This window comes from Salinigranum marinum, from assembly GCF_024228675.1.
Taxonomy (GTDB): Archaea; Halobacteriota; Halobacteria; order Halobacteriales; family Haloferacaceae; genus Salinigranum; species Salinigranum marinum.
This window is the reverse complement of sequence record NZ_CP100461.1, coordinates 1352238-1463961: the sequence shown is the minus strand read 5'-3', so window position 1 is coordinate 1463961 and position 111724 is coordinate 1352238. Positions and strand designations below refer to the sequence as shown.

Sequence of the window (111724 nt, the reverse complement as noted above, 5' to 3'; positions counted from 1 at the left end):
AGGTGGAACGCGCTGGTGAAACAATGACTGCTAAAGAGGTCGTGGACGAGATTTACGGAGTCATTCAGCACGGTAGCGATATCGGCGAGATCGACGTGTTCCTTGATCTTCTGGAGACGGCCGGAGCTTCCTACGACGACCTCAACAAGCTCTGCCGTGGAACGAACGCTACCCCTGAGCGCATGAAGGACATGCGCCTCTACCGGATGGACGACGGCTTCAAACTCGGAACGTGGGACGACGAGAAGCGTATCGCCTACGTGCAGGGACGCGTCAACGGCGACGAGGAACTCACCGAACTCGACAAGGCGCAGTTCCTCCGCTACCGCTGGGAACACGGGAAGTCCGTCTCCGAGTACCTCAACGCGTGGGAGATCACCGACAGTCTGCGCGAACTGTGTGAGGGGCTCGCCGACGCGACCGGCGACGACACCTACCGGAACATTCTGGAGTCGCGGCTGAGCGACTACTGAAACCAGAACTGTTCCGGGCTATTATATCGGGGGTGGTAATTAGTGAGAAAGTTTTTTCATGAGCCCACCGAAGGTTACGGACAGTCACCATGAATCCAGAGGAGAGGGACGCACTGTTGGAACTATTGTCCCACGTGTTTGAGTCCAATGACGACATTGACGGACTCGTATATCTGGATATTCAGAAAATCCTCTACCATCTCCGAGAGCGCCTTGACGACGATAACGCGGTTAGAGAACTGCTTCCCTACTACTGGTACATAGATGGGACGGTCAGCGATACTGTCCAAGAAGCCGTCAACCATGGTCTTGAAACTGGAGTTCTCGAAGCGAGCCCAACAACTCGCACCGGAGCCGGGGAGTGGTACGAATTGTCGGCAGAGCGTACCCCGTCGGCTGAGGGATTCGCCCGAGACGACCTCGAAGCTGCCAAGCGGGAAATAGAACGGACTCTTGAGGAGGACTATAATATCTTCGCGAATCACGAGGAGAAGATTGAGGGAATCTACGAGGATGCTCCGTACGACTTCCAGCGTTACTTCAAGTTGAATATCCTGTTCGCGATAGAGCAATTTGCTAGCGGCAGACCACTATACCTTGGGACAGAAAACTTGGCATCAGAGATCGGTACTGCAGAAGCGTATCTCCCGCTCCATCCAGCATTTGAGGGGTTCAATAGAATTTTCAGTCGATACGTGAACACTTCAAAAAGGTATCTCAAACTTGTAAATGGTGACACTCGTGAGTTCGCAGACCGCTTCAAGCAGCTTTCAGAGAGTGTTTGGCGATTGTACTGCCAGCAACTTCGACTACAGGAACACGACCCCTACTACGACTCAAAGGCCGATGATTGGAGTGAAGAGTACGAGAGAACCAAACAGCTTGTCGCAAACGACTTAGTCGAATTTAGGCAGCTTCTTGATTTAGAATTTGAGGGCGGCGAGGAGGCTCCGAGGGTTTCCGAGGAGAGTACTTGGGGTAAAATCGCTGCAGATTATCTTGACGAAGCCGAACTATCTGAGTAATCTTCCATCTACTAATGCCAGACCACTTCATTGAGACCAATATCATCATCGGATATACGGTTGATTGGGATCAACAGGCCCCTGTCGTCAAACAATACCTTGACTCAATCACCCGCATAGATATCCATACGAGTCCCCGAGTCTTGACCGAAGCCGAGGATGTCGTCAACGATCGTAGGCGGCTCACAAAGCAGGCTGCTCGACTCATATTTCAAGATTTTGACACAGGAAGACGCCAACCACCAATCCAGCAAATTGTGGACTTTGTCTGGAGAGAGTTGAGTCACTACAGGGACTCTGTAGTTTCTCATGTCGTACAGCACATTCGGGATCACGAACAATACTACATAGGACTAACACAGGTAGACACCCGGACAGTATTGGAGCGAACGACTGACGATATTGATGATGACTTCGATGCGGTCATATCGATAATAACCAGCATTAGAAACCACAACTGCGATGGGCTCAATTGTTCAGTATTTGCCAATATCAAGCAAGATTACAGCACCCTCTCTGTATTTGGTACCGTCGACAGTATCCTGTCCGGCAAGTCGAACGACAGGGACATTCTATTGGATTCCTACCACCTGACTCAAGAAGAGAGCCTCAATCCACTGTATTTCGTGACCATGGATGGTGACTTCCTTGATAACGAGTCACGGTTGGAGTCTTGTCTTGGTTCGGTGGATATTGAACACCCGACCACTGTCTGATTATGCCCACTTGCCAGTAGATGACGACAGATGACCTCGTGGACGTCGAACTTCACCACGAGGACACTGATCTGACCGACCGTCTTGCCGACGCGTCCTCCCTCGACGACCATCTCGCTTCGAGGGAAAAATTAACCACCCGCCGGCCAAACTTCTCAAGAGACTATGACCCAAGAGGAGCCGGAGTTCGGCGAGCCCGAGTTCTTGGGTTGGTTCCTCTTGCGGAAGCTGAAGGATCAGAGTGACGACCAGATCTCGCGCTCGAAGTTCCTGAAGCTCTGCTGCATCGCCGACCGCCGGCTACTCGATGTCCACGACTACGAGGTCGGCCTGCCGCGCTACTGGTACATGTACGGGGAACTCACGAACGAACACGAGTTCGCCGGGCGGTTCTACAACGCCCCACAGGCAATCGGCTGGGACGGCCAGCAGTACATCCCCAAGCCGATGCGGGTGGACGAGTTCGACGTCTCCGAGGAGGGCCTCGAACTCATTCCGATGGCTGTCAGGTGGACTGTACGCGAGTTCGGAAAGAAGAACGTCGAGGCCATCAAGCAGCACCAGTACGAGGAGTACGCCGAGAACGAGTTCATTCGGGCGTATAGCGAACTCCGGTGGCTACTGAATACCATCGACTTGGGGGAACAACAGCGCCTGCAGAGTTACAGCAGCGGCGGGGAATCCAACGAGGAGTACCTCAAGCGCCAACTGGACGAGATGCTGACGGCGTACCCCGAGGACGAGGAACGCTATGGGGAGATGAAGCGGCTCTACCTGCGGTGGGACGACACGGTTCGCCTCATGGTGGAGCAGTCGGTCGAGTACAGCCGCATCGCCGAGTTCCTCGACGACTTCATTCGAGCACTCAGCAAGGTCGTGCTCCGGTTCACCTACAACCACCACATCTCTGACGAGCGGCTCGCCGCTTGGGAGGAGGACGCCGCCGAGGAGAAATCGGAGTTCGCCACGCGTCTGCGAGAGGAGCGGGAGGAGCTCCTCCAGAACCGCTCCCGAAGCACGGAACTCGACGGAGTCTCGGACGCGTACTCCCTGACCGTCGAAGAGCAGATCGACCAGCTGCTCGCACGGGAATAGATGCCGGACGCGTCGTTCCTCGACACTGGCGTCGTCCTCGGGTTCTGCTTCCGAGACGACTCCCATCACCACAAGTGCCGGCAGTATCTGGAAGACCACGACTTCGCACTCTACATCTCGAACCACGTCGAGTCGGAGTACCTGAATCGTGAGCCCAGCCTCGCCGATGAAATCGCCGACGGAGTCCTCGACCATGTCAGTCGCCTCCGGCGCTCGGACTACGAGGGCCAGCTCGACTCGATGGACACGTCCCAGATACGGCAGAACCTGATTCGTGGCGGCAACAAGGCCGGGAGGACACTCAACACGTTCTATCAGGACGAGGTTCCGAACTTCATCCGACTCGACGACCTCGTCGGGCGTCTCCGAGACCTCGCACGGGACATCGAGCAGAATGCCATCGAGAATCGAAATCAGCTCGTTGGGCAGGCCGAGATCTGGGAACGTGACGAGGATTATTCCGACATTGACGAGGCACTGGAAAAGATTCCGTGGGATGACCGACGAATCTGTCTCGATGCCCACGACGTCGCCGAGGAAACGGGTCACGCGACGGAGCTGGCGACGACGAACCCCACGGATTTAGTCGATGATGGATACCGGGAACTGATTCTTGAGCAGACCGTGCTTGAGGACGTTGTGTCTCTCGCAGTTCGGTCGTAGCTTTGGTGAGGGTGCCCTGACGCGTAAGCCACAGTCGTGGTCAATCAACGGAATTCGTCCGAGAGGTTGCCTGAATCCCCGACGATAACGCTTACAAGAACGCTCTATGTTCGAGGGGATTGTTGATCCACACTCGCTACCACGTCGTCATTCGCTCCATCATACGATGTGTGCGATCTATCCCGGAGAGTCCCTCCAAAACTTCCTCTAGCAGCACAATTTCGACTCCTTCCCGAGTTTCCTTGACGGGGTTACGAGAAAAATAGAACGTCCTCGTCTGGCCATTTGCCTCGTCCTCAAGATCGTCTAATGCGGACTGAGAGGTACCTTTCGTATTCTTCACTTCGCCGAATACAGAATCATCGCCAATCCCGCCGATTAAATCGAAGCTCTGGTTGATTCCAGAAGACCCACCGGGCTGAATCAGTGGGTAATACTGGTACTCTTCGCGGAGGTACTCCTCACAAAGCCTCTCTGTTTGGTCAGGGGAGTATGAAGTCGATTCATCGATAGGTAGCTGCTCACCACTAAGGAGTGCCTTGATCTGATCTTCCACGACTCGCCACCTGCAGAAAGTCGTTGACGGTGGTTCGTATGCACTGAGAAGGTACTCGTGGGAGGTCAGCTCGCGTATCTCGGTCTGCAGCTCAACTCCTTTGTAGATTTTTGTGACCTCTTCGTGTCCTTCGAGGTGGTTCTTTGCTTCTTTCGGATCGGTGAATTCCTCGGTACGCGTCCCGTCCTCGTCAACTCCGATGATGAACGGCTCGGTCTCGGGCGTTACAACGCCAAGCTTTCGTCCCCGGTCGTAGTAGTCGTTATCTGCGTCTAATTGGATGAGACAGATACCTCCGGACTCGGCGAAATCAACAATGTCTTCCAGATCGGCCGCTCCGTTCTCGTACTCGTCTGCAGAGAAGCTCGCGACGTCGTCGTAGTGGCAGAGGATGTATCCCTCGTCGTAGAATTTGAACAATGTCTCATCGGTTGGACTTCCGGGGGCAAGCCGATGAAAATACACGTTCAGTTCGGAATATTGACTCATACATAGGGCCTACCCTCTCCGCTCATAGTCTCTTTGGGCTGAATATCATGTGAAGTAACTATACCGAGCAAAGTAGCCAGTCTACTGCATCTACCCGCCAAGCATGCCTGTAGCACTTGGATTCACCGAAACATTCTGGGTTACTGGTTGAGTGGATTTCAAGGAATCATCCAATGATGCGACTCTCCGGTATTCAGATTAAGAACTTCAAATCAATTGAGCGCACCCAAATCGAGTCAGTCTCAGATCTCTCGGTACTTGTCGGTAAAAACGATGCAGGAAAGTCCTCACTTTTAGAGGCTATTGAAATGTTCCTAACCGAGAAAGGGAAGCCTACAACCAATCAGTTCCACATGGGCACTGAGGACGATATAATCATTTCAGCGTTGTTTAGCCCAGTTCCTGATGAATTGGCCGACGCTCTCGATGACTCAATCGAGATTCCCGATAATACACTCCAGATCACACGGAAGTGGGAGTACCCTGATCCACGGAGAAGCATGGCCGAAACCTATCTTGGGCCTGATGAGGTTGCGATCGGGGCTGATACCCTAGTCGGAGAATACGATTCACTCGGAAAACCAGACACGCGTGACTTCCTTTGGGAATATCTCCCCGAGCCGGTTTATATTCCTGCCGAGAGGAATGTAACAGAGGAGACTACTTTTAAGTCAAATACACTAATCGATCAGCTACTCACTCCACTACTTGAGGAGAGCGATGCTCTTCGACAGGCGAGGAAAGAACTAGAGAGTGAATTGAATAGAGAGGTGGGGGCGGTTCAGGAACAGATCGAAGAGGGCCTAGTGAGCCGAATGGATTCCATAAGACACCTAGAGCTTGATACCGGTGAAATTAATCTGGGTAAGGCGTTCACACCCTCTATTCGAATTACTGATCAGTATTCAGAGATGTCCGTTCCCATTGATCAGAGGGGATCAGGCGTCGGAAGTATGCTGGTTCTTTCACTAGTCGAAACGTATAGAGAGCGCCACATTGGAGAAGGTTACCTGCTGTTGTTCGAAGAACCCGGAAATTGGCTACACCCCGAAGCAAAACGCCGGATGCTCGGGGCACTGAAGCAGATCTCAACGAACGGTGGACAAGTTATGCTGTCTACTCATTCCCCGGAATTCATTGATCGGCGTGGACACGGAGATGTTATACTTGTACAGCGGGATGCTGGCAGAACATCGGTCAGACAAATTGAGGAGGACTATCTATCGGTCATTGAAGAACTGGGTGCTCGCAATAGTGACATTCTCCAGAGTGACTTTGTGGTCTATGTCGAAGGTAGCACTGACGTACAGATGTTGAGAGTCGTCGCAGATAATCACCTCTCGGAGGCAGATAGAGCAAGAATTACCATTCAGCATCTTGGTGGCAGTGGAAATATTCGACAATGCGACCCTGCTGAATTAGCCGAAATTAACCGGAACTTCGGTTTCCTACTCGATAGTGATCGGTCAAGTCCCGACGATTCTGAAAAACCATACATACGTGACCTCCGAGAGCAATGTGATACCTGCGAGTCGGATGTGCTAATTCGTGTTCTTGAGCGACGTGAAATTGAGAACTATTTCACTCCGGAAGGAATCAATGAGGCACTTGGCTTGGAAGTTAGCGAGGGGTTCGTATCTCATTATGTGGACATCCCCGACAAACTCTGTGCAGAAATAGCTCGACAATATACTGGAAGAGATGTCCCCTCACAAGAAGAGCGCACTTGCAGTGAGTGCGGACGTATTCATCGTGTAGGAAATAGTTACAAGAAGTCTCAGGGAAAATCGATTGTAGAAGCCATGTATCGAGAAGGACAAAGCATCGAGACTTTGGAAAGCTTTCTTGATGAGGTAGTTGAGAGAATCAGCTGATGGTAGACGCCCTTGTCGGGCGTCTCCGAGACCTCGCACGGGATATTGAGCAGAATGTGATTGAAAATTGGATACAGCTCGTCGAGCAGGCCGAAATCTGGGAACGTGACGAGAACCATCCCGACATTGACGAGGAGACAGGTTATATAACGGAGCTGGCGACGACAAACCCCACGGATTTGGTCGACGATGGGTACCGGGAGCTGATTCTGGAGCAGACTATGCTTGAGGACGTGGTGTCGCTCGCAGTTCGGTCATAGGAGTCGATGATTACGCCCGAACGCGTGGAGTGTCGGCGATAGTCAACGCGACTGTTAGGTTAATCGACAAAGCTATCTTCTTCATCTGACATTACAGTAGTACAAGAGCAGAAGAGGGGAGGGATCAATTGGAAATGTCCAGTGATGATGAGAGGGAAGATGGCAGAGATGAGATGCTCTCGGCGATCCATAAGAACCTGACATCGACCGAATTTGAGGAATTTGTCGCAGCCCTCTGGACGCTACAAGGTTACCAAACTGAAGTAACAAAGGGGAGCCGTGACGGAGGTGTTGATGTCATAGCAAAGCAGACATTTCCATACGAGGCTGTGACTCATATTGAAGCCAAGCAGTACGACCCGTTTAACCCAAAGGCTAAGCTCGGCTCACCAGATGTGCGGAAGTGTGCGCCTCCCCCGACATCAACGGTTGACCTTTCTGTATTAGTGACCCTCAATTCGTTCCATTCAACAGCGGTGCGTGAGGCAAAGCGTAGACGAGTAAAGCTAGTCGACGGGGAGTCATTATACGATCTAATCCTTCGTCTTGAAGCCGAGCCGCTGGTTGAGGAGTTCATACGGACTCATGATGTGTCGACAATGAATGTCAACAAATATATCGGATCCGACATACGCAATTTGATGAATGAATCTGGAGAGGGCGAAGAGTCCCCATCTTCCACGGCCAGTACCAAACGTGCCGAGGAACCTTCGACTCCTATCGTAGAGATCGGAGACTCTGAACTGCTCCTCATCAATGGACTCGAACCCGAAGGCGTAGAACAATTAGCAAAGTATGGGGTCAATTCGTTTGCGGCTTTGGGTGACGCGGGAGCAGAGTGGGTTGCTGAACACACTGGTCATTCATTAAAAGAGTCAACTGCATTTATCGCTCAAGCAAAATGTTTTGACAACGCTCCAGTTGACACGCTGAATGGTATTGGTTCAGCAAAATCAGAGGAGCTAGCTAAAGCTGGAATCACCACCATTGGAGACCTTGCGCAGGCGAATGCAAAAGAATTAGCTGGAAAAATCAAGTACGGTGAAACTACCTGCGAAGAATGGATCAAGCAAACAAGCGAACGTCCCACTGCACCACTCACTGAGATTGAGGAACTTGGTTCTGGGAGAGAGAAACGATTGAATGCGGCTGGATTTCATTCAGTTGGAGATATCGCCGTAGCAGACCCTGACGAACTGGCTAAGGTGAAGTTTGTAACACTGATGGATGCGCGAATGTTTATTCGCGATGCTGGTGGCCCTATCAAGTAGTTTGAGAACCGTGCCACCTGCTGATAGCTGATCTTTGTCTGATTCAATGAGGCTGAGTCAGTAGGTACAGTCCGAAACTCACTGCGACTGCTAGAGACACAAACAGGGATAGTGAGCTGTCGACATAGTGACCGCCTTCGTCGCCGACATCGCAGTAACCACGACTGCTGACAGAACCGTGGTTAATTGTGCTGCTTGGTTCAAACGCGGACGAGTGTTGCCACTCTTTGATCGATCCTCTCCTGTCATAGTTGATTGGCCGCATTACCCCCATCAGTTCGGGGGAATGGGCACCTCCTATGCAATTGGTCTCACGGTAGGGTACTAAGCAATACCCCATGCAAATTGCCGATAACTGATGCCGGCTATCTCGTCATTTGGAACTGCAAATGGAAGCGACTATGCTTCGCTCCCATCGCCCTTTGCCGTTTCAAAATCCATTATATACTGGTTAGTTGATTATTGCATTAGATAATTTCTCGTAAGTTCATATTATGCCTACAATAAACGAATATCAGAGCAAACGAGGTTATTATATACGTGCTTGGACGCCGAACACGGGGAACATCACCTACAAAATTCGAGAAGAGGGACATCGAATTGTGGAGAGCTACGGCCTCTGCCACGAGGACGACATCTCGTGGGATACCATCAAGACGCTCAAAGCCTTACGCTTGATATACACCGATGGCTCCGGGACGTTAGTCGACGACGAATTTGAACCCGACCCGGATCAAGTAAAAGAAACCTCTCTATCTGAGACCGAGGCGAAGAGACTACTGAAGACAATTCGCGAACATCGGCAACTCTCCTCCGAAGAGATTGAAAATATATGTTCGATTCTAGGCATTGAGCCCCCACTGCTCGATATTGAGAAAATAAAAGCAGGGTTGACTGTTCTACTCCCAGATCAGGTTCAGCATGAATGTTTTCCGACGGAAGAAACGCTAAATGGAGTGGCCTCTGAAGAAATTGAGACATTCGCTGACGTCGTGGATGTGAGTGACGAGATAGAGAACGGACTCTTGGGAGTCACCATCGGACTGTCCGCAGGTGATCCTCTCGACGAGGAGACCCCGACCGTAGTTCACTGGGTGTTCGTTTGTCAGGAACACGGCATTGAGAACTGGAACGTCAGTGGAGTAGAGGAAGAAACGTGGGCAGCGAAGGGAGAAGTCTGCCGCCAGAAAGGACACCTAATCGCCTTCCTCGCGAACATTCTTGAGCTGATTGGCGTTGACCCGGGCAGTCCTCGTGACTCGCCTGCTCCTGAATTCCGAGATATGTCTGAGTGGCTTGGATAATATATCATTTCACCGCCAAATAGTGCTGGTTGATTTCGATGGAAGCGACGTTTCTTCCCAATTAATACAGCGACGACCATTGAGTTACAAGTAACGTCGTATTGATGGGCGAATAGATGACGACAGACGACCTCGTGGACGTCGAAATCCGCCACGAGGACACCGATCTGACCGACCGTCTCGCCGACGCGTCGTCCCTCGGCGACCACCTCCTCACGGTACAGGCCAACCGACTCAAGGCTGGCCAGCCCGATACCGAACTCCGCTCGCTCTCGCACCTCGATGAGGAGAACGTCAAGCTCCTCGAACATCAGGTGAACGCCGCCCACCGGGCGCTCTTCGAGATGGACGGCAAAGCCCTCCTCGCCGACGAGGTCGGCCTCGGCAAGACCATCGAGGTCGGGATGATTCTGAAGGAGATGCACTATCGCGGCACCGACGACGCCGTGTTGATCCTCACGCCGGCACAGCTCGCCCAGCAGTGGCAGGCCGAGATGCTGGAGAAGTTCGGTCTCGACTTTACCTGCAACTACGACGACGACTTCGCCGGCTTCGACGCCCACGACCACATCATCGCCAGCATAGACACCGCGAAGAGTGAGAGCAACCGCACGACCGTCCTCAGTCGCGACTGGGACGTCCTCGTGCTCGACGAGGCCCACTACGTCAAGAACGAGGACACCGACCGCTACGAACTCCTCCAGAAGCTCTCGTACGACTACGCGTTCTTCCTCACGGCGACGCCGATACAGAACGACGTCACCGACCTCTACAATATTGTCTCTCTCCTGCGGCCGGGTCTGTTCGGGACGCGTGAGTCGTTCCACCACTACTTCATCAACTCCTCGCAGGAGACGCTGGTCAATCGCAACGAACTCCAGAACCGGTTGCGCAAGGTGATGATCCGCAATCGCCGAGAGGAGACGGACATCGACTTCACGCCGCGCAACGTGACGACGCGTACCTTCGATCCGTCGCCAGCCGAGCGCGACCTCTACCAGTCCGTCACAGACTACGTGAGAGCGGCGTACAGCGAGAGCGGGGGACAGAAGCTGGTGCTGATGACTCTCCAGAAGGAAGTCGTCAGCAGCCCAGCTGCGCTCCGAGGGACGGTCGAGAAACAACTGGAGGAGGGGAAGCAGCCAGCCCACACTGACCAGCTCGAACAGATCCTCGAACGCGTTGACGCTGTCGAGACCCCGACGAAGTTGGAACGCGTCCAGCATATCACCGAGGAGGCCCGCGAACGAGTCGACAAAGGCCGGGTAATCGTCTTTACGCAGTTCCGAGCCACCCAGCAGGCGATACTTGATCGGCTCGACGAGGCGGGATACACGACCCACCCATTCCACGGTGGGCACACCAGCGACCAGAAGGAAGAGATCGTCAAGCGGTTCGAGGAGGAAGGCGGTGTGCTCGTCTCGACGGACGCGATGAACGAGGGCCGCAACCTCCAGTTCTGCAACGTGATGGTCAACTACGACCTCCCGTGGAATCCGATGAAGGTGGAGCAGCGCATCGGGCGGATCCACCGTATCGGACAGGATCGGGAAGTCTACGTCTTCAACATCGCGCTCAAGGATACCATCGAGGAGTACGTGCTGGAGCGGCTCTACCACAAAATCGACCTGTTCCAGCAGTCCGTCGGCGAGCTGAGCGAGATACTGACCCGGCTGGAAGAGACTGGCCGGAATTTCGAGGACGACGTGTTCGATCGGCTGGTCAACGCGGGCTCAGAGGTCGAGTTGGAGAACGACTTCGACGCGATGGCGATCGACCTGCAGGAACAGCGTGACCTCGCCGACAAGCTGAACGACTTCAACAGCGGCGTGTTCGAGGGATTCGATCTGGGGGCCAGCGATGACTGATGCCGCGATGGCCGTGACGGAGCGGGCAGTCGAGCGGCTCACCGAAGCGTATCTAACCTGCCTCGGAGCCGAAATCACGAAGGAGGGACGGCGATGGAGAGTCACTCTCCCGGACGACGCCGAGACTGACCTCGAGCTGGACGGCGCAGTTCTGGAGATTGCAAACGATCCGGCCGAGGTCGGCGAGGGAGCACTCGCCGTCGCCCCAGAGAGCGCCTTCGTCGAACGACTAATCGACGAAGCCGCAAATCGAACCCCAGTCGGGTCGGTCGCTCTCACATGGCAGGACTGTGAACCCCGACTCCCACCGTGGATCACAGAGGGGCCGGCCGAGGTCACCGACCAGAAGTTCACGCCGTACTACGACCGACGGGCGCTCTGTACGCTCTTCCACGTCGGGATAGAGACGGTCAGCGAGTACCAGACTGAAGATCTCCACGCTGTCGCTGTCGACCTCGGCGACGACGAGCGACGTCCTCGACTGGCCGAGACGTATCTCGACCTGACCGAGGGAAGCGACCGACAGACACCCTCTGAAGGCCGGAACGTCGACGAGCGAGAGCTGTTGGATAGCCTCGACACCGCTCGTAACCACGCCGAGGACGCAATAGCTCCGGTTGTCCGGGACACGCGAGAGCGGGCGACGCGTGCCGCTGATGTGGAACTCGACGAGTACAGGCAGTTCGCACGTCAACGACGCTCCGAGCTAGAGGAGGACATCGACTCGTTGACCGACCGAATCGCCGAGGTGACAGACACCATCGATACGGCTGCTGAACAGACCGAACGCGTGGAGGCACTTCGGAAGCGCAAGGAGCTTCGTGCCGAACTGGACGATGTCAGATCGGAGCTGGACGATCTGACGATCCAGATCGAGAGAGGGTTTCCGGAGAAACGTGCAGAAATACGAGAACGTCACTCCCTCACCGTTCGGATTCGGCCCGTTACTGCGACGTCGGTCATGTACGAACGGGGCGACCTCGAACTTTCACTCCGACTCGACGACGCCTCAACGACAGTGTCGTATCCGTATGCAGTCGGCTCTGGAGTCATGGAGGATCCGGCGTGTGACTGGTGTGGTCGGGAGCTGACGGCAGAGAACCCTGTGATAATCGACGGTAGACGGCTGATTGGGATTGAGTGTTGCAGTAACTGAGTGGGGTGTCACGTACCAAGCCGGTAGAGGAGCATATCGGTATTAGTCGAAAGGATGTTACCGACGAGCGCATCGACCGTCGACCCTGCCGTCGAGACACTGAACACGCAGACGCTTGCTGGACTCCTGTACCCGATGTCTGCCAATTTTTCGCTGACATCACCGTCCAGAGGTGCATTTCCGATATCGACCGTCGGCAAGCCTGCATCACGTAGCGTTTTGACGAACGTCGGTGTCCTCGACAGGACAATTCCACCAGACCGAAGGAACCCACACTCTTCGTTGAGCGTGTTCTGTAGCTGTTCGTCCGGAACCGACCCGTCCAGTGCCTCCTCCCACTGCAGTTTCGTGGGGCTGGAGTCTACCGAGTACCCGGTTACACTGTTTCTGTCGAGCGAGTCGATGATTTGGTCACGGGACGCAGCCTCAGCCTGTCCTCGATAGAAACTCCACACACCGGTGTTTTCGACGACTTGTTCGTCCCCGCTTTCGAGTAGCTCTCGAAAGGTCGCAGGGACACACAGGTCTCCGATTCGCGGCTTCGTGGGCATTTCTCCGAGCGTCGCTTGCGTCTGTGATTCGAAGATCTTGGAGCCGGTCAGGCGCTTGAGTGAGCTATGAGCGACGAGGAGGGATGGGTCAAGCAGTACGTCCAGTGGGGGACGGAATTTCGCATCGAGCTCTCTCCGGAGTTGGTCGTTGCCGGCACTCATTACACCTCGTTCCCCACCGACTACTGTTAATCCACCGTACCGAAAGCGAATCGTTGTAGTCATCTCGGCAATGTGAGTTGTCTACAGTTCTGGCCCCCCGAGACAACGGGACTAAACCGGGGAGTCCCTCCACGTGTAGTTGAACCTCGCCACGGAATTCGTCCACGCATCGAAGAGCCGATCTCCAGTCCACAAGTTCGTCGCCGACCACGGTCAGTCAGTGAACAGTAGTGGTATCGAACACGACCAGATTGCGGGGAGACCGGTTACCGTCTCGAAGGAGTTGACCGAGGCCGAACGTGAACTGGTCGCCGAGGCGATTGAAGAGACGGAACCTCAAACGAAGGCCTGCTGGGCTAATTCTCTCAAGATGTGGGAGTACGATAGTCGATTCTGGTACACGGATGGGTTCGCCGGTGTTTTCGACCTCGACATCGGCGGTCTCGAACACGCGTGGTGTATGCTGGACAGTGAGAAGCTCGTCGACGTCACCACGGAGTTCGATTATTACGACGGTGCCGTCATCGAGGATGTCGACGCTCTCCAACGCCACGCAGACAAGGCTATGAAGACGTATGGGATCCTCCGCGATCGCGACGACCAATACCGGTATCTCAAGAAACGAGGCTATATCGAGGTCTAGCTCACGGTCTGCTTCTTGTAAACGATGAAGTACGAGTGGTTCTTTCTCGCTCGTCGCTGACGCTTGATGTTCGAGAAGGTGGGCCTGTCCGGCCTCACGACTACAAATAGATCCTCTGCAGTGAACCCGAGTTGTTGCTCGTAGATGTTGGTCACTTCGACGTGCGTGAGTCGTTGCTGGTTACGGGACACCTCGTCTTGGAGTTTGACGATTAGGACACCATCGTCCGCCAGAACTCGGTGGGCTTCCCGACCAGCCAGAACGTACTCGTTGATGACTGCCTCATGGTAAGTGAACTCACTTCTCGACCCATCCCCGTATCGCTCTTTGATCCAGTAGTCATCCTCGTCAGATGGTTCCGATGGGGAATAGAAGCCCTCCGCGTACGGTGGATCCAGTACGACTGCGTCAATATTGTTGTCCTCGTAAGGTAGGTCACGATAATCGACAACCGCCTCACAGTACGGAGAGTACTTCGGATTAATGTCGGTCGCAAGTATGGTGTACGCGTCGTGGGGTACCTGCTTCCAGAACGTCCCCTCGTTGAACGTCACGTCGGCGACAACAGATCCTCGCTCGACGTGGAGGTCAAGGATTTTTTTGAACACAACGTCGTTATGAGCTTGGTGCGCGGATAGGATTAGGTCGTTGGGGTCTATCTGTTCGCCGTTGCTCTTTGCTGTCTCTCTCGTGTTTGGAGTGCCGTCCGTGGGATGCCGTTTGCGGACTTTCCGCCATGCGCTCTCGATAGAACTGTCACCTGTGTCGAGACGCGTGACCGCACCTTTCGCGACCGGATCGCCCAACTCTGCTGCGTTCCATACGGCAAGAGCCTTTTCGTACGTCTTTCCGCTACCCAGCCCGACTGCCGAAGCGACCTTATCACGGGTACGTCCGTACTCACGTTGACCACTTGTGGGAAGATTTTCCCGAAGGTCTGTACGGGTGCCCTGCCGTCGTTTCGCTCGTTCGGCTTCTACCTCGGCCAGTAATTCTGCCTCCCGCATCTTCTGGCTGTACGTTTTCTCCCGGTGGAGGTTGTATTGAACAAGGGCTTCGAGGCGTTCAAGCTCGCCTGTAAACTCCCTCATGATCACCGGGACTTCGTCGAATCCGACCCTCTTAGCGGCCTCAAGACGTCGGTGACCCGATATGAGTAGCCAGTCGGCCGCTACCACTAATGGTTGGAGGATGCCGTCCTTCCGGATACTTTCGACGAAAGAGTCGCTCAAGTCCTCACGGTCAGAGTACACCTCCTCGTTTCGTGGATTGAGGGTCGGCCGGTCAATTGGAACGAACTCGATCTGATGTTCTTCGAAAGCCACAGCAACTATTATAAGCAATAATATATAACCAGTCAACATCGCCTATGAATGGGCTTATATACCCATTCTAAGCGACAATACTACCTCTCGGTTTGGAAATATAACCCTAAGTATTAAGTGACCGGTTGTATCCGGCCATTGCATCGCCGTTTTGCCGAGCGGGATCGTCTCGAGGAGAGGTTCTCGACTAATCCTCTCTGTGGACGACGAGTACCTCCAGACGAGCGTTGTGACGTTTGCAGGACGGACAGGTGTCTCGGAATACGTCACCCTCCTCGACCGGGGGTGCATCACGGTACTCGATTAGTACTGTCTCTCCGCATCCGGGGAGCTGTTCGTCCGGGATATCGTCTGACCATCCCTCGTGTTCTGGGCACGGGTGCAGTGCTCTGACGTAATCGGTCATTCTGCACCCCTCCCGTAGCCAACCTTCTGGTATATACTCTAACCCGCAGGCTGCTGTCTCTCTGGTCGATCGTCGTAGCGAGAGCAACTGAAAAAGGGACATTGATTCATGAGGCCGCCTGAAACCATCTGTTCCACGCGTGTTCGTGTCTATGCTATGTACGACTGGGTGATCACTGACGTCCGATTCTCCTCTCGTCCATCCACTCGTTCAGGCGATTGAACATCTCTTGGCGTTCTGCTTCGGTCTTTTCTTCATGCTCAGACACCATCTGCTCGTGGACAGACACGATGTGTCTTGTCCCACACTTGGAACAGGAGGAATGTTGTAGGTCTTCATCGACTTCCCATTCGACCTCGGCGTCGCACGCGTCGCAATTGTCGACGATAGACGGCACGGTCGACTGACACCATTCGATATAAATAAATGTTGAACACGGCGGCAGCGTATGACTCATATTGTTGCACGAAACGAGCCTCGATTCGACGAACAAACCAGTCGTCCGGTTCCATCACCCAAAGAGGCGGCTCAGGAACCCACCTTCGGTATCAGCGTCGTCAGGGGCAGTCAGTTCGTTTAGATTGAGCCACTCGCTGAAGTCGTCGGGATTCTTGACGATAATGTTCCGACCGCTCTTCTCGGGTCGCATCTTCGTCGGGAGCGTCTTGCGGTAGCTGTAGAGTTCATGTGGCTCCAGACTGAACTCGGCGATGAGCTGGTCTTCACGACGCTCGAATTCGACATCGCCCCGTTCGTACGCCTGACGCCACTTTCGTTTCCCGATATTGTACCGGCGATTCGCAGGCTCCCTTGGGAAGTACTCCGGGATCTTTCTGCCGGCCTGATCGTAGAAGTCGAGGAAGACGCGTCGAACGTCTTCGACTGTCCCAGCCGCATCGAGGTACATCTCGTTTTCGAGGATACGACGAGAGACGTAGGCGAATATCGGATTGCGCTCGTCGAGGATCTCGTTCAAATCCTGTTGTGCCTCGTAGAACCCCTCATCCTCGGGATTTGAGGGGAACGCCACGTCAAAGTGAAGCATCTTCGTCCGGTTGCGGAACCAGTCATTCGGCCGGGAGTCGTTACTCGTGAAGATGATCGACGGGTAGGCGATGTCGTTCGTCGGATGCCACGAGTCCTGCCAGAAGTTCCGCAGGGTGTCGATGCGTTCGATCTTCTGCTTCGAGATGTCGGAGATCATGTAGGGAAACACGGTGTCGATGTTCCGAAGTGCCCGAATCTGGTTCTTCCCCACGTTGTCGGCATCTGCCCCACCCGTAACGAGGTCGTCCGAGACGAGACGCAGAACGAACTCGGTGAACATGTCCTTGCCGGCGTCGGACTCGCCGAAGATGTACAGATACTGTAGGGCGTTGTCGAGGGTCACGTTCCCATAGAACTGACGAGCGTACAGATTGACGAAGGGTGCCCACAGCCCGTAGAGTATCCCCTCGTACATGTGGGCCTTCACCGCTCGGCTGTTGTTCGTTTCTCCCCACCTATCGACCGTCTCCACGTAGTCCTCGATATTCGAGAGAGCGGCATCGAGTACCGCTGGATCCGGATCGTGGTCGGCAGTGAGAATTCGGTGGTGTTCTCCGTGCTGGAGGTGAACGCGTCCTGCACCCTCGTCCACCCACATCTTTGGCACGTCGTAGCGTGTCTGTAGGTAGTTCGTGTAGCCCTCGATGGGTGTCGTGATGGCGTCGGAGCCGACGTCTGCGCCTCGGCGCTTGAGGTCGGTTTTCATCTGGTTGACGTAGCCATCGTTCTCGTATCCTTGGGTCGAGAGCGTGATGGTGTACTCGGGCGTCCTTGCTGCGGTGACTCCTTCCGGAGTACTCTCGGCGTTATCGCCTGATCCATCCGAGCTGGATCCGGTCTCCTCGTCTTCTGGCACGACCTCTTCGTGTTGGATTGTGACAACCTCGTCCGCCTCGTCGGGGTCGTCAGTTACCCCGACCACGCGGTCGACCTCGCCACCAAGCTTCTCCAACTCGTTGCCGACGTTGGAGTGAAACTCCCCTTGTTCCGAGAGCTGAGTGTCGCGATTGTCGATCCATAGTTCGATTCGTCGCTCCTTCTCCTCCTCGTCGTCAAGTTGCTCCAGTTCCTTCACCAAGTCCTCCATGAAGATCTCGTTTGCGTAGTTATCACGATGGTCGTCGATCCACTGCTGGAACTGTTGGTCGAGTTGGGATCCCACCTCCGTATCGAACACGACGACACTGTTGGTCTGGTTCTTCCAGCTGTTGTAGGAGAAATTGGCGCTTCCTGAGATGAGCGTGACCTCCTCGTCCTCCTTGACGATTCGATAGAGCTTCGAGTGGACGACTTTCCGGTTCTTCAGCCGGATAATGAGCTTGTCGTCACGGTAGTACTGTTCGAGTTGCCGAGCGACGTTCACGTCGTTGACCGAGGATTGATACTCCTCTCGGTTGCCGACGAGAACGTCCATCGTCTCCAATTGTGACCCACGTTGATCGAACAGGTCGAGGAGAAGACCGGGGGACTCACAGTAAGTCACCGCGTCTATATGTACGGCTCCCTCGAAGAAGTTGGTGAACGACTCCCAACTCTTGACGGTCTGCCACTCCATCCCGGCGGAGTTCCCGAATCCACCCAGATTGATGGTCGTCGACCAGTTCATCTAACTGAAAGTTGAAGAGGCTGTTAATAATGGTTGGTGAATGATTATCAGCCGTCGAGAACCGCCTGCAACACGACTGGAACGTCACAGCCCGACGACCTTTTGACAGGAGTAGCCACACTTCGAGGTGCTTTCTCAAAAACACCATCTAGACGCTTCTTCTGTTAACATAACATGATTATGTTATGGTAACACGCTTGTTGTCTTCCTCCCGATGACGAGGGCCGTGGACGACTAGCGACTCCCCCGACCGAGGACGTGAATTTGATGCGTCCTCGATCGTATCGCCTCACTCCGTAACTTCACCGCGAGGGGCGGTTGATAGTTCTGAAGAGGACACAGTGTTCCGAACGGTTCGATACTCATTAGCTAACACACCCTCTCGGTGTTTGCACTTTTATTCAGCACCGGTATAGGGAGGGGCGCCACGATGGCAAAGAACGAATGGAAGATCATCGGGTTCAGACTACCCGAGATCCAACAGAAGCAACTCGACCGCTTCATCGAACAGAGCGAATATGATAGCAAGCAGGAGTATCTCCACGAAGTGGTGTTGGAAGACATTCGCGACGTCACGCTCGATGATCCAAGAGACGAACTCGAAGAAATCCGGCGTCAAAAAGCCATGCTTCGGAACGACATCGAGGAGGCGTCGGAAGAGCTGAAACAGATGCGTGACCGACTAAACGAGCTTGATGATGAAGAGGCCGAGCTCGCACAGGTCGTTGATGAACAACAAGTGGCAGGGGCAGAGTCGTACGAGGAAGCCGTCAGAGAAGTCGCCGACCGGGTCGTAGAAAATGAACACGTCATCTCCGAAAATTGGGAAGTCATTCAACGCGTCAGTGAAAGATGGCGCGAGGAACCTATTGACGTACTCCGGGACGTCTACATCTTGGATCCTCGGATCACAGAGAGACAGGCGTCACCGTTCAAATCGCAGGTCGTCCCGGAGGATTGGGAGAAACGGGTCGGAGACACCCGTGAGGAGGCAATCAATCTCGTTCGACTGTACTGTGAGACGCACAAGGATGATGAGGGTAGGCTTGGTGATGGGATCTACGTAGAGGATCCATATATTAAGCGAGTCGCCAGTGCCCACGACGAAACGAACGAGACACTCCTTCGTGCGGCAATTGGTGAGATGGACGAGGAGTACGAAGAAATCGTCTACGACCTGCGGGACTGAGCATCTCATTTTCAATCTGGCCCCGCTGGCAGATTTACGACGTATGTCAGTGACGAGGGGGACAGAACAGTGAGTCAATCAACAAGGACTCCATGGGGATTGTCAAGCGGATCGTGGACGAGCCCCTACCACGGCCGGTGGTGCTACACCGCTATCGCACTCAACTATCGTGACGCGTCAGGCAGTACGGGAGCCCCACAACCTCGACGGCCTCGACGTCCGGTGCCTTGATGACGGCTTGGCCCTTCGCGAACTTCGGAATGTCCTTCCGATAACTCCGTGGAACCGAGGGGACATCCTCAATAACCTCGTCACGCAGCTGCAGGAACACGTTGGTGTTGATCTGTTTCAGGATGTCCCCGTCGATGTCGCCCGGGTTCTGCGTAATCATCATCAGCCCCAATTTGTCCTTCCGCCCCTGCTTGGCGGCCTCGCGTGCTCGTCCAACAATGTATGCCTCCCGAACGTTGGACGGCCGTGAGAAGTAGTTGTGAGCCTCGTCCACCGCCACGAGCATCGGTGTGTGCTTGACAGCTGGATCGACGTCGAAGTCGTCGATCTTGTTCTCGATGATGTACGAGAGCAGCGAGAGCACGACGAGATACTCCTTCTCTCCGCGGAGGTGGCTCGTGGGGATGACTGTAACCTGCCCCTCGCGGAAGAGTTGATCCGTCATCTCCGGGAACGGGTTCGTGCCACCGTCGAACACGTCGAAGTACTCGCTCTGCTTGGCGCGTCTCCACACCGCGTCCCACGTTCCGTCGCCAATGCTGTTCCGCTCTCGAAGCCGACTCTCGGCGTCGTCGTGCTCCTCGAGGAAGTCGATGAAGTCTCTGTAACGTGGCTCGCCGACCGACCGTGACGGCCACTCCGCGTTGTCCTCGTCGAAGCAGCTGAAGTACGCCTCGATGCAACTGGTGATCGCCCCGCGTGTCACATCCGACATCTGGGCGAACGGCATCAACAGCCGAGGCTCGTGCTCGACGACGGAGAACGGGATCGTCAGCGGGATGCTTTCCGAGGTCGACGGGCTTCGAGTTCGGTCGACCTCAGGGACGAACACTTGCAGGTCGTCGACTCCGTCAAACTCGACGCCCTGTCGACGGAGTTTCCGACGTTGCTCGTCGGTCAGGCTCGGGTTATCCTCCCGCATCTCCCAGTATTCGTTTTCGGGGTCGAAGATGACGGTGTTGAGCCGGCTGTGCTGGACATCGTCATCGGCACTCACCTCTACCGGGTATCGCTTGCTGTCGACGAACTGACGGAGGAGATTTTTCGTAAAGTGCGTCTTCCCCGTACCAGTTGATCCGGCGACGAGCGCGTGCCTGAATACGGCTGGTTCTCCGTCTTCGGGCTCTCCGGTATCCGGGTCGATACCCGGATTCTGGATGTAGTACGCGAACTCCTCGTCATCGATAATCATCGCATCTCCGCCGACCGAGAGATAGCCGGCGAAGACACCCTCCTTAGGTATGTTCAGCCCCGTCCGGAGGTGATCTTCGTCCCGCGAGAGGCTAACCGACGTGTTCGGTTTCGGGATACGGTTGACGATACCGCGCTCCAGTTCTCCGCCCGCCCGCTGTCGGAGGATTGCGAGAGGGTCAAGTTCGGCGACCAGCACGAATTCGGACTCGTCTAGTTCGCGGCTCTTGCTGATCTGGTTGTGCGTGTCCGACTTGTCGTCGAGTTCCGTGTACGGCTCGTACCGTAGTCCATCGATGACCGAAAAGAGCAGATTGTCGTCGACTGGGTACGGAATCTCGACGTAGTCGCCGACGCGAACAGCGTCTCGCTGTCCAGTCATCACGAACGCGTTGACGTTGTACTCGTCTCGGGCGACACGAATCTCTTCACTCGCGAGAACGTGCCCCACTTCATCATCGCTTGGTTCTGAGGTTTCGTTCGCGACTTGTCTCTCGGGGATGGACGCGTCCACGTCATCGGGGGAGTCCGAATCGGGCTCCTCAGCAGACTCGGATTCTTCAGTTTGGTCTGCGGACTGTTCATCAGCGAAGGGATCGTCGTCGAGTAATTTGTCTACGTCGTCGGTCATAGGTCAGTGTCGTCGTCGAGGTCGCGCCAGCGACCGTCCCAGTTGTGGTCGTACGTTGCTTCGGTGCGCTCGATCAGATCACGAATCTTCCGCCGGTTCTCCCGGCTGATGCGAGCGAGTTTATCGGCACGCTCGATGGCGCGAGGGACGCCCTGTTGCTGTGCGATCTCTTTCAAGGCCTTCAGTTGAACGCGTTCGCGCATCTCGCTGTCCTGTACCATCAGATACGGAGCTTCGACTCGGAGGAGGTCGCCCGTCTTCGGCAGCCGGACAAAGCAGAACGCTCGGCGGTAGTCTGACGGACTTCCGTGTTCCAGCCGGTCGGCCAGTGGCTCAAGCAGCTCGTACCGTTGTCCGTTGATCTCCTGTCCGGCACTTACGAACCACGACGTGTACGTGAGGTAATCCAGATCGTCAAATCGGAGCACCTCGGCCATGAACTGATGATCACGTACCCACGGGACGTCGAGCAGTCTCCCGTTGTCGCCTCGGACGTCGTGTTGTTCGATCTTCTCGCGGAGCGCGTCGAGAACCTGCGACATCGAGGAGGTCTTGACGACTCCGAGCACGGGTTGTTCGCGCTCGTACTGCCGGTCGATGACCTCGATGTAGTTGCCGACGATTTCTGCGGGTAAGTTCCACGACCCAGCAGGAGACCGGCCGCCAGCATGGTCGAGCAGTACCCAGTAGACGATACCCAGCGGCAGGACGGATCCATCGAGGAACAGCGCACCATCCAGAGCATCCAACGACTCGACTGCCTGTCGGCTCTCACTCAATCGCTGTGCTACCGCGGCGACGGATTTGGAGATGTTCCGGGGCTCCTCGGTCGCCTCGGGAAATCGCACTAGATCCGCCGTGACGTACTCTCCTTCGAGGGTCTTCTCATGAAGGGTACTGTCGCCGTCATCGAGATATGCGACACCAACGACCCGGCCAGACCGTTCCAGCGTTCGATCGGCACTCCCGCCGGTAACCCCCGTTTTCGCATGGGCTGCGTCGACGACCAGCCCGTTGTTGTATTCGAGCGGACGCGTCGTGCTGGCGTCGACTCCGTAGGTAGCCCCATCCCACGGGTCATCCATCCACGTGCCCAGTTCGGCGAGACGCGTGCGGTGAAAGGCTGGTTCGTCGACGGCCTCGACGATACCACCCTCACGCTCCAACAGGCCAAACAGCCGACGAGCGTGTTCGGCCTGTGACTCTCGGTCGCGTGGGACGGCGGCGTCGATTTCGGCGAACAGTTCGCGGACGGCACCGATTGCCTCCGAGTCCATCCTCAGTCCGCCCCCGCCGAGCGCATGGTGACTCGGCTGGTGTTCGTCGCCTCGTCCATCTCGACGTAGCACTCGTGGTCAGCACCGTGAATCAGGGCCTCGTCGTGCGAGACGACGATCACCTGTGGGACGTCCCAGTCCCGAATCCGGTCGAGCATCTGTTCGAGCTGTCCCACGTGTCCTTGGTCAAGGAACGTCGTCGGCTCGTCGAGGATGAACGGAGGCAACCGGCCGCGGTCGCCCCCCTCCAACTCGGCGATGAGCTTGTAGATTCCCGCTCGGAGCGCGAGATTTACGATGGCGCGTTCGCCACCGCTCGCGTTGCTCGGGTCTTCTGTCGTGCCGTCGTCGCGGAGTAACTGGATGTCGTAGTCGTAGCTGTCACTCCGCTCCTTGTAGGTCTCGGTGATGACCACCCGCTGGTAGCTGCTGTTGAGATAGATGTCTTGGAAGATGTCGTTCGTGTACTCGTTGATGTACGCGAGGTACTTCTCCCGAAGCTCCGATTTGACGCTCTCGTAGATGTTGAGAGTGGTGTTCAGCTCGTCGTGGACGGCTTTCGCCCACTCGGCTCTCCGCTCGAACTCGTCGATTCGCTGTTTCAGCTCCCGGAGGTTCGATAGCTCGTTCTCGAGCGTGCTGCGCTCGTCGCGGAGGGTCTGTGCCTCCTCCTGTAGGTCACCACGCGTCTCCTTCCGCTGTTGGATTTTCTCCCTGACCTGTGAGAGCTTGTCTTCCAGCTGGTCGATATCGGTATCTCCCAGCTGGTCTTCGAGTTCGTCTTGCTCCTCCTGTAGACTGGAGAGGCGCTCGTTGAGGCTGTCGATCATCTGACGGTGAGTGTCGATGCTCTGGCGCTCGTCAGCGATTTGAGACTGCTTGTCTTCGATGTCGTCGTAGAGGTCAGTGATCCTCTTCACCGTCTCCTTGTGGGATCCGAGCTCCTCAACGCGTGACTCGACCTCTTCGAGAGCGACATGACGCTCATCGACAGTCTCTGTCTGTTCGTCGACATCGGTTTCGAGCGACGCGATCTGTTCTTCGGTCGATTTGATACGCTCATCCAGCTCGTCGAGTTCCTCGCGGAGGTCGTCGATCTCCGCCGCGATCTCCTCGACGTCCTCACGCTCTTCTTCGACTGCCTCGAATTGGGCGACGACCGCCTCACCGGCCTTTATCTCTGTCTCCAGTCGGTCGCGCTCTGTTTCCAGTTCTTCGATCTCTGCTGCGAGGTCGTCGACCTCTGTTTCGAGAGCGTCGATTGCCTCCTCGTACGATTCAATATCCGCTTCGATATCGGCGATTTCTCCCTCGAGTTCGTCCTCACGCTCGCGAAGGTCGGCGAGAGCCTCCTCTGCGACTTCGACCTCCTCACGACGGAACTCGATGAGGTCGTTGATGTCGCTACGGAGGTCGCGAATCTCCGCTTGTTGCTCTTCGAGTTCCTCGCGCTCGATTCGTCGTGCCTCCAGCCGATCACGCGTCTCGGTTATCTCTGATTCCAGTTCCTCGGCCTCCTCGTCGATATGGGCCTCATTGACTGGCTGTTTGCATCGGGGACACTTGCTCTCGGCTTCGAGTTCCCGCAGCTCTTCGAGATCGGCGAGGAGGGTGTCCTTCTGCTGGTCGAGTGCAGCGATACTGTTCCCGACCTCGTCGATTTCGACGTTGACCTCGTCCAGTCTATCGGGGAGCTGTTCACTCGCTGTTGACTCCAACTCCGCCTCAGAGAGATCGATGCCGTGTGCTTCTGCGCGCTCCGCAAGTGACGAGAGACGCTCCTCGAACTCGTCGGTTGCTTCCGTGGCTCGCTCTTGTGCAGTATCGATTTCGGTGTGAAGGTCGTCGAGTTCGTCTCTCTTCTCGTCGAGTGAGGTGCGTGTCGTTTCCAGTTCGTCGCGCTCGCCTTCGAGGTCTTTCTCTCGTTCGCCGAGTGTCGTTTCGCGCTGCGCCAACGTCGTCTCGGCCTCCCCGTGCTCGTCGTCGAGAGTCTCCAGCCGCTCCTTGACTTGGTCGAGCGTCGAGTCATCCACCGTCTCGACCGAGTCGAGGTCTGGGAGGAAATCGACGGCCATCTCGTTGCGCTCCTCGATCGAGGCATCGAGTTCGGTGTTCGCCGAGTCGAGGTCATCTGCTCGGTCGTCAAGCGTCTCCTCGATGGACTCACGCTCCTTGCGAAGGCTATCTAGCTCGTCACGGGCGTCATCCAGCTCACTCTTGAGGTCGTTTATCTCGTCGCGTGCGCGTTCCAGTTCCTTCTCACGGCTGGCCTGCTCGACAGACGCGTCCTGCACCTCGCTCTGCACCTCCTCGAGTGCGGTCTCTGCGGCAGTGGCTGTCCCGACTTCGTACTCGACTTCCGCGGAGAGATCCTCGATTTCGTCTTCGAGCGCCTCGATTTCGTCCTCTAACTCCTCGATGCGCGCCTCACACTCCTCGATCAGTTGCTGTCTGTCGGTTCGGTTCTCGTTTACCTCGTGTATCTCGTTCTCAGTTTCCTGCTTTTGATCGACGAGATCCTCGTAGCTCTTGATATCGCTCCCGAGGTCTGCACGCGTCTCGCGCAGTGTGTCCAAGTACTCCTCTACTTGCTCGATTTTGCCCTCGGTCTCCCGAATCTCTTCGTCCAGTTCGGTGATCTCGTCCTCGAACTCGTCCTCACTGCGGTCGAATTTCTCACGGAGTTCCTGCCGGCGGCTATCGGCGTTGTCGCTGTTTCGGTCGCTTACGCGTCCCGCGCCTCGCCGGGCCATCTTCATTGTCTGGATGTAGTCGTCGATCTCGTCCAGTCCGAGGAGACCGTCGATCATCTGTGCCCGATTGCTCGCCTCGATGAGGCGGTCGATCTCGCCCTGTTTGACGTAGACGGAGTTCGCGAAGTCGTCTTCGTCCATGCCGAGGATCCGTTGTACTTCCTCGCGGACATCACCGATACCCGAAACCGTGCGCGAAAGAGCGGGCGACGTCAGCGTCGCGCTGTTGGGCGTGCTGGTCGTGTATAGCTCCCACTCGACAGTGTAGTCGACACCGTCCGCCTCGAACACTAACTCGACGACGCCCTTCGTCTCACCACGGCGGACGAATTCGTCGAGTTTGAACGAATTGGTGCCCACGTTGCGGATCTCTGAGAGGAAGAGGCCACCGAACAGCCCCATCAGGAGCGAAGTCTTCCCCGCCCCGTTATCGCCGTGGATGAGGATTGTCCCCTCCGGGAAGTCGACGGTCTGGTCAGCGTAGCTGCGGATGTTCTGCAGGTGGAGTTGTTTGACTCTCATTCGGCTCCCTCCTCTTCGGCGGAGCCATCCTCGTCGAACGCCTCGTCTTGTGCCTCCATCAGGTACTCCTCGACCTCGTCGTCGAATCCAGTGGGCGTGGCTTTCCCTTCCCGGACGCGTTCCTCGATCTCGACGGCAACGCTGCTGAGATTGCTCTCGGCGAGCTTCTCTTCGATCAGGTTGTCTGCACTCTCGATGTCACCGCTCGGCCCTCCGGAGAGGTCTAGGTCTGGGCCGCCACGCTGATCGTTGACCCGACAGACTGCTGCTCCTCGATCCATCACCACCCCACGAACGTCGCGTGAGGTGACTGTCGTCGATTCGCCATCGAGCGCAACAGAGACGACCTTCTCCTCCACGTTGTGGCGGTCGACGACATCTTCCGCGTACGCGTGCCCGTCACCCTCGGCGAACTCGATGTCGATGTGGATGAAGTCGCGGGTGTCGAGTTCCTTCTCCCGTCGAATCAGTTCCCCGTCGTCGATTTCGAGGAGACTCACCGTGCGGGGTGAGGCTTCGTCCTTCGCGCACCGCTCGGTCGACCCGGCATACCAGACCTGTGTTCCTTCCTCAACTGTCCCAACGGTTTCGTGGTAGTCGCCGAGCGCGAGCGCGTCGAGGTCGACGTTGACTCGTTCGATGACGTCGCCGAGCGGGTGATTGGCGAAGAGTTCGGGAACGGGCGGATCCAGCAACTGGTGCATACAGAGGATCGTGAACGCGTCCTCGGGCGGCGCTTCGAGTTCGAAGTCCTCGGCGTGCCACGCGGGCTTCGTCACGGCATCGATGCCGTAGAGGGCGACTTCGCCGTTGACCAGCCGAGGGTTCCTGTCCAGTCGCTCGGCTGTCCTCGTCTTGTTGATGAGGTCGAGGTACTGGTCGTCCATCTTACGCTCGTGGTTGCCGACGATTCCATAGAAGGGGATGTCGGCTTCTCGGAGTCGTCCGAGGATATCGATACACCGGTTCAGGTCGGGAAGACTGGGGTCGCGCGAGTCGAACAGGTCACCCGTGTGGATGACGGCGTCGACGTTCTCGTCGATGGCATACTCGATGGCCTGCTCGAACGCCTCGGCGAAGTCCTCGCGCCGTACGTCGCTTCCGTACTGGCGGTTGCCGAGGTGGGTGTCGCTGACGTGGAGGAGACGCGTTGTCATGCAGTGGTGACTTTGGTCTGGCGTGACACATAAGAGCACTTCAACCGGAGTGAAAGTGGAACGGACGCTAACTACGAATCTTAGTAGATACTAAGGATCTCATGTAGCGCGCGCGACGATGTTTATTACCCAATACATATTTTAAAATATATTTAGCGCAGATAATCGCCAGACAAGAAGGCGTCAACCCGTCGCAGGTTGGGTTCACCTCTCTGGGAACTGATAGTATTTATAAATACCCCTCCGCCGTACTGTGATTCCTAAGCAAGTTGTAAGAGGATGGGCGCTGCAGGATTTGAACCCGCGACAACTTGGTCCGAAGCCAAGCACTCTGTCCAAACTGAGCTAAGCGCCCGTATCCGAACGTAGCGAGACACGCCCTGTTAAACCTCGTGGTTTCCCCCGGGATACCCGTCGTTTCGAGGCGGGCCACGGACGCGCAGCCCGAGCGCGTGGGGGTGTCAGCGGCGTTCCCCTCGTTCTTCTCGGGGAGCCGAGAGGAAGCCGACAGACCGTTGTACCCGCCGCTCTACTGGCTGTTTGAGTCGGTGACAGCCGAAAATCGTGATGACTAGTAAGGGAAGCAAAAAGAATATTACCGGCACACTGCATCTTGGTATCATCTAATGACTCCCGGAGAGTCGACCCGTCACACGAACGTCTGTCTACCAACGGGGATGACTACCCGGAGGGTCGTCCATGTATGACCTCTCGCCTGCGCTCGATGCCGAGGTTCAGCCAGGAACCAACATCCTGCTCGCTGGTCCACCACTGACCGGCAAGCGCGCGCTCGGCTTCGACATCCTCGCCGCCGGCGTCGACGCGGGAGACGGTGCCGTCGTCGTGAGTACGAAAGACAGCGCACAGCGCGTGCTGTCCGATCTCGAACGCCGGTTCGACTACGAGAACCAACCCGTCGCCGTCGTCGACTGCGTGACGCGACAGCAGGGGATCAACGACGTCACAGAGGACGAACGGATCAAGTACGTCTCCTCGCCCGTCGACATGACCGGCATCGGAATCAAGCTCTCGGAGATCCTCGAGGAGTTCTACCAGACCAGGGAGATCAAACACAACCGCGTCATGCTCCACTCGCTGTCGACGCTCCTGATGTACTCTGACCTCCAGACCGTCTTCCGCTTCCTCCACGTGTTCACCGGCCGGATCCAGAGCGTCGACGGCCTCGGGTTGTTCGCCATCGACTCGACCGCTCACGACGACAAGACGATGAACACCCTCAAACAGCTGTTCGACGGCATCGTCACCACGCACGAGGAGGGCGAGCCGACCGTCAGACTCCCCGGGAACTGACGGTCAGGGCCCCTCTGTCGACCGGTCGTTTTTATCCGCCGGGGTCGTCGATCCGACGATGCCAGTTACCAGCGACGCGGGACTGTCGCGCCTGCTCGAACGGGATCCGATCGCGATCGTCGGCTGTTCGCGCACCGCAGGGAAGGCCGCCCACGAGATCCCGCGCTACCTCCAGCGCCACGGCTACCGAATCGTTCCGGTCAACCCGATGGCCGACGAGATACTCGGCGAGACGGCGTACGACTCCCTGGCCGCGGTCCCCAACGAGGTCGAACTCGTCAACGTGTTCCGCCCGAGTCGAGAAGTGAGCGGGGTCGTCGATCGGGTGCTCGACCGGAACGAGTCGCGCGACGACGCCGAGGCGATCTGGCTCCAGCTCGGGATCCGCGACGACGACGCCGCGGTGCGCGCCGAGGCCGGCGGCCTCGATATCGTCCAGGATCGGTGTATGAAGGTCGAACACGCCCGGCTGCTCGGTTGAACGGTCGGAGACGGGTCCGGCGATCAGCGGCCACCGGTCACCGAGCTTCGTTCTCGCGTCTCACGCCCACCGGCGACGACGACTCAGTTCTGCGACGGGGTGTCGTCCGCGGCCGCCGTGTCTGCGTCGGGAGCGATGTCCGCATCCTCGTCCCCGTCACTATCACCATCGCCGTCGCCGTCGCCGGCGGCACCCTCGGCCTCTTCGATGTGTGTCTCGGCGACGACGGCGTCGAGGTCGATCCCCTCGCGCTCGGCGAGCGCTTCGAGGATCGCGCGCTGTTCGGCCACCTCGCGCTCGAGCCCGTCGACGCGCTCGTGCGTCGCGGTGACGGTCTCGCGCATCTCGCTGACCTGCGCGCGGAGGTCGTTCATCCGCTTGTACAGTTCCTCGCCCATCTCCGCGACCTTCTGGAGCTTCTTCGCGGTTCCACCGATTCCCATACCTCCGCGTGTGACCGCCGGCCTTGAGTGCGTTCCGCTTGTGCTTCGGCCTCAGCCGAGCGCGGCGGGGTCGACCCGGCGGGTGATCCACCGGAGCCCGAGGTACGCCGCGAGCGCGACGACCGCGAGGACGGCGACCGCCGCGGCGCTCGTCGGGTCCGCGCTGTCGATCGCGAGCCGCGCAGCGACGGTCGTGGGGTTGACCGGGAGCACTGCTGTGCCACCGAAGACGACGAGCACGGCGACGGAGTACAGCAACTGCGCGGTGCGGCGGTCGGGGGTGACGACACCGATCGCGAGCGCGAGCGACACCACGAGTACCCCGAGCGACCCGACGAGAGCGACGAGCAGTGCCGGGTGGGCGACAGCGGTCCCGTTTGCGCGGAGGAGCGCGATCCAGAGTGCCGCCTGGACCGGCGCGAGTCCCGCCGCCGCGAGGAGCTTCCCGTTCACGATGTCGCCGAACGACACCGGCGCGACGCGGAGCAGTTCGAGCGTTCCCCGGTCGATCTCCTCGGTGAGCGAGTCGACGGCGACCGAGCCGCTGATGAACACCGGGAGGAACAACAACAGCGGCACGAGCACGGTGTACGTGAATCCGAAGTACGGGCTCGTCACCCCTTCGGCGGGGAGGGCGAGCGGCGTGCGTTCGAGGGAGGCGGCGCGTTCGGTCCGCTCGGCCCGCTCGAACGCCCGGAGCGCCTCGCGGACCTGCACGACCGTCACGGTCGTCGCGACGTTCGAGTCGGGGACGGTCGCGCGGACGAACGTCCGCCCGTCGCGCCGCTGAACGACGAGCACCGCGTCGACGTCGCCCCGTTTGAACGACTCGACCGCCGCCTCCTGGGTGTCGAAGTCGATCGCCTGCATCCCGGGCTGGTCGCGCACCACCGCGGCGAGTTCGCGCGCCTCCTCGTCGGGGCCCGAGAGCGCGACCTCGACCTGGTAGCCCTGGACGCTCCCGGGATCGTACAGCGAGACGAGGCCGACGACGAGAAACGACGAGAAGGCGGCGATGAACAGCTGGATGAGAAGCGCGAGCACGATCGTCTTCTCGGCGCGGAGGACGGCGAGTTCGCGCCGGGCCACGGTGAGCGAGCCGTCAGCCAAGGAGCGTCACCACCGTGAGGTTGTACGCCGTGTGAACGACGACGGCGGCACCGAGTCCGGCGACATACGGTCGGAACCCGCCTCTGGCACCGAGCGCGGAGAGCGACGCCGTGACGGCGTGGACCACGAGCGGCGCAAGCAGGAGTCCGAGCGCGAGCGGGAGCGCCTCAACGCCCACGGTTCCGGCGGGCGCGAAGGCGGCGCGCCCGACGGCGAGTTCGGGCAGCCCGACGAGTTGGACGACCGCCGTCGCCTTCTCGCCGACGAAAAAGCCCGCACCCGAGGCCGTCCCGAGGGCGAGCGCGGAGCCGACCGTCGGCGCGAACCGCCCCTTCTCGAAGCCCGCCAGCACGTGGAGGCTCTTTGCGACCTCCTCGACGAGCGCGACCACACAGAGCACGAGCGGGATCGAGACGGAGATCGGCAGGGCGAACAGCACGGCGACGCCGAGCAGTTCGGCGACGAAGACGAACGGGATGAAAAGCGCCGACAGAAGCGCCACAGACCACGCCCCCGACAGGCGTGCGTCGAGCGCGTCGAGGAACTTCAGGGGGACGGGCCGCTGGGTGAACATGTCCTCCTCGCGGTAGACGCCGACGCCGAGGCCGAACAGGACGCCGGCGGAGAGGTAGAGCGGCCCGGTCGAGAACGCGTACGACGCGAGACCGACGGCAGAACCCTGGAGATCCCGGACCACGAGCGACAGCGGCGAGATGAGCGCGATCGGCGTCACGTTAGTGAAGATGGCTGGGACGAACGCGTAGGAGGTGAGAAACACCGAGACGGTGACCGTGACGAACGTGAGTTCCTTGAACGACCGGGCGAACATCGCGCCGACGAACGTCGCCGCGAGGAACAACAGCGCGAGTGGGACCACCGCGGCGACCGAGACGGGACCGCCGCCGACCGCGACCGCGATGAGCGCCGTGACGCCGACCATCGCGGCGAAGTACGGGAGCGTCTTCCCGGCGACGATGTCGGTCGGGGAGACGGGTGCGACGAGGAGGAGTTCCCCCCGCCGGTTGACCCGCTCGTTGAGCACGGTCGACCCGTACGCCTGGATGACGAAGTTCATCGGGACGAGAAACGCGAAGGCGAGCACGAGCGAGCCGAACGGAAAGGGCGGGTCGATGTCGGCGGGCGAACCGACGGAGTCCTGCGCGAAGACGCTCCCGCCGATCCCGGGGACCGCGAGCGGGCCGCCATCGCTCCCCGTGCTGGCGTCGGGCCCGGCCAGCCGATCGCCACCACCGTCGCCGGCGGCGGTGCCGTCCGCTCCGCCGCCCCCGCCGTCGCCACCGTCGCCGGCGTCTCCGCCGCTCACCGTCGAGGCCGCCTGGGCCTCCGCCCGCGTCGCGTACGACAGCGAGACGACGACGGGGAACGCGGCGCTCCGGTTCTCCTCGGCCCGCATCAGCGCCGCGTTGTGGCGTTCGACGCTCGCGCGGAACGCCGACAGCGCGGCCTCGCCCTTCCGCGTGTCGCGGGCGACGACACCCCCCTCGCGGACGAGCAGGTCGAGGTCGCCCGCGCGGAAGGCGTCCTCGCTGGGTGGTCGGGCCGCGAGACTCGTCGACGACGCGACCGGGTCGTGGTACGGGCTCGACTCGGCGACGCCGACGCGGTAGAGGTCGCGGTCCAGGGCGACCCCGCTCGAGAGCACGCCGACCCCGATCACACTCCCGACGACGACGAGCGCGAGGAGGCCGAGCACGAGCGTCCGGCGGTCGACGACGGCGGCCGAGCGGTCGACCTCCCAGCGCGCGATGCGGGCGATCGCGCGCGGTCTCACCGGGCCGCCTCCGCACGCGGATCCGTCTCGAGCGGCTGGCCGGCGATGTCGAGGAAGAGATCTTCGAGGCTCGGCTCGCGGGTCCGGATGTCCGAGACCGTCCCGCCGGCGCTCTCTGCCTCGGTCCTGAGCTCCTCGACGGCGGCCATGTCGTCGACGACCGTCAGGTGTTCGCCGTCGCCGGTCGGGTCGCTCCCCTCGACGGGGACGGTCGTGAACACGCGGTACGACGTGGTCCCGTGTTCGGCGCGGATCCGGTCGACGGTGCCGCGCGCGACGATCTGTCCGCGGTTCATGATGACGACGCGGTCGCAGACGCTCTCGACGTGGTAGAGGTTGTGTGCGGAGAAGACGACGGTCTTGCCCCGGTCGGCGAGTTCCCGGGTGAACTCCAGGACGTAGTTCGTCGTCAGGGGGTCCAGTCCCGACGCGGGTTCGTCGTAGATGAGGAGGTCGGGGTCGTTCACGAGCGAGCGCGCGATGGCGACCTTCCGTTTCATCCCCTTCGACATGTCGCCGAGTCGGCGCTCGCGGTGTTCGAGTTCGAGGCGATCGAGCGTCCCTTCGGTCCGCTCGCGGGCGACGTCGCGCGGAACGTCGTACAGATCGGCGAAGAACCGGAGATACGACCGAGGCGTCATGTCCTCGTACAGGGGGGACTCCTCGGGGAGGAAGCCGAGCGATCGGCGGGTCTCGGGATCGCCGGCGTCGCGTCCGTCGATCGTCGCCTCCCCACCCGACGGTTCGACCAGGCCGGCGAGCATCTTCAGCGTCGTCGTCTTGCCCGCGCCGTTGGGGCCGACGATGCCGAATATCTCGCCGCGGTCGACCGCGAAGTCGCTGCCGACGACGGCGGGGAACTCCCCGTAGGACTTCCGGAGATTCTCGACGGAGATCATTGACTCGTGGCTGTCCGCCGACCCTGTTTAATCTCACCCGCCGTCTCTCAGCGATGAGAACCGCCACGCGTCGGTGCCGTGTCGGGCGCCTTCGATCGGCCCACGGCCTTCGGCCACACGCCGGACGAACCTGAGCCGCCCGAGACGGGGCGACTACCTGTTCGTTCGACGTCGAAACCAGTTATTATCGGATAATTAATCATTTAACGGTCTGCGTCGAAGTACATGGTATGTCTACACATACCAAGAAGCCGGCTGTCAGGGCCTACGTCGACGCGTGGAACGCACACGACCCCGACGCGATCGTCGAGACGTTCGCCGAGGGCGGCACGTACACCGATCCGACGCTCCCCGAGGCGGTGGCCGGCGACGCGATCGGGGAGCACGCGGCCAGCCTGTGGGAGACGTTCCCGGATCTCTCGTTCGACGTCGACCGACTGACCGCGACCGACGACGGGGCCGTGCTCCTCCAGTGGACGATGCACGGCACGCAGGAGGGTCCTCTAGAGGGTCTGCCGCCGACGGGCGAGACGGTCGCACTCCCGGGGATGGACGTGATCGAGGTGGCCGACGACGGCATCACCTCGGTCCGCGGCTACTTCGACGGGGGCACGATGCTGCGACAGCTCGGACTTCGCGTCGACGTCCAGCCCGAACAGCTCGGCCCCGTCTCCTTCGGGATCTCGACACGGCTGGACCTCGGGGAGAAGACGGAACCGGGGGCGTTCAGCTTGACGTCGATCTCCTTCCGCGACGAGGAGGACAGAGAAGCCGTCAACGACCGCGTTCGGGAGATCTTCGGGGAGATGACCGAGATGGACGGCGTCATCAGCGCCGTCACCGCACGCGACGACGACCGCGGCTACACGATCACGGCGTGGGAAGAACCCGAGGACGCCCGACAGCTCATGCGTGGGGGCACACACAAAGAGGCGGCGCAGGAACTGTTCGCACGGGACGGGTTGGGAGCCGCGGGGATGACGAGCGTCTGGACGCTCGAACGGATGAACGGCCGGATGCTCCGGTGTCCCGAGTGTCTTGAGATGACGTACGAGGTGGAGGCCGACACCTGCCCCACCTGCGAGGCGGCGCTCCCCGCAGCGCCGCCGTACTGGTAGGGACGGATCGGACTCGACTGTCCGACAGCGGGCTCCGTCGGAACGTCCTCGGTCGACGAGCGTGTCGGTCCGCCGACAGACACAAGAGGGTAGACAGCGGACTGACACGTATGGGGGACCTCAGGCTCGTCCGCGCCGACGGTATCTGGCACCGCACGGACATCCTCGGCTGTTCGTACGTCGACGTCGCGCCGGTCGACGAGGAACGAACCGTCGACCGCGCCGCGCTGTCGGATCTCGAACGCTGTCCGACGTGTACGTGGTAGCCGGGAGGAGATAGAAACGAGGCGGCAGACGGGGGCGGGTGGCGGCCCGCGAACCCACGGCCGTTCGGTCGACGTGACTACGCGTAGCGGCTCTTGCCGGCGCTGCCCGCGATCTCGGCGAGGTCGCCGTAGACCTCGGCGATGCGGTCGCGGACCTGTCGGCCGCCGACGCGCGGGTCGAACACGTCCTTGTTCGGCGACCACTCCACGGCGTTGTAGAACGCGTCGCGGTCGTCCTCGACGCCCTCTGGCGGGACGATGTTCGTCGGCTCCTCGCGGTACAGATCGAACAGCGTGCGGGTGTACTCGTACTGGTAGCGGGTGTCCTTGTTCACCTTGCAGATGCCGTACTGGAGCATCTGCTGGAGCTGTTCGGGGAGGATACCCGACGAGCCGTGCAACACGAGCGGCGTGTCGAGACCGTGGTCGCGGAGCTCCTGGCGGATGTCCTGGGCGATGTCGGGTCTGAGTTCGAGGTTCTTCCCCTTGGCGACCCCGTGTTGGGTGCCGACGGAGATGGCGAGCAGATCACAGCCGGTCCGATCGACGAACTCGACGGCCTCCTCGGGGTCGGTGTAGAAGGCCTCCTCGGAGACGATCTCGTCCTCGACGCCCTTGATCCGCCCCAGCTCGGCCTCGACGAGGATGTCGCGGCCGGCGTCCTCGATCATCTCGACGACCTGTTTCGACTGCCGGACGTTCTCCTCGAACGACTCGTGGGAGGCGTCGATCATGATCGACGAGGGGATGTCGAGGTCGATCTGCGCCTCGATGAATTCCATGTCGGTCTGGTGGTCCATGTTGAGGAAGACGCCGATGTCGTACCGCTCGGCGATGGTCTCGATGTACGTGCCCATCGCTTTCAGCCCCGCGACGGGGTCGCCGTCGCCGGCGAACGAGCACGCACCGCCGCTCAGTTGCATGAGCAGGTCGGAGTTCACCTCCGACGCCCCCTCCATGAGCCCCATCATGACGTTGGGCTCCGCGATGTTGCTCGCGACGAGGCCGAACCCCTCGTCGAGCGCTTCGTCGTACACTGCACTGAGTTCGTCCCCGCTATAGAATGGCATGTGTGGTCCTCGGTTCCCCCATCAGATGACAGCGTAATAATTCATGCGGCGGCACGCGCTCACGAGAGCGCGTTGGAGCGAGAACTGGGTCCGGAACGAAGACAGGAACGCGAGACGGAGACGTGAGCAGACGGGTTTTACGTGAATAGACGGTTTCGGTAACCCCGCGAGCGGCGGTTGGTTTCGGATTCGTTGCATACGCGTCGCGAATCGCTCACGGACCCGACTCATCTCATCCCGAGTCGGCTCACGATAAGAAGAACCACTACGGTCTGCGAGTTCGTCCATCCGTTGTCTGACAGACGCTTCGGTGAGTGGATCGGTGACCGACCGGACCCCGGGAGTGCCAGAGCGGTGACCCGCAGCCGCGTCCCTCCCCAGCCGCTGGCTCGCGCATACAGCGCGAGCCGGCCCTCGCGCGTTCGCTCGCTCCCGCTGGTCGCTCGCTCCCACGCGCCACCCGCGCCACAAGCGGAGGCGGTGCGGTGGCGCGTGACGGTCGCGGCTGGAGCCGCGACCCGACGCGCGAGGGGCGAGTGAGCGACCGAAGGGAGCGAACGAGTCGGCTGGGGAGGGCGAGGTCACACCGCCCTGGCGACCGTTCGCGTTCGCTGTCGCGTCGTCGTTGCGTTCGCTGTCGCGTCGCCGTACGCGAACGCTCGACACTGCCTGACTCAAGGAGAGAGTCCCGCCGTTTACCGCGAGGAGGATGTCATTCGTAGTCGTAGAAGCCGCTGCCCGTCTTCTTGCCCAGCTCGCCCGCCTCGACTTTCCGCTTCAGCAGGTACGCCGGCTTGTAGCGGTCGCCCAGCTCCTCGTACAGCGTCTCGGAGGCGTGCAGACAGATGTCGAGCCCGATGTGGTCGGCGAGGGTCAACGGCCCCATCGGGACGTTCGTCCCGAGCGTCATTCCCCTGTCTATGTCCTCCTTCGAGGCGACGCCCTCGTCGTACGCGCGGATGCCCTCGTTGAGCCACGGCATCAGGATCCGGTTGGTGACGAAGCCGGGCTTGTCGTCGGACTCCCACGTCTCTTTCTCCAGGCTCTCCGCGAAGCGGTGTGCGAGGTCGACGACCGCGTCGTCGGTCAACTCGCCCCGGACGACCTCGACGCCTTTCATCACCGGGACGGGGTTCATGAAGTGCAGACCGACGACGTGTTCGGGGCGCTCTGTTGCCGCCGCGATGGAGGTGATCGAGAGCGTCGAGGTGTTCGTCGCCAGCGCGACGTCCTCGGTGAGGAGGTCGTCGAGGTCTGCGAAGATATCCTGCTTGACGTCCATGTTCTCGACGGCCGCCTCGACGACGAAGTCGGTCGCGGCGAGGTCGTCGAACGCCGTGGTACCCGTGATGCGGTCGCGGGCCGCGTCGGCTTCGCTCTCGGAGAGCTTCTCCTTGCGAACGAGCCGCGAGAGCGAGTCGTCGATGCTGTCGAGCCCGTTCTCGACGAACCCCGTCTCGATGTCGCGCATGACGACGTCGTAGCCGGCGACGGCGGCGACCTGTGCGATGCCGTTGCCCATCGTTCCCGCGCCGACGACGCCGACCGTGTCGATGTCTTCGAGAGTACGCATACGTCTCACTCCTGTCGGGGGTGACGTAAGGCTGGCGTCGGGGGAAACTGACGGTCACCGCCGGTGACCACTCGCGGCCCCCGTGGTCGCCCGACCGCGAGGGCGACGCGCCCGAGCGACCCCGCTCCCCGTTGGCGTTCCCCACAGAACTATATGTGCTGTTGCCCCAGTGACAGGGGATGTACTCAGAGGGCGTCCGAACGGCGGGTCGGGACGCACACCCGACGGCCAGGGGTATCGAGAGTCGACGACGCGTGTGCCGCTCGGGGCGGGTGGTCTGAGATGGACGGCAAGACCCGTGCGGGCGTCGAGGAAATCTTCGAGACGGTCGCCGAGGCGTCCCCGGAGATCCGTGCCGGCCTCCCGAGTCGGCGGCTGAAGAGCGGGTCGGAGAACCCGAGCGGCGAGAAACAGATGGCCGCGGACGTGTTCGCGGACGACCTCCTCCAGGCCCGGCTGGGCGGACTCGACAGCGTCGGCGAGTACGCGAGCGAGGAGCGCGAGGATGTCGACGACGTCGGCGAGGGCTTTTCGGTCACCGTGGATCCGCTCGACGGCTCCTCGAACCTCAAGCCGAACAACACGATGGGGACGATCGTCGGCATCTACGACGCACCCCTGCCGGCGACCGGCGACGACCTCGTCGGCGCGGCGTACGTCCTCTTCGGGCCGGTAGCAACGATGATGTGTGCGGTCGACGGCCAGGTCGACGAGTACCTCGTCGACAACGGCGTCCGCAACCTCGTCACCGAGGACGTCCGGCTCCCCGAGAACCCGTCCGTCTACGGCTTCGGCGGGCGGGTCCCCGAGTGGTTCGACGACTTCACCGAGTTCGCCCGCGAGGTCGAACAGGATTCCTCGATGAAGCTCCGGTACGGCGGGGCGATGATCGGCGACGTCAACCAGGTGATGACGTACGGCGGCATCTTCTCGTACCCCGCGTTCACGAACGCACCCGAGGGGAAGCTCAGGCTCCAGTACGAGGGGTACCCCTGCGCGTACATCATCGAGACCGCCGGGGGAGCCTCCTCCGACGGCTCGCAGTCGATCCTCGACGTGGTGAAGACCGACGACATCCACGCCCGCGTGCCGGTCCACCTGGGGAACCCCGGTCTCATCGAGAAACTCGAGTCGACGCTGGACGAGTCGAGCGAGTAGGCGCTCGGCGCCGCTCGGCTACTCGGTCGACCCGCGCGCGGCCGGTGGCCCGTCCCACCGCTCGCCGTCGTCCCGTGGGTCGTAGCCGACGACATCGCGGGCGTGGTCGAGATCGAACCACCGTCGCTCGTTGTCGCTGACGCCGTAGAAGACGTCGTACCCCACGCTCGAATCCCGGAGACAGCAGTCGAACAGGGCCGCACAGTCGCGCCGAGACAGCCAGGTCGCCTTCATCCGGGCCGCCTGTTCGCGGTAGGCGTCGCTCCCGCGGCTCCACCGCCCCTCGTCGACGCCGCGTTCGGCGTCCCCGTACGGATGATCGTACGCCGGGGGCCGGACGCTCCCGATACGGACGGCGTAAAACCGGAGCCCGCGGTTCTCGGCGTACTCCCGGCCGAACACCTCACAGGCGGCTTTCGACGAGCCGTACGGCGAGTCGGGGCGGTAGGGGACCGTGTGGTCCACTTCGAGGTCGGTCCCGTGGTAGATCCCGGGTGCGTGCTCGCGTTCGTACATCCCGACGACGTGGTTCGACGAGGCGAAGACGACCCGTTCGACGCCCGCGGCGACCGCCGCGTCGAGGACGGTTCGGGTGCCGACGACGTTGTTCTTCAATACCTCCTCCCAGGTGCCGTCGGTCCGCGGATAGCCGGCGAGGTGGACGACGGCGTCGTGACCCTCGACGGCCGCTCGAACCGCCTCGGCGTCGGCGACGTCCCCGGCGATCGCCGCCCGATCGGCGTGCGGATGTGGGCCGTCGCCGTGCCACTCCGTGGTCTGGTCGACCTGCCGCCGGTCGAAGAGGGTGAGGTCGACGTCGCCGAGGTGGCCGGTGAGGGCGGTGCCGACCGTCCCGTGGGCACCCGTCAGGAGCGTTCGCATGACCGACATCTCGGCACACGCGAACAAAACAGTATTTGACGGCGTTCCACACGTTTAATAATGCTGGTTCCCGAGTGACAGTATGCGCCTCGCAGAGACGCGAAACCTGTTCGCACGCACGTTGTCGTTCCCGGCCGACCGCGAGCGCGTCCTCGACGCAGTCGGGAAGACCGAACTCGACGCGCCGTACGGGGATCCCGAGACCATCGAGGAGGTGCTCCGGCGGACCGACGAGCCCTCGTTCGGGAGTCCGGACGAACTGTTCGACACGGTGTTCGCGAACGTCGGCGACCAGTACATCGGTCGCAAACACTACGACGACCGCGGGGCACAGGGCGGGATCGAGACCGAGGAGGTGCACTTCTGATGAGCGTGACCGTCGTCTCGGGCGTCCCCGGGGTGGGTAGTTCGCGCGTGACAGAGGCCGCGGTCGCGTCGCTCGACGAGCAGTACGAACTGTTGAACACGGGCGACGTGTTGCTGGAGGAGGCGCTCGGCAGCGGGTTCGACGTCTCCGGCCGCGACGACCTTGCCGACCTGCGACCCCGCGAACTCCGCCGCCTCCAGCGCCTGATGGGTGAGTACGTCGCCGCCATCGCCTCCGAGCCCGAGACGCACGTCGTTCTCAACACGCACCTCGTCGTCACCACCGCGGCGGGGTTCGTCCCGGGGCTCCCGCCCGAAGTGCTGACCGAGGTCGACCCCAACGCGTTCGTCCTCGTTGAGGCCGATCCCGACGTCATCCGGGATCGGCGGACCGGCAGCGACTATCGGTCGTACCGCGTGGACGACCGGCTCGGCATCGAGTTCCAGCAGTCGATGAGCCGGACAGCGGCGTTCGCCTACGCGACGTCGGTCGGCGCGCCTATCGCGCTCGTCGAGAACACGGACGACGTCGAGTCGGCCGCCGCACGCCTCTCGCGGGAGATCGAGACCGCTTCGACCAGGTGAGCGCCCGGGCGACGCCGCCACGCGCCCGATCGCGACCACCACCACCACTTTTCCCGCCACCCGGCACAGGTCGTAGCATGAAGGTCCGCATCGGGGAGGGGGCCACGACGGAGGAGGCCCACGCCATCGCCACCGCCCTCGCCGAACATCTCGGCGACGCCGTGGAGGTCGTCGCTGACGGCGACGTCGTCGCCAGCGCCGACCCTCCCGAGCGAGCGTATCCACTCGAGGACGACCTCGGTCCCACGGAGCGCGAAGAACGCCTCCGGGAGGAACTCGCCGACATCTACGAGGGCGGCCCCCAGAAGTACCGCGACCGGCTGGCCGATCAGGGAAAGCTGTTCGTCCGCGACCGTCTCGAACGCTGGTTCGGCGAGCCGACGTTCGAGGACGGTCGGTTCGCCAACTTCGACGCGTGGCACCCGAACTCGCCCGAGGTCGCGGAGGCCGACCCGGACAGTCGACTCCCGGCCGACGGTCTGCTCACCGGCGCGGCGGAGTTCGAGGGCCGGGACGTCCACTTCATGGCCAACGACTTCACGGTGAAGGCCGGGTCGATGGCCCGCCGCGGGGTGGAGAAGTTCCTCCGGATGCAACAGCGCGCACTCAAGAGCGGGCGGCCCGTGCTGTACCTGATGGACTCGTCGGGGGGCCGGATCGACGAACAGACCGGCTTCTTCGCCAATCGGGAGGGGATCGGCAAGTACTACTACAACCACTCGATGCTGTCGGGGAGGGTCCCGCAGATCTGTGTGCTCTACGGCCCGTGTATCGCCGGGGCGGCGTACACCCCAATGTTCGCGGACTTCACGGTCATGGTCGAGGGGATGTCGGCGATGGCGATCGCGTCTCCCAGAATGGTCGAGATGGTCACGGGCGAGGAGATCTCGATGGACGACCTGGGCGGCCCGGCGGTTCACGCCCGTCACTCCGGGAGTGCGGACCTCGTCGCGCGCGACGAGGAGCACGCCCGGGAACTCGTCGCACAGCTGATCACGTATCTGCCCGACCACGCCGGGGAGCGCCCACCTCAGTCGGACCCGACACCCCCGACGTACTCCCCCGAGGGGATCGACGAACTCATCCCCGGGTCGCCCACGAAGCCGTACGACGTGCACGACCTGCTCGACCGGGTCGTCGACGCGGAGTCGCTCCTCGAACTCCGCCCGGAGTACGGCTCGGAGATCGTCACCGCGTTCGCCCGGATCGACGGTCGGCCCGTCGGCGTCGTCGCCAACCAGCCCACGCAGCGGTCGGGGGCGATCTTCCCTGACTCGGCGTCGAAGGCGGCGGAGTTCATCTGGACCTGCGACGCCTACGAGATCCCCCTCCTCTACCTGTGTGACACGCCAGGGTTCATGGCCGGGTCGGCGGTCGAGAAGGAGGGTATCCTCGAACAGGGGAAGAAGTTCATCTACGCCACCTCCTCCGCCACGGTGCCGAAACAGACGGTGGTCGTCCGCAAGGCGTACGGGGCGGGGATCTACGCGATGGGCGGCCCGGCGTACGACCCCGAGAGCGTCATCGGGCTTCCGTCGGGAGAGATCGGGATCATGGGTCCCGAGGCGGCGATCAACGCCGTCTACCGGAACAAGCTCGACGACATCGAGGACGACGACGAGCGCGCGGCCCGCGAACGCGAACTCCGCGAGGAGTACCGGCGCGACATCGCCGTCCACCGCATGGCGAGCGAAGTGGTCGTCGACGAAGTGGTCCCGCCGTCGGATCTCCGGGCGGAACTCGCCGCCCGCTTCGCCTTCTACGAGGACGTCGAGAAGTCCTTGCCGGAGAAGAAACACGGCACCGTGCTCTGAGGCGTCTCATGCACCCGTTGTGGGGGGCATAACGACTGCTTACGTGATTTAGCGATCGCGTAAGGGCTCGTTACGGGCTCGGTTCGAACCGGTAGGTTGCGGATACTGATGTACCATACCCCTGTTGAGTAGAGCAGCCACTCCTAATGTCGCGCATCCAGTTCTCCTCGGCCGACGCTACCGACTCGCCGACCCTCGTCGGGGTCGGCTCCCGTTCGACGGACGCGTGGCTCTGGGGGATCGCCGTCGTCGCTCTCGTCCTCGACGTCGTCCTGACGTACTACGGCCTCGGCCTCGGTCTCCAGGAGGGGAACCCGATCGCGCGGTCGTTCTTCTCGATGCTCGGCGTGATCGAAGCGATGGTCCTGTTGAAAGGCAGCGTGATGACGATGGCGCTCGTCGCCTGGACAGCGCTCCCTCGGCAGTACCGAACCGTCGTCCCGATCGGTGTCGCGCTCCCGTGGCTCGTCGCCTCGGCGATCAACGCGACGCTCATCCTCCAGGTCTGAGACGGTCCGGCGTCAGCTCTCCGTCACTTCGGGGCGTTTCAGCGACAACACCGTTCGGTCGAACGAACAGACCAGCGCGTCGTCCTGATCGAACACCTCGACGTGCATCGTCACGACGCCTCGCTCGCCATCGGACGTCTCCCTCTTTTCGGTGACGGTCGACACGGCTCGGATCGTGTCGCCGTGGAACACGGGCGCAGGATGAGAGACATCGTCGTACGAGAGGTTCGCGACGATCGTTCCGTCCGTGGTTTCGGGGATCGTCAGCCCGACCGCGAGGCTCATGGTGTAGAGGCCGTTGACCAGGCGCTCGCCGAACTCGGTGTCCGCGGCGAACTCCCGGTCGAGATGCAGCGGCTGCTGGTTCATCGTCATGTCGCAGAAGCGCTGGTTGTCCGCCTCCGAGATCGTTCGGCGGTTCTGATGTTCGATTCGCTCGCCCTCCGTGAACTCCTCGTAGTAGCGGCCGGCCATGGCGCGTGGTCGGCCGAGGGGGACAAAAGCCTGGGTGCCACTGCCGACGAAACCAACCTTCTTGCACGTGTCGGCCCTTCGCTCCGACATGCCACGCCGAAGCGTCCTCTTCTCGCCCGGCGACCGCCCGGAACTGATGCGCAAGGCACCCCGGAGCGGTGCCGACACCATCGTCTTCGACCTCGAAGACGCCGTCGCCCCGCCGCGAAAAGCCGAGGCGCGGAGGGCGGTCCGCGACGTGCTCGCCGACCCGGCGTTCGACCCCGACTGCGAGGTCGCCGTCCGGGTCGGCGACGTCGCGGCCGACCTCGACGCGCTGTCTCCCGACGCGCGCCTCGACGCCCTCGTCGTCCCGAAAGTCGCGTCACTCGACGACGTGGTCGACGTGGTGGACGTGCTCGAGAGCCACGACCGATCGCTCCCGTTGTTCGCGCTCGTCGAGACGGCGACCGGCGTGTTGAACGCCGCGACCGTCGCCAGCGCCGACGCGGTCGACGCGCTGGTCTTCGGGGCGGAGGACTTCGCCGCCTCGATCGGTGCGACCCGCACCGAGGAGGGAACCGAGGTGCTGTACGCCCGTCAGCGCGTGCTCGTCGCCGCCCGGGCCGCCGGCGTCGACGCTATCGACACCCTCGTCACCGACTACGAGGACGACGAGGCGCTCCGCGACGACACGGCCACGACGGTCCGACTGGGCTACGACGGGAAACTCGCCATCCACCCCCGGCAGGTCGGGATCATCAACGAGTCGTTCACGCCCGACACCGACCGCGTCGCGTGGGCCCGGCGCGTCCTCGCGGCCAGGGACGACGCCGAGGCGGCCGGTCGCGGCGTCTTCAGCGTCGACGGCGAGATGATCGACGCCCCGCTCGTCGCCCAGGCCGAGCGGGTTCTCGAACGCGCTCGGGCGGCGGACACGGAGTCCTAGTAGAGATACTAGGTCACCCCCATGATACATACTCCGGCACACTTATTCTCGCTCCCGCTGGTGATTCGACCATGCCTGACGAGGCGAACCCGTTCGAGAGTCTCCAGGAACAGATCGACGATGCGGCCGCCTTCCTCGACGTGCCGGGCGACGTGGTGACTCGGCTGAAATCCCCCGAGCGCGTCCTCGAGGTGACGCTCTCGGTCGAGATGGACGACGGCTCTCTCGAATCGTTCCGCGGGTTCCGCTCGCAGTTCAACGGTGACCGGGGGCCGTACAAGGGCGGCATCCGCTACCACCCGAACGTGAGCCGCGACGAGGTGAAGGCGCTATCCGGGTGGATGGTGTACAAGTGCGCCGTCGTCGACATCCCGTACGGGGGCGGCAAGGGCGGGATCGTGATCGACCCCCGGAAGTACTCGGAGGCGGAGTTAGAACGCGTCACCCGGGCGTTCGCGACGGAGCTTCGACCGCTCATCGGGCCGGACAAGGACATCCCCGCACCGGACGTCAACACCGGCCAGCAGGAGATGAACTGGATCAAGGACACGTACGAGAAACTGGAGAACACGACGGCCCCGGGCGTCATCACGGGGAAGTCGATCGACAACGGCGGGAGCGCGGGTCGCGTCGAGGCCACCGGCCGGTCGGTGATGCTCGCCGCCCGCGAGGCGTTCGACTACCTCGACAAGGAGATGGAGGGGGCGACGGTCGCGATCCAGGGGTACGGGAACGCGGGGTCGGTGGCCGCCAAACTCATCGAGGACGCCGGCGCGACCGTCGTCGCCGTCTCCGACTCCTCGGGCGCGGTGTTCGACTCCGCGGGGCTGGACACCCGCGCGGTCAAGGGGCACAAGCGCGAGACGGGGGCGGTAACAGGCTACGCCGACGCCACCGAGGAGTTCTCGAACGAGGACCTCCTCACGATGGACGTCGATCTCCTGGTGCCGGCGGCGCTGGAGAACGCGATCGACGCCGACCTCGCCGAACGGGTCGAGGCCGACGTCGTCGTCGAGGCAGCGAACGGTCCCGTCACGCCCGACGCCGACGACGTCCTCACCGAGACGGACGTGACGGTCGTCCCGGACATCCTCGCCAACGCCGGCGGCGTCACCGTCTCGTACTTCGAGTGGGTCCAGAACCGCCAGCGGTTCGCCTGGACCGAAGAGCGCGTCAACGACGAACTCGAGCGGGTCATCGTCGGCGCGTTCGACCGGTTGGTCGACGCCTACGAGACGCGGGATCTGCCGAACTTCCGGACCGCGGCGTACGTCGTCGCGGTCCAGCGCGTCGCGGACGCGTTCGGCGGGGCGGGCAGTTGGCCCTGACCCGTCACGCGTCGCGTTCGTCCGCGGCGTCGTAATCTGCACACGTCGCTGTGCATCGTCTACGGACGCGCTCCCGAGAGATTCAAGACGTTGCCCCGTCCGGGGTACACTGATGCGTCACGACCACCTCATCTCCGCCGCGCAACTGTCGCGAGCCGACGTCGAGGCGGTGTTGGACCGCGCCGCCGAGATCGACGCCGATCCGGCGGCGGTCCGCGAGCGTCACGCCGGGACGGTGCTCGCGCTCTGTTTCTTCGAGCCGAGCACGCGGACGAAGATGAGCTTCGACACGGCGATGAAGCGCCTCGGCGGGGAGACGATCGACATGGGTTCGGTCGAGTCCTCCTCGGTGAAGAAGGGTGAGTCGCTCGCCGACACCGTGCGGGTTATCGAGGGGTACGCCGACGCGCTCGTCCTCCGCCACCCCTCGGAGGGATCGGCGCAGATGGCCTCGGAGTTCGTCGACGTCCCGCTCGTCAACGCCGGCGACGGGGCCGGACAGCACCCCTCCCAGACCCTCCTCGACCTCTACACGATCCGCGAGAACGCGGGGCTCGACGACATCACCGTCGGGGTCATGGGCGACCTGAAGTACGGCCGGACGGTCCACTCGCTGTCGATGGCGCTCACCAACTTCGACGTGCGCCAGCACTTCGTCTCGCCGGCCTCCCTGCGACTCCCCCAGAGCGTCCGGTACGACCTCCGCGAGGCGGGCGCGGAGGTCAGCGAACACGAGGAGTTGGCGGGGATCCTCCCCGAACTCGACGTGCTGTACGTCACGCGGATCCAGCGCGAGCGCTTCCCCGACGAGCGCGAGTACCGCGCGGTCGCCGGCGAGTACCAGATCGACCTATCGACGCTGGCCGAGGCGAAGGAGTCGCTGACGGTGATGCACCCGCTCCCGCGGGTCGACGAGATCGACCCGGCCGTCGACGAGACGGCGTACGCGAACTACTTCGAACAGTCGCACAACGGCGTCCCGGTGCGCATGGCGCTGCTCGACACCCTTCTCGATTCACCATGAGCGACCACGAACTCCGCGTCTCGAAGATCCGCAACGGCACCGTCATCGACCACGTCGCCGCGGGGCAGGCGCTGAACGTCCTCGCCATCCTCGGCATCGACGGCTCCGCCGGCGAGTCCGTCTCGGTCGGGATGAACGTGCCCTCCGGCAGGCTCGGCCGCAAGGACATCCTGAAGGTCGAAGATCGAGAGCTGAGCCCCTCGGAGGTCGACGTCCTCTCGCTCATCGCGCCCGAGGCGACGATCAACATCGTCCGCGGCTACGAGGTGGTCGAGAAGAACCGCGTCGAACGACCGGACCGCGTCGTCGGCGTGCTCTCGTGTCCGAACCACAACTGCATCACGAACGCGAACGAGCCCGTCGACTCGAAGTTCGCCGTCCTGGGGGAGGAGCTCCGGTGTGAGTACTGCGGGACGTTCGTCCGCGAGTCGTTCGCCGACCACATCGACGCCTCCTGATCCCGTTTCGCCCTCGAACGGGCGAAACCGATTTGTACGTCCTCGGATAACTACCGTCCATGTCCGGGAAAGCCAAACTGGTCCTCGTCGTCGCGCTCGTCGCAATCGTCTACGTCATGGTCTCCTCGGGTGGAGACACCGTCGAGGTCCCGACCGAGTAACGGCCTCCCTCCCGCCGAGCACCGCCCCGAACGGCCGGACTCGAACACAAACCGTTACCCCGCGCCGGGCCGTTCCGGACGTATGTACGGTGTCGTCACGCGGAACGCGGAGGAAGTCGAGTGGAGCGACTTCGACCTCGGGTTTTACGAGGTCAAAGACGTCACGGGACGAGCGGCCGCGCCGTTGCCGAACGCGGTGAACATGATCTCGTGTTTCGGCGACAACGCTGCGGCCGACGAGAATCCCGACCTCGTCCCCGTCGACGACGAGGGCCGGCTGGCGACCCGCGACCGGACCTACTTCGACTGGGCGTACGTCTGCCCGACGAACGAGCGCTACCGCGAGGGCCTGCTCGAAATCGTCGACGACTGCGCCGCCGAGAACGACGACGTCCGCCTCGACGACGTCGGCTTCCCGCGCGCGGAGTTCTGTCACTGCGAGCGCTGTGAGCGGCTCTTCGATCGGAACTCACACGACGACTGGTTCGACTGGCGCGCGTCGGTCATCACCGACTTCGTGGCCGACGCCGCCTCCCGGGTCCCGGGGCGCACGTATCTCACGCTGTACCCCGATCCGTACCCCGGTCACCTGTACGAACGCGCGGGGCTCGACATCGACGCCCTCTCGGAGCACGTCGACGAGTTCGTCGTCCCGCTGTACGACACCCACTACGGGACGACGTACTGGCTGGAGACGATCGCCAAAGGGTTCGAGACACGGCTCGCCGACCCCGACGTCGACGTCTCGATCGAGCTGTACGCGGTGAACGTCGACGTCGACGACCTCGTCCACGCGACCGAGGTCGCCGCGGCGTACGGGAGCGACGTCCTGTTCGGCTACGACGCGAGCAACGCCGCCGCCGCCCTCCGCCGGATGCGGGCCGACGCCGAGGAGGGTCGGACGTTCACGCCCGACGACGCGTAGCTACACGCCGGAGAGGACCCAGATCACCGCAATCCCCAGAACCGTCATGAGGATCGCGAAGACGAACAGGCCGATCATCAGCCGTTTCTGTCCCCTGGTGGCTTCTGCCATATCGGTGCCTGGGAGCCGACGGGCTTAGACGCACCGCCTCGCCCAGCCGTCGCCGGCGTCCACGACGCCGTCGGTGGACTCCCCCGTCCCGCCGCGCTCACCGACGCGCGTCGACCGTCGTCGCGTCGGGGATCGCCGAGTGGACGCCCGCGACCTCCGTCGAGAGCGCCGCGGCGGTCACCGCGCGCTCGACCGCCGTGCGGAGGTCGCTCCCGGGCGCGAGCGTCGCGGCGAGATAGCCCGTGAACACGTCGCCCGCGCCCGTCGTGTCTACGGCGTCGGCCGCCGGCGGGGCGACCTCGAACGACTCCGGCCCACCAACGCTCACGAGATCCGAGCCGCGGGTGACGACGAGCGTCCCCGCGAACGTCGACAACGGCTCCTCCAGCCGGACGTACTCGCTCGCGTTGACGACGACGACGTCGACGCCGTCGTGTCCCACGAGTTCCCCCGCGCCCGCCGCCGGGGCGGGGTTGAGGACCACCGTCGGCGGGTCGGGTTCGTCGTCGAGTCGGTCGAGCAGCCAGCGGACGCCGTCGGTCGGGATCTCGTTCTGCAAGAGGAGACAGCCGGCGTCGCGGACGGTGTCGATCCGGCCGCGGACGTAGTCGTGGTCGACGGCGGCGTTCGCGCCCGCGAGGATCGCGATGCGGTTCTCGGCGGTCTCGTCGACGACGATGTACGCCGACCCCGTCGGCCCGTCGACGCGCTCGACGGCCGTGACGTCGACGCCGTGAGCCCGGATCCCGGGACGGACGCCGTACTCCTCGTCGTCGTCGCCGACCGCGCCCAGAAACGCCGTGTCGGCACCCGCCCGAGCCGCGGCGACCGCCTGGTTCGCGCCTTTTCCCCCGAGCGAGACCTCGGTCAGTCGGTCCCGGAGCGCCGCCGGGACGGACGAGACGGCGACCGTCTCACCGGGCTTCGGCAGCCAGTCGTACCGCCGCTCGAGCGCCGCGATCGCGTCGTCACTGAGGTAGCCTACGTGGTCGACGTTGACGCTCCCGAGACTCACCACGTCGTACATACACTCGTCTGGTGGCTCCCTGGTAGATGGCTGTTGGGATACGCGTCCGTCCCCCCAGTCCGCCCGCACCGCACGTCAGCGTTCGACGGTGTCCGTGACCGAGGTGGAGCCACACGCCGGGCACGCGAGCGTCCCCTTCTCGGGGGTCGCCGCCTCGCGCCGGGGGAACGTCGCCCCACAGGTGCCGCACGCCATCGTCGCCGTCGTTCCCGGAGTCGGTTCGATCGATCCCCGACCGGCGAGCGGGTCGTCATCGCTCATGCACCCGGGTCGTCGCCGAGATCACATAGTCGTTCGGGGGGCTCGCGGGTCGTACACGAACGACGAACAACGACGTCACCGTGTGACGCAGAGGCTTTGAGACTCCACGGGAGAGAGTCCACCGATGGACGATCAGAGACGAGTCATCGTCGACACGGACACCGCGGGCGACGACACGCAGGCGCTCGTGACGTCGCTCCTGTCCGAGCGGCTGACGGTCGAGGCCGTCACCGTCGTCGCCGGCAACGTGGAGTTCGAGTACGAGGTCGAGAACGCGAAGTACACGCTGGACCTGCTCGACCGGCGCGACGTTCCGGTGTACGAGGGAGCGCGGTCGCCGCTACTGAAAGAGTGGGAACACGCCGACCACGTCCACGGCGAGGGCGGCCTCGGCGGCGATCTCTTCCCCGAGACGGGCATCCCGTCTGCCGACGACCACGCCGTCGACGCCATCGTCGACCGCGCTCGCGCCGCGCCGGGCGAGCTCTCGCTTCTGTGTATCGGTCCGCTGACGAACGTCGCGCTCGCGGTCGCCCGCGAACCCGCCCTCCCCGACCTGCTCGACGAGGTAGTCGTCATGGGCGGAGCGGTCGGCTGTCTCGGCAACGACACCCCCGCGGCGGAGTACAACTTCTGGGTCGACCCCGACGCCGCAAAGCGCGTCCTCGGCGAGTTCGACGTGACGCTCGTCGACTGGGGCCTGACCCTCAGAGACGGCTCCTTCGACGCCGACGACTTCGCTCGCCTCGACGGCGTCGACACCCCGTACGCCGACTTCTTCGAGACGATCACCGCACACCACCGGGCGTTCTCCCGGGAGGAGAACGGGACCGACGGCGTGACGCTCCCCGACTCGCTCGCGGCGGCGTGTCTGCTCGCACCCGAGATCGTCGACTCTCAGGGGAGATACCACGTCGACGTCGACGAGCGCGAGGGGCTCACGCGGGGGTACAGCCTCGTCGACGTGAATGGCGTCCTCGACGAGCCGGCGAACGCGACCGTCGTCGAGTCGGTCGACGCCGACCTGTTCACGGAGATGGTGTTCGCGACGCTCGCCGGGGAGCCGCCCGAAACCCCGTTGTGAGCGGCCGTGGCGTCAGTCGTGCTCGCCGCCGAGCCCCTCGACGGGCTCCGACGGCTCGAACCGCGGCGTCGGTCCTCCCGTCGGCGCGGCCCAGTCGACGGCGTTGGCGAGCACGCGCCTGATCTCCTCCTGGTAGTAGATGGGATACGTCTCGTGGCCCGGCCGGAAGTAGAAGATCCGTCCCTTGCCCCTCGTGTAGCAGCAGCCACTTCGAAAGACCTCGCCGCCCTCGAACCACGAGAGAAAGACGAGTTCGTCGGGCGCGGGGACGTCGAATCGCTCGCCGTACATCTCCGCGCGCGGGACGACGATCGACTCGTCGACGCCGGCGGCGATCGGGTGGCCTGGCTCGACGGTCCACAACCGTTCGCGCTCGCCGGCCTCGCGCCACTTCAGCGCGCAGGAGGTACCCATGAGCCGTCGGAAGGGTTTGGCGTAGTGCCCCGAGTGCAGGACGACCAGCCCCATGCCATCGCGGACGCGGTCGCAGACCCGCTCGACCACGTCGTCACGCACCTCGTCGTGGGCGCGGTGGCCCCACCACGTGAGGACGTCCGTGTCGTCGAGGACGTCGGGCGTGAGGCCGTGGTCGGGTTCGTCGAGCGTCGCCGTCCGCGCCTCGATGCCGTGGTCGGCCAGTCCGGCGGCGATCGCCGCGTGGATGCCGTCGGGGTACACCTCGGCGACGGCGTCCGAGTCGCGCTCGTGTCGGTACTCGTTCCAGACGGTGACCGTCGGGGAGGTGGTCATATCGGGGCGTCGTCCCCGGGAGTGATGAACGTGCCGTGTGGGCGCTCGGACGGCCGACCTCGGCCCACCTCATGTCTTATTTTTCTCCCCGACGAAGCCCTCACAATGGCCTACCGATTCGTCCGTGCACGGCTGAAGGAGGCCCGGCTGACGGAACTGCGCGACCGCCTCGACGGCGGGGAGATCGAGGCGATGGAGCCGTTCGGCGCGGCCATGACTCGCTCGCTCACCGACGCGAAGTTCGACCCCGAGACGGGCGAGGCGGTCTGGGTCGAGGAGGACTACTGCTCGCCGCCGCTGGCGATGGAGCGCGCAGTTCTGGAGGAGTACTTCGAGGAGATCACCGTCGTCGACGAGGACGTTCCCGAGGCCGCGGGCTGGGCCCGGATCGAGGACCTCCCCTCGCTCTGGGACCGACTACCGACGTCGTCGTAACGGCCCCCACCGCCGTCGTCACCGTGGGCGACAGCGAAGAACACCGACGGCCGAACGGTTCAAACACGCTCACACCTACCGTCGATTGTGTTCGACTCCGACCCCGTTCTCCACCCCGACGACACCGAGGACGCCGACGAGACCGGCCCGTGGCTCGCCGTGCTCGCCGCGAGCGCGGTCGTGTGGGTCGCCCTCGCAGTCGTCGACTGGCGGCTCCTCTCGGAGGGGACGTTCGTCTGGGTGACGGTCAGGAGCCTCGCCACGCTGGTGTTCGCCCCACTGGCGGCCGCGGCGCTCCTCCAGGACACCCGGGCGCTCGGCGTCGACGGCGTCGAGGTCGGCCCGGTAAAATGGGCGTACACGGCGGTCGCGCTCTTTTTTCCGCCCGTCAGCGGGCTCTACCTGTGTCACCGACACCTCCTCGTGGAGCGGCGGGCGACCGCGCTCGACTGAGCGGCGGAAACGCTTCGCATAAGACGACCGCGTGTCGAGATCCGTGTATGAACGAGCGAACGGAGTCGGCGACCCGGCGTCGGGTGCTCCGGACGGGCGCGGCACTCGGCATCGCGGTCGTCGCCGGCTGTTCCGGCGGCGGCGAGAGTGGTGGCGGAACCGACGGATCCGACGGCGACGGCAACGCTGGCGGGGGCGACTCGTCGACCGCCGCGTACGACGACTGGCTCTCGGACGTGCCGAACTACGACGGCTCGGTCGCGGACCGCACGGGCGACGACAGCGTCACCGTCGCCGTCGGCGCGGGCAACGGGCTGTTCTTCGACCCACCCGCGGTCCGCGTGACGACGGGGACGACGGTCGTGTGGGAGTGGACCGGGCAGGGCGGGCAACACAACGTCGCGGAGGAGCGCCGCGCGTTCGAGTCCGAACTCGCGACGACGGCGGGGACGACGTTCGAGCGGACGTTCGACGAACCGGGCGTCGTGCGGTACCTCTGCGTGCCGCACCAGGCTGTCGGGATGAAAGGCGTCGTGGACGTCGTCGACGGCTGATTCGTCAGTCAGGTGTCGAGCGTCGCAAACGCGTCGCCGGCGGTTCCCGGTCCGCCCGGGACCGTCATCCGACCCGCCTCGACCGGCGCGGGGTCGGGTGCGAGGTCGCGCGCCAGCAGGTCGGCCGTCGCCAGCCCACAGGCCGGCGGGTCGCCGAGCGTCGCGGCGATGTGGAGCGCGGCCGTCCGTGCGACCACCGCGTCGATCGTCGTCGTCACGACGCTGTCGACACCCGCCTCGGCAGCCCGTTCGGCGACGGCCAGCGTTCGGTCCGGCCCGCCCATCGCCATCGGCTTCAGAACGAGAACGTCCGCGGCCCCCGTCGACAGCACGGCGTCGACTGAGACGGAAGCGAGCGTCTCGTCGAGGGCGATGCGGAGGTCGGTCTCCGCACGCAACGCAGCGTGTCCGGCGAGGGCCTCCGAAGAGAGCGGCTGTTCGAGGTAGTCGAGCGAGAGCCCGTGGTCGGCGATCGCGTCGGCGAACCGCTCGGCTTCGCCCCGCGTCCACGCGCCGTTGGCGTCTGCCCGGAGGTCGACCCTCGGTGCCGCCTCGCGGGCGGCGACGAGCCGTTCGATGTCCCGATCGACGGCGTCGACGCCGACCTTCATCTTCACACAGTCGTGGCCCACCGCGGCGGCATCGCGGACGGCGTCGGCCGTCTCCTGTACACTCGCGCTCCCGACAGTCGCGTTGACCGGCACGCGCTCGGCGACCGTCGCGCTCGCCCCGCCGAGAAACCGCGCGAGCGACTCGCCGGCGGCGCGGGCGCGGGCGTCGAACAGCGCGAGCGAGACGGCGTGACGGGCGGCGGGGGCGTCGTCGAGGATCCCGGTTCCGAGCGCCGCCCCGGGGTCGTCGACGAGTTCGAGCGCGCGGCGACAGTCGTCGACGGACTCGGTCCAGCCGGGCAGGGGGGTGGCCTCGCCGACGCCCTCGCTGCCGTCGACAGTGCCTCTGAGGACGAAGCCGCGGCGGCGGTCGATCGGCCCCCGGGCGGTCGACAGTGACGTCCGGAGCGGGAGGTCGAACGGGGAAACGTCGACGGTCATCGGTCCGGGCCGTCCCACGCGCCCTCGTCTTCGACGCCCGTCACAGCGCGAACCCGACCGCCGCGAGGACGGCGTACAGCGCGAGCGTCTTGCCGGTCTGTTCGAGCGCGGGGTTCAGCGCGCCCCCCGAGGACTCGGTGAGAACCGTCCGCGTGACGGCGACGGCGAGGGGGAGCGACAGCAGCGGGAGCAACACGGGGAGTTCGAAGCCGGGCAGCGAGAGCAGGTACGGGGGGACGGCGTACGCGAGCGCGAACAGCGCGACGTACTCCGCGCGGCCGAACCGGGAGCCGAACCGGACGACGAGCGTCCGTTTGCCGGTCCGGGCGTCCTCCTCTCTGTCCCGGAGGTTGTTGACGACGAGGATGTTCGTCGACACCGCCGCGATCGGGAGCGACGCGACGAGGGCCGCGGTGGTGATCGTCCCGGGCGGAACGCCGAGGGGGAACGCGCCGGACAGCACCGCGGCGGCCTGGACGTAGTACGTGCCGGTGACGGCGACGACGCCGAAGAAGACGAAGACGAACACGTCGCCGAGGCCGTGGTAGCCGAGCGGATAGGGCCCGCCCGTGTAGGCGATGCCCGAGGCGACGCTGAGGAGACCGACGACGAGGATGGGGACGCCGCCGACGGAGACGAGGTAGGTGCCGACGAGGACGCTCGCGAGGAACGTGAGGTACATCGCGCGTTTGACCTCGGGTGCGGAGATGAGCCCCGACGCGGTCACGCGCGTGAATCCCTCCCTCGCCTCAGTGTCGGCCCCCTGGACGGCGTCGTAGTAGTCGTTCGCGAAGTTGGTCGCCACCTGGATGAGCGCCGCGCCGACGAGGGCGAACAGTGCGGGCAGGGCGGCGAAGACGCCGTCGTGGATCGCGAGGCCGGTCCCGACGACGACGGGTGCGGCGGCCGCCGGCAACGTCTGTGGCCGGGCGGCCATCACCCACGCTTTCGTCCGGGAGACCTCGCTCGGAGTCGCACTCATTGTCCATCGGTCGGGACGCGAGAGGCCTAAATGGTCCGTTTCGGGCGGACGCTACGCCCCTCGCGCGCGCCGTCGGGCGACCTCCGCGATCCCCTCGTTCGGCGCACAGTTCGTGCAGGCGTGTATCCGGCCCAGCTCGTCCGCGAAGACGCGGGCGAACCGGTCGGAGACGTGCTGCCCGCAGTGGTCACAGGCCGCCATGCGATCCTCCGATCTGGTGCGTCATTGTCTCGCTCCACTCTCCCCGACTCCGGGGACAACCGAGGGACAAAAGAGTGCTTTCCGAGTTCTCACCCAAATTCGGACCGAATCTCGCCTCCGACGCCGCCGGGTGGTCCTCGGCCCCCAGACTGGCCTGTGGAGTTTTGCCCGTCCGGTGGGTAGGCAACGGCGTATGGCCGGACCGTACACCATCGACATCGAGGTGACGCCACAGGAGAAACAGAAGATCCTGGAGGCGCTCCGAGCGCTGGCCGACCAGGAGGCCGACCGCGACAACCCCGCCGAGGCCGACCGGATCAGAGGGCTGGCGATGCGGATCGACTGACGAGCGGGGCCGACGGGGCCGACGGGGCCGACGATCGTCGGCGGGGGCACGCTGTGAGAGCGGGCCCCTCGGGAGACCAACAACCCTTTCGGTCGTGACGGCGAACCGGGGACCATGGCAGACGACGACGCCACAGACGAGGTCGAAGACGCGCAGGAACCGACCGACGCCGGAGCGGCCGACGAGGGCACGGCCGAGAGCGACGGCGACGCCGAGGGGGAGGAGAAGTCGTTCCGCGAGCGCGTCGAGGAGATCCGCGAGCGCCGCGAGAAAGAGCGCGAGGATGGCGAGCGTCCCGGTCCCGAGGAGATGATGGGCGGCGAGGGCGGACCGGGCGGCATGGGCGGCGGGAATCCCTTCGCACAGATGATGTCCGGCATGATGGGCGGCGGCGGGCCGGGCGGCATGGGTGGCGGTCCGCCCGGAATGGGCGGTCCCGAACGCGGCCGCGAGGAGAGCGCCGGCAACGAGGAACTCGTCCGCGAGGTCCGACAGCTCCGCGACGAGGTCCGCGACATCACCCGACAGCTCCAGCGTATCGGCGACGCGCTGGAAGACGACTAACTGGGTTCGACCGGTTCGACCGGTTCGATTCTCGGGTCAGGCGCGCGGCGCGAGAGCGCGGCGGACCCGATCGTAGACGGCCGTGAGGTCGTCGACGGCGCGTTCAACGCTGATCGGCTCGCGACGTGCCAGGCAGTTCTCCCGGAGCGTCTCGCGGGTGGCGATCGCCCGCCGGATGCCGTCGCGGAAGCCGTCGATATCACCCGGTTCGTAGTGATAACCGGTGACACCGTCGTCGATCGTATCCCGGAGTGCGCCCTCGCGGACGCCGACGACGGGTGTCCCGCAGGCGATGGCTTCGAGCGCGACGAGTCCCTGCGTCTCGACCGGGCTCGGAAAGGCGAACACGTCGAGCGCGCTGTAAAACGCTGGGAGTTCCTCCCTGGGGAGAAAGCCGAAAAAGCGGGCGTCGATGCCGTGCTTGCGGGCCGCTCGTTCGACGGACTCCCTGGCGGGGCCGTCGCCGCCGAAGACGACCGTGAGTTCCTCGTCCATGCCCGCGACCGCACGGACGACGTCGGGGAGCCGTTTCTCGAAACCGTGCCGGCCGGTGTAGCCGACGAGGGTGCCGGAGAGGTCGTGGCGCTCGCGGAACGCGGTCCCGTCGACGGGAGCGAACCGGTCGATGTCGACACCGTTCTGGACGACGGTGACCTCGCTGTCGACGCCGAGGTCGGCGAGGCGATCGCGGGTCTCGGCGCTCGGGACGATGACGGCGTCGGCGTGGGAGAGGAACCACCGCTCGTAGCGCGTGCTGAGCCGTTCGAGCCCGGATTCGAGCCGGGCGTTCGAGGTCAGGTAGTCGGCGTACTCCGCCGTGGGGGTGTGGTACGAGGCGACGAACGGGCGGTCACGCCGGGACGCGAGCCGGAGCGCCGAGAGCCCGAGGCCGAACGGCGTGTGCGCGTGGACCACGTCGAGATCGGCGCGTCTGACCTCGCGTGGGACGCGCGGCACGCTCACGCGGAAGCCATCGTAGAACGGGAACGCCACCGAGCGGACGGGGTGTTCACCGGTCGCCGGCTCGTGGGCGGCCGCGTCGGGGTAGACCACGTCCATCCGCCCGCCGCGGCGCTCCCACCGCTCGCGCCACGTCTTGATCGTGTAGGTGACACCGTTGACCGTCGGCAGGTAGGTGTCGGTGAAGGCGACGACCGACGCTCCGTCCATGGAAAGAACTGTTCACGACACGGGGGTTAAGCGCTTCCGACTCCGTGACGGCGTCGGGCGTCGTTCGCTGAGCCGACCCACGAGGATACCCTGTGATCGTCTCGTCTCTCCCTGCGTGAGTCCCCTGAGCCGCTCTCAGTCGCGGACCCGTCCGTCCAGCACGTCCTCGTACGTCTCGACGAGCCGTTCGCCGACTCGATCGAGAGAGTGCTCGGCGGCCGTCCCGCGGGCGTTCTCGCCGAGCCGACGGCGGAGGTCAGGGTCGTCGTGCAGTCGCTGGAGCGCCGCGCGGAACTCCGCGCGAGAGTCGCACATGAGACAGTCGTGGCCGTCGGTGTAGAACTCCTCGAACACCGGGATCCGCCGCAGCACGCAGGGCTTCCCGCAGGCCATCGCCTCCAGCACCGCGATCCCCTGGTTCTCGTTCTTCGTCGGGAAGAGATAGACGTCGCCGGCTCCGAACGCGCCGCGTTTGTCGTCGACCCAGCCGGTGAACGTCACGTTCTCGGGTGGGTTCTCGACCCACCGGCGGACGGTCGCGGAGGCGTGCGGCCCCGTGTCGTACGGGCCGAACCACGCGAACTCGTAGCCGGTCTCCTGGGCGAGTTCGCAAAAGGCCGTCAACCCCTTCCGCTCGAAGACGTTGCCCACGGCGAAGACGACCATCCCCTCCAGCTGGAACCGTTCGCGGTACGTCTCCCGCAGGGAGTCGAAGCCGGCGAGCGAGTCGAGGTCGACGCCGTTCGTCATCGACCGAACGGGCGCGTCGACCGGGTACGACTCCAGCAGGCGCTTCGTGTAGTCGCTCGGACAGAGCACGAGGTCGGCCTGCGAGTAGAACCAGCGGAGATACCGCCCGAGAGGACGGGCGACGTACGTCGATCCGCGAAAGGACTCGGCGAAGTCCTCGCGGGTGACGTGTGCGTGAAGCACCAGCGGCGTCCCCGTCCGCCTGGCGTGGCGGGCGACGGCGAGCGTCCCCGGGCCGATGAGGTTGCAGTGGGCGATGTCGTACTCACGAACGGCGCCGCGCCCGCGGAGGGCGTACTCGGCGGCGGCGACGGGCGAATCGCCTCTCCACGGGCACGTGAGGACGTCGACGTCCGTCGTCCGGAGGGCGGCCCGCTGCTGATCGGCCGCCGTCCCGATCCCGCTCCGGTCGAGCCGGGACTCGAGTTCGAGGTAGTTGAGGACCCGCACGGACGGCCCCTCTCGACTGAGTGGCTTCACGCTGTCGCTTCCGTTCGGATCGGCCGCCGGCCTCCTTCGATAGCCGTCGCGCCGGCTCCGGCTTCGGAACGACTTTTTCCGGCCATGATCCATCAGGGCGTATGAGTATTCCCGAGGAGCGCATCGACCGGCTGGAGGCGCTCGCCCGCGAGGCGACGCGTGCCGGCGAGGACGACCGGGCCCGCGAGTACGTCCGGCTGGCCCGACGGATCGCAGAGCGCCACCGCCTTCGGCTCCCTCGACACTTCCGCCGGTTCACCTGCGACCGGTGTGACGCGTATCTCCGCCCGGGCGTCAACGCGCGGGTCCGTCTCCAGTCGGGACGGGTCGTCGTCGCCTGCGACTGTGGCGAACTCACACGATACCCCTACAAGTGAGACGGTCCGCGGGAGCGGCCCGGGAGCGAGGCTGCATGAATTTCCAAGCAAAGTACACGATATTAAAGCCAAAATACAAAAGAGGTGCGTCCGAATAAGGGACGAAATGTGTGCGCAGGAGTTACGAAATCGGGCACACGACCTGGATGTGACCGTCTGGGTCGGCAAGAGCGGTATCGAGGCGGTGGTCGACGAACTCGGGGACCAGCTACGTGAGCGCGATCTGGTGAAGGTGAAGTTCCTCCGGTCGGCACGGGGCGGGACGACCACCGAGGGACTCGCCGCTGAGCTCGCCGAACGGGTCGGCGCCGAACTGTTCGAGACGCGCGGCCACACGGCGGTGATGGTCCGATGAGTCCGGGAGTGGCGTTACAGACCAGTGGCGGCTTCATCGGACGGTTCCTCGCGCAGAACGGCGTTCCGTACGCCGGCACCATCGGCGGCGTCGTCTCGTTCGTCGTGGCGTTCGTCGTCGTCTACATCGTCGGGCGGGCGATCCTCTTCCCGGTGCTCGACCGCGTGTTCACCGCACGGGGGCTCGAAGAGCACGCGATCAAGCCGCTGAAGAAGATCGCCGGCGTGCTCGTCGTCTTCATCGCCATCGCGGTGGCGTTCGGCTTCGCGGGCTACGGCAACTTCCTCACGTCCCTGGCGACGATCGCCGCCGCGGCGACGCTCGCCATCGGCTTCGCGATGCAGGACGTGATCAAGAACTTCGTCTCGGGCGTCTTCATCTTCACCGACAAGCCGTTCAAGATCGGCGACTGGATCGAGTGGGACGGGCAGTCGGGGATCGTCGAGGACATCTCGTTCCGCGTCTCCCGGGTACGCACGTTCGACAACGAACTCCTGACCGTGCCGAACTCCGCGCTCACCGACGGCGTGGTGAAGAACCCGGTCGCGAAGGACAAACTCCGGCTGAAGGTGCCGTTCGGCATCGGCTACGACGACGACATCCCGAAGGCGACCGAGATCATCATGGAGGAAGCCGAGAGCCACGAGGGGATCATGGAAGACCCCGGCCCGTCGGTTCGCCTGACGGAGCTGGGCGACTCCTCTGTCGTGCTTCAGTCCCGGGTGTGGATCGACAACCCGAGCCGCGCCGACTTCGTGAAGACCCGCGGGGAGTACGTCACGAACGTCAAGGATCGGTTCGACGCCGAGGGGATCAACATCCCGTACCCGAACCGGACGCTGCACGGCGCGCTCTCGGTCGAGGGGCTCGACTCGATCGCCACCCCGGCCGACGACTGAGCCGCCTCGTCGCCCGCGGACGCAGCGACCGGCGACGTGCTTTTTTACAGTTCGATCCGTTCGACCAGTGTCGAGTCGTCGGACTTGGTGTTGACGGCGACGATGCGGATCTCGTCTTCGAGCATCGACTCGCTGAGCTTGGCCTTCAGGAGGTTGTCGACCTGGTAGACGCCGGCGGCGTTGACCATCTCGATCTCGACCTGGACGGGGACGCCGTCGCCCTCCCTGAGGTGGACGTCCGTGATGGCCTGCGACGAGAGGGTGTTGATGCCGCGGCCGCCCTTCTCGTAGGGGATGCGCGACCGGCCACGCTCCATGTCGAGCGCGTCCGCGACGCGGATGACGCCGGCTTCCTTCGTCAGCGGCGTCTCCTCGGTGTGATGACAGAGGATGGCGTGGAGCGTCTCGGCCTTCACGCGGACGGCGTTCGCCGTGTCGTAAAACTGGGGGAGGAGGCGGTCGAGGATGTCCGATGCGAGCGGGATGGAGTAGTAGGCGTGTTCGTCGCGGTGGACGATGTGGCCGATGTCGTGGAGCGTCGCGGCAAACGCGATGATGACCGCTTCGTCGGCCTCCCCGAGCCCCTGCTGGACGGCCCCGTTGAACTCACAGCCGCCGCGCTTCAGGAGGTCGTACAGCTGGAGCGCCCGGTTGCGGACGATCGAGATGTGTTTCGGTCCGTGGTCGTTGTACCCTTTCCGGGTGACTGCGTTGACGTTCTGCGCCTCCAGCAGCGTCGTGACCTCGGGGTCGTCGAGGAGGTATGGGAGGATCTCGTTGAGCCGCTCGTCCGGAAAGGCGTGGTCGTCGTCCGGTGCGTACTCGCGAGCGGCGTCGACATCACTCATCGTACCGGCAACGATCCCGGACGAAAAAAACTCGACGGATGCGTGTGCGGCGTGGGCCGCACCAGGTCGCGACGGCGCGACTCAGTCCGAGGCGGCCGCGGCGGCCGCCTCGACGGCCTCGTAGTCGGGTTCGACGCCCGGGTCGTCCGACTGCCAGACGTACGTGATCACGCCGTCGGCGTCGACGACGAACACGGAGCGTTTCGCGACGTCGTAGACGCCGAGGTCGGCGAAGTCCATCGAGGCGTCGTACAGCTCGATGAGCTCACGGTTGGTGTCGCTGATGAGCGGGAACTCGATGCCGTTCTGCTCGCGGAACTCGTTGAGCGTAAAGGGAGAGTCGATGCTGATGCCGTAGATGTTCGCACCGATCGCCTCGAAATCGGCCAGCTGCTCCTGGAACGTCGACAGCTCCGTCGTGCAGGTCCCCGTGAACGCGGCGGGGAAGAACGCGAGCACGAGCGGTGCCTCGTCGAGGTGTTCGGAGAGGGTGAACGACTCGACCGAGCCGGTAGCAAGCGGTGCCGTGAAGTCGGGGGCAGCGTCGCCTACGTTGACCATACTCGTGTTGGGTGTACTGACCGTTTACCGCTTGCGCTCGCGGCAGCCGTGGGAGCAAAAAGCCTATAATTGCCACTTGGTTAAGCTGAGATAGCGATGTTCGATGTCATACTGTTCCCGGGGCTGCCGGGCGGGCCGGAGCTGCTTATCGTGCTGTTCGTGCTCGTCCTGCTGTTCGGGGCCAACAAGATCCCCAAACTCGCGCGATCGACCGGGCAGGCGATGGGCGAGTTCCAGCGGGGCCGCCAGGAGATCGAAGAGGAACTGAAGGAGATGGAGCAGCAGCCGGACGAGGACGAAGAGGAGTTCCAGGCGCGCAAGCGCGAGAAGGAGCAGGAACTCGAAGAAACGGAGACCGACGCCGACTCCGCGTCCAGTAGCTAACGGTACGCTCCTCCTCAGCTCCGCCCGTACCCGACAGTCAGCTTTTAGTCGGCAGCTTCGATACCTCGGGCAGGGCGTGTGGCCTAGTGGACAGGGCGAGAGGTTCCTAACCTCTCGATCGCGGGTTCGAATCCCGCCACGCCCGTTTTCACCGCTCGCTGTCGCTCGCAGGAAAACGGCCGTGGCGTACGCCCACTCGCTTCGCTTGCGGGAGTCCCGCCGCTTGCGGGAGTCCCGTCACACCCGTTCTGCGACGAATACGAGGAGCGAACGTCAGTGAGCCGCCGGCACGGGGCACGGGAGTCCAATCAGGAGGTGGCGCGCAGCGGAGTGAGCACGTCCGACCGTGGTTCGAGTCCCGCCACGCCCGCCACCCTCTTTCCGCCTCGAGTCAGGCGAGTACCGGCGTGGCTCGAGCTGTCACGCGATCAACGTCGTTCTCCGACCCCCACCTCCCCTAGATGACGTTGTCCCGTGCGATCGGATCGCTGTCACGGTCGACTCACTGAACCTCGACGTGGTCGGCTCGCAGATCCGCCCCCTGATAAGGAGTATTTGAACGGCACATATACCTCGTGCCCCTCATCGAAGATATCAGAATCAATAATCTAAACCGGCGAGTCAGATCGAGTTTACTATAAAATTTCGTATGTTAAAGAGGAAAAGTAGGTGCAGTATACCGATTTTGTACGACATGTTTTCTAGTAGATCGACGATACCAGTCGGAGAAGACTTTTTGATGGAGAGAATCGTGAGCGACTACAATGGCTATCGACGACGCTGATCCGACCGGCGAGACGCGGTCCGAGTCAGCGCCGTCGCGGTCGGTGGGGGCGACCGTCGGCGAGTACACGTGGGAGCAGTACCTCGCCGACTACGGTGGAGCGGACGACGCCGACGCCGCCGCCGAGACGCGACACGACGACGGGGGTATCGACTGGGACTCGATCGAGGGTGAGGACGCCGCAGTTGCCGACCTCGGCTTTCACCCGACCGAGACGGCCGACCGGGTGGCAGGCGCCGCGGCCGACGCAGAGCGGCTGAACGACCGGATCGGCGCGTATCTGGATCCCGAGAACCCACCCGTCGCCAAGGACTGGTACGGCGAGGAGGAGTTCGCCGCCGACCACCCGAGAGAGCGCCTCGACGACGCCTTGGGCTTCGATCCCGCCGAGATCGAGTCCGTGATCGGCCACGCGGGGGACCGCGGTGCCGAACTCGCGGAGGTGGTCGACCAGCGGACCGTGAGCGTGCAGGACGACTTCGACGAGGACGCCTTCTTCCGGACCGACGAGGGTCACTCGACGATCGTGACACGGTACGACCTGGAGAAGTCCGTCCCGCTCGCGAAGAAGACGCACTTCCGGGAGGTCGAACGCTACTGGGTCAACAAGCCCTACTCGTTCGTCGTCATCTTCCACTCGACCAAGGAGAACGAGAAGAAGTACTACGTGGTCCAGCCGCACAGAAACCGGATCGAGGACGACCTCGTCGACTTCCTCACCGGGAAGCTCCGAACCGCGATCAAGTACTCCGACGACGACGTCATCGCCGCCGATCTCGAGGAACGACGACAGGTCATCGAGGCGGAGACCTTGAACCTCCTCGAACGGTACGACCTGTTCACCGCGCCGACCGCGGCCAGTGCCGGCAAGGACGGTGGCTTCATCCAGCGCGGCCCGCTGGCCCCGCTCGCGAACCTGCTCGGACTCGGTGACGATCCCGAACCCGCCTCGACGTCGACCGCGCTCGGGGTCGGCAGCCTCGACGGCATCGAGGCGCGGCCCGAACCCGCCGTGCTCGCCGAGGACGCGAAGACGCTCAACGAGTACCAGGTGGAGAAACTGCTGTACTACCTCCGCCGGGATTTCACGGGATACGAGCGCATCGACGGGATCAAACACGACATCAACGTGGAGGACATCTCCTGCGACGGCTACCACTCGCCCGTCTTCGTCTACCACTCCGACTACGAGCAGATCATCTCCAACGTCTACCACGGCCGTGAGGAGCTGGACGACTTCGTGGTGAAACTCGCCCAGCGCTCGGGCAAGGGCATCTCCAAACGGCGGCCGCAGGTCGACGCCACCCTGCCCGACGGCTCTCGGGCCCAGCTCACCCTCGGCCGGGAGGTCTCGGACCACGGGACGAACTACACGATCCGGCAGTTCAAGGACGTTCCCTTCACGCCCATCGACCTGATCAACTGGAACACGTTCTCGCTCGACGAGATGGCCTTCCTCTGGCTCTGCATCGAGAACCACAAGTCGCTCATCTTCGCCGGCGGTACGGCGTCGGGAAAGACCACCTCGCTGAACGCGGTGTCGCTTTTCATCCCCTCGAACTCGAAGATCGTCTCGATCGAGGACACCCGCGAGGTCGAACTCCCCCAGCGCAACTGGATCGCCTCCGTTACGAGACCGTCGTTCGCCGAGGACGACGGCGGCGACGTCGACGAGTTCGCCCTGCTGGAAGCCGCGCTCCGCCAGCGACCCGACTACATCGTGATGGGCGAGATCCGTGGTGAAGAGGGCCGGACGCTCTTCCAGGTCATGTCGACGGGGCACACCACCTACACCACGTTCCACGCCGACTCCGTGGGCGAGGTGCTCAAGCGCTTTACGACCGAGCCGATCAACGTCTCGAAGACGATGTTCACGGCGCTGGATCTGGTGTCGATCCAGACCTCCACCCGCGTGGGTGGCAACAAGGTCCGCCGGAACAAGTCGCTGACCGAGATCAACCACTACGACGCCGAGAACGACGAGATCAACGTCCAGGACGTCTACCAGTGGCAGGCGGAGACGGACGAGTTCCTCAAGATGGGGAACTCGAACACGCTCGAGGAGATCATGTTCGACCGCGGGTGGACCGCGGACAAACTCGACCGGGAGCTGTTCAAGCGACAGGTCGTCCTCGCGTACCTCATCGACCGTGGCCTCAACACCTACGCCGAGGTCGCGGCGACGTTCCAGGCCTTTATCAACGATCAAGAGACCATCCTCGCGCTCATCGCCGACGACCGGCTCAGGCAGTCGCTCGAAGACCTCCGGGAAATGGAGTCGGTTCACATCAACATCGAACCCGAGAAGGAGGCGATGGTGCCGCGTCCCTCCCCCGACGGGGAGACGGCCGCACTGGCCGAGCGGCTCCTCGAACGCGCCGAGGAGTCGTTGCTCCCCGAGTTCCGCGGGAGCGAGGACGCCGACGTCGCGAGCGCGCTCGCCGACATGGAGCCCGTCGCCGATGTGAGCGCCGACCCGTCGGATCCGACAGACGAGACGACCGGGAAGGCGGGGGCGGCCGACGCGTTCGAGGAGGCGCTCGGCGGCTCCGGCGGGGAACGCGAGGGCGACCAGCGGCGCGAGGGCGACGGCGACGACGCCGGCGGCTTCGGCTTCGGCTTCGACGGCTCCGAGGGGGAGTGAGCGATGAGTCTGGAATCGAGCAGCAGTCTCGACGGCAGCACCGACGCGCTCGGCGACGCGTTCTACCCGCTGTTCCAGTTCCTGTTCGACGAGAACAGCGACTTCGTGAGCGACGTCGAGGAGCGACTCGAACAGGCGCGGATGGGCGAGAACGTCGAACTGTACATCTCCCGGGCGCTCGCCGTCGGCGTGTTGCTCGGGCTGACCCTGTGGATCCTCGGGACGCTCGCCGGCTTCGGACTGGTGCAGTTCGGTGTCCTGACCCAAGAGACCGTCAGCCTCGGGATCCCGGTCGGGGACGAGTCGACGGCGGCGACTCTCGAGAGCATCGCCATTCCGGCGGCGATCGGCGTGATGGGAGTCGTCTTCGGCAGCATCGGCTTCGGGGCAGGCTTCGGGACGCTCATCGCCATGCCGTACTCGCGGGCGTCGGCGCGCAAGCGGCAGATCAACATGCTGCTCGCGGACTCGGTGTCGTTCATGTACGCGCTGTCGGTCGGCGGGCTGAACCAACTCGAGATCTTAGAGGCGATGGCCCGCGCGGAGGACACGTACGGCGAGGTCGCAAAAGAGTTCCAGAGCATCGTCCAGGAGACCGAGTACTTCGGGACGGACTACCGGAACGCGATCCGCCAGCAGGCGCTGACGACACCCAGCGACGACCTCTCGCAGTTTCTCACCGACATGCTGTCGATCGTCAACTCCGGCGGGGACATGCAGCAGTTCCTCTCCGACAAGAAGGAAAAGCACCTCCGGACGGCGAAGCAGGAACAGGAGATGACGCTGGAGACGCTCGAACTGTTCGGCGAGATGTACATGACGCTCTCGCTGTTCCCCCTCCTGTTGATCATCATCCTGGTCATCATGTCGATGCTGGGCGAGGCACAGGACATGCTGCTTTTCGGTACCGTCTACGTGCTCATCCCGCTGACCGGCGTGGGCTTTCTCGTGCTCGTCTCGACGGTCAAACAGGACGAACCGGGCGACGGCTACCTGGTGCCGGCCGACGGGGCGGATCGCCTCGACGACCAGCAGAACGAAGGCCTCTTTCATTTGGGCCTCGTCGAGCGCTTCGTCGGCGAGTTCGCGCTCTTCTCGCGGATCAAAACCCGCGAGGGGACGCACAAGACGATGCAGATCGCCACCGCCCCACACGTCTTCCTCCGGGACAATCCGATGTACACGCTGGCGCTTACAGTCCCCGTGGGACTCGTGTTGGTCGTCGTCGCCGCCGTCATGGGCGTCGCCCCGACCAGCTGGGACGGGATGGTCGCCCGGCCGGTTTGGGGGACGTTCATCTGGCTCTACCTCCCGGTGTACATCGTCGCGGTCCCGCTCACGGTGTTTTACGAGTGGAACCTCCGTCGACGCGCCTCGATCATCGGGAAGCTCTCCGACAACCTCCGGAAACTCTCCTCGGCGAACGACACCGGACAGACCCTGCTCGAATCGATCCGGACGGTCGCCGGGACCTCGTCCGGACAGCTAGCCGACGAGTTCGACGTGATGTACGCGAAGGTCAACTACGGGATGAGCCTCCGCGGTGCGCTCGTCGAGTTCAACAACAAGTACCACATCCCGCGGCTGGCCCGCACGGTGAAGCTCATCTCGAAGGCTCAGGAGGCCTCGTCGCAGATCACCGAGGTGCTCACCACGGCGGCACAGGCCTCGGAGAACCAGGACGACATCGACCGCGAGCGCAAGTCGAGAACTAGGATGCAGGTCGCCATCATCCTCATGACGTACTTCACGCTGCTGGCCGTGATGGCCATCCTGAAGACACAGTTCCTCGACGTGATGGCCGGGCTCACCCAGCAGGCCGGTAGCGGCGGCGGTGGCGGCGCGAGTTCGTTCAGCGGCGGCATCGACCCCAACCAGCTGTCGCTGTTGTTCTTCCACGGCGTCACGCTGCAGGCGATCCTGTCGGGCTTCATCAGCGGCTACATCCGGAGCGCAGACCTCCGCTCGGGCGTCAAGTTCGTCGTCGTCCTGATGACGGTCGCGCTCGCAACCTGGACGGTGGTCGGCTGATGCGGGCGCGGCGGCCACCGCGGCCCGGGAGCGACTGGCGGTCGGCGACCGGGCGGGACAGGGGACAGACCACGATCGACTTCGCCGTCGGAGCGACGCTGTTCCTCCTGACGGTCGCGTTCGTCTTCACTTTCGTCCCCGTGATGTTCCAGCCGTTCGCGACTAGCCAGTCGGATCCGCTCGTCGCCGACCGCGCCGCCAACCGACTGGCGACCGACGTCCTCGGCGACCCGGCCGAGCCGTACGTGCTCAACGAGACGTGTACGACCGCCTTCTTCGCCGCGACCGCGCCGCCGCCGGGCTGTCCGGATCCGACCGACGGGAGCCTCGGCGACCACCCGAACCCGATGCTCGGGGTCCCCGACGACACCAACCTCAACGTGACACTCGTCGACCCGGGCGGCACGGTCGAAGGCAGCGTCGGCGACTCGCGGGCGGGTGCGAGTGACGTCATCACCGCCCAGCGGCGCGTGCTCTACCGGGGCGAATCGTACGAACTGTACGTCAGGGTGTGGTGAACCGATGGGGAAGACGGAATGGACGCTCGGCAGATCGACACGCGGGCAGGCACACACCTTGGAGGCGTTCGTCGCGGCAACGATCCTGCTCGCGAGCATCGTCTTCGCCCTGCAGGTGACGGCCGTGACCCCGCTGACCGCCTCGACCTCGAGCCAGCACATCGAGAACCAGCAGGAGGCGGTCGCGACGGGCGTCCTCGCCGCGGCCGCGGAGAACGAGAGCCTGAAGCCGACGCTCCTCTTCGTGAACAACTCGAGCGGCCGGTTCCACGGCAACACGTTCGACGGGGCGTACGTCTCTGGCGGCCCGCCGACGGCGCTCGGCGAGACGCTCGACGACACGTTCCTCGACCGGGGGATCGCGTTCAACCTCTACGTCCACTACCCGACGAGCGAACGGACGATCCGGCGGGAGACCGTCGTCCGCATGGGCGGCCCCAGCGACAACGCGATCTCCGCGCGGTGGCGCGTCACGCTGTACGACGACGACGTTCTCTACGCGGCCGACGGAACGCGGACGACCCACACGCTCACCGACTCGACGACGTTCTACGCCGCGGACCAGTCCCGTGGCCCGCTGTACAGCGTGGTGGAGGTGGAGGTGGTCGTATGGCGGATGTGACGCCCCCGCCGCGGCCCCGGCGACGGTCACGCTGTCGCTCCGACCGCGGCCGGGACGACCGCGGCCAACTGTTCCTCGTCGCCGCGCTGACGCTGGCCGTGCTGTTCGTGGGGCTCGCGCTCCTGTTGAACACGGCCATCTACACCGAGAACCTGGCGACGCGGAACACCGACCCAGGCACCGACCCGTCGATCGGCTACCGCGCGACCGCCGAGGAGTCGGCGCGGGAGTTGTTACGCCGCGAGAACGCGAACAACACCGGTGACCCGGCGAAGGATTACGGCTACCCCACCGTCTCGGACTGGTACGTCGGGAGTGTCGGCGACTGGAGCAACGGCACGGGGCTCCACGCCGCGCGCCACGCCCGCGTGGCGTCGGTGTCGGTCGACGCGACCGAACACGGAACCCGGATCGAACAGTCGAACGCCTCGCGGGCGTTCACGAACCGGTCGGGCGCGGCCGACTGGACCCTCGCTACCGGTATCGACGTTCGTGACGTGCGGTTCACCGTGGCTCACGGCTCGGTCGTCGCGTCGAACGACTCGGCGCTCGCCAACGATCCGTTCCGGGTCGAACTCGACAACTCGACCGACACCTGGAAGCTGTACGTCTACGACGACATCGACACGGGCGGCGACGACGTGAGCGTGGCCGTCGTCAACGACACCGGATTCGTCGGGGAGTGCACGCGTCCGGGGAGTTCCCCGGCGGCGATCGACGTCTCGAACGGGAGCGTCAACGGGACGGCGTGCCCGGCACTGGAGACGGTTGCCCTCGGCGGCGACGCGAACGTCGAGGACAGCGACGTCAGCTTCGTCAACGCCGACCACGCGGGCGGCACGTACGAACTCACGGTTAGTTCCGGGTCGGGCTTTACGAACTTCTACGACAACGACGGCACAGGGCCGAGCCAGGGATCGCCCTTCATCACGGCCGTGGTGTACGACGCCACGGTCACGATCACGTACGAGAGCACGGACGTCTACTACCGGGCGACGATCCGTCTCGCACCGGAGGAGCTCTGATGAGCCGGCTCCGACCACCCGGCCGGGCTCGTCGGGGCTCGTTCGCGGGGCTTCGCGTCGACGACCGCGCCGTCTCCACGGCGCTGGGCTACGTGCTCTCGCTCGCCATCGCGAGCATCCTGATCTCGGGGCTGATGCTCGCGGCCGGTGGGTTCGTCGAGGGACAGCGCGAGGAGGTCATCCGGTCCGAACTGGAGGTCGTCGGGGAGACGCTCGTCGCGGACGTCGAGGGCGCGGACCGCCTCGCCTCCGCGGTCGACGGTCAGGTCCGGGTCAAGTCGACGCTCCCGCGCCGCGTGGGGAGTTCGGCCTACATCATCGCGATCGAGGACGGGGCGGTCCCCGGGGACACCGTCTACCGCATCTCCCTCTCAGCGGCGTCGGTGGACGTCTCGGTGACGCTCCGACTGGTGACGAACACGCCGGTGCGTCTCGGCTCGGTCGAGGGGGGCGAGCTCGTCGTCGTCTCCATTGGGGGAGATCTGGAGGTGCGAGACGCGTGAGCCGTGAGTCGGACCGGGCCGTCAGCGACACTCTCGGCTTCGTGTTCATCTTCGCGCTGGTGCTGTCCATCGTCGGCCTCACGTTCACGCTCGGCTACGGTGGCCTGCAGGACACCCGCGACTTCGAGCGACTCAACAACGCCGAGCGGGCGTTCGACGTGATGGGCGACAACTTCGACGACATGGTCCGACGGGGCGCGCCGAGCCGTGCCACGGAGGTCAAAGTCGCCGACGCCCAGCTCCGGATGGTCGAGCCGACGCGGGTGAACGTCTCCGTGACGAACGCGTCGGGGGCCACGGACAGCTACCGGTTCGACGTCGAACCGATCGTCTACGAGACGGCCGACGGGCGGATCGTCTACGTCAACGGAGCCATCTTCCGTGAGGACGCCGGCGGGGCGGTGGTCGTCCGGCACTCCGAGTTCATCCTCAACCAGAGCCGGGTCCTGCTCCCGGTCGTGACGACGCGCCAGGGTGGAGAGACGGCCTCCGTCGGCGGGACGACGACGGTGCTCGTTCGCGCGAGGCGCCCGGGCGGTCAGCGTGAGAGCTTCAGGGTCGAGACGGCACGGCCCGATGCGCAGGCGGACGTGATGGTGAACGTCACCTCGCCGCGGCCGGCGGTCTGGAAGCGCGAACTGGGTCGGTCGGACGCCTCCTGCACCATCTATGGAGACACTGTCTCCTGTCGCCTCACCGGCGTCGAGCGGGTGTACATCCAGGAGACGCTCGTCGACATCACCTTCGAGTGATAGACATGCACGACGACACACACACCGAGACGGACGAGACGCGTTCCGAGGGGACCGACCGACGACCGGGACGGCGACGAGCGCACAGACCGGGCTCGGCGCGTGGGGCCGCCAGCCCGCCGCGGCCGCCGTGGCTCTACCGACTGGTCCGCGATCGGAGCGGCCAGTCGACGACGATCGGCGTCGCGCTCATGCTCGCGGTCGCGACGATCGGCGTCACGGCCGTCGTCGCCCTCGGCGGGACGGCGCTGACGGACACGCAGGACTCGGCGGATCTCCAGCGGACCGAGCACGCGATGACGCTGTTGGACTCCCGGGGGGCGATGACGGCGCTCGGCGAGGCCGACAGCCAGCGGGTGATGCTGAGCGGCAGCGGCGAGGGGAGCTACGAGGTCGACGACGACACCGGCTGGATTCGCGTCGAGCACGTGAACTACACCGATAGCAACCCCCCACCGGTCGAGATCCTCAACCGGTCGCTCGGCTCGGTCCGATACACGGCCGGCGACACCGTCATCGCCTACCAGGGCGGCGGCGTCTGGCGCACCCAGGACAACGGGACCGTGATGGTCTCGCCGCCCGAGTTCCACTACCGCGACCAGACGCTGACGATGCCGCTCGTCCGCGTCGCCGGCTCGGGGAGCGCCTCGGGCCGCATCGCGGCCGAGGTCACCCCGACCACCGCGGGGTCCGACGCGAACCGGGTCTACCCAAACGAGACGACGACCTACCCCAACGGGAACGCCTACGACAACCCCGTGAAGAACGGGACCGTCGTCGTCACGGTCCACAGCGAACACTACCAGGGCTGGGCGTCGTACTTCGCCGAACGGACCGAGGGCGACCTGACGGTCGACCACGCGGCACAGACGGCGTCGATCGAACTCCGGACGCTCGCGGGCGCGCCGGGCGCGTTCGACATGCCCTCGGTCGGCAATTCGCTCGGCGTGCCGAGCGTCAAACAGCAGCACAACGTCACCACGTTCGACCTCTCGCTCGCGCCGGAGGACAAGAACAACAACCAGTTCCAACAGCTCCACTGGTCGCTGTACGACCAGGGTCCGAACGGACAGCAGTTCGAGATCCACTTCGCGTCGAACGGCCGGTGCAAGAGCGGCAGTTTCAACAACGACATCAGCGTCTCCATCTACTATCGGCACAACAGCTCGGCACCGAACGAGGAGTGGGAGACGACCGTCGACCCCGAAGACACGTCTCAGGATCTGCTCAGGGTCGACTGTAGCGATTCGGTTCCGACGCTCGAAGTCGATCTGACTGACGACGAACCGATGACGTACGGGGACTTCAGCGTCCCGAGCAGCGGGAGCAAGTGGCACTTCGGCAGCGACATCGGAGACGGAGACGTCCCCGAAGAGCTGACGTTCGACCAGCACGCGGCGGACCCGTCCGACGACTACGAAGAGGACGACGGCGACACCGAGGAAGTCGGCTTCCTCGTCGACCACTACTTCTCGCGGATGGGGCCAGACTTCGACCTCACGGTCGAGGGCGGACCCGGAAACAGCAACAACCGCATCGACGAGAGCGCCTCGTCAGGCGTCCTCTGGTACGACACCGTCGACGGCGAGGAGTTCATCCAGTTCCTCCACGTCACCGAGAACGAGGTCCGGGTCGAACTGAACGGCTGAGCCGGGCGGTCACGCCCGCCGCCGGTCGCGTCGGCCGCGCGGTCAGTCGTCGTCTTCGGCGTCGTCGCGCATCTCGCCGAGCCGCCCCACGAGGTCGTCCGTCGAGACGTCCGATTCGACGCTGACCGACCCGTCGTGGTCGTGTTCGTGGACGTTGATGCCGTCTTCGTCCTCGTCGTCGTGACCGCTCTGTTGCTGGCGTTCCTGCTCGGATTCGTCGTAGCTACCGAAGCCCATACCCAGCAGTCACCGACCCGGGCGTAAATATCCACACACATCACCCGCCGCGTGGTACGGGCTGACCTGGTCCACGTCCGCCGATCACGCTACCCGAACGCGCCCAGGCTCGACTGGAGGTCGCGTTCGGTCCCGCCGTCGGCGAGTTCGTAGCCGACGAGGTCGCGGAGGTCTACCGCGTAGGTGCTGCCGGCGTGATCGAGCACCAGGAGCCGGCCTTTCGTCCCGCGGACGGTGCCGGTCGCAATGGTCTCGGCGACCGGCCGTTCCGTCAGCTCGAGGCCGTAGTCGAACTCGTAGCGGTCCAGGACGTCGAAGCCGTCGAGCAGGCGCTCCCACGCGTCCGCGTCGATCCGCGAGCCGAGCCCCGCGCGCTTGGTGTCGACGCGGACGAAGTCGGAGAGGTCGGTCGCGATCTCGGCTTCGAGTTCGCGGGCGATCCGCCCACTGGAGACCGTGTAGAGGTGCGCACCCCGGTCTGCGCCCTGCTCCCGCAGTCGCGTTTCGAGCCGCCACAGCTTCGTCACGCCCACCTTGAACGAATCGGGGGCGAACCCCGCGAGATAGACGGCGTGGTCGTCGTAGCAGTCCATCTCGTCCTTGAGACAGGTCCCGGTACAGCGCGCACAGACCCACGTCGAGGTGTGGGCGGGACAGTACGGTGCCTCGGGCGCGTCACAGGCGACGTGCTCCGGCCCCTCGTCGGCCCCGTGGCCGTACACCGCGCCGGCGCAGTGGCGCTCGCCCAGCGACCACGAGAGCGTCGTACCCGGATCGAGCGCGATCGAGTCGACGTTGCCGTCGGGAGCCGGCCCATCACGCTCGTCGCCGCGGCCGTGGTCGCGGCTCACGAGGAGCGTCGCCGAGGGGGTGTCGTAGCCAACGACCTGCACGGCTGGAGTGAGGGGGTGGGCAGTAAAAGCTCCCGCGTTCCCGGTGGTCGTTCGTCGCGTTCGTCCGTTTCTCCGTGAGCGGCCGTCGTGACTGGAGCCCGGCACGGACACCAAGACGGAGAGTCCCTCTGTGTCTTTCCTCCCGGGCGCTCGTTCGCTCCGGTCGCTCGCGGGGGTCACGGCTCCGCCGTTCGCCTTCTCGCGGCGCAAGCGCCCCGCTCTCCTCGCTCCCGTGCGCCGACCGCCTGGCGCGGGTCCGGTGACGCCACCCCTCCCGGGGAACGCGACTCCGCGCAGGGGCGAATCACGCGAGGCAGGTGTGGCACGAGTGGTCGGCCCCCGCGACCGGCTGGCGGAGGGAGAGACGCCTCGAAGCGCCGGCGACCGATCCACGGTCACCCACAACGCACCCGTTTCCTCACTCGCCCGGACCAGCACCTCGGAGGACGGGGAGTCCGATTCCGTCTCGCCCGCGAACTTATGAGTCTCCACCGCAAACGACCGGAGCGTGGAACTGCGTCGCCTCGTCCGTGGACGACTCGACTGGGCACGGCTCGAACGGGTCGTCAGGAGCCTCCAGACCCGGTACGGCCGCGACGAGGTGTACGTTCGGTTTCTCGACGCCGACAACTGGCTGTCGACGCCGATCGTGCTCGACGAGGAGCTGTTCGTGAAGGTGATCTCCCGGCAGAACTCGCTCGTCCACGCGCTCATCACGACCGGCCGGAACCTCGGCGCGTTCTCCTCGGGGACGGAGGGCTTTTTCGAGCATTTCGGTACGCCGTACGAGATGGCCGAACACGAACTGGAGGCGACGCGTCGCATCCGTGAGCTGGGGTTGAACGCCCCCGAACCGATCGAGGCGCTCCAGATCGACGACCTCGGCGTCGTCGTCCTCGAGTATCTGCCCCAGTTCCGCGCGCTCGATCAGCTGGACCGCGAGAGCGAGGCCGCGCTCGCGCCGGATCTGTTCGCCGCCCTCCGCGTCATGCACGACGACGGACTCGCACACGGCGACCTCCGCGCGGAGAACGTGCTCATTCTCGACGACGAACTCTACTTCATCGACGCGACGCGGGTCCGCGCCGACGCCGCCGCCGACGCGCGCTCGTACGACCTCGCCTGCGCGCTGGCGGCGCTCGAACCGCTCATCGGGGCCCGCGCGGCGGTCGAGGCCGCACGTTCTGCGTACTCCCTGGGGGACCTCGTCGCCGCCCTGGAGTTCCTCGACTTCGTCAACATCCGCCCGGATCACGACTTCGATGCGGCGCGGCTGAAAGGCGAGATCGAGAGACGCGCCTCGTAGTCGGTCGGGACGCGGCGGTCGGGGATCGGGACGTGACACCGACGAGTCGATCGACCGCCCACGGCCGTCAGACGCGTTCGGCGACCGCCCGCTCGAACAGCCGGACGTTCCGGCGGTTCGCCTTCCAGAACACGTCGAAGACGCTGCCGATGACCGGGATCGAGCCGACGACGACGTCGACGGCGACATTGAGTAGCATCCGGGCGACGACGCCGCGCGGCACGCCGCTGCGGATCGCCTCCGCGACGATCGATAGCGCGATCGCCGCGCTGGTTACGGTTCCCGAGACGGGGATCAGGCCGACGAGCGGGTCCAGTCCGACGCTGGTGTTCGTCCCCGGAACCGTGACGGCGTCGTCGAGCAGCGTCGCGACGCGGCGCGCGCGACGCAGCCCCGGCGGGGCCGGTGTGTCGTCCTCGTTCATACCTGTCGGAAGGCGACCGCGGAATAAGGAGTTGCCGCCGATCCCCGTTCGACCCCGACGACGCGGATCAGCCGCCGAGGTAGAGCCGAGACACCTCGGGGTTGTCGAGCAGCTGTCCGGCCTCGTCCTCGTAGGCGACGGTCCCCTGGTCGAGGACGTAGCCCCGGTCGGAGATGCCGAGCCCTTTCTTCGCGTTCTGTTCGACCATGAGGATCGCCGTGTCGAGTTCGTTGACGGCCGTCACGTGGCCGAACACCTCGTCGGCCGTGTTGGGTGCCAGCCCGGCCGATGGCTCGTCGATGAGCAACACGTCGGGTTCCATCACCAGGGCACGGGCGAACGCCAGCACCTGCCGTTGGCCCCCCGAGAGTGTCCGTGCCTTGGCCGCCCGCTTCTCGTCGAGGAGCGGGAACCGTTCGTAGAGGCGATCGATGACGTCATCGAGCCCCGACTTCCGGGCGACGCCGCCCATCCGGAGGTTCTCCTCGATGGTCAGCGACCCGAACACGTTGTCGGTCTGTGGGACGAAGCCGATGCCCTCGCGGACAATATCTTCGGGGGCCATCCCGCCGATTTCGTCACCGTGGTAGCTGACCGACCCGGTCCACGGCGTCAGCATCCCGAAGGCGGTCTTCAGCACGGTCGACTTGCCGGCCCCGTTCGGACCGATGAGACAGACGATCTCACCGGCGTCCAAGTGCAAGGAGAGGTCGTCGAGCACCTGCACCTCGCCGTAGCCGCTGTCAACGTTCGCCAGTTCGAGGACGTGGTCGCTCATGGGCTCCCTCCGAGGTAGGCGTCGATGACACGGTCGTCGCTCTGGACCTCCCCGGGAGAGCCCTCCATCAGCACACTGCCCTGGTCGAGGACGATGACCGGGTCGGCGAGTTTCATCACGAACTCCATGTCGTGTTCGATGAGCAGGAACGTGGTGCCCTGCTCGTTGAGGCGGCGGATCTGCTCGGCGAGTTTGTTCCGCAGCGTCGGGTTCACCCCGGCGGCGGGTTCGTCGAGCAGGAGCAGTTCCGGTTCGGCCAGCATCGCGCGGGCGAGTTCGACCAGTTTCATTTGCCCTCCTGAGATTTTGGTCGCTGGCTGGGTCGCGAGGTGGTCGATTTCAAACTCCTCGAGGATGCGTTCTGCCTGCTCGAGGTTCGCCCGCTCGCGTTCCTCGACCGCGCTCGGGTTGAGAAACAGGTTCCGGAAGGACTCACCGGGCTGGTTTCGGGGCCCGACGAGCATCGCCTCCCGAACGGTCATCCCCTCGAGTTTGCGCGGGGTCTGGAACGTACGGATGAGGCCGTAGTCGGCGACCTCGTACGGCTCCATCCCCGTCACGTCGACGCCGTTGACCGTGACCGACCCGGCGTCTGGCTTGTAGAAGCCCGAGACGAGGTTGAACAGGGTCGATTTCCCGGCACCGTTCGGGCCGATGAGACCCGTGATGGTGCCGCGTTCGACCGAGAACGAGGCGTCGTCGGTTGCGGTCAGCGCCCCGAAAGATTTCCGGAGGCCGTCGACTTCGAGGACGAGGTCGCGACCACCGTCTTGGCCGGACTGAACGGCCTCCGTCGTCGCCTCCTCACGGTCGCCGGCGACCGCCGTGTCGGCGTCAGTCATCGTTCCCTCCCATCCTGGCTTCGCGGACGCCAGATGTCGGCTGGTCGGGTGCCTCGTCGACGACGCTCGGCCAGATGAGTTCCCGTTGTGGCGGGAGGATTCCCTGCGGTCGGTAGCGCATCAGCACCACGATGAGGACGCCGATCAGGAGGATGCGGAGTGGCGCCACGTCGACCGGGATCCACTCGAAGCCGTTGAGAAAGCGCGTCCCCTCGCGGATGGTGACGATGACGATACCGCCAAACAGCGCACCGCGGTTCGATCCGCTGCCGCCGAGGATGACGGCAACCCAGACGTAGAACGTGGTCACTGGGTCGAGGTCGCTCGGGCTGACGTAGAGGTTCAGGTGCGCGTAGAACACCCCTGCGAGCGCCATGATGAGGCTCCCGAGGACGAACGACTGCATCTTGAAGCCGTAGGTGTGCTTGCCGAGTGCACGCGCGAGGTCCTCGTCCCCTCGGATGGTCCGGAGGACGCGACCCCACGGCGAGCGATGTGCCCGCCGGAGGATGGCGTAACTCCCGGCGACGAACGTGACGACGACCGCCACGTTCAACAGCGCGCTCCAGAACGGCTCTTCGAAGACGAGGCGCGTCCCGGGGAGTGGCTGAATGAAGATTCCCGGCAGTTGCTGTGGCAGGGTTTCGAGCACCGGCCACCCCTCGAAGAACGTCGGGATACCACGGACACCGGCGCTCCCATTGGTCACCTCACGTTCGTTGAGGACGATAAGCCGGACCACTTCGGCGAGGCCGAGCGAGGCGATTGCGAGGTAGTCCGCTCGCAGGCGCAGGGTCGGGATGCCGATGGCGACGGCCAGTATCGCAGCCAGCACCAGCGCGGCGACCAACCCGAAGATGGGCAGGAACTGCCCGGCAATCGGCGACGAACTGGCGCTCATCAGCGCGGTGCCGTAGGCGCCGAGTCCGAAGAAGGCGGCCACGCTGAAGTTGATGAGCCCGGTGAACCCCCACTGGGAGTTCAGGCCGAACGAGAGCAACGCGTACATCCCCGCGAGGCCGACGAGATAGAGGAAGTACGCGGGTGCGAGCACCCCGGTGAGCAGGCCCAGCACGAGGAGGACGGCGAAGACGGTGATGGCGCCGACGACCCCGCGTTCGGGGGTCGTGAGGTCTCCCCAGTACCCCCGCGGGTCGGTGAGGGCCCCCATTTCAGGCCCCCTCCCCGGCGATACCGCGCGGCCTGACGAGCAGGACCGCGACCATGATGACGAACGCGATGGCGTTCGCGTACTCAATGCCGATTGGGATGGCGAACGTGTCCGGCACGAGCGGCAGGAGTTCGCCCAGCTGCCCGAGCACGGGCGTCAACTGGTTTATCATCCCGATGAGGAACCCGCCGAGCATCGCCCCGTATACCGACCCGATGCCGCCGAGGATGACGGCAGCGAAGATGAGCAGGAGCAGGTTGAACCCCATGCGTGGCGAGAGCTGGTTGTACAGCCCCAAGAACACCCCGCCGGCGCCGGCGAGACCGGCGCCGATGATCCACGTCCAGAGCTTCACCCGGTCGGTTCGGATACCGCTGACGCGCGCGAGGTCGGGGTTGTCCGCCATCGCTCGCATTTTGCGGCCCAGATCGCTGTACTGCAGCAGCGTGTGCAGCCCCCCGACGAGGATGAACGCCGAGACGACGATGGCCACGTCGTGTTGTGTGACGCGGATGCCGTAGGGCAACAGCGCCTCGATGGGCCGCAGCGTCTGGACGTCGTAGCGCGTGAAGTCCGCGCCGAAGCCCATCTGGATTATGGCACGGTAGATGAACGCGATTCCGATGGACGTGATGAGCAGCTCGATAGAGCCGGCGTCCATACCGTCGTAGACCACCTTCTCCGTGAGGACAGCCACGACGGCCGCTGCGACGATGCCGACCACCAGCGCAAGGAAGAACCCGAGCGGCAGGCCGAGGAGGCCAGCGCCGAGGCCCCCGGTGGCCCCGAACGTGACGAGCGCGGTGTAGGCGCCGACAGTCATCGTGTCGCCGTGGGCGAAGTTCGCGAAGTTCGCGATGCTGTATATCAGCGAGAGCCCGATGCTCCCCAAGACGATGATGCTGCTGAACACGAGACCGCTTGCGAGGTAGTCGACTACCATGACCCGGTCAGGACTCGATGAAGCCGGTGCCGACGTACTCGTGGTCTTGGACCGTCTGAATCTGCAGGAAGCCCACGGGGTCGCCGGCCTCGTCGAAGTTGATGGGACCGCTGACCCCCTGGTAGTCGACATCGCTCGGACCACCGCCGTCGGACAGGATCTGACTGGCAGCTTCGAAGGAAGTGACCTGTTCACCCTCCGGCCGCGACACCTCGCGGACCGTCTCTTGGAGGGCCGCGCCGGTGAACTCGTCGGCGGCCTGGATGGCCAGTGCCGCGTTGATGACGCAGTCGTAGGCGTACGCCGACCACGAGGTCGGTGCCTCGCCGTACGCGTCCTCGAACTCCGCGGCGAACTGCTGGTAGTTCTCCCTCTCGACGGGCGCCGACGGCACGACGATCTTCATGCCGTCGATGCTGCCCTCCGGCGTGTTTTCGAGGACGTTGTCACCTGAGACGGAGTCGGCTCCGTAGAACTGGGCATCGTCGTAGCCTGACGAGAACGCCTCGTTGACCATCGTCGCGAACTCAGCCTGGTAGGTGATGAACAGCCAGGCGTCGGCGTCGGCGCTGTTCATCTCGGAGACCACGCTGGAGTACGACTGCTGTTCCTGGTCGTGTGGATTGTTGTAGGTGATGTCGCCCTCGAACGCGTCGACGAAAGCGTCGGCCAGGCTCTGCCCGTAGTCGTTGTTGACGTACGTGAGCGCGACCGAGTCGTAGCCGTCCTCGGAGATGATGTTCGACAGGGCGATCGACTGGGTACGCCCGGTCGGCGACATCCGCAGCAGGCCGGGGAAGTCCGTGAGGCTCAGCCCCGTGGAGTTCTGGCTCAGTTGGACCACGTCAGTCCCCTGGATAACGGACTCGTAGATGGCGAGCGAGACACCCGAACCCACCGCGCCGATGAGGAACGGCACTTCGTCCTGGTTGACCAGCTTCTGGGCCGCAGAGACACCGCCCTGTGGCTGGCTCTCGGAGTCCTCGACGGTGATGGCCAGTTCCCGGCCGTCGATGCCGACGGCGTTGACCGCCTCCAGTGCGAGGTCCTTCCCGCGCTGGTTGCGTTCACCGAACGCCGACAGCGACCCGGTCAGCGAGTCGACCATCCCGATGGTGTAGGGACCGCTCTCGGAACCGCTGCTCTCGGTCTCGGCCTCGGTTTCGGCTTCGGTCTCCGCCGACCCCCCGTCGTTGGAGCCGCCATCGCTACCACTGTCCCCACTGCTCTCGTCGCCGCCGTCGCTTCCCCCGTCGTCGGTGGTTCCTGCACACCCGGCGAGGCCGGTGAGGCCAACGAGGCCGGAGAGTTTGACAAGATCTCTACGCGTCCAGTTCTGCATGCGATTCGGTTTCATATGCGGCTGTCTCGTCATATCGACACCTACTGTATATAGATAAAACCGTCCATGGTCGGGGCTGGCTGTTCGCTCGTGGTAACTGAGACCGGCTCGACACCTCACTATTTTATTTTCTCACGTTTCGGTCGCGAATTGTATGGTAGGGCCACCCCTTTAGCGTAAACCACCCGTACGGCGTGGTATGATCCCGCCAATCGCCAGCAACTTCGTGGCCGGGGAAGGTCCCGACGAGGCGCTCGACCACGTCGAGGAGCTCAACGACGGGGGCGTCAAAGCGATTCTCAATCTCCTCGGAGAGCATTACGAGGAACGACCCCCGGCGGACGGGGACGCCGACGCCTACATCGATCTCGTCACCGACATCGACGAGGCGGGGCTCAACGCCTGCGTCTCGGTCAAGCCCTCACAGATCGGGCTCGACGTCTCCAACCAGGTGTTCGAGGAGAACATCGCGCGCATCGTCGACCACGCCTCGGAGAAAGGTGTGTTCGTCTGGATTGACATGGAAGACCACACGACGACGGACGTGACGCTCGACGCGTACGAGCGACTCACACGCGAGACGGACGGGATGGTCGGGGTCTGCATCCAGGCGAACCTCAAACGCACGGGTGACGACCTCGAGCGACTGGCACCCCTCCCAGGGAAGGTACGCCTCGTCAAGGGCGCGTACGACGAGCCGAAGGAAATCGCCTACAAACGGAAGAGCGAGGTCGACCGCGCCTACAAGGAGTATCTCGAACTCATGTTCCGCGAGTTCGAAGGTGGCGTCGCCGTCGGCAGCCACGACCCGGCGATGATCGAACACGCCAAGGAACTGTACGACGACTACGGCACCGACTTCGAGATTCAGATGCTCATGGGCGTCCGCGAGAGCGCCCAGTTCGAGCTCACCGAGGAGTACGAGGTGTGGCAGTACATCCCCTACGGCTCGAAGTGGTTCTCGTACTTCTACCGGCGGGTTCGCGAACGCAAGGAGAACGCGCTGTTCGCGCTTCGTGCTGTCGTCGGGAACTAGGGTCGGTTTCGGCGTCTCCAGTGACTCCTACCGCTTGATTGGAGCGGCCCACGACGGGAACGGACAGCTCTCAGGGGTCGAGCAGTTTCGCCTCGGCTTTTCGGAGGTGTTCCAGTAGCGTCGTCTTCGAAACGTCGAGCTCGTCGGCGAGGTCACGCGTCGAAACGCCACGGGGCCACTCGTAGTATCCTCGATCGCGCGCGAGGTCGAACACCTCGCGCTGGCTCGGGGTGAGCGTGTCGAGGCGTCGCTCGCGCTCGGAGTCCGGCGAGCCCGACGAGGCGATTCGGGCGACGTCGATGTCGGCTTCCTCCTCATCGCGGATGACGTCGAGCTTCGGTTCGATGCGCTCGCGCTCGCCCGCGTAGACGACCTGCCAGTACTCCCGGCCACCCTCGATTCGACAGGGGGCACTGTGGACGAACCCCTGTCGGACGAGCTTCGGGCAGATCATGTCCTGTGGGTCGTACTCCAAGAAGAACTCCCGCGCGGCGTTCCCCGGCGAGATGCTCCGGCTCGACCGGCCGAATCGCGCTTTGAGCTCCTGGACTTCGCCGGTGAGTCGTGAACCGCGGATGTGGTCGAGCAGTGTCTCGACCTCCGCGCTTGAGTCGCCGTAGACCGTGAACAGACCGTTGACCGTCTCGCCCGCCGCCGTCGGCGCGTCGTAGATCGCGTGGGCGAGGATGCCGCCGGGGTACTCCGACGTCGCCTCCAGTGCCCAGCAGTTCGGATGCCAGAGGTCGAGTGTCAGCCGCGTCCCCCCGCCAGCCGTTTCGCTGCTCATACCCGCCGTTGACGCTCCTCTATGTTGAGGCTTACCATACCCGTCTCGTCCGAACAGTCGGTCGTGCGACCGGCTATGTCGGGGACCGAGAGACACTCGAACGGCCGATGCTCCCGTGTCGCTAGCGACGGCGTCACCCGGGCGACCCTTCCATGGACGGTTGCGGATATTAGTCCGAAATGCTCGTCCCACCAATCATGACGACAGACGACGTCTACACGCACTACATCGACGGCGAGTGGGTCGACGGCACGGGCACGGAGACGTTCGAGAGCGAGAACCCGGCGACCGGTGAGACGCTCGCGACGTTCAGGCGGGGGACCGAAGACGACGTCGACGCCGCGCTCGCTGCCGCCGACGAGACGTTCGCCGAGTGGCGCGATCTCTCGTACATCGACCGTGCGGAGTACCTCTGGGAGATCTACCACGAGCTCCGCGAACGCACCGACGAACTGGGCGAGATCGTCACGAAGGAGTGCGGCAAGGAGATCTCGGAGGGGAAGGCGGACGTGATCGAGGCGTTCCACATGGTGGAGTGGGCCGCGGGCAACGCCCGCCACCCCCACGGCGACGTCGTCCCCTCGGAGATCCCGAGCAAGGACGCGTACATGCGCCGCAAGCCCCGCGGCGTCGTCGGCTGTATCACGCCGTGGAACTTCCCCGTCGCGATCCCCTTCTGGCACATGGCCGTCGCGCTCGTCGAGGGGAACACGGTCGTCTGGAAACCCGCCGAGCAGACACCGTGGTGCGGGCAGATCATCGCGGAGATGTTCGACGCGACGGGCATCCCCGACGGCGTGTTCAACATGGTTCAGGGGTTCGGCGACGCCGGTGCGACGATCGTCGACGACGCCCGCGTCGACAGCGTGCTGTTCACCGGGAGCGCGGAGGTGGGCCACGAGGTCGCCTCGAAGGTCGGCGGCGAGCCCGGCAAACTCGCCGCGTGTGAGATGGGCGGGAAGAACGGCATCGTCGTCACCGAGCAGGCCGATCTCGACGTGGCCGTCCACTCCGCGGTGATGAGTTCGTTCAAGACGACGGGCCAGCGCTGTGTCTCCTCCGAACGACTCATGATCCACGAGGACGTGTACGACAAGTTCAAAGAGCGGTTCGTCGACGTGGCGAAAGACGTCGCCGTGGGCGACCCGCTGCAGGAAGAGACGTTCATGGGACCGCTCATCGAGGCCGCCCACAAGGAGAAGGTCACGAAGTACAACGACCTCGCGAAGCGCGAGGACGTGAACGTCCTCGTCGACCGGACCGAACTCGACCCCGAGGAGATCCCGGACGGCCACGCCGAGGGCCACTGGGTCGGCCCGTTCGTCTACGAGGCCGACGCGCACGAGGACCTGCGCTGTACCCACGAGGAGGTGTTCGGGCCGCACGTCGCCCTCCTCGAATACTCGGGCGGGGTCGAGGAGGCCGTCGAGATCCACAACGACACCGACTACGGCCTCGCCGGCGCGATCATCTCCGAGGACTACCGCCAGATCAACTACTACCGCGACAACGCCGAGGTCGGCCTCGCCTACGGCAACCTCCCCTGCATCGGCGCGGAGGTCCAGTTGCCGTTCGGCGGCGTGAAGAAGTCCGGCAACGGCTACCCCAGCGCGAGAGAGGTCATCGAGGCCGTCACCGAGCGGACGGCCTGGACGCTCAACAACTCGAAGGACATCCAGATGGCCCAGGGGCTGTCGGCGGACATCAAGACGAAAGACGACTGACGACTGACGACTGACGACTGAGGACAGATGACAGATGCGTCCCGTCGAACGGGTCGACGTGGTCGCTCTCGTTCGTTCCCGTGTCGAGGTGCGGTAGCGCGTGAGCCGAGGGTACGGACGACGCGGACAGTGAGTTCGCCGTGTCGGCGAGTGAAGCGTCGACTACCGGCTGCTCCGGAGGCGAGAGACGGTCAAAACGGGAGGCACGGTGGAGTGAACCGGAGGCGAAGGCGCACCCCTGCCGGGCTCAGGGGCAGGCCGAACGTTCCGGGAAGTGCCACAGTAGACCCCGATACTGCGGCGTCGACGCGGTGTTTTCGTTGAGTGCCAACTTCGACGAGAAAAGCGTCGGTCGTTGGCGAATACTGCTATGGGGAGCAGCGAGTTAAACCCACCGACTGCGGATGGGTCGAACGTGTTCGACCGCGAACGTGAACGGTCATCGACGACGGTCGTTCCACGCCGGGAACTCCTCGCGGATCTCGTCGACGCGCTCGGGCGTCACCTCGGTGGTGACGAGCGTGGGCTCGTCGCCGGCGCTGGCCAGCAGCGTCCCCCACGGGTCGTAGATAGTCGATCGCCCCAGGAGCGTCGCGTCGTCGAACTCCGCGGCCCCGTTGATCGTCGCGACGTAGACGAGGTTCTCGACGGCGCGGGCCCGCGGGAGCAGTTGCCAGTGTTCGACCCGGGGGTAGGGCCAGGCGCTCGGCACGAGGACGAGCGTCGTCTCCGCCGCCGCCAACTCGCGGTAGAGTTCGGGGAAACGGAGGTCGTAACACGTCGTAAAGCCGATCGTGAACCCCTCGAAGTCGACGGTCGGGAGGCGTTCGCCGGGGGTCAGGAGTCGGGTCTCGGCCGAGCCGTAGCCGAACAGGTGGTGTTTCCGGTAGACCGCCCGGCGGCGGCCGTCACGGTCGAAGAAGACCGCGGTGTTGGCCAGGCCCTCGTCGACGGGCACGTCGACGCCGGCGTCGGCGGACGCGGCGAGGTCCTCGACGATGCTCCCCGCGAGGAGGCCGACGTCGTGCCGGTCGGCGAGGGCGCTCATCGCCGACAGCGTGGGGCCTTCGACGCCCTCGGCCTCCCGGGCGTACGACTCGAACGCGAAGTAGCCGACGTTCCACAGCTCCGGGAGGGCGACGAGGTCGGCACCCCGGGCCGCGGCGCGCTCGATGGCGGCGGTCGCGCGGTCGTGGTTCCCGGCGACGTCCCCGGTCCGTTGTTCGAGTTGGATGAGCGTGAGCTGCATCTACGCCGTGAGTTCGAGCTCGCGCCGGAGCGCCCGTTCGAGGTTCCGGAGCTCGCGATCGAGGTTCTTCTTGAAGAAGCGCTCGACGCCCGGCAGCCGGCCGTCGACGACGAACTCATTGACCAATCGACACGACGAGTCGTCGACCCGCTCGACGGTGTGTTCGCCGGTGACGCGCATCACCCGCGACTTGCCGACGAACTTGACGTACTGTGGCGGGTCGACGACGACGTCGCGCGTCTCCACCTCGGCCGTCTGGCTGATGACGGGGATGGGAAGCGTGATGTGCCACGTGGCCCGGTCGCCGCTTTCGCCGACCTCGAACCGTTCGACGACGCTGATCGCCTCGGCACGCTTGCCGGGGTCGGAGATGAACTCCCAGACCCGCTCGCCCGGAGCGTCGAACTCGAAGGTCCGCTGGACACGGACTGTCATACGAGTAGATCGGTGCGAGCCGATAAAAAAGCGCGGAATCGTCCGGGACCGCACGAAGAGAGCGGAGCACAGAGCCAGTGGACGGAACCGAGGAAGAGACTCAGGACGGCGTCACGCGCCAGGTCGTCGACCGGGCGCGGCCCCACTTTTCGATGTCGACCTCGTCGGATTTCTCCGCGAGCGTGGGGAGCCGCGCGCCGACCTGTTTCGCCGACAGGCCGATCGCCTCGGCGATGTTCTTAGCACGGAAATACCGCTCCCCACACGAGACACTCTCTCGCAGGTACGCGACAATCCGCTTCTCTTCCTCGGTGTATTCAGTCATCGTTCAGGCTATGGCGCAGACGTTCTTAACGGTTACTTGTGGAACCTCAATCCCGAGAACAGGGCGTAGGTGTTACCAGTACAGCTGGGTGAAGACGACCGCCAGCATCGCGGCCACCATCGCCAGGGCGAACCCCCACGCCTTCGTCAGCTGTCCGGGACCGGCGAGCATCACTGCGGCACCGACGAGCGTCAGGAGGGAGAGTACCACTGCGAAGCCGATTCCCTTGTCGGAGCTGACCGTAGATTCCATGTTTCGGGGAAGCGCGAGTGCGTACTTAGTTCATTCGACACCGCGTCTCACGTTCGATCCCGAGAGACGAGGATTTTTGTACACCGTTGGGCCACTCCGGGCATGGACGTTCGTTCGACGCTGTCGGACTCGCCGCGACGGACGGTCGTGGGTGTCGTGGTCGTTCTCGTCGCCGTGGTCGGTGCGGCCGTCGCGCTCGGGATCCTCGGCTCGCCCACCGTCACCGGCGTCGAGAACCGCTTCGGCGGCGTCAACGAGAGCGCGACCGTCGTCGAGTCGAACCTCACCGTCTCGAACCCCAACCCGGTCGGCGCGTCGCTCGGCGGCCTCACCGTCGACTACGCCGTCGAGATGAACGGGGTCCGGATGGCGGAGGGGACGAAGGCCGGCGTGTCGGTCCCGCCCGGGCAGTCGGTGCTGCCCTTCCGGACGACCCTGGCGAACGACCGGATCCCGACGTGGTGGGTGAGCCACGTCCGCAACGACGAACGCACCACGCTGACGGTCGACGCGGCCGTCCACTCCTCGGCCGTCGACTCGCCGTTCGGGGCCCCGCAGGTCACTCGCACCGTCGAGACCGACCTGCTCTCGGAGTTCGACTCGACGGAGCCACGGCCGGTGAACGCCAGCGCCCCGCTCGTCACCGACCCCGTCGTCTACGTCAACGAGACGAGCGCGTCGTGGGGCGCGGTGACGACGGAGACGACCGAACTCGACCTCGCGTTCGTCGTCTACAACCCGAAGCCGTACCCCGTGGGGATGACCGAGGTGGGCTACGACGTGTCGATGAACGACGTCACCCTCGGCGAGGGAGCGACAGACGGCGGCGTCGTGATCCCGCCCGGCGAGACGCGGACGATCGAAACGACGACCCGGATCCGGAACGAGAACCTCGACGAGTGGTGGGTGACGCACGTCGAACGGAACCAGGTCTCCGAACTCGAGATCGACTTCGCCGCCCGCCTCGACCTCCAGGCCACCACCATCGAGGTACCGCTGACCGCGCTGACGTACACGAAGACCGTCGAGACCGACGTCTTCGGGACCAAACCGGAGTCGACCGCGACCGCGAGCGGGGCGGAGACCACCTCCGGCTCGGACCGGGTGACGACGACCGAGACGGCGGTGCCCGACGGACGAACCACCACGGCGACCACGACGACTGTCCCGACGGCGACACCGGCACCGACCACGACGGATGTCCCGACACCGACCGACGACGGCGGACTGCTAAACGGCGGCGAGGCGACACGGACCCCGGAGCCGGAGTCGACGCCGACCGACGACGGCGGACTGCTCGGCGAGACCCGCGCGCCTGTCCGATAGACCGGACCGATCCGGCCGCGCCGTCGGGGGGACCCCCTCGGTCGCCGACACACGGAACGGGGTCGGGCCGTCCGGCACCGTCTCCGTCGCCGGAAGCGTGAAACCTCGGGTGGCCGTACCGTGACCTGTGAACCGATGACACGGCACGGTCGTGCGTCGAGTCGGGCGCGCTCACCGCAGTCGCCGGCCCCCGGCGCGTCGAGTGGTGACGCCGCCCGGAGCGTGGGCACCGGACGAGTACGATGAGGGACGGAGCCGTCCGCGCCCTCCACCTCGTGGCGGTGTTCCTTGGCTTCGCGCTGGTGCTGGAGGGCCCGGACCTGCTTCTCGTCGCCGCGTTGGACGTCCAGCTCTGGCTCCCCGTCGGGATCGCGAGCGGGCTCCTCACACTTCCGTTGCTGCCCCGCTGGGGTGTCGGGTTCGTCCCCCCGTGGACGATGCCGACCTACGGCGTGGAGACGCCGCTCCGCCGGGTCGTGGGGTATCACCTGACCTGTAGCGTCCTCGCGGCGTGGCTCTGGACGGCCCCGACGCTCCGCCTCGTCGCCTGGGTCCACAGGCACCGGGGGGTCGAGACCGGCGTGATCGGCGGCGTTCCCGCCGACGTGGTGTCGGTCGCTGGCGGCCTCCTGCTGGCCGGGCTGCTGTTTTTCCTGCCGGCACTCGCCCTCTTCGTCCGCGTCTCCACGTTCCGGACGGCCGTCGATCTCCACGGGGATCGCGCGACCGAACTGCTCCGTCCCGGCGTCGCGGCGATCGGGAGCTACCTGGTGGCCGGCGTCGTCGTGTCACTCCTCCTCTTCGTCCGGTTGGCGTCGCGAACGGCCCCACCCTTGGGGTAGGTCTCAGATCAGCGTGACGTGCTCGGACTCCTCGTTGAGCGCGAGGTTGGCCGCGATTTCGGCGTTCCGCATCGCGTACTGCGCGGTCTGCTGGAGGCTGACGAGCACTTCGCGGACCTGCAGCAGCTTCTGGTTGTCCATCTCTGGGAGGTCGTCGAGGATCTCCCGCTCGCGGTCCCTGAGATCGCGGAACAGGTCCCGCACCTCGATGGTGAGGTCGTAGTCGCGATCGACGACCGCTCGGACGGCCGTCACGGTGATCTCGTCGACCTGGTCGGTGAACTCACGGATGCGGCGCATCGTCGCCGAGTCGACGTCGAGCGTGTTGTCCTCGGCGTCGAGACAGATGTTGGCGATGTCCTCGGCGTTGTCCGCCGTGAGTTCGAGGTTCTTCGCTACCGACCGGTAGCCGATGAGCGGGAAGCCCTCCTCGAGTCCCACGGCGCGGGCGAGGCTCGGGTTCTGGTACGCCGTGAAGATCAGTCGCAGGAGGAGGACGAAGATCTTGTTCGCCTGCCGTTCGCGGTTCAGCGCGCGCTGGGCGAGATCCGGGTTACCGTGGGCGAGCGCCTTGACCGCCTCGCCACGCATCGTACTGCCCGTGTTCTCCAGCCGTTCGAGGAGGTTGTCGAGCGTGAAGTCCTCGGGGTCGACCGAGCACCGGATGGCGATTCGCTCGGGCGTCTCCTCGATGACGCCGAGCCCCATCAGCTGTGTCTCGGCCTTGTAGACGGCATTGATGTGTTCGGAGTCGAGCGCCCCCTCGGTCTTCTCGATGTGGATGATGCGTCGGCCGAGGACGTACTGGGCGACGATGGCGCGTTCGAGCGCGTTCGCGTTCAGTTCGTCCGCCCGGATGATCGCCTTCGAGTCCTCCGTGTTCGCCGACTCGGGGAGCACCGTCAGTGTGCCCTTCCCGCCCATCCGTAACGACACCTCGTCTCCTTTCTCGACACCGTGTTCCTTCGCCCACTCGGCCGGCAGAGTCATCGCCAGCGTCGACGGACCGAGTCGCTGGACCTTCCGCGTCTCCATATACACCTGGTTCCCCTTCAATGACCTTAATCTTCACCATGTGAAGCTAATACAACATAATTCTCTTTGCTATATCGACATATGACGTTATCATATAGTTACAATATCAAAGGTACCCCTCCGGTCGGGGCGAGCCGGTCGGTCATTGGCGGCTTCCGGAGCTCAGACGATCTCCATCATCCGCTGTTCGACGCGGCCGACGCGAACACGGGTCCAGCCACGGAGCTCCGCGTCGAGGTCGGGGTCGTCGGTGTCGACTCGGAGCACACCGATGTCGTCGAGTTTCGCGCGCGAGGCGACGACCCGCAGGTCACACCGCCGAATCACCGCTGGCGACAGCTGTGGGTTCCCGCGGCCGAAGACGAACCCCTGCCCGCCGATGGGCGAGACGACCACGACGTTCTCCTCGTCGAGCGACGCGAGGATCTCCGCTTCGGAGCCGTCGCGGACGATCACCTCCCCGTCGCGCCAGACGTCGACGCCGAGGGGCGACCCCTCGAACCCGAGCGCGCGTTTGACCGCACCGAGGGTGCTCCCCGGCCCGAGGACGTACGTGACCCCCCCGCGGACGTCGGCCGCGACACCCTCGGCGAGCGTCTCGACCGATCCGCCGCCGGTCTGTTTCGACGACTGGAGATTCTCAGCGACCGGGACCCACGCGACGGCGCGGAGTTCGGGGTGGACCTCCCCCTCGCGGTAGGCGTCCTCGTCGATGTCCATCACCTCGCGCTCTTCGGTCCGAGTGAACGTCGCGGCGACCGCCGCGGCGTCCTCGGGCGAAACCGCAAACACCGACGAGTACACCTTCACCCCGGCGGGGACGCCAAGCATCGGCGTGTCGGAGCCGGCGTCGGCCGCCGACAGCGCCTCGGCGACGTCCGCCGCCGTCCCGTCACCGCCGACGAACAGCACGAGATCGACGCCCGCCGTCGCGAACGCCGCCACCGCTCGCCGCGTGTCGGCCGCCGACGTCTCCCTCTCGGGAGCGCCGACTACCCTCGGCTCGAAGCCGGCCGCCCGGGCCAGGTCGGCCCCCATCGGTGCCCCCCAGGTCGACACCGTCGCGTCGGGGACACGCGCCGCAAGGGCGTCGAGCGACCGTCGGGCGCGGTCTGGGGCGCGCGGCTCCGCGCCGCGGGCCCGCGCCTCGGCGACCTTTCCATCGGTTCCCTTCAGGCCGACGCGGCCGCCCAGTCCGGCGATGGGATTGACGACGAAGCCGACGTGCATAGCGTGTGTTGTGTGGGGGCAGGCAAAAACGCCCTGTCTCGCCGCCCGCAGTCGCCGGAACCGCCACGGTTATGCGGGGTGGGCAGGTCCGTTCGAGTATGAACCCCATCGTGCTTCAGGAGGCCGCGGGGGCGGTGTTACCGATCGGCGCGACCGGCGCTGCCGTTCTGATCGCGAGCCTTCTCGTCACCGTCGCCTGGCTGCTCTCGCTCGGCCGCTGACGCCTCCTCGTCCATCGGTGTCACTCGCTCGCGGAGCCAACCGGCCGCCGACTCAACCGCCTCCTCGGTCGCCCCCGAGAGCTTCAGCCGGACGGACTCCCCGGGGTACGAGCCGACCGTCACCGCGAACCGTTCTTGCACCGCCTCCATCGCGGGGATGAGCGACGACTCGGGGTCGGACGTCTCGACCACCGCGGTGTAGCTCCGCTCGCCCGCGAACTCCCCTTCGACTTCGTCGAACATCGCCTTCATCTCGTCGGGGACGCCCGGCAGAACGTACACCGACTCGACGACCGCACCCGGCGCGACCCCCGCCCGGTTCGGGAGCATCCGCGCCCCCTCCGGGAGGTGGGTCGTCCCGTCGACGAGGTCGGCCGCCTGGTACCCGCCGTGCGTCGTGAGCCACGCCAGCGCCTCCTCCGACTGGACGACCGACCGGCCGAACGCGGCGGCGACCGCCTCCATCGTCACGTCGTCGTGGGTGGGGCCGAGCCCACCGGTGACGACGACGGCGTCGTACTCCGCGCGGTACTCGTTGACGACGCGGGCGATGTCGGCGACCCGATCCGGAACGGTCGTGACGCGTTCGACCGTCACCCCCCGATCGGTGAGCCGTTCGCAGAGCCACGTCGCGTTCGTGTTCACCGTGTCGCCCGCGAGGAGTTCGTCGCCGACGGTCACGACTGCTACGCGCATACCCGGCGTACGAACCCGACGATAAAAAGCACGCGGCGTCGACCGTTGCGGTGTCGTGTCGACGTCACTCGACCTGCGGCCGACCGTCCCCGAGCGTCGAGAGCGCAGCCCTGAGCGTCTCCACGCGGTTCTGGTACTCCTGGATGAACCGCGCCGCGGCCTCGTCGCTGTCGACCGGCGTGAACTCCCGTGGCGTCGACTTCTCGATGTCGACGAGGTCCATGTCGGCCAGTTCCTCCGCGGCGTCGTAGACGCGAGTGCGGGGGACGTCGGCCGTGTGGCTCACCTCGACGGCGGTCCCCCCGACAGGGCCGTGAGCGCGACGAACGTCCGGGCGGCGTACAGCCCCAACCCGAGTTCGGTGAGCTGTTCGACTGCTTGCTCGCGCGGGGTGTCGGCATCGGATTTAGTCATCGGTCTGGTGATGTCCGGCGGTGGCGTGATGAGAGGGACACATCACGACCAGACCAGCGTCTAACCGAGTGTCCAGGATCCACATACCCGACAAACGAAACACGGCGTTGAAAACACTTTGTGAGTGAAGGTGTGACACGTTAGCGGTCTGGTGAATCCGGAACCGCCCGCCGAGGGCGCACGATTCGGGTCCGGGCCGAGGGTACGGGGTCCGTTCCGCCAGCTCCGACCCGTGTTGTCACTCGAAATGTCACAAAGATTTACAAAAAGCGCCCACTCAGGAGCGAGGTGGGAGAAGCTACCGACCGACCGGTTTCCCCCTTCCCCCCCCACTGCCGGCAGTGCGCAGGTCGCCCCCGACTGCCTGCGCTCGGCTTCTCCTGTTCCTCCCGTCGTCGCCGTGGGACGCCCGCTCGGCTTCCGTCCCGGGCGGGCCGCCGCCGAACGGATCACCGCATCCCCGGCGGCGGTCCGTCGTCCTTCTCCTCGACGTCCACGTCGAGCCCCATCTCCTCGCGTAGTTCGCGCAGTTCCTCGATCTGGCGTTTGTAGTAGAACGCCCCGCCCAGGCCGATCACGAGCGAGACCGCGGCGATGGCACCGAAGATCGGGATGTCCCGCTGGAGGTAGTACTGGACGGTGACCCCTCGTCCGGTGACCTCCGCCCAGCGGATGTGCGTCTGTCCGTCGATGGTCTCGGCGGTCGACCCGCGCGGCGACACGGAGCCGAAGACGGGGATGTCGACACGGCGGTTCGGCGGGAGCACGACCTCGTACGATCCCTCGACGAACACCGGGAGGCTGAACCGCTTCGGAGTCGCCCCCGCGGTGAACGCGAGTTGGCCTCCGTCGGCGTCGTCGGGGAAGCTGACCGTGACCGTCTCGCGCGAGCGGTTGAGCGCCCCACCCTGCGCCCCGAGCTCCGAGCCCGAGATCACCGTCCCGTTCGGGTAGCGGTACCGGACGGCGCGGACGTCCAGAGGGTTGCGACCGCCGAAGCCGTCGCGTCTGAACAGCTCGATGCTGTCGCCAGTGCCCGAGACGTTGTAGACGCCGCGGAACGACGAATCGGTCTGGATGGTGATGTGGACGTCGCGGTCGGTGTCCCACTGGTACGGTTCGGCCGGCTCTTGGTCCAGCTGCTCGTTGGAGATCGCGCCGGGACCGAAACAGCCGGCGGTGAGCGCGAGGACGGCGAGACCGACGAGAGCGAGGAGATGGCGGCGGTTCATCGAGGTGGTGTCGAACCTAGGGGATGACGCACTTCAATTCCGCGGGAAGGTAGCCGCCGATGCTGGCCAACAGCCCCGGCGGGTCGGTCCCCTCCGCGCAGACGATGCTCTGTTCGAGGAGGCCGAGCCGCTCGACCGTGACGATGTCCTGTGCGTGACCCGCGCGGTTGACCGTCGACCGCGCTTCACCGCGCGTGGTCGAGTTCACGTTGACGCGTCCCGACCCGCGTGACCAGTCGTAGAGGCGGTCGCGCTCGGCGTCGGCCAGCCGCGAGGGCTCGCCGTAGACGAACGTGAGCGGGAGGTGCTGGACGAGCCCGAACCGGTCTCGGATCTGCGACGGCGTGCCCGCCCCGAGGCCGAGTTCCGACGCCGAGATCCGGACCCGAACGCCCGCGTCGAGGACGAACCCCTCGTCGTCCCACGATTCGAGTGTGCCGACGTAGGTCTCGCCCTCGGCGAGACGACCGTCGGTGGGGATCTCGCCCCACCGCTCGCGGAGGAGGTTTCGGGCGACCGTCGCGTCGTCGCCCTCGACCGTGACCGAGACGAAGTCGTCGTCGCGGACGCCGACGGTCCACTCCACCGAGAGCTCGCCGAGGTCGTCTTCGATCATCGAGTGCATCCCGTCGAGCGATCGCGACCGCGCGTCGCCCTCGACGTAACACTTGGTTGCGAGGACGACCATCAGCCGGTCACGTCGACGTTGAGTTCGTCTCTCAACTCTTCGATGCGGCGGTTCATCGCCTCGACGAGTCGCCCGTTCTCCATCGACTCGAGCGGGGAGCCACACTCGGGACACTCGAAGCCGAAGTCCATCGCCTCGCCGAACTCGAACCGGAGCGAACAGACCTCACAGAGGTAGAACTCGTGGGTGCGTTCGTACTCCTCGCGGTCTTCGAGCGCGTCGAGGAGGCGGTACATCTCCTCTTCGAGGTTCTCGGGGACGTTCTCGTACTCGAACGTCCAGAGGTACGTGAGCCACCCCGAGTCCTCGTCGCGCACGCGGCGGTAGGAGGCGAGGTCGTTCTCGTAGAGGATAAAAAGCGCCCGGCGAACGTCGTTGAGTTCGAGGCCGAGCTCCTCGGCGAGTTCCTCGTCGGTCACCTCCCCGTCCGGCGGTGCGGCCGCAACCGGCATCCCCGTCGGTCCCACCAGTTCGTGGAGGTACTTCTGGATGACCGGATCGTTCAGCAACTCCTCAAAAGCCATTGGTCTCCTTTCCGCCGCTCAGTCGTTTCAAAGTTCCGGATGTGTGATGCGGACCGTCACGGCTCAGCCGTGCCGGCTGAAGTGGTAGACGATCCCCCACACGAACGACAGCGACACCATCACCACGACGGTGCCGGCGAACTGTTCGTTGAGTGGGACCGACGCGCCAGTGACCGACCTGACGAGCCGGATCGCGGCGATCGACGCCTCCCCGAGCGGGGGGGCGTACGACCAGAGATACTTCGACAGCATCGTTCCCACGATGAGGGTGGCGAACGCCGAGAGCGCGTGCGAACCGCCGGTCGTTGCGGGCATACCCCGAAATCATCGTGTATTTCTGATATATGTAGGGGTTCAGCGCTCCTCGCTCGCGTCGACCACTCGCTTCCCGGTCGACTTCGGCACCACCCGTTTCTCCGCGTCGGCCCACTCCCGCTCCAGTTCCCGGCCCTCGAACAGGCGGTCGAGGAACACCGCCAGCCCCGCGACCTCCGAGTGCGGCTGGTTCGTCACGGCGACGTTCCAGTCGGCGGCGTCGTACACCTCGAACGGGACCTTCTGGGACCCGACGACCACGAGGAGGGGCTCGTCGGTGTGTGCCTCCCGGATCGCGGTTTCGACGTCCTGGACGCGCTCGCCGTACATCGTCAGGTGGACGACGCGTCCGCCCCACTCCCGGAGGACGGGCCGCCACTCGTCGACGACGCTGACCTCGAACGGGCCGCCGAAGCGGGCGGTGACCCCCTCGACGGTCGCTTTCGACTGTGACGTGTCGCCGACGAGCAACGCCCGGTCGGCTCCGAGCGCGCGAGCCGTGAGGGCGACGTGCGTGGTCATCCGGTCGTCGCGCCCGGGGCGGTGCCCGAGCCGGAGAACCGTGACCGCGGGTTCGTCGTGCATACCCGCCAGTCGCCCGTCGACGCTCAAGGCAGTTCGCTTTCGTTCGTCGCCGGGAACCGCGACGCGCTGGCGAACACCCGCTTGACGACCGCGGGGTCGTACGTCCAGAACCCGGTGAACCCGTCGGTGCGCTCCTCGGCGACGAGCCCACACGCCTGTCCCGGTGTCCGCCCGCCGTCGTACGCCATGAACCAGACCATCCCCAGTTCGTCGCCGTCGCCGTCGGTGTGGAACGTCGCCTCCGGGACCATCGGCGGCGTTCCCTCGATCTCGCCATAGAGGTGCACGTCGAGCCCGCGCTCGGTGAGCGCGGTGTAAACGTCCGTCTGGGTCCGCAGCTTCGACAGCGACTGAAACCCGGCGTCGAGGCGGCCGGTGCCGACCCGCCAGGCCCGGTCTTCGATCTCCCGGGAGGCCGCGAGCAGTTGGCGACGGCTGAGCGACGAGAACACGGTGTCGGGCAACAGCGAGGTGAGCTTCCGGTAGGCCGCCTCGACGACGTCCGACGAACCCACGTCGTGGATCTCGGGCCGCTCGAAGTCGTAGACCGCCGGCAGGTCGACGCTCCCCAGGTAGCGATCCCCCTCGGTGACCGTGAGGAACGGCTCGCTGGCGTCGTGTGGCAGGTGCCGGTGTTCGAGCGCCACGTGTCGCGTGTCGAAGATCGACAACAGGGTGTCGGGAAGCCGCGGAGCGTAGACGGTGATCGTGCGGCGGCGCTCTTCGACGTCGGCGATGAGATCGGCGAACGACGGTCGGGACGGCTCCGCAGTCACAGTACACTGCATGCCAGTCACACGTATTACAGTTCCGCCGTCGCCGCCGTGGACGTCCTCCGAGCGCCACCGCGGACGTCTCACGCGTCCCGTCCGCCGGCGCGGACGCACCACTTCCCGGTATCAGAACGCACTTATCCGTCGGTCGGGACGTGGAAACGACATGGATCTCTCCGACAGACGCGTCGTCGTCACGGGCGGTGCGGGGCTCGTTGGCTCGCATCTGGCGGCACGGCTCGCCGCCGACAACGAGGTCGTCGTCGCGGACGACCTCTCGAAAGGCACGGGCGAGCGCGTCCCCGACGGCGTCGAGTTCGTTCAGACCGACATGACCGACCCGGGCGACGTCGCCGACGCCATCACCGCCGACATCGATATGGTCTTCCACCTCGCGGCGTACACCGATACGAACTACGGCAACCCTCGACAGCTGTTCGAGGAGAACACAGAGATGACGTACAACGTCCTCGAACGGATGGACGAGGTCGGCGTCGACCACGTCGCCTTCACCTCGTCGTCGACGGTCTATGGAGAGGCACCGATGCCGACGCCCGAGGACTACGCTCCCCTCGAGCCGATCTCCGTCTACGGTGCCTCCAAACTCGCCGACGAGGGGCTCGTCTCCACCTACGGCCACTCCTACGGGATGACCGCCTACGTCTTCCGCTTCGCCAACATCGTCGGGCCCAAGCAACGGGGGAACGTCATCCCCGACTTCATCGAGAAACTCCTCGACGACCCCGAGACGCTGGAGATCCTCGGCGACGGCCGCCAGGAGAAGTCGTATCTCCACGTCGAAGACTGCGTCGACGCCATCTGCCACGTCGTCGAACACGCCTCGAAACCCGTCAACACGTACAACCTCGGGACCCGGACGACGACCTCGGTCACGAGGATCGCCGACATCGTCGCCGACGTGATGGGGCTCGACCCCGACTACGAGTACACGGGCGGCGACCGCGGCTGGACCGGCGACGTCCCCCGGATGCGGCTGTCGATCGAGAAAGTGTCGGCGCTCGGGTGGGAGCCCGCGACGCAGTCGGACCAGGCGGTCAGGAGCGCGGCCGAACAGTTGTCCGAGGAGTTGCGGGCCGAGCGAGCGGCCGAGTAGCGCACACGCCCCAGGCGGCCTCCCGCGATGTCGGCACGCGGGAGCGACCGGAACGAACGAGCGCCCGCTGGGGAGGTGTGAGGCGTTTCGTCGCGCCCGGATTCCGCGGAACCCTGTGGGCTTCCTCGACGACATCGATCATCGTCGCGACGCCGTCCGACACGGGCCTCGAGACCGGTCGAACGACACGCGCCGGGCGACGCGGGTCGGCGCTGACTTTATCATCGCGCTCTGGCAAGCGTTGCCCATGAATTTCGAGGTTCCCGCGGAACACCGGATGGTTCGCGACGAGGTCCGGGAGTTCTGCGAGGCGGAGATCGACCCGATCGCCCAGGAACTGGAGGACGAACACCGCTTCCCGCGGGAGGTGTTCGAGGAACTCGGGCGTCTCGACGTGATGGGCGTCCCGATCGACAAGGCGTACGGCGGCCTCGGCGGCGACCAGTTGATGTACGCGCTGGTCACCGAGGAACTCGGGCGCGTCTCCGGGGGGATCGGGCTCTCGTACGCCGCCCACGTCTCGCTCGGCTCGAAACCCATCGAACTGTTCGGCACCGACGCCCAGAAAGAACGGTGGCTCCGCCCGCTCGCCGAGGGCGAAACCATCGGCGCGTGGGCGCTCACCGAGCCCGGAAGCGGCTCCGACGCGAGCGACATGGACACCACGGCGGTCAGAGACGGCGACGAGTGGGTGTTGAACGGGACGAAGCAGTTCATCACCAACGCGAACGTGGCGGGCTCGATCCTCGTGAAGGCCGTCACCGACGCGACCGAGGGGTACGACGGCATCTCGACGTTCATCGTCTCGCCCGAGGAGGACGACGGCTTCGAGGTGACCACGGTCTGGGACAAGATGGGCCTCAACTGTTCGCCGACCTGTGAGATCCAGTTCGACGACTGTCGCCTCCCGGAGGACCGGCTCCTCGGGGGGGAGGGCGAGGGGTGGAAACAGACGATGAAGACGCTCGACGGCGGCCGGATCTCCATCGCGGCGCTCTCCGTGGGACTGGCACAGGGCGCGTACGACGCCGCGCGCGACTACGCTCGGCAGCGCGAACAGTTCGACCAGCCGATCTCGAAGTTCGACGCCGTTCGCGACACGCTGGTCGACATGTACCGCAAGACCGAGCGGGCGCGGCTCCTGACCCACAAGGCCGCGGTCCGGTACGACGCCGGCGAGCGGGTCACGACGGAGTCCGCCCTCGCCAAACTCGACGCCAGCGAGGCCGCCCGTGAGGTGGCCGAAGACGCCGTCCAGGTCCTCGGCGGCTACGGGTACACGACCGATTTCGCCCCACAGCGCTTCTATCGCGACGCGAAGCTGATGGAGATCGGCGAGGGGACCTCGGAGATACAGCACCTCATCCTCGGCCGACAGCTCGGGCTCTGATCGTCCGATCGCCCCGGGCGGACGCCGAGACCCCGTGAGAACCGCTTGCGGGCCGTGCGGATCGGGTTCCAGGTATCAGAGGCGATACCCGGGCCTGACCTTTTAATTGTGTCAGGAGTGACCACCGTAGCAGTCAGACGACCGGCCAGCCAGAACGGGAACCATGCCAGGATGAGCGTGAGAAGACCATGACCACGGACGTGGTGTACGCAGCCGCGCTGTTCGCGGCGGGCGTCGTGTCGGCAGCGACGGCCATCGCGGTCCTCGGTCGCGTCCGGAGCTACACCCAACAGATCCCGCTGGCGTTCGCCGCCGCTACGCTCGCGGCCGCCGTGTGGGCGACCGCGTACGGCTTTCACCTCCTGTTAGCCCCCGCCGACGGGTCGTCGTTTTGGGCCCGCGTCGTGTGGCTCGGGGCTGCCCCGCTCGCGACGTTCTGGTTCCTCTTCGTCCTCTCGTACGCCGGGTTCGAGGACCTCCTCACCCCCCCGACCGTCGCGCTCTCGCTGGTCGAACCCGCGGTCGTCGTCGCGGTCGTGCTCTCCGACGGGAGCGCCGACCTGCTCTCGTTCGCCGCCGGAACGCCCGTCACGACACGGCTAACGTCGGCGGTCACTGGCCCGCTGCTCGTCTTCCACACGGTGTACTCCCTCGTGCTCGTGGTCGTCGGACTCGCCGTTCTGGTCCACCTGCTCACGCGCTCGCGCCGACTCTACCGACGGCAGACCGTCGTCGTCCTGGTCGCCTCGATCGTCCCGCTCGCCGCCCTCGGCGCGACCGTGGTCACCCCAGGGTCGACGCGCGGTGTCGGGCTCACGCCCGTGTCGTTCGGTGTCTCCTCCGTGACCGTACTCGTCGGGCTCTACCGGCACCAACTGTTCGACATCAACCCGATCGCCCGCGACGCCGTGGTCGGGCAACTCCGCGACGGGGTGGTCGTCGTCGACGACCGCGGTCGGGTGGTCGAGACGAACCCCCGAGCCAGACGGATCTTCGACACCGCCGAGGGAGCGCTCCTCGGCGAGTCGCTGTCGGAGGTTCCCGAGTACGGCCCGTCGCTCCGTCGACTCGTCGACGGCGAGGCGGACCGCGAGGAGTTCGTGATCGACGGCGAGGGTCAGCGGCGCTTCTTCGAGGCGACGGCGAGCCGCTTCGACGGCCAGCGGGAGTACGAACAGGGGCATCTGCTGGTCCTGCGCGACGTCACCGAGCGTCGCCACGCCGAGGCGGAGTTCCGCGCGCTCATCGAGAACTCCCGGGACCTCATCACGGTGCTCGGTCCCGACGGAACGCGGACCTACTGTGCGCCCTCGTCCGAGCGCGTCCTCGGTTACGACCCCGACGACCTCGTCGGTCGTGACGCGTTCGAGTTGGTCCACCCCGACGACCGCACGGCGACCCGCGAGGCGTTCGAGGAACTCGTCGCGGACGGCTGCGGCGCACAGGCCAGGATCGAATACCGCGCCCGTCACGTCGACGGCTCCTGGCGGACGTTCGAGGCGGTCGGCGTCAACCTCGTCGACGACCCCACGGTCGAAGGGGTCGTGGTGAACGCGCGCGACGTGACCGGTCGTCGTCGCTACGAGCAGCGGCTCCGCGTGCTCAACCGGGTACTCCGTCACGACCTGCGGAACGAGGTGAACGTCATTCAGGGACACGCGGATCTCCTCCTCGGCGAGGGCGTCACGGCCGAGGCGAAAGAGCACGCTCAGGTCATTCGCCGAAAGGCCGAGACGCTCGTCGACCTCGGCGAGCAGACGCGCAAGATCGACTACACGCTCCACAGCACCGACGGCGTCAAGAAGCCCGTCGAGATCACGGATCCGATCCACGACCGGCTCGACGCCATCCAGGCGGAGTTCCCCGGGGCGATCGTCAGCCGAGAACTCCCCGACGAGCAGTGGGTGCTCGCCGACGACCTCGTCGAGTCCGCGCTGTTGAACGTCGTCGACAACGCCATCGAACACAACGACCGCGTCGTCCCGCAGGTCGCAGTCGAGATCGAGCCCGTCGTCCACGATGGGATCGAGTACGTCGAGGTGCGCGTCGCCGACAACGGACCGGGCATCCCCGAGTCCGAACGACGCGTCTTCACCGAGGGGATCGAGACCCCACTAAGCCACGGCAGCGGCCTCGGTCTCTGGCTGACACAGTGGATCGTCACCCGGTCGAACGGGCACCTCGACTTCGAGGAGAACGACCCGCGCGGGGCGGTCGTCCGGATCCGCCTCCGGGAGACGTCGCCCCAGCACGCGACCGAGACGGAGACGGTGTCGTCGGCCTCCTCGACTGTGTCGACGGACTAGTGCGCGAGCGATCGACCGTCACCGACCGCGCCGTGCGGCCACGCGCTCTCGTTCTCCGGTGGCTGTTCGACGCCGGCCCAGGCCGATTTCGATTGGTCACTCGCGGGTGAGCACCATTGCACTGCGATCGCCGGTCGGCCGGCACCCGACGCTGGCGTCGAGCTGCCGTCGGTGGACCGCCCGAAGCGCCGCCGCCTCACGGCCGTCGAGCCCGAGCGACGCCGCGTACTCGGGCCAGACGGTCCCCGCGACGGACAGATAGTAGACGTCGGGCCATCGCTCGATCACGGGATCGTTCGGAAACGCGTTGCGCCACTCGTAGACGATGTCGTCGACGCCCGGGAGACGCCGGACGAGTTCTTGGTGTCGCCGAACCAGGTCGCGAAGCGCCGCGGTCGGCACGTCGTGAGTCCGTGCGACCGCCGCGAAGACACCGTCGTCGAACGGGGCGAGCGGATCGCGCGTCATGCGTCGAGAGGAGTCCCGGGCGAACATAACGACCCCGCTCCCGATGTCGACTGTTCGGTGGGTCCTCCGGCCGGTCGTGCCCGGCCCCGTCGGGAGCGATGGTGCGCGAAACGAGGTGGTTTCAACTACCGTCTCGGTGTAGCCGGTGGCATGACACGGACCGTCCTCGTCGCCGGCGAGACGCTCATCGACTTCATCCCACAGCAGACCGGCCCCCTCGCGGCTGTCGAGACGTTCTCACGTCGGGCCGGCGGTGCGCCCGCGAACGTCGCCGTCGGCCTCGCGCATCTCGACACCCTGCCCGAGTTCTGGACGCGCGTCGGTGACGGCGCCTTCGGCGACTACCTCACCGGGGTGCTCGCCGACGCCGGCCTCGCCGACACCTACGTCGAAGTCGACGAGGAGGCGAAGACGGGGCTCGCCTTCGTCAGCCTCGGCGAGGAGGCCGAACGCGAGTTCTCGTTTCACCGCCACGAGAGCGCAGACACCCGACTCCAGCCCGGTCGGATCGACGACGCCGCCCTCGCGGACGTCGAGTGGGTCCACGTCGGCGGCGTCACGCTCGCCGACGAGCCCGCACGGACCGCGACGCTCGACCTCGTCGACCGGGCACGGGAGGCGGGTTCGACCGTCTCGTTCGATCCGAACGCCCGGCCCGAACTCTGGGCCGGCGCGGACGCCTCGTTCGCCGAGACCCTCGACGAGGTCCTCGGACGGGTAGACGTCCTGAAGGCGACGCCCGACGACCTCGGCGCGGCCGGGATCGACCACGACGCACCGGAGCGGACGGCCGAGGCCCTGCTCGACCGTGGCCCGCACACGGTCTTCCTGACGCTCGGCGGCGAAGGGTCGGTCGCCGCCGCGAGCGCCGACGCGCCGTGGGCCGGCGCCCCGACGACCGTCGCGCACGACGGCTACACCGTCGAACCGGTCGACACGACCGGGGCGGGCGACGCGTTCACCGCGGGGATCATCGCCGCCCTGGTCGACGGGGCGGGACTCGACGAGGCGCTGGGCTTCGGAAACGCGGTCGCCGCCGTGACCACCACGGCACAGGGCGCGATGACCGCCCTGCCGACCCGCGAGGAGGTCGCCACGTTCCGTGCCGAACAGTCCTGAGCCGGCGTCTAGGAGACGGCGAGTTCGTCGGCCAGTTCCCGTTCGAGTCGCCCGACGGCCCGTTGGCCGGCGGCCGCGGACGGGAGGCGGATCGTCACGTCGTCGTCGCCGGCGCGTTCGACCACGAGGGTCGGCTGCCGACCCCGGAGATACCAGACGGCGAGCGCGACCGCCACGAGGCCGGCGACGACCCCTCCAAGGATGAGCGCGTCGACGAACAGGCCCAAGAGCGTGCCGGCGAGCGACAGGAACGACAGCAGGCCGCCGACCCCGGGCGTCTCCGCCGCGCCGGAGCTCACACTGAACAGCGAGCGCAGGCCGAACGACCGGGCGACGAGGCCGCTGCCGAGGAGCAAGACGGCGTAGACGACCGCCCGCGAGACGTACCCGAGGACCGTCGCGTTCCCGCCGCCCGTCGTCCCCACGCCGACGACGTTCGGCCGGTCGATCGAGGTGAACCGGGTCCCGGCGGCGGCGGGGTCGTACACCAGCACGCGGTGGGTCGTCGCGACGACCCAGCCGCGCCCGACGTCGATCCGCTCCGTGATCGCCTCGCCGGCGAGGAGGTAGCGGGTGGGCGAGAGCGCTGCTTCGGACTCGGGCTCAGGCTCGGATTCCGGTTCGGCGTCGGCCTCGGTCTCTGTGGCCGACAGGTCCGTGCTCCAGACGAACGACGCGGGGTCAGTCGGTCGCTCCCTCGATCCGTCTGGCGTGTCCTGTGAGCGGTCGGTCGGGACGTCGGCGTCGGCCTCGGGGTCCGTGTCGACGTCGGAGCCCATCGGTCGTTATAGGCGCTCTGCGAGCCGGGTCGCGATTCGCTGTGCGCCCTGTGCGGCCGCGAGGTCGGGTCGCTCCGGGGCCGTCGCTTCGACCTCCCGGTTCAGTTCCTCGCCGAGGCGGGTCTCGAACTCCGAGACGATCCCGGGGATGCAGGCCATCCCACCCGTCACGGCGATCGGCCGTGACAGCGCGATCTGGTAGGGCTTCATGTGGCTGTTCGCCAACTCGGAGAGGAACTCGTTCGCCACCTCGTCGACGACCTCGTCGACGTAGTCGTCGAGCGGATCCATCACCGAGCGCTCGATCGTGAACTCGTGGCTCCCGCCGCCGGGCTGTTGGATGACGTCCGTGAACGGCTCGAACGCCGCGAAGTCGCCGTGTTCTTCCTTGTACTCGCGGGCGGTGGTCCGGTCGATATTGACCCGTCCTTGGGTCTCCTCTTCGACCGCGTTCGCGATCCGTCGATCGACCTCGTTGCCGGTGACCGAGCCCGTCGAGAAGGGCGACAACTGTTCGCCGTGACGGTACGCGCAGGCTTCGAGATTCGTCGATCCCATGTTCACCGCGAGGAAGATCTCGTCGATCGCTTCGAGATCGTCGCCGAGTGCGGGGATCGACCCACAGAGCGACTCGGGGAACGAGCGGACGAGCGCCCGGCCGATCCCGCTCTCCTCGATGACGGCGCTGAGGTTCGCGAGACCGGCCTCGTTCTCGATTGTCGGGATCGCGTAGACGACGGCGCTCTCTTCTGGGATGCCCTGTGAGTCGACGAGTTCGGAGAAGAACTGTTTCGCGAGGTCCGCGTTCTCGTCGTCCTCGGGGAGCCCCGAGCGGAGCATGTACCGGACCCGATCGGGGTACTCCCGCGCCGCCTGTTCGCCGTAGATGACGCGTTCTTCGCCCGTCAGCGGGTCGTCGTACGTCGAGAGACACGTGAGCGTTCTGACCGTGCGCAAGGAGCCGTCCTCCTCGGGCACGTAGATCACGGTCCGTGTGCTCCCGAGTTTCACCCCGATCGGGAGCGGCCCGTCGCCGGCCTCGAACGCGGCTTCGGCGGACTCGTCGCCCGTTGCTTCGGTCTCCTCGTTCTCGGCTTCATCCTCGCTACCGTCGGTCGGTTCTGCACCCGCTTCGTCTGCCATGGTTGGCGCTGGACCGCTACCCACTTAACTCATCGAGGCGAGTCGGGCGACGTACACGAGACTGAGCTGGTGATCGTCGACGTTGAGGTCGTGCGAGCCTGTTCCCTCGTCGGAAAAGCCGATCAGGTAGTCTTGGAGCGACGACTCGACGTCCTCGGTAATCCAGTCGATCGTCCGGTAGTACCGGAGGGCGTCCATCGTCCGCTTGAAGCCGCCCTTGAGCACGAGGAATTCGAGCCAGTCGAAGATGACGCGCTCGGCCGCGTACTTTTGGGGGATCGATCCGAGGTACGGCTTCGTCATCTCCTCGGCGATCGTCGCGGACTGGTGGAGGAACAGCTGTTCGAGCTGGTTCGAGCGCAGCGCGTCGGCGGCCGGCCCACGGGTCGGCTCCGGGTTGCCCCGGCCGTTCGTCGCGGGCCCACGGTCGGGTCTCGGACCGACCCGACTCCCCCCGCCGAAGCGTCCACGCGGTCCGCGGCGGCCGTCGACGCCGTTCCGTCGCGGTGCGGACTCGTCGGTGTGTCGCGGCGCTGGGTCGTCCCCGCGTCGCGAGCCCGTGTCGTCGGCGTGTGGAGTCGGATCGTCGGCGTCCCCGCGCCGGCCCTCGGGGCGGTCGACCGCCCGTCGCTCCGCTGCCATCTGCCGCAACTCCTCCGGGTCGTAGTCTTCGGGGTTGACGTTCATGATGTAGTCTCGCGAAACCGACTGTTAATACAGCTGACCAGTGCGACGTGTATAAATCTATTCTGCTGAGTATCGATTATGATACTGGCTACAGCGTATGTGTGCCGGCCGAGGCCGACCTGACGTGCAAGTCGCCGGTTGCCCCGTCGAGTTCGAGCGATCGACCGTGGTCGCCGCCGACGTCCGTGCCATCGATGGGGATTCCGAGCGCCAAGAGCGTCTCGCGGGCTGCTGCGACGTTCCGATCGCCGACGCTCTCGTCGGTCGAATCGAACTCGAACATCGTACTCCCCCCGGCCAGTTTCGCGCGGATCCGACGCCGTGAGGCACCCGCTCCCTCCATCGCCACGATCAGCGCGTGGACCGCGGTGTCGACGTACTTCGCCTCGTCCTCTCTGCCCTCCCCGGCCGGGAGCATCGCGTGGGCGAGCCCGCTGATCCCGGCACGGTCGTCGTACAGCGCGATCCCGACACAGGAGCCGAGCCCACTCGTCGAGAGTCGGCTCTCGCTGTCGCCGACCGCGAAGTCGGCGATGCCGACCTTGATGCGGTCGGTGCGCCGGCGGGCCGGCGGATCGCTCGTGTAGACTTCCATCAGGCTGGGTGTGCCGATAGCTGGTCGAGCGCCTGGCGCAACTCCTTCTCGTTCGGTAACGCGTAGATGTCGCAGGTGAACTCGTCGTCGTCGGTCCTGATGGTCGAGTCGATCAGGAAGGCGTAGTCCTGCGCCTGGGCGAGTTCGGTGGCCAGGGGGTCGATGATCGCCGGACCGAGGTCGTGGACGAACTGTGGCGGGGAGATCTCGATCGTCGTCTCGAGTTGGTTGGCCCAGCCATCGAGGAAACCCGACGTGATGATGTTGCCGATCTCCTGTATCGCGCTCTGGCGCATCGCCTCCCCGGCGTCCGCGCCCGGGAGCAGCGCCGCGGCGATCTGCTCCGAGGAGGTCTCGTCGAAGAGAATGGCGATGTAGCCGCTGGGGACGCCCATGAACTCGAGGACGACGCCGACGCGGGTCGCATCGTCGAGCTGCATCGGGACCCCCTCGATCGGGACGAAGCTCAACCGCGAGACGTCGACGACCGTCTGCGTGCCCGTCATCGCCGAGATGTCCGCCGACGCCTGCTCGGCACCGTCGGAGATCATGTCGCTGAACGTGGTGAGCGTCTCGATCGGGACCGCTTCCTCGGCGTCGGTCGCCGTGTCGACGATCGTCTCGATCGTCCCCGCGGTCGGCACCATGTAGAGATAAAAAGTCACCGCGTCGGCGGTCGTTTCGAGCTGGTTGCGGAAGACGAGGACGTGCTCGTTTTCGCCCTCCAGTCGGTCGCCGACGGCGAACCCGTCGAGCGGCCCGTCGCTGTCGACGTCGAGGTAGGTCGGAGTCGTGATGTCGATGCTGGTCTCGAGGTGGTTCGCCCAGCCGTCGATGAAGCCGCCGAGCATGATGTTGCCGACCTCTTTGAGCCCCGACGTCGCGAGTTCGTCCCCTCCAGCACCGCCGGGGAGGATCGCCTCGACGACGTTCGACGCTGCCTCGCGGTCGAACGCGAGGATCGTCCGGCCGTCGAGCCCGCCGCTGAACCCGATCCGGACGCTCACGAAGTCGTTGTCACGGAACTCACACTCGACGTCGGTGGCGGTCTCCAACTCGATCTTGGTCACGTTGACCCGCGTCTCCATCCCAGTCAACTCTGAGAGCGACCACGCGGCCTTCTCGGCGCCGGAGTGTGCCAGCTGACTGAACGTCCGGAGCGCGTGGACGTCGAGGTTCATACCTTCGCCTTCGCCACGTCGTCGATCGCCTGCAGGACGTTGGGTTTCTGGAACGGCTTGGTGATGTAGCCGTCGGCGCCGGCCTCGACGGCCTCGCGCATCTTCTCCTCCTGGCCGACGCTCGTACACATGATAACCGACGACCCCGGGTCGATCTCCTTGATCTCCGTCGTCGCCTCGATCCCGTTCCTGATCGGCATCACGACGTCCATCGTCACCACGTCGGGGTTCAGTTCACGGTACAGTTCGACGGCCTCGACGCCGTTTTCGGCCTCTCCGATCACGTCGTGTTCGCCATCGAGGAGCTGCTTCAGGGGGTTCCGCATGAACGCGGAGTCGTCGACCACCAGCACTGTGTTCGCCATACAGTCCTGATTGCTGAAATCACCGCATAAATACTTCCCACTGGTTATCACGATCGATAGCAAACTACTCGTCGGCGTCGGGCGGGATGACGAGCCCCTCGTCGCGAACGATATCGATCAGCTCCCGGATCGAGTCGTCGGGCGAGAGGTCGTGCGCCGCGAGCACGTCGGCCACCGTCCGTGCCGGATACCGCACCGGGAGGCGGGCGGCGAGACAGAGGATGCCGAGAACCTCCGGGGCGGGCGTGTCGTCGTCGACGTTCGCCGCGTACCACGTGAGTAACTCGCGAAAGACCGCCCCGGGATCGTCCGAGGTGCTCTCGTGCACTGCGACTTCGTCGTCGAACCGTCCCGCGATGACGAAGCCGTTGGCCGCCGAGACCGACTCCAGGTGCTCGACCAGCGCCGACCGCGGATCGGGCTCGGGTGTTGATGCCTCGCGGAGGTCCGCTCGAAGCTCCGCCAGGTCGCGGTCGTCGGCCCCCGCGTTCTCCGTGGCGATGACGTACTGTCCGTCACGCAGCTCGTGAACCTCCTCGTTCTTCGTGATGTCGAGGTCGTCGGGCTCGACCACCCCCTCCTCGTCGTTCGGCCCGCGCGGTGCCATACGGGAAGTGGTCGAGACGTGATAATAAGCCCATCGGGGAGCCGACTCTCTCTGACCGAACCCAGCGTGCGGCGCCGGTGGGAGTCGAGACCCGTATCCGTCAAGCACGTAACCAATACATTGACATTAGTCGGTATCATGAACGAAAACACTGATGGACCCAGACAGGACACTCGCGGCCCTCGGAAACGATTACAACCCAGATATCCTCCGCTCTGCGCACCAGCCCCACTCGGCACAGGAGTTCAGCGACCTGCTCGACATCCCCATCGCGACCTGTTACCGACGCATCGAGGAACTGTCCGAGGCCGGGCTGTTGACGCTCCACGATCGGGTTCTCTCCGACGAACACCGTCGGACCAACGTCTACCGGCGTGAGGTCGACGAGATCAACGTCCGGTTCGAGGACGACGACCTCGTTCTCAACGTCACCGAACGGCCGGAAGTGAAGAACAAACTCGACGACGTCTGGCGTCGAATCGCCCAAGACAACTGACCCGCCGCTGACCGCGGCGCGCTGGTTCCTGCGTCCCTGGTCCCTCCGTCCCCCTGTTCCTGAGTCGAGAGAGCGGTCGGCCGGGGAACTCGTCCGGGGTGCAGCTCTAGACCTGTCCTGGTCTTTGTTCCGAATCGTTCTCCAGATCTATACTGGTCCGTCGTTCCGGATTGCGTTACATACCCGTGTACGGACGCGTGTATTCGTATGAGAGTCAGTATCCTTGATTGATTTTCTCTCGTGATAATCAGGGGAGTATGGTTATGTATCCACTACCGCTCGATGCGAGTAAGGCCCGGACCCCGTCGGGGGGATCCGGCCGAGACTACCCAACATGTTCGAAGACACAGCAGACAGGGGTCAGGTCGGTATCGGGACCCTCATCGTGTTCATCGCGATGGTACTGGTCGCGGCGATCGCGGCCGGGGTCCTGGTCAACACGGCCGGATTCCTTCAGGAGAACGCAGAACAGACCGGACAGCAGGCACAGGGCGAAGTGAGCGACCGGATTGACGTCGTGAATGCGTACGCCACGGACACTGGTACTAACGGAAACTACGATCAGGTCGTTCTTACCGTCCGCAAGGCGTCCGGCTCCGACGACATCAGTCTCGACGATACGACGTACACGTATCTCGGTCCCGACGGGGCTACCGCCTCCAACACGCTCAACGCTACCTCCAACAACGCGGTGACGACCACCGCGGTTGCGAACAACGACGCGACGATCCTGCGGAGTGAGTCCGACAGAATCGAGATCACGCTCGACCTCACCACGATCGCCAGTTCCCTGTCGCCCGGAAGCGAGTTCGAGTTCCAGATCACGACTTCTTCCGGTGCTTCGACGTACGTCCAGGGACGGATCCCCGACACCGCCGAGAGCGGTGGCGTGGTGGAGATCTGAGGTAGCACAATGAAGCTCAACATATTCCCCGACGACGACCGCGGTCAGGTCGGTATCGGAACCCTCATCGTGTTCATCGCGATGGTGCTGGTCGCGGCGATCGCGGCCGGAGTCTTGGTCAACACGGCCGGATTCCTTCAGGAGAACGCAGAACAGACCGGTCAGCAGGCACAGGGCGAAGTGAGTGACCGCCTCACCGTGGTGAACGCCTACGCCACGATCAGTTCCGGATCGACGGACAACGTCTCGGTAACGGTCAGGAAGGCGTCTGGGTCCGGAAACATCAATCTGACATCGACGACCGTGCAGTGGATCAGCGACGCCAACCAGGGTCAGGCTCCTGTCTCCAACGCTGCAGTCACGGTCTTCGACGAGACGAACAGCACCACCACCTCACCCGTGACGATCACCGACGACTCGAAGTACCGACTCGAGATCGGCGTCAGCAATTCGGCGTTTAACAGCTCAACGCTCCAGAGCGGCGAAGAAGGGACGCTCCTCTTCACGACGCCGTCGGGCGCAACCACTCGTGTCCAGGTGACGATCCCGACCGACGTCCAAGACGACACGATCTTCCTCTAACTCCGCGCACCACGCGGTGCACGAGCGGTTCTGTTTTTTACTGGAGCAACCTTCGATAGCGAACGCTTACTGTACAGCCGATCGCCGGTGGCAGTACATACGCCATGTTCGTAATCGATGTTCCGAAACGCTCGCCGAGACGTCCGGAGAACGTCCACAAGTCGATGTCTCATCGGCCGTTCCGATTCGCCCCGCTATTTATTCCGGGGATGCGTGGACAGAAACGGTCTCGCGGCGATCACAGCCGGTTCTGAAAGCGATTGCCGACTGTCCTGACGAGAACGATTTCGACAATTCCACCCTGTGGAGCGGCCCGATAGCTACTCTCGACCGTTCCGAACGCCTCGACACAACCCACGAGGCGCTCCCTCAGCGCTCGGGCTGGTCGCCGCCACCGAAAAAGGGCGCGCTTTCCCCGACCATCGAGAAGCCCGCGGCCTGCTCGTAGATCTTGATCCCGCCCTGGGAGATCTCCATCGGGAACATAGAGTTTTTGATCTCTTGCTTGCGCATCTTCGCCACCCAGACGTAGCGATTAGAGGTCGAGCCGGCGGGCGACTGCACGAGGTAGATGTTCCCGTCCGTGAGGAAGTTCTCGAGTCCGATCTCGGTCTCGGGGAAGATCGCCGACTGCTCCGTCGTGAGCAGGGAGGTCAGCCCCGAGTCCTTGAGGATGTCGATGAACTTCAGGAGGTAGTGACGCTGTTCCTTCTCGTCCTCGAAGAAGAGCTGGAACATCGTCAGCGAGTCCAGCACCAGCCGGTCGTAGTTAGTCGACTGGAGATCGTCGAGGATGCGGTCGAGCGTCCCGGAGAAGTCCCCGTCGCGCAGGAGCGTTCGTTTGTCGTACACCTTGATGTCGCCGCTCTCGACGAACTCGGGCCACTTGTCGAAGCCGATCGAGAGAGCGGCCTCCTCGATGTCGGCCCGTGACTCCTCGAACGTCAGATAGATACCTCCCTCGCCGTGGTCGGCCACACCGTTGTAGAGATACTGCATCCCGAGGATGCTCTTGCCGGTCCCGGGATTGCCGCTAATGAGGACTGCTGCGTCCTTCACGATACCACCATTAAGGATAGAATCGAGTCCTTCGATTCCGGTTTCGACGAGTTCTGGCATTGAGTTAGATCCTCGGACTTGTACACCGTGGTTACCGGCCCAAATAACTCTTCTCACCGCCGCTACATTCACTGGGATTCGTTCGATCCGAGCGGGGCAAAAACTACGCGCCGGTGTGCGTTATCACCCTCGATAGTCAGGAGCGAAACTTCATGTATCGTTCAGGGTTACCAGACAATCAATGCTATCTGTTCCCCCGCCTCTGGCGGTCGTGTTCGGTGGCGTCCGACGATGTCGGGTCGGGTTCGCTTCGGCGACGGTTCGGAACGGAGCTTCCCTTCGCGTCTCGCGACGGAGGCGATACGGATGGGAATGATGGACTGGGTGAACGACGAGGACGAGGAGGCGTCCGGCGACGTCGACGAGGACGGTGACACGGACGAGTTCGACGACCTCGGGGAGTTCGACGAGGAGTTCGACGACCTCGACGACGACTTCGACGGCCCTACGGCCGACGACGCGGACGGCGCCGACGACGGGTTCGGCGACCTCGACGACGACGGCTTCGGGGGCGGGGGCGGAGCCGGAGCCGGCGGCGGAAACGACTTCACCGAGCGGCTCGCGGACTTCGAGGACCGCATCGGCGAACTGGAGACCGAGGTCGGGTCGATCTCGTCGAGCATGAACACCGTCCGCGAGGAGAACAAACAGATCGGCGAAACCGTCGACGAGCTCGACGATACGATCCGCAAACTCCTCGACATCTACGAGATGGTCACCCGCGGCATCAACCCGTTCGTCGACGACGCCCGGGAGATGGGCGGGCTCGAACACGGCGACGGCGCGTTCGGACTGTTCGACTCCGAGGAGGACGATGAGGACGACCTCGATCCGGACGTCGCGAACGCCAACGCCGAGAGCTTCTTCGACGAGGACTTCGGCGAACTGGACGCCGAGACCGGCGAGGAGCGAGCCGAAGCGGCCGCCGAGGACGAACTCGCGGAGGCCGAACCGGA

The 111724-nt window shown here is 64.5% G+C and carries 118 protein-coding genes and 2 tRNA genes (2 of these 120 only partly in view); 59 read left to right on the top strand and 61 right to left on the bottom strand.

What is annotated here, in order from left to right; genetic code table 11:
• The 5 genes from NKJ07_RS07170 to NKJ07_RS07150 form a co-directional block, all read left to right on the top strand.
• On the top strand, window positions 1-473 hold the end of the coding sequence (locus NKJ07_RS07170; RefSeq protein WP_425504746.1) for a DUF1156 domain-containing protein. 2185 nt of this gene lie to the left of the window's left edge; the window shows 473 of its 2658 coding nt (coding positions 2186-2658); its start codon lies beyond the left edge, outside the window; the stop codon is at window positions 471-473.
• An 89-nt stretch (window positions 474-562) separates the two neighbouring features.
• Window positions 563-1498: a hypothetical protein gene (locus NKJ07_RS07165; RefSeq protein ID WP_318569902.1), complete on the top strand. Its 936-nt coding sequence runs from the start codon at window positions 563-565 to the stop codon at window positions 1496-1498.
• 14 nt (window positions 1499-1512) lie between these two features.
• Window positions 1513-2214: a hypothetical protein gene (locus NKJ07_RS07160; protein WP_318569901.1), complete on the top strand. Its 702-nt coding sequence runs from the start codon at window positions 1513-1515 to the stop codon at window positions 2212-2214.
• A 165-nt stretch (window positions 2215-2379) separates the two neighbouring features.
• Window positions 2380-3309: a hypothetical protein gene (locus NKJ07_RS07155; protein WP_318569900.1), complete on the top strand. Its 930-nt coding sequence runs from the start codon at window positions 2380-2382 to the stop codon at window positions 3307-3309.
• On the top strand, window positions 3310-3972 hold the full coding sequence (locus tag NKJ07_RS07150; protein ID WP_318569899.1) for a hypothetical protein: 663 nt from the start codon (window positions 3310-3312) through the stop codon (window positions 3970-3972).
• Between the two features lie 136 nt (window positions 3973-4108).
• On the opposite strand, the gene NKJ07_RS07145 is transcribed toward NKJ07_RS07150, so the two are convergent.
• The gene (locus NKJ07_RS07145; RefSeq protein ID WP_318569898.1) at window positions 4109-5017 is read right to left on the bottom strand and encodes a hypothetical protein; all 909 of its coding nucleotides are present in this window, start codon (window positions 5015-5017) and stop codon (window positions 4109-4111) included.
• 173 nt (window positions 5018-5190) lie between these two features.
• On the opposite strand from NKJ07_RS07145, the gene NKJ07_RS07140 reads away from it, so the two are divergent.
• The 6 genes from NKJ07_RS07140 (at window position 5191) to NKJ07_RS07115 (ending at window position 12750) form a co-directional block, all read left to right on the top strand.
• Window positions 5191-6891, top strand: a complete 1701-nt coding sequence (locus NKJ07_RS07140; RefSeq protein WP_318569897.1) for an ATP-dependent nuclease — start codon at window positions 5191-5193, stop codon at window positions 6889-6891.
• The gene (locus NKJ07_RS07135) at window positions 6891-7151 is read left to right on the top strand and encodes a hypothetical protein (protein ID WP_318569896.1); all 261 of its coding nucleotides are present in this window, start codon (window positions 6891-6893) and stop codon (window positions 7149-7151) included. The genes NKJ07_RS07140 and NKJ07_RS07135 overlap by 1 nt, the downstream gene beginning before the upstream one ends.
• Before the next feature lie 134 nt (window positions 7152-7285).
• A complete protein-coding gene (locus tag NKJ07_RS07130; RefSeq protein WP_318569895.1) occupies window positions 7286-8422 on the top strand; it encodes a DUF4332 domain-containing protein in 1137 nt (378 codons plus the stop codon).
• Between the two features lie 602 nt (window positions 8423-9024).
• The gene (locus tag NKJ07_RS07125) at window positions 9025-9726 is read left to right on the top strand and encodes a hypothetical protein (protein ID WP_318569894.1); all 702 of its coding nucleotides are present in this window, start codon (window positions 9025-9027) and stop codon (window positions 9724-9726) included.
• A 116-nt stretch (window positions 9727-9842) separates the two neighbouring features.
• Window positions 9843-11594 carry a DEAD/DEAH box helicase gene (locus NKJ07_RS07120; RefSeq protein ID WP_318569893.1) on the top strand — a complete coding sequence of 584 codons (1752 nt, stop codon included), beginning with the start codon at window positions 9843-9845 and terminating at the stop codon, window positions 11592-11594.
• Window positions 11587-12750 carry a hypothetical protein gene (locus NKJ07_RS07115; RefSeq protein ID WP_318569892.1) on the top strand — a complete coding sequence of 388 codons (1164 nt, stop codon included), beginning with the start codon at window positions 11587-11589 and terminating at the stop codon, window positions 12748-12750. Before NKJ07_RS07120 ends, NKJ07_RS07115 begins: the two co-directional genes overlap by 8 nt.
• 8 nt (window positions 12751-12758) lie before the next feature.
• Here NKJ07_RS07115 and NKJ07_RS07110 read toward each other — a convergent pair whose 3' ends face one another.
• A complete protein-coding gene (locus NKJ07_RS07110; protein ID WP_318569891.1) occupies window positions 12759-13463 on the bottom strand; it encodes a hypothetical protein in 705 nt (234 codons plus the stop codon).
• A gap of 139 nt (window positions 13464-13602) precedes the next feature.
• On the opposite strand from NKJ07_RS07110, the gene NKJ07_RS07105 reads away from it, so the two are divergent.
• On the top strand, window positions 13603-14106 hold the full coding sequence (locus tag NKJ07_RS07105; protein ID WP_318569890.1) for a hypothetical protein: 504 nt from the start codon (window positions 13603-13605) through the stop codon (window positions 14104-14106).
• On the opposite strand, the gene NKJ07_RS07100 is transcribed toward NKJ07_RS07105, so the two are convergent.
• From NKJ07_RS07100 to NKJ07_RS07090, 3 genes are all read right to left on the bottom strand, one after another.
• On the bottom strand, window positions 14103-15431 hold the full coding sequence (locus NKJ07_RS07100; protein WP_318569889.1) for a ParB N-terminal domain-containing protein: 1329 nt from the start codon (window positions 15429-15431) through the stop codon (window positions 14103-14105). The two genes, NKJ07_RS07105 and NKJ07_RS07100, sit on opposite strands and share 4 nt — an antisense overlap.
• Before the next feature lie 578 nt (window positions 15432-16009).
• Window positions 16010-16234, bottom strand: a complete 225-nt coding sequence (locus tag NKJ07_RS07095) for a hypothetical protein (protein WP_318569888.1) — start codon at window positions 16232-16234, stop codon at window positions 16010-16012.
• Between the two features lie 114 nt (window positions 16235-16348).
• Window positions 16349-18490: a restriction endonuclease PLD domain-containing protein gene (locus NKJ07_RS07090; protein ID WP_318569887.1), complete on the bottom strand. Its 2142-nt coding sequence runs from the start codon at window positions 18488-18490 to the stop codon at window positions 16349-16351.
• A gap of 430 nt (window positions 18491-18920) precedes the next feature.
• Here NKJ07_RS07090 and NKJ07_RS07085 point away from each other — a divergent pair, with 430 nt between their 5' ends.
• Window positions 18921-19679: a hypothetical protein gene (locus NKJ07_RS07085; protein WP_318569886.1), complete on the top strand. Its 759-nt coding sequence runs from the start codon at window positions 18921-18923 to the stop codon at window positions 19677-19679.
• 160 nt (window positions 19680-19839) lie between these two features.
• Here NKJ07_RS07085 and NKJ07_RS07080 read toward each other — a convergent pair whose 3' ends face one another.
• The 5 genes from NKJ07_RS07080 to NKJ07_RS07060 all read right to left on the bottom strand — a co-directional run bounded on the left by NKJ07_RS07080 (window position 19840) and on the right by NKJ07_RS07060 (window position 27796).
• Window positions 19840-21300 (bottom strand): ATP-binding protein, encoded by a 1461-nt coding sequence (locus tag NKJ07_RS07080; RefSeq protein ID WP_318569885.1) that lies wholly within the window; start codon window positions 21298-21300, stop codon window positions 19840-19842.
• A 428-nt stretch (window positions 21301-21728) separates the two neighbouring features.
• A complete protein-coding gene (locus tag NKJ07_RS07075; RefSeq protein ID WP_318569884.1) occupies window positions 21729-23009 on the bottom strand; it encodes a DNA double-strand break repair nuclease NurA in 1281 nt (426 codons plus the stop codon).
• Between the two features lie 2 nt (window positions 23010-23011).
• Complete coding sequence (locus tag NKJ07_RS07070) at window positions 23012-26284, bottom strand: AAA family ATPase (RefSeq protein WP_318569883.1); 3273 nt, start codon at window positions 26282-26284, stop codon at window positions 23012-23014.
• On the bottom strand, window positions 26281-27441 hold the full coding sequence (locus NKJ07_RS07065; protein ID WP_318569882.1) for a metallophosphoesterase family protein: 1161 nt from the start codon (window positions 27439-27441) through the stop codon (window positions 26281-26283). Before NKJ07_RS07065 ends, NKJ07_RS07070 begins: the two co-directional genes overlap by 4 nt.
• A 280-nt stretch (window positions 27442-27721) precedes the next feature.
• Window positions 27722-27796 (bottom strand) — tRNA-Arg (locus NKJ07_RS07060).
• Window positions 27797-28140: 344 nt separating this feature from the next.
• Here NKJ07_RS07060 and NKJ07_RS07055 point away from each other — a divergent pair.
• Together NKJ07_RS07055 and NKJ07_RS07050 are read left to right on the top strand one after the other, a co-directional pair.
• Window positions 28141-28752 (top strand): RAD55 family ATPase, encoded by a 612-nt coding sequence (locus NKJ07_RS07055; RefSeq protein ID WP_318569881.1) that lies wholly within the window; start codon window positions 28141-28143, stop codon window positions 28750-28752.
• Between the two features lie 58 nt (window positions 28753-28810).
• Complete coding sequence (locus NKJ07_RS07050) at window positions 28811-29233, top strand: CoA-binding protein (protein ID WP_318569880.1); 423 nt, start codon at window positions 28811-28813, stop codon at window positions 29231-29233.
• Window positions 29234-29316: 83 nt separating this feature from the next.
• Here the strand turns inward: NKJ07_RS07050 and NKJ07_RS07045 are convergent, their stop codons facing one another.
• The 4 genes from NKJ07_RS07045 to NKJ07_RS07030 are packed head-to-tail and all read right to left on the bottom strand — an operon-like array spanning window position 29317 to window position 33477.
• The gene (locus tag NKJ07_RS07045) at window positions 29317-29676 is read right to left on the bottom strand and encodes a DUF5798 family protein (protein ID WP_318569879.1); all 360 of its coding nucleotides are present in this window, start codon (window positions 29674-29676) and stop codon (window positions 29317-29319) included.
• A gap of 51 nt (window positions 29677-29727) precedes the next feature.
• The gene (locus NKJ07_RS07040; protein WP_318569878.1) at window positions 29728-30786 is read right to left on the bottom strand and encodes an ABC transporter permease; all 1059 of its coding nucleotides are present in this window, start codon (window positions 30784-30786) and stop codon (window positions 29728-29730) included.
• Window positions 30779-32578, bottom strand: coding sequence for an ABC transporter permease (locus tag NKJ07_RS07035; protein WP_318569877.1), 1800 nt, complete (start codon window positions 32576-32578; stop codon window positions 30779-30781). The genes NKJ07_RS07040 and NKJ07_RS07035 overlap by 8 nt, the downstream gene beginning before the upstream one ends.
• Window positions 32575-33477 (bottom strand): ABC transporter ATP-binding protein, encoded by a 903-nt coding sequence (locus NKJ07_RS07030; RefSeq protein ID WP_318569876.1) that lies wholly within the window; start codon window positions 33475-33477, stop codon window positions 32575-32577. Before NKJ07_RS07030 ends, NKJ07_RS07035 begins: the two co-directional genes overlap by 4 nt.
• 230 nt (window positions 33478-33707) lie before the next feature.
• On the opposite strand from NKJ07_RS07030, the gene NKJ07_RS07025 reads away from it, so the two are divergent.
• Both NKJ07_RS07025 and NKJ07_RS07020 read left to right on the top strand, forming a co-directional pair.
• On the top strand, window positions 33708-34595 hold the full coding sequence (locus NKJ07_RS07025) for an ester cyclase (protein WP_318569875.1): 888 nt from the start codon (window positions 33708-33710) through the stop codon (window positions 34593-34595).
• A 110-nt stretch (window positions 34596-34705) separates the two neighbouring features.
• Complete coding sequence (locus NKJ07_RS07020) at window positions 34706-34861, top strand: hypothetical protein (RefSeq protein ID WP_318569874.1); 156 nt, start codon at window positions 34706-34708, stop codon at window positions 34859-34861.
• A 77-nt stretch (window positions 34862-34938) separates the two neighbouring features.
• On the opposite strand, the gene fba is transcribed toward NKJ07_RS07020, so the two are convergent.
• Window positions 34939-35931: a class II fructose-bisphosphate aldolase gene (fba, locus tag NKJ07_RS07015; protein WP_318569873.1), complete on the bottom strand. Its 993-nt coding sequence runs from the start codon at window positions 35929-35931 to the stop codon at window positions 34939-34941.
• 712 nt (window positions 35932-36643) lie between these two features.
• On the bottom strand, window positions 36644-37504 hold the full coding sequence (locus NKJ07_RS07010) for a 3-hydroxyacyl-CoA dehydrogenase family protein (RefSeq protein ID WP_318569872.1): 861 nt from the start codon (window positions 37502-37504) through the stop codon (window positions 36644-36646).
• A 282-nt stretch (window positions 37505-37786) separates the two neighbouring features.
• On the opposite strand from NKJ07_RS07010, the gene NKJ07_RS07005 reads away from it, so the two are divergent.
• Window positions 37787-38662, top strand: a complete 876-nt coding sequence (locus tag NKJ07_RS07005) for a class 1 fructose-bisphosphatase (RefSeq protein ID WP_318569871.1) — start codon at window positions 37787-37789, stop codon at window positions 38660-38662.
• 18 nt (window positions 38663-38680) lie between these two features.
• Here the strand turns inward: NKJ07_RS07005 and NKJ07_RS07000 are convergent, their stop codons facing one another.
• Entirely contained in the window at window positions 38681-39544 is an 864-nt protein-coding gene (locus NKJ07_RS07000; protein WP_318569870.1) for an NAD-dependent epimerase/dehydratase family protein, read from the bottom strand.
• 82 nt (window positions 39545-39626) lie between these two features.
• Here NKJ07_RS07000 and NKJ07_RS06995 point away from each other — a divergent pair, with 82 nt between their 5' ends.
• The 4 genes from NKJ07_RS06995 to NKJ07_RS06980 all read left to right on the top strand — a co-directional run bounded on the left by NKJ07_RS06995 (window position 39627) and on the right by NKJ07_RS06980 (window position 42818).
• Complete coding sequence (locus NKJ07_RS06995) at window positions 39627-39911, top strand: DUF5789 family protein (RefSeq protein WP_318569869.1); 285 nt, start codon at window positions 39627-39629, stop codon at window positions 39909-39911.
• Window positions 39911-40495 (top strand): adenylate kinase, encoded by a 585-nt coding sequence (locus NKJ07_RS06990; protein WP_318569868.1) that lies wholly within the window; start codon window positions 39911-39913, stop codon window positions 40493-40495. Before NKJ07_RS06995 ends, NKJ07_RS06990 begins: the two co-directional genes overlap by 1 nt.
• 77 nt (window positions 40496-40572) lie before the next feature.
• On the top strand, window positions 40573-42309 hold the full coding sequence (locus tag NKJ07_RS06985) for an acyl-CoA carboxylase subunit beta (RefSeq protein ID WP_318569867.1): 1737 nt from the start codon (window positions 40573-40575) through the stop codon (window positions 42307-42309).
• A 146-nt stretch (window positions 42310-42455) separates the two neighbouring features.
• On the top strand, window positions 42456-42818 hold the full coding sequence (locus tag NKJ07_RS06980; RefSeq protein WP_318569866.1) for a DUF5658 family protein: 363 nt from the start codon (window positions 42456-42458) through the stop codon (window positions 42816-42818).
• A 12-nt stretch (window positions 42819-42830) separates the two neighbouring features.
• Here the strand turns inward: NKJ07_RS06980 and NKJ07_RS06975 are convergent, their stop codons facing one another.
• Window positions 42831-43292: a MaoC family dehydratase gene (locus NKJ07_RS06975; RefSeq protein WP_318569865.1), complete on the bottom strand. Its 462-nt coding sequence runs from the start codon at window positions 43290-43292 to the stop codon at window positions 42831-42833.
• An 88-nt stretch (window positions 43293-43380) separates the two neighbouring features.
• On the opposite strand from NKJ07_RS06975, the gene NKJ07_RS06970 reads away from it, so the two are divergent.
• The 5 genes from NKJ07_RS06970 (at window position 43381) to NKJ07_RS06950 (ending at window position 48116) form a co-directional block, all read left to right on the top strand.
• Window positions 43381-44220, top strand: a complete 840-nt coding sequence (locus NKJ07_RS06970; RefSeq protein ID WP_318569864.1) for an HpcH/HpaI aldolase/citrate lyase family protein — start codon at window positions 43381-43383, stop codon at window positions 44218-44220.
• A 71-nt stretch (window positions 44221-44291) separates the two neighbouring features.
• The gene (locus NKJ07_RS06965; RefSeq protein ID WP_318569863.1) at window positions 44292-45548 is read left to right on the top strand and encodes a Glu/Leu/Phe/Val family dehydrogenase; all 1257 of its coding nucleotides are present in this window, start codon (window positions 44292-44294) and stop codon (window positions 45546-45548) included.
• Window positions 45549-45660: 112 nt separating this feature from the next.
• Window positions 45661-46572, top strand: coding sequence for an aspartate carbamoyltransferase (pyrB, locus tag NKJ07_RS06960; RefSeq protein WP_318569862.1), 912 nt, complete (start codon window positions 45661-45663; stop codon window positions 46570-46572).
• Window positions 46569-47030 carry an aspartate carbamoyltransferase regulatory subunit gene (gene pyrI / locus NKJ07_RS06955; protein ID WP_318569861.1) on the top strand — a complete coding sequence of 154 codons (462 nt, stop codon included), beginning with the start codon at window positions 46569-46571 and terminating at the stop codon, window positions 47028-47030. The genes pyrB and pyrI overlap by 4 nt, the downstream gene beginning before the upstream one ends.
• A gap of 243 nt (window positions 47031-47273) precedes the next feature.
• The gene (locus NKJ07_RS06950; RefSeq protein WP_318569860.1) at window positions 47274-48116 is read left to right on the top strand and encodes an alpha-amylase family protein; all 843 of its coding nucleotides are present in this window, start codon (window positions 47274-47276) and stop codon (window positions 48114-48116) included.
• Window positions 48117-48324: 208 nt separating this feature from the next.
• Here NKJ07_RS06950 and NKJ07_RS06945 read toward each other — a convergent pair whose 3' ends face one another.
• Window positions 48325-49254, bottom strand: coding sequence for a PfkB family carbohydrate kinase (locus NKJ07_RS06945; protein WP_318569859.1), 930 nt, complete (start codon window positions 49252-49254; stop codon window positions 48325-48327).
• Window positions 49255-49329: 75 nt separating this feature from the next.
• On the bottom strand, window positions 49330-49515 hold the full coding sequence (locus tag NKJ07_RS06940) for a hypothetical protein (RefSeq protein WP_318569858.1): 186 nt from the start codon (window positions 49513-49515) through the stop codon (window positions 49330-49332).
• A 124-nt stretch (window positions 49516-49639) separates the two neighbouring features.
• Between NKJ07_RS06940 and NKJ07_RS06935 the strand changes: the two genes are divergently transcribed.
• Window positions 49640-50599, top strand: coding sequence for a nucleoside hydrolase (locus NKJ07_RS06935; RefSeq protein WP_318569857.1), 960 nt, complete (start codon window positions 49640-49642; stop codon window positions 50597-50599).
• 12 nt (window positions 50600-50611) lie between these two features.
• Here NKJ07_RS06935 and NKJ07_RS06930 read toward each other — a convergent pair whose 3' ends face one another.
• The gene (locus NKJ07_RS06930; RefSeq protein WP_318569856.1) at window positions 50612-51349 is read right to left on the bottom strand and encodes a ThuA domain-containing protein; all 738 of its coding nucleotides are present in this window, start codon (window positions 51347-51349) and stop codon (window positions 50612-50614) included.
• Window positions 51350-51454: 105 nt separating this feature from the next.
• Between NKJ07_RS06930 and NKJ07_RS06925 the strand changes: the two genes are divergently transcribed.
• The 3 genes from NKJ07_RS06925 to NKJ07_RS06915 all read left to right on the top strand — a co-directional run bounded on the left by NKJ07_RS06925 (window position 51455) and on the right by NKJ07_RS06915 (window position 52791).
• On the top strand, window positions 51455-51784 hold the full coding sequence (locus tag NKJ07_RS06925; protein WP_318569855.1) for a hypothetical protein: 330 nt from the start codon (window positions 51455-51457) through the stop codon (window positions 51782-51784).
• Window positions 51785-51871: 87 nt separating this feature from the next.
• The gene (locus NKJ07_RS06920; protein WP_318569854.1) at window positions 51872-52237 is read left to right on the top strand and encodes a hypothetical protein; all 366 of its coding nucleotides are present in this window, start codon (window positions 51872-51874) and stop codon (window positions 52235-52237) included.
• Window positions 52238-52284: 47 nt separating this feature from the next.
• The gene (locus tag NKJ07_RS06915; protein ID WP_318569853.1) at window positions 52285-52791 is read left to right on the top strand and encodes a halocyanin domain-containing protein; all 507 of its coding nucleotides are present in this window, start codon (window positions 52285-52287) and stop codon (window positions 52789-52791) included.
• Between the two features lie 8 nt (window positions 52792-52799).
• Here the strand turns inward: NKJ07_RS06915 and menC are convergent, their stop codons facing one another.
• The 3 genes from menC to NKJ07_RS06900 are packed head-to-tail and all read right to left on the bottom strand — an operon-like array spanning window position 52800 to window position 55026.
• Complete coding sequence (gene menC / locus NKJ07_RS06910; protein WP_318569852.1) at window positions 52800-53843, bottom strand: o-succinylbenzoate synthase; 1044 nt, start codon at window positions 53841-53843, stop codon at window positions 52800-52802.
• Window positions 53844-53883: 40 nt separating this feature from the next.
• On the bottom strand, window positions 53884-54825 hold the full coding sequence (locus NKJ07_RS06905) for a 1,4-dihydroxy-2-naphthoate polyprenyltransferase (RefSeq protein WP_318569851.1): 942 nt from the start codon (window positions 54823-54825) through the stop codon (window positions 53884-53886).
• 51 nt (window positions 54826-54876) lie between these two features.
• Window positions 54877-55026, bottom strand: coding sequence for a DUF7563 family protein (locus tag NKJ07_RS06900; protein WP_318569850.1), 150 nt, complete (start codon window positions 55024-55026; stop codon window positions 54877-54879).
• A 193-nt stretch (window positions 55027-55219) separates the two neighbouring features.
• Between NKJ07_RS06900 and NKJ07_RS06895 the strand changes: the two genes are divergently transcribed.
• Both NKJ07_RS06895 and NKJ07_RS06890 read left to right on the top strand, forming a co-directional pair.
• Window positions 55220-55372, top strand: a complete 153-nt coding sequence (locus NKJ07_RS06895) for a hypothetical protein (protein WP_318569849.1) — start codon at window positions 55220-55222, stop codon at window positions 55370-55372.
• A 114-nt stretch (window positions 55373-55486) separates the two neighbouring features.
• Window positions 55487-55936: a hypothetical protein gene (locus NKJ07_RS06890; protein WP_318569848.1), complete on the top strand. Its 450-nt coding sequence runs from the start codon at window positions 55487-55489 to the stop codon at window positions 55934-55936.
• Window positions 55937-55972: 36 nt separating this feature from the next.
• Here the strand turns inward: NKJ07_RS06890 and NKJ07_RS06885 are convergent, their stop codons facing one another.
• The gene (locus NKJ07_RS06885) at window positions 55973-57106 is read right to left on the bottom strand and encodes a glycosyltransferase (protein ID WP_318569847.1); all 1134 of its coding nucleotides are present in this window, start codon (window positions 57104-57106) and stop codon (window positions 55973-55975) included.
• Between the two features lie 135 nt (window positions 57107-57241).
• Window positions 57242-58306, bottom strand: coding sequence for a glycosyltransferase family 4 protein (locus tag NKJ07_RS06880; RefSeq protein ID WP_318569846.1), 1065 nt, complete (start codon window positions 58304-58306; stop codon window positions 57242-57244).
• Window positions 58307-58437: 131 nt separating this feature from the next.
• Between NKJ07_RS06880 and NKJ07_RS06875 the strand changes: the two genes are divergently transcribed.
• The 3 genes from NKJ07_RS06875 to NKJ07_RS06865 all read left to right on the top strand — a co-directional run bounded on the left by NKJ07_RS06875 (window position 58438) and on the right by NKJ07_RS06865 (window position 59967).
• Window positions 58438-58713, top strand: coding sequence for a ribonuclease P protein component 4 (locus NKJ07_RS06875; RefSeq protein ID WP_318569845.1), 276 nt, complete (start codon window positions 58438-58440; stop codon window positions 58711-58713).
• Window positions 58714-58819: 106 nt separating this feature from the next.
• Window positions 58820-59068, top strand: coding sequence for a YhbY family RNA-binding protein (locus NKJ07_RS06870; protein ID WP_318569844.1), 249 nt, complete (start codon window positions 58820-58822; stop codon window positions 59066-59068).
• A complete protein-coding gene (locus NKJ07_RS06865; protein WP_318569843.1) occupies window positions 59065-59967 on the top strand; it encodes a mechanosensitive ion channel family protein in 903 nt (300 codons plus the stop codon). Before NKJ07_RS06870 ends, NKJ07_RS06865 begins: the two co-directional genes overlap by 4 nt.
• A gap of 44 nt (window positions 59968-60011) precedes the next feature.
• Here the strand turns inward: NKJ07_RS06865 and NKJ07_RS06860 are convergent, their stop codons facing one another.
• Both NKJ07_RS06860 and NKJ07_RS06855 read right to left on the bottom strand, forming a co-directional pair.
• Window positions 60012-60815, bottom strand: a complete 804-nt coding sequence (locus NKJ07_RS06860; RefSeq protein WP_318569842.1) for an HD domain-containing protein — start codon at window positions 60813-60815, stop codon at window positions 60012-60014.
• 81 nt (window positions 60816-60896) lie between these two features.
• Entirely contained in the window at window positions 60897-61376 is a 480-nt protein-coding gene (locus NKJ07_RS06855; protein WP_318569841.1) for a redoxin domain-containing protein, read from the bottom strand.
• Between the two features lie 96 nt (window positions 61377-61472).
• On the opposite strand from NKJ07_RS06855, the gene tatA reads away from it, so the two are divergent.
• From tatA to NKJ07_RS06805, 10 genes are all read left to right on the top strand, one after another.
• Window positions 61473-61760 (top strand): twin-arginine translocase TatA/TatE family subunit, encoded by a 288-nt coding sequence (gene tatA / locus NKJ07_RS06850; protein ID WP_318569840.1) that lies wholly within the window; start codon window positions 61473-61475, stop codon window positions 61758-61760.
• A 72-nt stretch (window positions 61761-61832) separates the two neighbouring features.
• Window positions 61833-61905 (top strand) — tRNA-Arg (locus tag NKJ07_RS06845).
• Between the two features lie 619 nt (window positions 61906-62524).
• On the top strand, window positions 62525-65188 hold the full coding sequence (locus tag NKJ07_RS06840) for a type II/IV secretion system ATPase subunit (protein WP_318569839.1): 2664 nt from the start codon (window positions 62525-62527) through the stop codon (window positions 65186-65188).
• Window positions 65189-65191: 3 nt separating this feature from the next.
• The gene (locus NKJ07_RS06835; RefSeq protein WP_318569838.1) at window positions 65192-67219 is read left to right on the top strand and encodes a type II secretion system F family protein; all 2028 of its coding nucleotides are present in this window, start codon (window positions 65192-65194) and stop codon (window positions 67217-67219) included.
• Entirely contained in the window at window positions 67219-67737 is a 519-nt protein-coding gene (locus NKJ07_RS06830) for a DUF7287 family protein (RefSeq protein ID WP_318569837.1), read from the top strand. Before NKJ07_RS06835 ends, NKJ07_RS06830 begins: the two co-directional genes overlap by 1 nt.
• 4 nt (window positions 67738-67741) lie before the next feature.
• Complete coding sequence (locus NKJ07_RS06825; protein WP_318569836.1) at window positions 67742-68359, top strand: DUF7288 family protein; 618 nt, start codon at window positions 67742-67744, stop codon at window positions 68357-68359.
• Window positions 68347-69384, top strand: coding sequence for a hypothetical protein (locus NKJ07_RS06820; protein WP_318569835.1), 1038 nt, complete (start codon window positions 68347-68349; stop codon window positions 69382-69384). Before NKJ07_RS06825 ends, NKJ07_RS06820 begins: the two co-directional genes overlap by 13 nt.
• Window positions 69384-69887: a DUF7266 family protein gene (locus NKJ07_RS06815; RefSeq protein WP_318569834.1), complete on the top strand. Its 504-nt coding sequence runs from the start codon at window positions 69384-69386 to the stop codon at window positions 69885-69887. The genes NKJ07_RS06820 and NKJ07_RS06815 overlap by 1 nt, the downstream gene beginning before the upstream one ends.
• Complete coding sequence (locus tag NKJ07_RS06810; protein WP_318569833.1) at window positions 69884-70639, top strand: DUF7289 family protein; 756 nt, start codon at window positions 69884-69886, stop codon at window positions 70637-70639. The genes NKJ07_RS06815 and NKJ07_RS06810 overlap by 4 nt, the downstream gene beginning before the upstream one ends.
• 5 nt (window positions 70640-70644) lie before the next feature.
• Window positions 70645-72288, top strand: coding sequence for a DUF7289 family protein (locus tag NKJ07_RS06805; protein ID WP_318569832.1), 1644 nt, complete (start codon window positions 70645-70647; stop codon window positions 72286-72288).
• 42 nt (window positions 72289-72330) lie between these two features.
• Here NKJ07_RS06805 and NKJ07_RS06800 read toward each other — a convergent pair whose 3' ends face one another.
• Together NKJ07_RS06800 and NKJ07_RS06795 are read right to left on the bottom strand one after the other, a co-directional pair.
• Window positions 72331-72525 (bottom strand): DUF5786 family protein, encoded by a 195-nt coding sequence (locus NKJ07_RS06800; RefSeq protein WP_318569831.1) that lies wholly within the window; start codon window positions 72523-72525, stop codon window positions 72331-72333.
• Window positions 72526-72614: 89 nt separating this feature from the next.
• Window positions 72615-73418: a DUF2797 domain-containing protein gene (locus NKJ07_RS06795; RefSeq protein ID WP_318569830.1), complete on the bottom strand. Its 804-nt coding sequence runs from the start codon at window positions 73416-73418 to the stop codon at window positions 72615-72617.
• Between the two features lie 508 nt (window positions 73419-73926).
• On the opposite strand from NKJ07_RS06795, the gene NKJ07_RS06790 reads away from it, so the two are divergent.
• Window positions 73927-74724, top strand: coding sequence for an RIO1 family regulatory kinase/ATPase domain-containing protein (locus NKJ07_RS06790; protein ID WP_318569829.1), 798 nt, complete (start codon window positions 73927-73929; stop codon window positions 74722-74724).
• A 67-nt stretch (window positions 74725-74791) separates the two neighbouring features.
• Here the strand turns inward: NKJ07_RS06790 and NKJ07_RS06785 are convergent, their stop codons facing one another.
• The 6 genes from NKJ07_RS06785 to NKJ07_RS06760 form a co-directional block, all read right to left on the bottom strand.
• Complete coding sequence (locus NKJ07_RS06785; protein ID WP_318569828.1) at window positions 74792-75148, bottom strand: DUF4112 domain-containing protein; 357 nt, start codon at window positions 75146-75148, stop codon at window positions 74792-74794.
• A 67-nt stretch (window positions 75149-75215) separates the two neighbouring features.
• Window positions 75216-75926, bottom strand: a complete 711-nt coding sequence (locus NKJ07_RS06780) for an ABC transporter ATP-binding protein (protein ID WP_318569827.1) — start codon at window positions 75924-75926, stop codon at window positions 75216-75218.
• Window positions 75923-76768: an ABC transporter ATP-binding protein gene (locus NKJ07_RS06775; protein ID WP_318569826.1), complete on the bottom strand. Its 846-nt coding sequence runs from the start codon at window positions 76766-76768 to the stop codon at window positions 75923-75925. The genes NKJ07_RS06780 and NKJ07_RS06775 overlap by 4 nt, the downstream gene beginning before the upstream one ends.
• Complete coding sequence (locus NKJ07_RS06770) at window positions 76761-77939, bottom strand: branched-chain amino acid ABC transporter permease (protein ID WP_318569825.1); 1179 nt, start codon at window positions 77937-77939, stop codon at window positions 76761-76763. Before NKJ07_RS06770 ends, NKJ07_RS06775 begins: the two co-directional genes overlap by 8 nt.
• A gap of 1 nt (window position 77940) precedes the next feature.
• Window positions 77941-78882 carry a branched-chain amino acid ABC transporter permease gene (locus tag NKJ07_RS06765; RefSeq protein ID WP_318569824.1) on the bottom strand — a complete coding sequence of 314 codons (942 nt, stop codon included), beginning with the start codon at window positions 78880-78882 and terminating at the stop codon, window positions 77941-77943.
• Window positions 78883-78889: 7 nt separating this feature from the next.
• Window positions 78890-80239 (bottom strand): ABC transporter substrate-binding protein, encoded by a 1350-nt coding sequence (locus NKJ07_RS06760; protein ID WP_318569823.1) that lies wholly within the window; start codon window positions 80237-80239, stop codon window positions 78890-78892.
• A gap of 184 nt (window positions 80240-80423) precedes the next feature.
• Here NKJ07_RS06760 and NKJ07_RS06755 point away from each other — a divergent pair, with 184 nt between their 5' ends.
• Window positions 80424-81260 carry a proline dehydrogenase family protein gene (locus NKJ07_RS06755; RefSeq protein WP_318569822.1) on the top strand — a complete coding sequence of 279 codons (837 nt, stop codon included), beginning with the start codon at window positions 80424-80426 and terminating at the stop codon, window positions 81258-81260.
• A 70-nt stretch (window positions 81261-81330) separates the two neighbouring features.
• Here NKJ07_RS06755 and NKJ07_RS06750 read toward each other — a convergent pair whose 3' ends face one another.
• A complete protein-coding gene (locus tag NKJ07_RS06750; protein ID WP_318569821.1) occupies window positions 81331-82047 on the bottom strand; it encodes a helix-turn-helix domain-containing protein in 717 nt (238 codons plus the stop codon).
• A 197-nt stretch (window positions 82048-82244) separates the two neighbouring features.
• Between NKJ07_RS06750 and NKJ07_RS06745 the strand changes: the two genes are divergently transcribed.
• Window positions 82245-83771 carry an aldehyde dehydrogenase family protein gene (locus NKJ07_RS06745; protein WP_318569820.1) on the top strand — a complete coding sequence of 509 codons (1527 nt, stop codon included), beginning with the start codon at window positions 82245-82247 and terminating at the stop codon, window positions 83769-83771.
• 439 nt (window positions 83772-84210) lie between these two features.
• On the opposite strand, the gene NKJ07_RS06740 is transcribed toward NKJ07_RS06745, so the two are convergent.
• The 4 genes from NKJ07_RS06740 to NKJ07_RS06725 form a co-directional block, all read right to left on the bottom strand.
• The gene (locus NKJ07_RS06740; RefSeq protein WP_318569819.1) at window positions 84211-85020 is read right to left on the bottom strand and encodes a nitrilase-related carbon-nitrogen hydrolase; all 810 of its coding nucleotides are present in this window, start codon (window positions 85018-85020) and stop codon (window positions 84211-84213) included.
• Window positions 85021-85455: an SRPBCC family protein gene (locus tag NKJ07_RS06735; protein WP_318569818.1), complete on the bottom strand. Its 435-nt coding sequence runs from the start codon at window positions 85453-85455 to the stop codon at window positions 85021-85023. It abuts the gene before it with no gap.
• Window positions 85456-85555: 100 nt separating this feature from the next.
• Entirely contained in the window at window positions 85556-85780 is a 225-nt protein-coding gene (locus NKJ07_RS06730; RefSeq protein WP_318569817.1) for a DUF7123 family protein, read from the bottom strand.
• 72 nt (window positions 85781-85852) lie between these two features.
• Window positions 85853-86032 (bottom strand): DUF7525 family protein, encoded by a 180-nt coding sequence (locus NKJ07_RS06725; RefSeq protein WP_318569816.1) that lies wholly within the window; start codon window positions 86030-86032, stop codon window positions 85853-85855.
• 102 nt (window positions 86033-86134) lie between these two features.
• On the opposite strand from NKJ07_RS06725, the gene NKJ07_RS06720 reads away from it, so the two are divergent.
• Window positions 86135-87358, top strand: coding sequence for an LEA/WHy family protein (locus tag NKJ07_RS06720; RefSeq protein WP_318569815.1), 1224 nt, complete (start codon window positions 86135-86137; stop codon window positions 87356-87358).
• Between the two features lie 242 nt (window positions 87359-87600).
• Window positions 87601-88200: a hypothetical protein gene (locus NKJ07_RS06715; RefSeq protein ID WP_318569814.1), complete on the top strand. Its 600-nt coding sequence runs from the start codon at window positions 87601-87603 to the stop codon at window positions 88198-88200.
• A gap of 3 nt (window positions 88201-88203) precedes the next feature.
• Here the strand turns inward: NKJ07_RS06715 and NKJ07_RS06710 are convergent, their stop codons facing one another.
• From NKJ07_RS06710 to NKJ07_RS06660, 11 genes are all read right to left on the bottom strand, one after another.
• Window positions 88204-89235, bottom strand: a complete 1032-nt coding sequence (locus NKJ07_RS06710) for a phosphate uptake regulator PhoU (protein WP_318569813.1) — start codon at window positions 89233-89235, stop codon at window positions 88204-88206.
• A 162-nt stretch (window positions 89236-89397) separates the two neighbouring features.
• On the bottom strand, window positions 89398-90465 hold the full coding sequence (locus NKJ07_RS06705) for an ATP-NAD kinase family protein (RefSeq protein ID WP_318569812.1): 1068 nt from the start codon (window positions 90463-90465) through the stop codon (window positions 89398-89400).
• A 137-nt stretch (window positions 90466-90602) separates the two neighbouring features.
• On the bottom strand, window positions 90603-91382 hold the full coding sequence (locus NKJ07_RS06700) for a competence/damage-inducible protein A (RefSeq protein ID WP_318569811.1): 780 nt from the start codon (window positions 91380-91382) through the stop codon (window positions 90603-90605).
• A gap of 64 nt (window positions 91383-91446) precedes the next feature.
• On the bottom strand, window positions 91447-91668 hold the full coding sequence (locus NKJ07_RS06695; RefSeq protein ID WP_318569810.1) for a helix-turn-helix domain-containing protein: 222 nt from the start codon (window positions 91666-91668) through the stop codon (window positions 91447-91449).
• Window positions 91665-91796 carry a hypothetical protein gene (locus NKJ07_RS06690; RefSeq protein ID WP_318569809.1) on the bottom strand — a complete coding sequence of 44 codons (132 nt, stop codon included), beginning with the start codon at window positions 91794-91796 and terminating at the stop codon, window positions 91665-91667. Before NKJ07_RS06690 ends, NKJ07_RS06695 begins: the two co-directional genes overlap by 4 nt.
• 449 nt (window positions 91797-92245) lie before the next feature.
• Window positions 92246-93028 (bottom strand): DUF5803 family protein, encoded by a 783-nt coding sequence (locus tag NKJ07_RS06685; protein ID WP_318569808.1) that lies wholly within the window; start codon window positions 93026-93028, stop codon window positions 92246-92248.
• A 16-nt stretch (window positions 93029-93044) separates the two neighbouring features.
• Window positions 93045-93716: a DUF2110 family protein gene (locus NKJ07_RS06680; RefSeq protein WP_318569807.1), complete on the bottom strand. Its 672-nt coding sequence runs from the start codon at window positions 93714-93716 to the stop codon at window positions 93045-93047.
• Complete coding sequence (locus tag NKJ07_RS06675) at window positions 93716-94240, bottom strand: transcription factor (RefSeq protein WP_318569806.1); 525 nt, start codon at window positions 94238-94240, stop codon at window positions 93716-93718. The genes NKJ07_RS06680 and NKJ07_RS06675 overlap by 1 nt, the downstream gene beginning before the upstream one ends.
• A gap of 63 nt (window positions 94241-94303) precedes the next feature.
• A complete protein-coding gene (locus NKJ07_RS06670) occupies window positions 94304-94555 on the bottom strand; it encodes a hypothetical protein (RefSeq protein ID WP_318569805.1) in 252 nt (83 codons plus the stop codon).
• Between the two features lie 39 nt (window positions 94556-94594).
• Window positions 94595-95140, bottom strand: a complete 546-nt coding sequence (locus tag NKJ07_RS06665) for a tRNA (cytidine(56)-2'-O)-methyltransferase (protein WP_318569804.1) — start codon at window positions 95138-95140, stop codon at window positions 94595-94597.
• A 23-nt stretch (window positions 95141-95163) separates the two neighbouring features.
• Window positions 95164-95928, bottom strand: coding sequence for a DICT sensory domain-containing protein (locus NKJ07_RS06660; protein WP_318569803.1), 765 nt, complete (start codon window positions 95926-95928; stop codon window positions 95164-95166).
• A gap of 151 nt (window positions 95929-96079) precedes the next feature.
• Between NKJ07_RS06660 and NKJ07_RS06655 the strand changes: the two genes are divergently transcribed.
• The 3 genes from NKJ07_RS06655 (at window position 96080) to NKJ07_RS06645 (ending at window position 100723) form a co-directional block, all read left to right on the top strand.
• Window positions 96080-97027: an NAD-dependent epimerase/dehydratase family protein gene (locus tag NKJ07_RS06655; RefSeq protein ID WP_318569802.1), complete on the top strand. Its 948-nt coding sequence runs from the start codon at window positions 96080-96082 to the stop codon at window positions 97025-97027.
• Between the two features lie 247 nt (window positions 97028-97274).
• The gene (locus NKJ07_RS06650) at window positions 97275-98417 is read left to right on the top strand and encodes an acyl-CoA dehydrogenase family protein (RefSeq protein WP_318569801.1); all 1143 of its coding nucleotides are present in this window, start codon (window positions 97275-97277) and stop codon (window positions 98415-98417) included.
• Between the two features lie 188 nt (window positions 98418-98605).
• Complete coding sequence (locus NKJ07_RS06645; RefSeq protein ID WP_318569800.1) at window positions 98606-100723, top strand: histidine kinase N-terminal 7TM domain-containing protein; 2118 nt, start codon at window positions 98606-98608, stop codon at window positions 100721-100723.
• 96 nt (window positions 100724-100819) lie between these two features.
• On the opposite strand, the gene NKJ07_RS06640 is transcribed toward NKJ07_RS06645, so the two are convergent.
• Complete coding sequence (locus NKJ07_RS06640; protein ID WP_318569799.1) at window positions 100820-101191, bottom strand: DUF8048 family protein; 372 nt, start codon at window positions 101189-101191, stop codon at window positions 100820-100822.
• Window positions 101192-101341: 150 nt separating this feature from the next.
• Here NKJ07_RS06640 and NKJ07_RS06635 point away from each other — a divergent pair, with 150 nt between their 5' ends.
• A complete protein-coding gene (locus NKJ07_RS06635; protein WP_318569798.1) occupies window positions 101342-102310 on the top strand; it encodes a carbohydrate kinase family protein in 969 nt (322 codons plus the stop codon).
• Between the two features lie 8 nt (window positions 102311-102318).
• On the opposite strand, the gene NKJ07_RS06630 is transcribed toward NKJ07_RS06635, so the two are convergent.
• The 7 genes from NKJ07_RS06630 to NKJ07_RS06600 all read right to left on the bottom strand — a co-directional run bounded on the left by NKJ07_RS06630 (window position 102319) and on the right by NKJ07_RS06600 (window position 107667).
• Complete coding sequence (locus NKJ07_RS06630; RefSeq protein ID WP_318569797.1) at window positions 102319-103089, bottom strand: hypothetical protein; 771 nt, start codon at window positions 103087-103089, stop codon at window positions 102319-102321.
• Between the two features lie 6 nt (window positions 103090-103095).
• Complete coding sequence (locus tag NKJ07_RS06625) at window positions 103096-104232, bottom strand: actin-like salactin (RefSeq protein ID WP_318569796.1); 1137 nt, start codon at window positions 104230-104232, stop codon at window positions 103096-103098.
• A gap of 24 nt (window positions 104233-104256) precedes the next feature.
• A complete protein-coding gene (locus tag NKJ07_RS06620) occupies window positions 104257-104919 on the bottom strand; it encodes a FlaD/FlaE family flagellar protein (protein WP_318569795.1) in 663 nt (220 codons plus the stop codon).
• A gap of 88 nt (window positions 104920-105007) precedes the next feature.
• Window positions 105008-105514: a chemotaxis protein CheD gene (locus NKJ07_RS06615; RefSeq protein WP_318569794.1), complete on the bottom strand. Its 507-nt coding sequence runs from the start codon at window positions 105512-105514 to the stop codon at window positions 105008-105010.
• Complete coding sequence (locus NKJ07_RS06610) at window positions 105514-106695, bottom strand: chemotaxis protein CheC (RefSeq protein ID WP_318569793.1); 1182 nt, start codon at window positions 106693-106695, stop codon at window positions 105514-105516. The genes NKJ07_RS06615 and NKJ07_RS06610 overlap by 1 nt, the downstream gene beginning before the upstream one ends.
• Window positions 106692-107060 carry a chemotaxis protein CheY gene (gene cheY / locus NKJ07_RS06605; protein WP_318569792.1) on the bottom strand — a complete coding sequence of 123 codons (369 nt, stop codon included), beginning with the start codon at window positions 107058-107060 and terminating at the stop codon, window positions 106692-106694. Before cheY ends, NKJ07_RS06610 begins: the two co-directional genes overlap by 4 nt.
• Before the next feature lie 64 nt (window positions 107061-107124).
• Window positions 107125-107667, bottom strand: coding sequence for a DUF7500 family protein (locus NKJ07_RS06600; RefSeq protein ID WP_318569791.1), 543 nt, complete (start codon window positions 107665-107667; stop codon window positions 107125-107127).
• Window positions 107668-107821: 154 nt separating this feature from the next.
• Between NKJ07_RS06600 and NKJ07_RS06595 the strand changes: the two genes are divergently transcribed.
• From NKJ07_RS06595 to NKJ07_RS06585, 3 genes are all read left to right on the top strand, one after another.
• Window positions 107822-108163, top strand: a complete 342-nt coding sequence (locus NKJ07_RS06595) for an ArsR/SmtB family transcription factor (RefSeq protein WP_318569790.1) — start codon at window positions 107822-107824, stop codon at window positions 108161-108163.
• Between the two features lie 334 nt (window positions 108164-108497).
• Entirely contained in the window at window positions 108498-109067 is a 570-nt protein-coding gene (locus NKJ07_RS06590) for an archaellin/type IV pilin N-terminal domain-containing protein (protein WP_318569789.1), read from the top strand.
• A gap of 9 nt (window positions 109068-109076) precedes the next feature.
• Window positions 109077-109649: an archaellin/type IV pilin N-terminal domain-containing protein gene (locus NKJ07_RS06585; protein WP_318569788.1), complete on the top strand. Its 573-nt coding sequence runs from the start codon at window positions 109077-109079 to the stop codon at window positions 109647-109649.
• 369 nt (window positions 109650-110018) lie between these two features.
• Here the strand turns inward: NKJ07_RS06585 and NKJ07_RS06580 are convergent, their stop codons facing one another.
• The gene (locus NKJ07_RS06580; RefSeq protein WP_318569787.1) at window positions 110019-110768 is read right to left on the bottom strand and encodes an RAD55 family ATPase; all 750 of its coding nucleotides are present in this window, start codon (window positions 110766-110768) and stop codon (window positions 110019-110021) included.
• Window positions 110769-111074: 306 nt separating this feature from the next.
• Here NKJ07_RS06580 and NKJ07_RS06575 point away from each other — a divergent pair, with 306 nt between their 5' ends.
• Window positions 111075-111724 carry the 5' end (the start) of a flagella accessory protein C gene (locus tag NKJ07_RS06575; protein ID WP_318569786.1) on the top strand. 928 nt of this gene lie beyond the right edge of the window, so the window shows 650 of its 1578 coding nt (coding positions 1-650); the start codon lies at window positions 111075-111077; its stop codon lies off the right edge, out of view.

Coding starts and splice junctions, on each gene's coding strand:
- NKJ07_RS06765 (WP_318569824.1), bottom strand. CDS start 78,882: ATGGTAGTCGACTACCTCGCAAGCGGTCTCGTGTTCAGCAGCATCATC.
- NKJ07_RS06905 (WP_318569851.1), bottom strand. CDS start 54,825: ATGAGTGCGACTCCGAGCGAGGTCTCCCGGACGAAAGCGTGGGTGATG.
- NKJ07_RS07050 (WP_318569880.1), top strand. CDS start 28,811: ATGCCAGTTACCAGCGACGCGGGACTGTCGCGCCTGCTCGAACGGGAT.
- NKJ07_RS07130 (WP_318569895.1), top strand. CDS start 7,286: ATGTCCAGTGATGATGAGAGGGAAGATGGCAGAGATGAGATGCTCTCG.
- NKJ07_RS06630 (WP_318569797.1), bottom strand. CDS start 103,089: ATGGGCTCCGACGTCGACACGGACCCCGAGGCCGACGCCGACGTCCCG.
- NKJ07_RS07150 (WP_318569899.1), top strand. CDS start 3,310: ATGCCGGACGCGTCGTTCCTCGACACTGGCGTCGTCCTCGGGTTCTGC.
- NKJ07_RS07065 (WP_318569882.1), bottom strand. CDS start 27,441: ATGACAACGCGTCTCCTCCACGTCAGCGACACCCACCTCGGCAACCGC.
- NKJ07_RS07075 (WP_318569884.1), bottom strand. CDS start 23,009: ATGGACTCGGAGGCAATCGGTGCCGTCCGCGAACTGTTCGCCGAAATC.
- NKJ07_RS06660 (WP_318569803.1), bottom strand. CDS start 95,928: ATGCAGTGTACTGTGACTGCGGAGCCGTCCCGACCGTCGTTCGCCGAT.
- NKJ07_RS07020 (WP_318569874.1), top strand. CDS start 34,706: ATGGGGGACCTCAGGCTCGTCCGCGCCGACGGTATCTGGCACCGCACG.
- NKJ07_RS07165 (WP_318569902.1), top strand. CDS start 563: ATGAATCCAGAGGAGAGGGACGCACTGTTGGAACTATTGTCCCACGTG.
- NKJ07_RS06750 (WP_318569821.1), bottom strand. CDS start 82,047: ATGAGCAGCGAAACGGCTGGCGGGGGGACGCGGCTGACACTCGACCTC.
- NKJ07_RS07030 (WP_318569876.1), bottom strand. CDS start 33,477: ATGATCTCCGTCGAGAATCTCCGGAAGTCCTACGGGGAGTTCCCCGCC.
- NKJ07_RS07010 (WP_318569872.1), bottom strand. CDS start 37,504: ATGCGTACTCTCGAAGACATCGACACGGTCGGCGTCGTCGGCGCGGGA.
- NKJ07_RS06755 (WP_318569822.1), top strand. CDS start 80,424: ATGATCCCGCCAATCGCCAGCAACTTCGTGGCCGGGGAAGGTCCCGAC.
- NKJ07_RS06865 (WP_318569843.1), top strand. CDS start 59,065: ATGAGTCCGGGAGTGGCGTTACAGACCAGTGGCGGCTTCATCGGACGG.
- NKJ07_RS06945 (WP_318569859.1), bottom strand. CDS start 49,254: ATGTACGACGTGGTGAGTCTCGGGAGCGTCAACGTCGACCACGTAGGC.
- NKJ07_RS07025 (WP_318569875.1), top strand. CDS start 33,708: ATGTCTACACATACCAAGAAGCCGGCTGTCAGGGCCTACGTCGACGCG.
- NKJ07_RS07155 (WP_318569900.1), top strand. CDS start 2,380: ATGACCCAAGAGGAGCCGGAGTTCGGCGAGCCCGAGTTCTTGGGTTGG.
- NKJ07_RS06685 (WP_318569808.1), bottom strand. CDS start 93,028: ATGAACCGCCGCCATCTCCTCGCTCTCGTCGGTCTCGCCGTCCTCGCG.
- NKJ07_RS06700 (WP_318569811.1), bottom strand. CDS start 91,382: ATGCGCGTAGCAGTCGTGACCGTCGGCGACGAACTCCTCGCGGGCGAC.
- NKJ07_RS06735 (WP_318569818.1), bottom strand. CDS start 85,455: ATGACAGTCCGTGTCCAGCGGACCTTCGAGTTCGACGCTCCGGGCGAG.
- NKJ07_RS07120 (WP_318569893.1), top strand. CDS start 9,843: ATGACGACAGACGACCTCGTGGACGTCGAAATCCGCCACGAGGACACC.
- NKJ07_RS06870 (WP_318569844.1), top strand. CDS start 58,820: ATGTGTGCGCAGGAGTTACGAAATCGGGCACACGACCTGGATGTGACC.
- fba (WP_318569873.1), bottom strand. CDS start 35,931: ATGCCATTCTATAGCGGGGACGAACTCAGTGCAGTGTACGACGAAGCG.
- NKJ07_RS06885 (WP_318569847.1), bottom strand. CDS start 57,106: ATGGACGGAGCGTCGGTCGTCGCCTTCACCGACACCTACCTGCCGACG.
- NKJ07_RS06900 (WP_318569850.1), bottom strand. CDS start 55,026: ATGGCGGCCTGTGACCACTGCGGGCAGCACGTCTCCGACCGGTTCGCC.
- NKJ07_RS06875 (WP_318569845.1), top strand. CDS start 58,438: ATGAGTATTCCCGAGGAGCGCATCGACCGGCTGGAGGCGCTCGCCCGC.
- NKJ07_RS06760 (WP_318569823.1), bottom strand. CDS start 80,239: ATGAAACCGAATCGCATGCAGAACTGGACGCGTAGAGATCTTGTCAAA.
- NKJ07_RS06725 (WP_318569816.1), bottom strand. CDS start 86,032: ATGGAATCTACGGTCAGCTCCGACAAGGGAATCGGCTTCGCAGTGGTA.
- NKJ07_RS06730 (WP_318569817.1), bottom strand. CDS start 85,780: ATGACTGAATACACCGAGGAAGAGAAGCGGATTGTCGCGTACCTGCGA.
- pyrI (WP_318569861.1), top strand. CDS start 46,569: ATGAGCGACCACGAACTCCGCGTCTCGAAGATCCGCAACGGCACCGTC.
- NKJ07_RS06830 (WP_318569837.1), top strand. CDS start 67,219: ATGCGGGCGCGGCGGCCACCGCGGCCCGGGAGCGACTGGCGGTCGGCG.
- NKJ07_RS07135 (WP_318569896.1), top strand. CDS start 6,891: ATGGTAGACGCCCTTGTCGGGCGTCTCCGAGACCTCGCACGGGATATT.
- NKJ07_RS06965 (WP_318569863.1), top strand. CDS start 44,292: ATGCCTGACGAGGCGAACCCGTTCGAGAGTCTCCAGGAACAGATCGAC.
- menC (WP_318569852.1), bottom strand. CDS start 53,843: ATGACCGTCGACGTTTCCCCGTTCGACCTCCCGCTCCGGACGTCACTG.
- NKJ07_RS06650 (WP_318569801.1), top strand. CDS start 97,275: ATGAATTTCGAGGTTCCCGCGGAACACCGGATGGTTCGCGACGAGGTC.
- NKJ07_RS07005 (WP_318569871.1), top strand. CDS start 37,787: ATGGACGGCAAGACCCGTGCGGGCGTCGAGGAAATCTTCGAGACGGTC.
- NKJ07_RS06940 (WP_318569858.1), bottom strand. CDS start 49,515: ATGAGCGATGACGACCCGCTCGCCGGTCGGGGATCGATCGAACCGACT.
- NKJ07_RS06860 (WP_318569842.1), bottom strand. CDS start 60,815: ATGAGTGATGTCGACGCCGCTCGCGAGTACGCACCGGACGACGACCAC.
- NKJ07_RS06675 (WP_318569806.1), bottom strand. CDS start 94,240: ATGGCTTTTGAGGAGTTGCTGAACGATCCGGTCATCCAGAAGTACCTC.
- pyrB (WP_318569862.1), top strand. CDS start 45,661: ATGCGTCACGACCACCTCATCTCCGCCGCGCAACTGTCGCGAGCCGAC.
- NKJ07_RS06970 (WP_318569864.1), top strand. CDS start 43,381: ATGCCACGCCGAAGCGTCCTCTTCTCGCCCGGCGACCGCCCGGAACTG.
- NKJ07_RS06895 (WP_318569849.1), top strand. CDS start 55,220: ATGGCCGGACCGTACACCATCGACATCGAGGTGACGCCACAGGAGAAA.
- NKJ07_RS06815 (WP_318569834.1), top strand. CDS start 69,384: ATGAGCCGGCTCCGACCACCCGGCCGGGCTCGTCGGGGCTCGTTCGCG.
- NKJ07_RS06595 (WP_318569790.1), top strand. CDS start 107,822: ATGGACCCAGACAGGACACTCGCGGCCCTCGGAAACGATTACAACCCA.
- NKJ07_RS06780 (WP_318569827.1), bottom strand. CDS start 75,926: ATGAGCGACCACGTCCTCGAACTGGCGAACGTTGACAGCGGCTACGGC.
- NKJ07_RS06925 (WP_318569855.1), top strand. CDS start 51,455: ATGGCCTACCGATTCGTCCGTGCACGGCTGAAGGAGGCCCGGCTGACG.
- NKJ07_RS06645 (WP_318569800.1), top strand. CDS start 98,606: ATGACCACGGACGTGGTGTACGCAGCCGCGCTGTTCGCGGCGGGCGTC.
- NKJ07_RS06590 (WP_318569789.1), top strand. CDS start 108,498: ATGTTCGAAGACACAGCAGACAGGGGTCAGGTCGGTATCGGGACCCTC.
- NKJ07_RS06710 (WP_318569813.1), bottom strand. CDS start 89,235: ATGGAGACGCGGAAGGTCCAGCGACTCGGTCCGTCGACGCTGGCGATG.
- NKJ07_RS06840 (WP_318569839.1), top strand. CDS start 62,525: ATGGCTATCGACGACGCTGATCCGACCGGCGAGACGCGGTCCGAGTCA.
- NKJ07_RS06835 (WP_318569838.1), top strand. CDS start 65,192: ATGAGTCTGGAATCGAGCAGCAGTCTCGACGGCAGCACCGACGCGCTC.
- NKJ07_RS06670 (WP_318569805.1), bottom strand. CDS start 94,555: ATGCCCGCAACGACCGGCGGTTCGCACGCGCTCTCGGCGTTCGCCACC.
- NKJ07_RS06745 (WP_318569820.1), top strand. CDS start 82,245: ATGACGACAGACGACGTCTACACGCACTACATCGACGGCGAGTGGGTC.
- NKJ07_RS06740 (WP_318569819.1), bottom strand. CDS start 85,020: ATGCAGCTCACGCTCATCCAACTCGAACAACGGACCGGGGACGTCGCC.
- NKJ07_RS06600 (WP_318569791.1), bottom strand. CDS start 107,667: ATGGCACCGCGCGGGCCGAACGACGAGGAGGGGGTGGTCGAGCCCGAC.
- NKJ07_RS06720 (WP_318569815.1), top strand. CDS start 86,135: ATGGACGTTCGTTCGACGCTGTCGGACTCGCCGCGACGGACGGTCGTG.
- NKJ07_RS07000 (WP_318569870.1), bottom strand. CDS start 39,544: ATGCGAACGCTCCTGACGGGTGCCCACGGGACGGTCGGCACCGCCCTC.
- NKJ07_RS06825 (WP_318569836.1), top strand. CDS start 67,742: ATGGGGAAGACGGAATGGACGCTCGGCAGATCGACACGCGGGCAGGCA.
- NKJ07_RS06820 (WP_318569835.1), top strand. CDS start 68,347: ATGGCGGATGTGACGCCCCCGCCGCGGCCCCGGCGACGGTCACGCTGT.
- NKJ07_RS06655 (WP_318569802.1), top strand. CDS start 96,080: ATGGATCTCTCCGACAGACGCGTCGTCGTCACGGGCGGTGCGGGGCTC.
- NKJ07_RS06715 (WP_318569814.1), top strand. CDS start 87,601: ATGAGGGACGGAGCCGTCCGCGCCCTCCACCTCGTGGCGGTGTTCCTT.
- NKJ07_RS06610 (WP_318569793.1), bottom strand. CDS start 106,695: ATGAACCTCGACGTCCACGCGCTCCGGACGTTCAGTCAGCTGGCACAC.
- NKJ07_RS06690 (WP_318569809.1), bottom strand. CDS start 91,796: ATGACTAAATCCGATGCCGACACCCCGCGCGAGCAAGCAGTCGAACAG.
- NKJ07_RS06665 (WP_318569804.1), bottom strand. CDS start 95,140: ATGCACGACGAACCCGCGGTCACGGTTCTCCGGCTCGGGCACCGCCCC.
- NKJ07_RS06785 (WP_318569828.1), bottom strand. CDS start 75,148: ATGAACGAGGACGACACACCGGCCCCGCCGGGGCTGCGTCGCGCGCGC.
- NKJ07_RS06950 (WP_318569860.1), top strand. CDS start 47,274: ATGTACGGTGTCGTCACGCGGAACGCGGAGGAAGTCGAGTGGAGCGAC.
- NKJ07_RS07085 (WP_318569886.1), top strand. CDS start 18,921: ATGGCAAAGAACGAATGGAAGATCATCGGGTTCAGACTACCCGAGATC.
- NKJ07_RS06615 (WP_318569794.1), bottom strand. CDS start 105,514: ATGGAAGTCTACACGAGCGATCCGCCGGCCCGCCGGCGCACCGACCGC.
- NKJ07_RS07090 (WP_318569887.1), bottom strand. CDS start 18,490: ATGAACTGGTCGACGACCATCAATCTGGGTGGATTCGGGAACTCCGCC.
- NKJ07_RS06985 (WP_318569867.1), top strand. CDS start 40,573: ATGAAGGTCCGCATCGGGGAGGGGGCCACGACGGAGGAGGCCCACGCC.
- NKJ07_RS06995 (WP_318569869.1), top strand. CDS start 39,627: ATGCGCCTCGCAGAGACGCGAAACCTGTTCGCACGCACGTTGTCGTTC.
- NKJ07_RS06915 (WP_318569853.1), top strand. CDS start 52,285: ATGAACGAGCGAACGGAGTCGGCGACCCGGCGTCGGGTGCTCCGGACG.
- NKJ07_RS06625 (WP_318569796.1), bottom strand. CDS start 104,232: ATGGCAGACGAAGCGGGTGCAGAACCGACCGACGGTAGCGAGGATGAA.
- NKJ07_RS06620 (WP_318569795.1), bottom strand. CDS start 104,919: ATGAACGTCAACCCCGAAGACTACGACCCGGAGGAGTTGCGGCAGATG.
- NKJ07_RS06855 (WP_318569841.1), bottom strand. CDS start 61,376: ATGGTCAACGTAGGCGACGCTGCCCCCGACTTCACGGCACCGCTTGCT.
- NKJ07_RS06705 (WP_318569812.1), bottom strand. CDS start 90,465: ATGCACGTCGGCTTCGTCGTCAATCCCATCGCCGGACTGGGCGGCCGC.
- NKJ07_RS07140 (WP_318569897.1), top strand. CDS start 5,191: ATGATGCGACTCTCCGGTATTCAGATTAAGAACTTCAAATCAATTGAG.
- NKJ07_RS06930 (WP_318569856.1), bottom strand. CDS start 51,349: ATGACCACCTCCCCGACGGTCACCGTCTGGAACGAGTACCGACACGAG.
- NKJ07_RS07055 (WP_318569881.1), top strand. CDS start 28,141: ATGTATGACCTCTCGCCTGCGCTCGATGCCGAGGTTCAGCCAGGAACC.
- tatA (WP_318569840.1), top strand. CDS start 61,473: ATGTTCGATGTCATACTGTTCCCGGGGCTGCCGGGCGGGCCGGAGCTG.
- NKJ07_RS07070 (WP_318569883.1), bottom strand. CDS start 26,284: ATGAGAGTCAAACAACTCCACCTGCAGAACATCCGCAGCTACGCTGAC.
- NKJ07_RS06990 (WP_318569868.1), top strand. CDS start 39,911: ATGAGCGTGACCGTCGTCTCGGGCGTCCCCGGGGTGGGTAGTTCGCGC.
- NKJ07_RS07045 (WP_318569879.1), bottom strand. CDS start 29,676: ATGGGAATCGGTGGAACCGCGAAGAAGCTCCAGAAGGTCGCGGAGATG.
- NKJ07_RS06585 (WP_318569788.1), top strand. CDS start 109,077: ATGAAGCTCAACATATTCCCCGACGACGACCGCGGTCAGGTCGGTATC.
- NKJ07_RS06680 (WP_318569807.1), bottom strand. CDS start 93,716: ATGGTCGTCCTCGCAACCAAGTGTTACGTCGAGGGCGACGCGCGGTCG.
- NKJ07_RS06580 (WP_318569787.1), bottom strand. CDS start 110,768: ATGCCAGAACTCGTCGAAACCGGAATCGAAGGACTCGATTCTATCCTT.
- NKJ07_RS06980 (WP_318569866.1), top strand. CDS start 42,456: ATGTCGCGCATCCAGTTCTCCTCGGCCGACGCTACCGACTCGCCGACC.
- NKJ07_RS07145 (WP_318569898.1), bottom strand. CDS start 5,017: ATGAGTCAATATTCCGAACTGAACGTGTATTTTCATCGGCTTGCCCCC.
- NKJ07_RS07160 (WP_318569901.1), top strand. CDS start 1,513: ATGCCAGACCACTTCATTGAGACCAATATCATCATCGGATATACGGTT.
- NKJ07_RS06800 (WP_318569831.1), bottom strand. CDS start 72,525: ATGGGCTTCGGTAGCTACGACGAATCCGAGCAGGAACGCCAGCAACAG.
- NKJ07_RS06635 (WP_318569798.1), top strand. CDS start 101,342: ATGACACGGACCGTCCTCGTCGCCGGCGAGACGCTCATCGACTTCATC.
- cheY (WP_318569792.1), bottom strand. CDS start 107,060: ATGGCGAACACAGTGCTGGTGGTCGACGACTCCGCGTTCATGCGGAAC.
- NKJ07_RS07115 (WP_318569892.1), top strand. CDS start 11,587: ATGACTGATGCCGCGATGGCCGTGACGGAGCGGGCAGTCGAGCGGCTC.
- NKJ07_RS06775 (WP_318569826.1), bottom strand. CDS start 76,768: ATGACTGACGCCGACACGGCGGTCGCCGGCGACCGTGAGGAGGCGACG.
- NKJ07_RS07110 (WP_318569891.1), bottom strand. CDS start 13,463: ATGAGTGCCGGCAACGACCAACTCCGGAGAGAGCTCGATGCGAAATTC.
- NKJ07_RS06640 (WP_318569799.1), bottom strand. CDS start 101,191: ATGACGCGCGATCCGCTCGCCCCGTTCGACGACGGTGTCTTCGCGGCG.
- NKJ07_RS06975 (WP_318569865.1), bottom strand. CDS start 43,292: ATGGCCGGCCGCTACTACGAGGAGTTCACGGAGGGCGAGCGAATCGAA.
- NKJ07_RS06890 (WP_318569848.1), top strand. CDS start 55,487: ATGGCAGACGACGACGCCACAGACGAGGTCGAAGACGCGCAGGAACCG.
- NKJ07_RS06770 (WP_318569825.1), bottom strand. CDS start 77,939: ATGGGGGCCCTCACCGACCCGCGGGGGTACTGGGGAGACCTCACGACC.
- NKJ07_RS06805 (WP_318569832.1), top strand. CDS start 70,645: ATGCACGACGACACACACACCGAGACGGACGAGACGCGTTCCGAGGGG.
- NKJ07_RS06935 (WP_318569857.1), top strand. CDS start 49,640: ATGGACGATCAGAGACGAGTCATCGTCGACACGGACACCGCGGGCGAC.